This is a genomic window from Dyella japonica DSM 16301, from assembly GCF_001010355.1.
Classification (GTDB): Bacteria; Pseudomonadota; Gammaproteobacteria; order Xanthomonadales; family Rhodanobacteraceae; genus Dyella; species Dyella japonica.
This window is the reverse complement of the sequence record NZ_JPLA01000020.1, coordinates 1-113,849: the sequence shown is the minus strand read 5'-3', so window position 1 is coordinate 113,849 and position 113,849 is coordinate 1. Positions and strand designations below refer to the sequence as shown.

Annotated in this window: 100 protein-coding genes (1 of these 100 running past the window's edge); 62 read left to right on the top strand and 38 right to left on the bottom strand. The window is 64.4% G+C overall.

The features are described from left to right. The 3 genes in view from lipB to Y882_RS07930 are tightly spaced (at most 17 nt apart) and all read left to right on the top strand, a layout consistent with a single transcriptional unit that may run on beyond the window. Positions 1-576: the 3' portion of a lipoyl(octanoyl) transferase LipB gene (lipB, locus tag Y882_RS07940; protein ID WP_156171363.1), read on the top strand. Its footprint begins 93 nt before the window's first position; 576 of the gene's 669 nt are visible here — the last part of the coding sequence; its start codon lies off the left edge, out of view; the stop codon is at positions 574-576. Between the two features lie 10 nt (positions 577-586). After that, the gene (gene lipA, locus Y882_RS07935) at positions 587-1,588 is read left to right on the top strand and encodes a lipoyl synthase (protein WP_046971360.1); all 1,002 of its coding nucleotides are present in this window, start codon (positions 587-589) and stop codon (positions 1,586-1,588) included. Positions 1,589-1,605: 17 nt separating this feature from the next. Then, positions 1,606-3,867, top strand: coding sequence for a carboxy terminal-processing peptidase (locus Y882_RS07930; RefSeq protein WP_046971359.1), 2,262 nt, complete (start codon positions 1,606-1,608; stop codon positions 3,865-3,867). A gap of 235 nt (positions 3,868-4,102) precedes the next feature. Here Y882_RS07930 and Y882_RS07925 read toward each other — a convergent pair whose 3' ends face one another. The 5 genes from Y882_RS07925 to Y882_RS07905 form a co-directional block, all read right to left on the bottom strand. Further along, positions 4,103-5,839, bottom strand: coding sequence for a M1 family metallopeptidase (locus Y882_RS07925; RefSeq protein ID WP_046971358.1), 1,737 nt, complete (start codon positions 5,837-5,839; stop codon positions 4,103-4,105). Positions 5,840-6,118: 279 nt separating this feature from the next. Next, positions 6,119-7,498 carry a leucyl aminopeptidase family protein gene (locus Y882_RS07920; RefSeq protein WP_046971357.1) on the bottom strand — a complete coding sequence of 460 codons (1,380 nt, stop codon included), beginning with the start codon at positions 7,496-7,498 and terminating at the stop codon, positions 6,119-6,121. A gap of 657 nt (positions 7,499-8,155) precedes the next feature. Next, positions 8,156-8,848, bottom strand: a complete 693-nt coding sequence (locus tag Y882_RS07915) for an HAD family hydrolase (protein WP_046971356.1) — start codon at positions 8,846-8,848, stop codon at positions 8,156-8,158. An 11-nt stretch (positions 8,849-8,859) separates the two neighbouring features. Then, positions 8,860-10,041, bottom strand: coding sequence for a LysM peptidoglycan-binding domain-containing protein (locus Y882_RS18815; protein ID WP_052949787.1), 1,182 nt, complete (start codon positions 10,039-10,041; stop codon positions 8,860-8,862). Between the two features lie 258 nt (positions 10,042-10,299). Next, positions 10,300-11,646 (bottom strand): Do family serine endopeptidase, encoded by a 1,347-nt coding sequence (locus Y882_RS07905; protein WP_156171364.1) that lies wholly within the window; start codon positions 11,644-11,646, stop codon positions 10,300-10,302. Between the two features lie 372 nt (positions 11,647-12,018). Between Y882_RS07905 and Y882_RS07900 the strand changes: the two genes are divergently transcribed. The 5 genes from Y882_RS07900 to Y882_RS18810 all read left to right on the top strand — a co-directional run bounded on the left by Y882_RS07900 (position 12,019) and on the right by Y882_RS18810 (position 18,699). Continuing rightward, complete coding sequence (locus tag Y882_RS07900) at positions 12,019-14,166, top strand: adenosylcobalamin-dependent ribonucleoside-diphosphate reductase (protein ID WP_046971354.1); 2,148 nt, start codon at positions 12,019-12,021, stop codon at positions 14,164-14,166. A 115-nt stretch (positions 14,167-14,281) separates the two neighbouring features. Further along, entirely contained in the window at positions 14,282-14,878 is a 597-nt protein-coding gene (locus Y882_RS07895) for a histidine biosynthesis protein HisIE (RefSeq protein ID WP_199728188.1), read from the top strand. A 198-nt stretch (positions 14,879-15,076) separates the two neighbouring features. Continuing rightward, complete coding sequence (locus Y882_RS07890; RefSeq protein WP_046971353.1) at positions 15,077-15,823, top strand: TSCPD domain-containing protein; 747 nt, start codon at positions 15,077-15,079, stop codon at positions 15,821-15,823. 120 nt (positions 15,824-15,943) lie between these two features. Beyond that, positions 15,944-17,251, top strand: a complete 1,308-nt coding sequence (locus Y882_RS07885; protein ID WP_046971352.1) for a hypothetical protein — start codon at positions 15,944-15,946, stop codon at positions 17,249-17,251. Positions 17,252-17,487: 236 nt separating this feature from the next. Further along, on the top strand, positions 17,488-18,699 hold the full coding sequence (locus Y882_RS18810; RefSeq protein ID WP_082121007.1) for a TIGR02391 family protein: 1,212 nt from the start codon (positions 17,488-17,490) through the stop codon (positions 18,697-18,699). Between the two features lie 547 nt (positions 18,700-19,246). Here the strand turns inward: Y882_RS18810 and Y882_RS07875 are convergent. Continuing rightward, positions 19,247-20,188 (bottom strand): alpha/beta fold hydrolase, encoded by a 942-nt coding sequence (locus Y882_RS07875; protein WP_211259141.1) that lies wholly within the window; start codon positions 20,186-20,188, stop codon positions 19,247-19,249. An 860-nt stretch (positions 20,189-21,048) separates the two neighbouring features. Between Y882_RS07875 and Y882_RS07870 the strand changes: the two genes are divergently transcribed. Both Y882_RS07870 and Y882_RS07865 read left to right on the top strand, forming a co-directional pair. Continuing rightward, positions 21,049-21,390: a HigA family addiction module antitoxin gene (locus Y882_RS07870; protein WP_046971351.1), complete on the top strand. Its 342-nt coding sequence runs from the start codon at positions 21,049-21,051 to the stop codon at positions 21,388-21,390. Positions 21,391-21,400: 10 nt separating this feature from the next. Continuing rightward, entirely contained in the window at positions 21,401-21,766 is a 366-nt protein-coding gene (locus Y882_RS07865; protein ID WP_046971350.1) for a hypothetical protein, read from the top strand. 381 nt (positions 21,767-22,147) lie between these two features. On the opposite strand, the gene Y882_RS07860 is transcribed toward Y882_RS07865, so the two are convergent. After that, the gene (locus tag Y882_RS07860) at positions 22,148-22,999 is read right to left on the bottom strand and encodes a hypothetical protein (RefSeq protein ID WP_046971349.1); all 852 of its coding nucleotides are present in this window, start codon (positions 22,997-22,999) and stop codon (positions 22,148-22,150) included. A 305-nt stretch (positions 23,000-23,304) separates the two neighbouring features. Here Y882_RS07860 and Y882_RS07855 point away from each other — a divergent pair, with 305 nt between their 5' ends. From Y882_RS07855 to Y882_RS07845, 3 genes are all read left to right on the top strand, one after another. Continuing rightward, positions 23,305-23,961, top strand: coding sequence for a hypothetical protein (locus Y882_RS07855; protein WP_156171362.1), 657 nt, complete (start codon positions 23,305-23,307; stop codon positions 23,959-23,961). 137 nt (positions 23,962-24,098) lie between these two features. After that, positions 24,099-24,629, top strand: coding sequence for a DUF6630 family protein (locus Y882_RS07850; protein ID WP_046971347.1), 531 nt, complete (start codon positions 24,099-24,101; stop codon positions 24,627-24,629). 43 nt (positions 24,630-24,672) lie between these two features. Continuing rightward, the gene (locus Y882_RS07845; RefSeq protein WP_244466284.1) at positions 24,673-25,236 is read left to right on the top strand and encodes a hypothetical protein; all 564 of its coding nucleotides are present in this window, start codon (positions 24,673-24,675) and stop codon (positions 25,234-25,236) included. Here the strand turns inward: Y882_RS07845 and Y882_RS07840 are convergent. Continuing rightward, positions 25,223-25,810 (bottom strand): TetR/AcrR family transcriptional regulator, encoded by a 588-nt coding sequence (locus tag Y882_RS07840; protein ID WP_046971346.1) that lies wholly within the window; start codon positions 25,808-25,810, stop codon positions 25,223-25,225. The genes Y882_RS07845 and Y882_RS07840 overlap by 14 nt on opposite strands. A gap of 112 nt (positions 25,811-25,922) precedes the next feature. Here Y882_RS07840 and Y882_RS07835 point away from each other — a divergent pair, with 112 nt between their 5' ends. The 4 genes from Y882_RS07835 (at position 25,923) to rsgA (ending at position 29,024) form a co-directional block, all read left to right on the top strand. Next, positions 25,923-26,567, top strand: a complete 645-nt coding sequence (locus Y882_RS07835; protein WP_046971345.1) for a glutathione S-transferase family protein — start codon at positions 25,923-25,925, stop codon at positions 26,565-26,567. 54 nt (positions 26,568-26,621) lie between these two features. After that, the gene (locus Y882_RS07830) at positions 26,622-26,975 is read left to right on the top strand and encodes a YciI family protein (RefSeq protein WP_046971344.1); all 354 of its coding nucleotides are present in this window, start codon (positions 26,622-26,624) and stop codon (positions 26,973-26,975) included. Positions 26,976-27,059: 84 nt separating this feature from the next. Then, positions 27,060-27,578 (top strand): PH domain-containing protein, encoded by a 519-nt coding sequence (locus Y882_RS18805; protein WP_082121005.1) that lies wholly within the window; start codon positions 27,060-27,062, stop codon positions 27,576-27,578. Between the two features lie 387 nt (positions 27,579-27,965). Further along, positions 27,966-29,024, top strand: coding sequence for a ribosome small subunit-dependent GTPase A (gene rsgA / locus Y882_RS07820; protein WP_046971343.1), 1,059 nt, complete (start codon positions 27,966-27,968; stop codon positions 29,022-29,024). 574 nt (positions 29,025-29,598) lie between these two features. Here rsgA and Y882_RS07815 read toward each other — a convergent pair. Beyond that, positions 29,599-30,441: an endonuclease/exonuclease/phosphatase family protein gene (locus tag Y882_RS07815; RefSeq protein WP_082121004.1), complete on the bottom strand. Its 843-nt coding sequence runs from the start codon at positions 30,439-30,441 to the stop codon at positions 29,599-29,601. A gap of 126 nt (positions 30,442-30,567) precedes the next feature. On the opposite strand from Y882_RS07815, the gene Y882_RS07810 reads away from it, so the two are divergent. The 4 genes from Y882_RS07810 (at position 30,568) to Y882_RS07795 (ending at position 33,967) form a co-directional block, all read left to right on the top strand. Continuing rightward, positions 30,568-30,963, top strand: coding sequence for a GFA family protein (locus Y882_RS07810; RefSeq protein ID WP_046971342.1), 396 nt, complete (start codon positions 30,568-30,570; stop codon positions 30,961-30,963). 134 nt (positions 30,964-31,097) lie between these two features. Continuing rightward, entirely contained in the window at positions 31,098-32,753 is a 1,656-nt protein-coding gene (locus Y882_RS07805; RefSeq protein WP_046971341.1) for a methyl-accepting chemotaxis protein, read from the top strand. 95 nt (positions 32,754-32,848) lie between these two features. Continuing rightward, a complete protein-coding gene (locus Y882_RS07800) occupies positions 32,849-33,097 on the top strand; it encodes a hypothetical protein (RefSeq protein ID WP_046971340.1) in 249 nt (82 codons plus the stop codon). Positions 33,098-33,349: 252 nt separating this feature from the next. Then, a complete protein-coding gene (locus Y882_RS07795) occupies positions 33,350-33,967 on the top strand; it encodes an OmpA family protein (RefSeq protein WP_046971339.1) in 618 nt (205 codons plus the stop codon). 86 nt (positions 33,968-34,053) lie between these two features. Here the strand turns inward: Y882_RS07795 and Y882_RS07790 are convergent, their stop codons facing one another. Beyond that, on the bottom strand, positions 34,054-34,830 hold the full coding sequence (locus tag Y882_RS07790; protein WP_046971338.1) for a hypothetical protein: 777 nt from the start codon (positions 34,828-34,830) through the stop codon (positions 34,054-34,056). A 707-nt stretch (positions 34,831-35,537) separates the two neighbouring features. Between Y882_RS07790 and Y882_RS07785 the strand changes: the two genes are divergently transcribed. From Y882_RS07785 to Y882_RS07770, 4 genes are all read left to right on the top strand, one after another. Further along, positions 35,538-35,798: a GlsB/YeaQ/YmgE family stress response membrane protein gene (locus tag Y882_RS07785; protein ID WP_046971337.1), complete on the top strand. Its 261-nt coding sequence runs from the start codon at positions 35,538-35,540 to the stop codon at positions 35,796-35,798. Then, complete coding sequence (locus tag Y882_RS07780) at positions 35,795-36,733, top strand: GGDEF domain-containing protein (RefSeq protein WP_162207402.1); 939 nt, start codon at positions 35,795-35,797, stop codon at positions 36,731-36,733. Before Y882_RS07785 ends, Y882_RS07780 begins: the two co-directional genes overlap by 4 nt. Before the next feature lie 286 nt (positions 36,734-37,019). Further along, the gene (locus Y882_RS07775; RefSeq protein WP_046971336.1) at positions 37,020-38,777 is read left to right on the top strand and encodes an LTA synthase family protein; all 1,758 of its coding nucleotides are present in this window, start codon (positions 37,020-37,022) and stop codon (positions 38,775-38,777) included. Further along, complete coding sequence (locus Y882_RS07770) at positions 38,767-39,153, top strand: hypothetical protein (RefSeq protein ID WP_046971335.1); 387 nt, start codon at positions 38,767-38,769, stop codon at positions 39,151-39,153. The genes Y882_RS07775 and Y882_RS07770 overlap by 11 nt, the downstream gene beginning before the upstream one ends. Before the next feature lie 84 nt (positions 39,154-39,237). Here Y882_RS07770 and rho read toward each other — a convergent pair whose 3' ends face one another. Both rho and trxA read right to left on the bottom strand, forming a co-directional pair. Beyond that, the gene (gene rho, locus Y882_RS07765; RefSeq protein WP_046971382.1) at positions 39,238-41,004 is read right to left on the bottom strand and encodes a transcription termination factor Rho; all 1,767 of its coding nucleotides are present in this window, start codon (positions 41,002-41,004) and stop codon (positions 39,238-39,240) included. Between the two features lie 192 nt (positions 41,005-41,196). Continuing rightward, the gene (gene trxA, locus Y882_RS07760) at positions 41,197-41,547 is read right to left on the bottom strand and encodes a thioredoxin TrxA (protein ID WP_046971334.1); all 351 of its coding nucleotides are present in this window, start codon (positions 41,545-41,547) and stop codon (positions 41,197-41,199) included. A gap of 492 nt (positions 41,548-42,039) precedes the next feature. Between trxA and Y882_RS07755 the strand changes: the two genes are divergently transcribed. The 11 genes from Y882_RS07755 (at position 42,040) to Y882_RS07705 (ending at position 56,531) form a co-directional block, all read left to right on the top strand. Then, positions 42,040-43,761, top strand: coding sequence for a DEAD/DEAH box helicase (locus tag Y882_RS07755; RefSeq protein ID WP_046971333.1), 1,722 nt, complete (start codon positions 42,040-42,042; stop codon positions 43,759-43,761). A gap of 118 nt (positions 43,762-43,879) precedes the next feature. Beyond that, the gene (gene ftsE, locus Y882_RS07750) at positions 43,880-44,557 is read left to right on the top strand and encodes a cell division ATP-binding protein FtsE (protein WP_046971332.1); all 678 of its coding nucleotides are present in this window, start codon (positions 43,880-43,882) and stop codon (positions 44,555-44,557) included. Beyond that, on the top strand, positions 44,554-45,540 hold the full coding sequence (gene ftsX, locus Y882_RS07745) for a permease-like cell division protein FtsX (protein ID WP_046971331.1): 987 nt from the start codon (positions 44,554-44,556) through the stop codon (positions 45,538-45,540). The genes ftsE and ftsX overlap by 4 nt, the downstream gene beginning before the upstream one ends. A gap of 148 nt (positions 45,541-45,688) precedes the next feature. Further along, a complete protein-coding gene (locus Y882_RS07740; RefSeq protein ID WP_046971330.1) occupies positions 45,689-46,531 on the top strand; it encodes a response regulator in 843 nt (280 codons plus the stop codon). After that, positions 46,528-47,229, top strand: a complete 702-nt coding sequence (ung, locus tag Y882_RS07735; RefSeq protein WP_046971329.1) for a uracil-DNA glycosylase — start codon at positions 46,528-46,530, stop codon at positions 47,227-47,229. The genes Y882_RS07740 and ung overlap by 4 nt, the downstream gene beginning before the upstream one ends. Before the next feature lie 184 nt (positions 47,230-47,413). Beyond that, on the top strand, positions 47,414-48,271 hold the full coding sequence (rpoH, locus tag Y882_RS07730) for an RNA polymerase sigma factor RpoH (RefSeq protein WP_046971328.1): 858 nt from the start codon (positions 47,414-47,416) through the stop codon (positions 48,269-48,271). Between the two features lie 110 nt (positions 48,272-48,381). Beyond that, on the top strand, positions 48,382-49,080 hold the full coding sequence (locus tag Y882_RS07725) for a response regulator transcription factor (protein WP_046971327.1): 699 nt from the start codon (positions 48,382-48,384) through the stop codon (positions 49,078-49,080). Further along, positions 49,077-50,510, top strand: a complete 1,434-nt coding sequence (locus Y882_RS07720; protein ID WP_046971326.1) for a sensor histidine kinase — start codon at positions 49,077-49,079, stop codon at positions 50,508-50,510. The genes Y882_RS07725 and Y882_RS07720 overlap by 4 nt, the downstream gene beginning before the upstream one ends. 157 nt (positions 50,511-50,667) lie before the next feature. After that, the gene (locus tag Y882_RS07715) at positions 50,668-53,877 is read left to right on the top strand and encodes an efflux RND transporter permease subunit (protein WP_046971325.1); all 3,210 of its coding nucleotides are present in this window, start codon (positions 50,668-50,670) and stop codon (positions 53,875-53,877) included. Further along, positions 53,870-55,066: an efflux RND transporter periplasmic adaptor subunit gene (locus tag Y882_RS07710; protein ID WP_046971324.1), complete on the top strand. Its 1,197-nt coding sequence runs from the start codon at positions 53,870-53,872 to the stop codon at positions 55,064-55,066. The genes Y882_RS07715 and Y882_RS07710 overlap by 8 nt, the downstream gene beginning before the upstream one ends. Next, entirely contained in the window at positions 55,053-56,531 is a 1,479-nt protein-coding gene (locus Y882_RS07705) for an efflux transporter outer membrane subunit (RefSeq protein ID WP_046971323.1), read from the top strand. Before Y882_RS07710 ends, Y882_RS07705 begins: the two co-directional genes overlap by 14 nt. A 143-nt stretch (positions 56,532-56,674) precedes the next feature. On the opposite strand, the gene tal is transcribed toward Y882_RS07705, so the two are convergent. From tal to Y882_RS07685, 4 genes are all read right to left on the bottom strand, one after another. Then, positions 56,675-57,640 (bottom strand): transaldolase, encoded by a 966-nt coding sequence (gene tal / locus Y882_RS07700; protein WP_425479420.1) that lies wholly within the window; start codon positions 57,638-57,640, stop codon positions 56,675-56,677. Positions 57,641-57,670: 30 nt separating this feature from the next. Further along, positions 57,671-58,975: an NAD(P)/FAD-dependent oxidoreductase gene (locus Y882_RS07695; protein ID WP_046971321.1), complete on the bottom strand. Its 1,305-nt coding sequence runs from the start codon at positions 58,973-58,975 to the stop codon at positions 57,671-57,673. Positions 58,976-59,027: 52 nt separating this feature from the next. Then, positions 59,028-61,196, bottom strand: a complete 2,169-nt coding sequence (locus Y882_RS07690; RefSeq protein WP_046971320.1) for a primosomal protein N' — start codon at positions 61,194-61,196, stop codon at positions 59,028-59,030. A 473-nt stretch (positions 61,197-61,669) separates the two neighbouring features. After that, entirely contained in the window at positions 61,670-62,806 is a 1,137-nt protein-coding gene (locus Y882_RS07685) for a DUF3667 domain-containing protein (protein ID WP_046971319.1), read from the bottom strand. 139 nt (positions 62,807-62,945) lie between these two features. Between Y882_RS07685 and Y882_RS07680 the strand changes: the two genes are divergently transcribed. Next, entirely contained in the window at positions 62,946-64,313 is a 1,368-nt protein-coding gene (locus Y882_RS07680) for an MATE family efflux transporter (RefSeq protein WP_046971318.1), read from the top strand. Positions 64,314-64,442: 129 nt separating this feature from the next. Then, a complete protein-coding gene (gene sppA / locus Y882_RS07675) occupies positions 64,443-66,305 on the top strand; it encodes a signal peptide peptidase SppA (RefSeq protein WP_046971317.1) in 1,863 nt (620 codons plus the stop codon). 114 nt (positions 66,306-66,419) lie between these two features. Here the strand turns inward: sppA and Y882_RS07670 are convergent, their stop codons facing one another. Together Y882_RS07670 and Y882_RS07665 are read right to left on the bottom strand one after the other, a co-directional pair. Then, positions 66,420-67,241 carry an ABC transporter ATP-binding protein gene (locus tag Y882_RS07670; RefSeq protein ID WP_046971381.1) on the bottom strand — a complete coding sequence of 274 codons (822 nt, stop codon included), beginning with the start codon at positions 67,239-67,241 and terminating at the stop codon, positions 66,420-66,422. A gap of 58 nt (positions 67,242-67,299) precedes the next feature. Then, complete coding sequence (locus tag Y882_RS07665; RefSeq protein ID WP_046971316.1) at positions 67,300-67,518, bottom strand: hypothetical protein; 219 nt, start codon at positions 67,516-67,518, stop codon at positions 67,300-67,302. Between the two features lie 94 nt (positions 67,519-67,612). Here Y882_RS07665 and Y882_RS07660 point away from each other — a divergent pair, with 94 nt between their 5' ends. Beyond that, on the top strand, positions 67,613-68,395 hold the full coding sequence (locus Y882_RS07660) for an SDR family oxidoreductase (protein WP_046971315.1): 783 nt from the start codon (positions 67,613-67,615) through the stop codon (positions 68,393-68,395). 826 nt (positions 68,396-69,221) lie between these two features. On the opposite strand, the gene Y882_RS07655 is transcribed toward Y882_RS07660, so the two are convergent. The 3 genes from Y882_RS07655 to Y882_RS07645 all read right to left on the bottom strand — a co-directional run bounded on the left by Y882_RS07655 (position 69,222) and on the right by Y882_RS07645 (position 73,360). After that, positions 69,222-69,854 (bottom strand): DUF4124 domain-containing protein, encoded by a 633-nt coding sequence (locus tag Y882_RS07655; RefSeq protein WP_046971314.1) that lies wholly within the window; start codon positions 69,852-69,854, stop codon positions 69,222-69,224. A 25-nt stretch (positions 69,855-69,879) separates the two neighbouring features. Continuing rightward, positions 69,880-70,824 (bottom strand): DegV family protein, encoded by a 945-nt coding sequence (locus tag Y882_RS07650; protein WP_046971313.1) that lies wholly within the window; start codon positions 70,822-70,824, stop codon positions 69,880-69,882. Between the two features lie 121 nt (positions 70,825-70,945). Further along, entirely contained in the window at positions 70,946-73,360 is a 2,415-nt protein-coding gene (locus tag Y882_RS07645; RefSeq protein WP_082121000.1) for an acyl-CoA dehydrogenase, read from the bottom strand. Positions 73,361-73,539: 179 nt separating this feature from the next. On the opposite strand from Y882_RS07645, the gene Y882_RS07640 reads away from it, so the two are divergent. From Y882_RS07640 to Y882_RS07630, 3 genes are all read left to right on the top strand, one after another. Further along, positions 73,540-74,331, top strand: a complete 792-nt coding sequence (locus Y882_RS07640) for an AMP nucleosidase (protein ID WP_046971312.1) — start codon at positions 73,540-73,542, stop codon at positions 74,329-74,331. Positions 74,332-74,684: 353 nt separating this feature from the next. Then, positions 74,685-77,657: a TonB-dependent receptor domain-containing protein gene (locus Y882_RS07635; protein ID WP_046971311.1), complete on the top strand. Its 2,973-nt coding sequence runs from the start codon at positions 74,685-74,687 to the stop codon at positions 77,655-77,657. Between the two features lie 72 nt (positions 77,658-77,729). Beyond that, positions 77,730-79,556, top strand: a complete 1,827-nt coding sequence (locus Y882_RS07630) for a tetratricopeptide repeat-containing sulfotransferase family protein (RefSeq protein WP_046971310.1) — start codon at positions 77,730-77,732, stop codon at positions 79,554-79,556. A gap of 13 nt (positions 79,557-79,569) precedes the next feature. Here Y882_RS07630 and Y882_RS07625 read toward each other — a convergent pair whose 3' ends face one another. Both Y882_RS07625 and Y882_RS07620 read right to left on the bottom strand, forming a co-directional pair. Beyond that, positions 79,570-81,150, bottom strand: coding sequence for a tetratricopeptide repeat-containing sulfotransferase family protein (locus Y882_RS07625; RefSeq protein ID WP_082120999.1), 1,581 nt, complete (start codon positions 81,148-81,150; stop codon positions 79,570-79,572). Then, positions 81,147-82,727 (bottom strand): tetratricopeptide repeat-containing sulfotransferase family protein, encoded by a 1,581-nt coding sequence (locus Y882_RS07620; RefSeq protein WP_046971309.1) that lies wholly within the window; start codon positions 82,725-82,727, stop codon positions 81,147-81,149. Before Y882_RS07620 ends, Y882_RS07625 begins: the two co-directional genes overlap by 4 nt. Before the next feature lie 159 nt (positions 82,728-82,886). Between Y882_RS07620 and Y882_RS07615 the strand changes: the two genes are divergently transcribed. Beyond that, complete coding sequence (locus Y882_RS07615; protein WP_052949775.1) at positions 82,887-84,209, top strand: aspartyl/asparaginyl beta-hydroxylase domain-containing protein; 1,323 nt, start codon at positions 82,887-82,889, stop codon at positions 84,207-84,209. Positions 84,210-84,230: 21 nt separating this feature from the next. Here the strand turns inward: Y882_RS07615 and Y882_RS07610 are convergent, their stop codons facing one another. Beyond that, positions 84,231-85,151, bottom strand: coding sequence for a sulfotransferase family protein (locus tag Y882_RS07610; protein ID WP_046971308.1), 921 nt, complete (start codon positions 85,149-85,151; stop codon positions 84,231-84,233). Between the two features lie 194 nt (positions 85,152-85,345). Between Y882_RS07610 and Y882_RS07605 the strand changes: the two genes are divergently transcribed. Next, positions 85,346-86,308, top strand: a complete 963-nt coding sequence (locus tag Y882_RS07605; protein ID WP_046971307.1) for a quinone oxidoreductase family protein — start codon at positions 85,346-85,348, stop codon at positions 86,306-86,308. A 7-nt stretch (positions 86,309-86,315) separates the two neighbouring features. Here Y882_RS07605 and Y882_RS07600 read toward each other — a convergent pair whose 3' ends face one another. From Y882_RS07600 to Y882_RS07590, 3 genes are read right to left on the bottom strand one after another with little or no spacing between them, the layout of a single operon-like run. After that, positions 86,316-87,227 (bottom strand): ion channel, encoded by a 912-nt coding sequence (locus Y882_RS07600; protein ID WP_046971306.1) that lies wholly within the window; start codon positions 87,225-87,227, stop codon positions 86,316-86,318. 35 nt (positions 87,228-87,262) lie between these two features. Beyond that, the gene (locus Y882_RS07595; RefSeq protein WP_046971305.1) at positions 87,263-87,772 is read right to left on the bottom strand and encodes a M48 metallopeptidase family protein; all 510 of its coding nucleotides are present in this window, start codon (positions 87,770-87,772) and stop codon (positions 87,263-87,265) included. After that, positions 87,769-88,041, bottom strand: a complete 273-nt coding sequence (locus Y882_RS07590) for a hypothetical protein (RefSeq protein WP_046971304.1) — start codon at positions 88,039-88,041, stop codon at positions 87,769-87,771. The genes Y882_RS07595 and Y882_RS07590 overlap by 4 nt, the downstream gene beginning before the upstream one ends. Before the next feature lie 61 nt (positions 88,042-88,102). On the opposite strand from Y882_RS07590, the gene Y882_RS07585 reads away from it, so the two are divergent. The 3 genes from Y882_RS07585 (at position 88,103) to Y882_RS07575 (ending at position 89,276) form a co-directional block, all read left to right on the top strand. Beyond that, the gene (locus Y882_RS07585) at positions 88,103-88,552 is read left to right on the top strand and encodes a putative toxin-antitoxin system toxin component, PIN family (protein WP_342018529.1); all 450 of its coding nucleotides are present in this window, start codon (positions 88,103-88,105) and stop codon (positions 88,550-88,552) included. Between the two features lie 74 nt (positions 88,553-88,626). Beyond that, positions 88,627-89,052, top strand: coding sequence for a hypothetical protein (locus Y882_RS18800; RefSeq protein WP_052949772.1), 426 nt, complete (start codon positions 88,627-88,629; stop codon positions 89,050-89,052). Positions 89,053-89,087: 35 nt separating this feature from the next. Further along, positions 89,088-89,276, top strand: a complete 189-nt coding sequence (locus Y882_RS07575) for a CPXCG motif-containing cysteine-rich protein (protein WP_046971302.1) — start codon at positions 89,088-89,090, stop codon at positions 89,274-89,276. 5 nt (positions 89,277-89,281) lie between these two features. Here Y882_RS07575 and pncA read toward each other — a convergent pair whose 3' ends face one another. Beyond that, positions 89,282-89,929, bottom strand: coding sequence for a bifunctional nicotinamidase/pyrazinamidase (gene pncA, locus Y882_RS07570; RefSeq protein ID WP_046971301.1), 648 nt, complete (start codon positions 89,927-89,929; stop codon positions 89,282-89,284). A 229-nt stretch (positions 89,930-90,158) separates the two neighbouring features. On the opposite strand from pncA, the gene Y882_RS07565 reads away from it, so the two are divergent. Then, entirely contained in the window at positions 90,159-90,530 is a 372-nt protein-coding gene (locus Y882_RS07565) for a hypothetical protein (RefSeq protein ID WP_046971300.1), read from the top strand. Between the two features lie 66 nt (positions 90,531-90,596). Continuing rightward, a complete protein-coding gene (locus Y882_RS07560) occupies positions 90,597-91,796 on the top strand; it encodes an MFS transporter (RefSeq protein WP_046971299.1) in 1,200 nt (399 codons plus the stop codon). Between the two features lie 114 nt (positions 91,797-91,910). Here Y882_RS07560 and cls read toward each other — a convergent pair whose 3' ends face one another. After that, the gene (cls, locus tag Y882_RS07555) at positions 91,911-93,314 is read right to left on the bottom strand and encodes a cardiolipin synthase (protein WP_046971298.1); all 1,404 of its coding nucleotides are present in this window, start codon (positions 93,312-93,314) and stop codon (positions 91,911-91,913) included. A gap of 56 nt (positions 93,315-93,370) precedes the next feature. Then, positions 93,371-94,300: a LysR family transcriptional regulator gene (locus Y882_RS07550; protein WP_046971297.1), complete on the bottom strand. Its 930-nt coding sequence runs from the start codon at positions 94,298-94,300 to the stop codon at positions 93,371-93,373. A 146-nt stretch (positions 94,301-94,446) separates the two neighbouring features. On the opposite strand from Y882_RS07550, the gene Y882_RS07545 reads away from it, so the two are divergent. Genes Y882_RS07545 through Y882_RS07535 form a run of 3 tightly spaced genes read left to right on the top strand, consistent with a single transcriptional unit; the run spans position 94,447 to position 97,803 of the window. Further along, positions 94,447-95,676, top strand: coding sequence for an MFS transporter (locus Y882_RS07545; protein WP_046971296.1), 1,230 nt, complete (start codon positions 94,447-94,449; stop codon positions 95,674-95,676). Between the two features lie 28 nt (positions 95,677-95,704). Continuing rightward, a complete protein-coding gene (locus Y882_RS07540; protein ID WP_046971295.1) occupies positions 95,705-96,763 on the top strand; it encodes an SDR family oxidoreductase in 1,059 nt (352 codons plus the stop codon). A 26-nt stretch (positions 96,764-96,789) separates the two neighbouring features. Next, complete coding sequence (locus tag Y882_RS07535; protein ID WP_046971294.1) at positions 96,790-97,803, top strand: zinc-binding alcohol dehydrogenase family protein; 1,014 nt, start codon at positions 96,790-96,792, stop codon at positions 97,801-97,803. 43 nt (positions 97,804-97,846) lie between these two features. On the opposite strand, the gene Y882_RS07530 is transcribed toward Y882_RS07535, so the two are convergent. Together Y882_RS07530 and Y882_RS07525 are read right to left on the bottom strand one after the other, a co-directional pair. After that, complete coding sequence (locus tag Y882_RS07530; protein WP_046971293.1) at positions 97,847-99,217, bottom strand: FAD/NAD(P)-binding protein; 1,371 nt, start codon at positions 99,215-99,217, stop codon at positions 97,847-97,849. Positions 99,218-99,255: 38 nt separating this feature from the next. Next, the gene (locus Y882_RS07525) at positions 99,256-99,834 is read right to left on the bottom strand and encodes a cysteine dioxygenase (RefSeq protein WP_046971292.1); all 579 of its coding nucleotides are present in this window, start codon (positions 99,832-99,834) and stop codon (positions 99,256-99,258) included. Positions 99,835-100,048: 214 nt separating this feature from the next. On the opposite strand from Y882_RS07525, the gene Y882_RS07520 reads away from it, so the two are divergent. Further along, on the top strand, positions 100,049-100,339 hold the full coding sequence (locus Y882_RS07520; RefSeq protein WP_046971291.1) for a hypothetical protein: 291 nt from the start codon (positions 100,049-100,051) through the stop codon (positions 100,337-100,339). Between the two features lie 89 nt (positions 100,340-100,428). Here Y882_RS07520 and Y882_RS07515 read toward each other — a convergent pair whose 3' ends face one another. Then, positions 100,429-101,088 (bottom strand): energy transducer TonB, encoded by a 660-nt coding sequence (locus Y882_RS07515; protein ID WP_046971290.1) that lies wholly within the window; start codon positions 101,086-101,088, stop codon positions 100,429-100,431. Between the two features lie 196 nt (positions 101,089-101,284). After that, positions 101,285-102,112, bottom strand: a complete 828-nt coding sequence (locus Y882_RS18795) for a universal stress protein (RefSeq protein ID WP_052949769.1) — start codon at positions 102,110-102,112, stop codon at positions 101,285-101,287. Positions 102,113-102,402: 290 nt separating this feature from the next. On the opposite strand from Y882_RS18795, the gene Y882_RS07505 reads away from it, so the two are divergent. The 3 genes from Y882_RS07505 to Y882_RS07495 all read left to right on the top strand — a co-directional run bounded on the left by Y882_RS07505 (position 102,403) and on the right by Y882_RS07495 (position 104,019). Further along, positions 102,403-102,831 (top strand): hypothetical protein, encoded by a 429-nt coding sequence (locus tag Y882_RS07505; protein ID WP_046971375.1) that lies wholly within the window; start codon positions 102,403-102,405, stop codon positions 102,829-102,831. Between the two features lie 145 nt (positions 102,832-102,976). After that, entirely contained in the window at positions 102,977-103,645 is a 669-nt protein-coding gene (gene trhA / locus Y882_RS07500; protein WP_046971289.1) for a PAQR family membrane homeostasis protein TrhA, read from the top strand. After that, positions 103,642-104,019 carry a TfoX/Sxy family protein gene (locus Y882_RS07495; RefSeq protein ID WP_046971288.1) on the top strand — a complete coding sequence of 126 codons (378 nt, stop codon included), beginning with the start codon at positions 103,642-103,644 and terminating at the stop codon, positions 104,017-104,019. Before trhA ends, Y882_RS07495 begins: the two co-directional genes overlap by 4 nt. Positions 104,020-104,029: 10 nt before the next feature. Here Y882_RS07495 and Y882_RS07490 read toward each other — a convergent pair whose 3' ends face one another. Together Y882_RS07490 and Y882_RS07485 are read right to left on the bottom strand one after the other, a co-directional pair. Beyond that, a complete protein-coding gene (locus Y882_RS07490; RefSeq protein ID WP_046971287.1) occupies positions 104,030-105,802 on the bottom strand; it encodes a DUF885 domain-containing protein in 1,773 nt (590 codons plus the stop codon). A gap of 105 nt (positions 105,803-105,907) precedes the next feature. Continuing rightward, positions 105,908-106,390: a DUF456 domain-containing protein gene (locus Y882_RS07485; protein ID WP_046971374.1), complete on the bottom strand. Its 483-nt coding sequence runs from the start codon at positions 106,388-106,390 to the stop codon at positions 105,908-105,910. A 121-nt stretch (positions 106,391-106,511) separates the two neighbouring features. On the opposite strand from Y882_RS07485, the gene Y882_RS07480 reads away from it, so the two are divergent. Next, positions 106,512-107,147, top strand: a complete 636-nt coding sequence (locus Y882_RS07480; protein WP_046971286.1) for an RIO1 family regulatory kinase/ATPase domain-containing protein — start codon at positions 106,512-106,514, stop codon at positions 107,145-107,147. Positions 107,148-107,234: 87 nt separating this feature from the next. On the opposite strand, the gene Y882_RS07475 is transcribed toward Y882_RS07480, so the two are convergent. Next, positions 107,235-108,122 (bottom strand): LysR family transcriptional regulator, encoded by an 888-nt coding sequence (locus tag Y882_RS07475; RefSeq protein WP_046971285.1) that lies wholly within the window; start codon positions 108,120-108,122, stop codon positions 107,235-107,237. Positions 108,123-108,238: 116 nt separating this feature from the next. On the opposite strand from Y882_RS07475, the gene Y882_RS07470 reads away from it, so the two are divergent. Further along, positions 108,239-108,841: a short chain dehydrogenase gene (locus Y882_RS07470; RefSeq protein ID WP_046971284.1), complete on the top strand. Its 603-nt coding sequence runs from the start codon at positions 108,239-108,241 to the stop codon at positions 108,839-108,841. 140 nt (positions 108,842-108,981) lie between these two features. On the opposite strand, the gene Y882_RS07465 is transcribed toward Y882_RS07470, so the two are convergent. Continuing rightward, positions 108,982-109,758, bottom strand: coding sequence for a ferredoxin--NADP reductase (locus tag Y882_RS07465; protein ID WP_046971283.1), 777 nt, complete (start codon positions 109,756-109,758; stop codon positions 108,982-108,984). 261 nt (positions 109,759-110,019) lie between these two features. On the opposite strand from Y882_RS07465, the gene dusA reads away from it, so the two are divergent. The 4 genes from dusA (at position 110,020) to Y882_RS07445 (ending at position 113,528) form a co-directional block, all read left to right on the top strand. Then, positions 110,020-111,033 carry a tRNA dihydrouridine(20/20a) synthase DusA gene (dusA, locus tag Y882_RS07460; RefSeq protein WP_046971282.1) on the top strand — a complete coding sequence of 338 codons (1,014 nt, stop codon included), beginning with the start codon at positions 110,020-110,022 and terminating at the stop codon, positions 111,031-111,033. A gap of 98 nt (positions 111,034-111,131) precedes the next feature. After that, on the top strand, positions 111,132-111,452 hold the full coding sequence (locus Y882_RS07455) for a PepSY domain-containing protein (RefSeq protein ID WP_046971281.1): 321 nt from the start codon (positions 111,132-111,134) through the stop codon (positions 111,450-111,452). Continuing rightward, positions 111,452-112,144 carry a response regulator transcription factor gene (locus Y882_RS07450; protein ID WP_046971280.1) on the top strand — a complete coding sequence of 231 codons (693 nt, stop codon included), beginning with the start codon at positions 111,452-111,454 and terminating at the stop codon, positions 112,142-112,144. Before Y882_RS07455 ends, Y882_RS07450 begins: the two co-directional genes overlap by 1 nt. Further along, positions 112,110-113,528: an ATP-binding protein gene (locus tag Y882_RS07445; RefSeq protein WP_046971279.1), complete on the top strand. Its 1,419-nt coding sequence runs from the start codon at positions 112,110-112,112 to the stop codon at positions 113,526-113,528. The genes Y882_RS07450 and Y882_RS07445 overlap by 35 nt, the downstream gene beginning before the upstream one ends. Positions 113,529-113,849 lie beyond the last annotated feature (321 nt).

The following is a 113,849-nucleotide window of genomic DNA, read 5'->3' as shown; positions in this document are numbered from 1 at the left end:
GATACCCCGGACGAGCTGTGGCTGCTGGAACACGACCCTGTGTTCACCCTCGGCCAGGCCGGCAAGACCGAACACGTGCTGGCGCCGGGCGATATCCCGGTCATCCACGTGGATCGCGGCGGCCAGGTGACTTATCACGGGCCCGGCCAGATCGTCGGCTATCCGATGATCGACCTGCGCCGCGCCGGGGTCAGCGTGCGCGAGCTGGTCAACAAGATCGAGCAGGCCATCATCGACACCATGGGCCACTGGAACATTGGCGCCGAGCGCCTGGAAGGCGCCCCGGGCGTCTACGTGGCCGGGGCCAAGGTGGCCGCGCTGGGCTTGCGCGTGCGGCGTGGCTGCAGTTTTCACGGCCTGGCCTTCAACGTGAACATGGATCTTGAGCCGTACCACCGCATCAATCCCTGTGGCTACAAGGGTTTGGCCGTCACTCAGGTGCTAGACTTGGGTGGTCCGTCGCGCCTGTCGGACGTCGAGGACGCCCTGGTGGAGGAGTTCTGCCGCCAGTTCGGATTCGTCGCCGAGGCGGCGCCCCCCATACTCCCTGAACTACCCGCTCGCGTAGCGGTCTGAGCTTGCCTACATGAGCGAAATGTCCCCCTCCAAAGTCATCCCCATCAGCGTCGTCGGCACCACCGGCGTCGAGAAGCAGTTGGGCAATGACAAGATCGGCCTCAACCGCGCCGGCTTCGACACCAATGTGCCGACGCTGCGCAAGCCGAGCTGGATCCGCGTGCGCCTGCCGCAGGGCAACGCCGTGCAGCAGCTGAAGTCGCGCCTGCGCGAGAACTCGCTGGTGACGGTGTGCGAAGAAGCTTCGTGCCCGAACATCCACGAGTGCTTCAGCAAGGGCACCGCCACCTTCATGATCCTCGGTGAAGTGTGCACGCGCCGCTGCTCGTTCTGCGACGTGGCCCATGGCCGCCCGGCTGCGCCCGATCCGCTGGAACCGGCGCGCCTGGCCGAGACCATCCGCGACATGCGCCTGAAGTACGTGGTGATCACTTCGGTGGATCGCGATGATCTCCGCGACGGCGGCGCCGAGCATTTCGCCGCGTGCATCCGCGCCACGCGCCATGCCGCGCCGGACATCAAGATCGAAATCCTCACGCCCGACTTCCGCGGCAAGGGCCGCATGGAGCGCGCGCTGGAAGTGCTGAAGGACTTCCCGCCGGACGTGTTCAACCACAACCTGGAAACCGTGCCGCACCTGTATCGCGAAGTGCGTCCGGGCGCGGATTACCAGTGGTCGCTGGACCTGCTCAAGCGCTTCAAGGCGCAGCATCCGGAGGTGCCGACCAAGTCCGGCATCATGCTGGGCCTGGGCGAGACGATGGAGCAGGTGCTCGAGACCATGCGCGACCTGCGCGCCCACGACGTGGACATGATCACCATCGGCCAGTACCTGCAGCCCACGCCGCATCACCACCCGGTGGTCCGTTACTGGACGCCGGACGAGTTCAACGAACTGCGCGAAGCGGGCGAAGCGATGGGTTTCCATCACGTCGCCTCCGGTCCGCTGGTGCGTTCGTCCTATCACGCAGACCTGCAGGCTCACGCCGCAGGTGTCACCGAGCACGCCTGAGAGCTTCCCGAGACCCTATGAAACTGCGCCCCTCGCTTGCCCTGTTGCTTGCCCTTGCCGTCACCGGCGTCGGTGTCCACGCGCAGTCCGCTGCCGATCTCGCCGGTGACAACGCGCCGCGCAAGTTCTCCACGCTGCCGCTCAAGCCCTCCGTCACGCAGGCGCAGGCGGCGCAGCTTTCCGCCCGCTTCCTCACGCGCTTCCATTACGACGCCAAGCCGCTCGACGATGCGATGTCGCAGAAGATCTACAAGGCGTATGTCGACAGCCTCGACGGCGAGAAGGTGTTCTTCACCCAGGCCGACCTGGCCAAGTTCGCGCCGCTGAAGACGCAGATGGACGATGCCATCTGGAACCAGGACCTGGCCGGTCCGTTCTCGATGTTCAACCTGTACATCACGCGTGCGATCGAGCGCATGACCTATGCGCGCAGCCTGCTCAAGCAGGGCTTCGACCTGACCACCAACGAGAGCTACAACTACGATCGCAAGAAGGCCGAGTGGCCCAAGGACCAGGCCGAGCTCGACACCTTGTGGCGCGAGCGCACCATGAACGATTGGCTGCGCCTGAAGCTCGCCGGCAAGAGCGATGACGACATCCGCAAGACGCTGGACAAGCGCTACGCCGGCTACATCGACCGCGTGAAGCAGCTCGACGGCGAGGACGCGTTCCAGTCCTTCATGAACTCCTATGCCGAGTCCACCGACCCGCACACCGATTACCTCGGCCCCCGTGCGGCGGAGAACTTCGACATCTCCATGAAGCTCTCGCTGGAAGGCATCGGCGCCGTGCTGCAGACGCGCGACGAGTACACCGCCATCCGCGAGATCGTGCCGGCCGGCCCGGCCGCCAAGTCGGGCAAGGTGCACGTGGGCGACCGCGTGGTTGCCGTCGGCGAAGGCACCAGCGGCCCGATGGTCGACGTGATCGGCTGGCGCGTGGATGACGTGGTCAAGCGCATCCGCGGCAAGAAGGACACCACCGTGCGCCTGGAAATCCTCCCGGCCGACGCGGGCGTGGACGGCAAGCACGAGCTGGTCAGCATGGTGCGCCAGAAGGTCAGCATCGAAGAGCAGGCCGCCAAGAAGAAGGTCATCGAGATCAAGGACGCTGGCGTCACGCGCAAGATCGGCGTGATCGACCTGCCGAGCTTCTATTCCGATTTCGGCGCGCGCCGCGAAGGCGACAAGGATTTCAAGAGCGCCACCCGCGACGTGGCCAAGCTGCTCGGCGAGCTCAAGGCCGAGGGCGTGGAAGGCGTGGTGATGGATCTGCGCAACAACGGCGGCGGTTCGCTGGCCGAAGCCAACGAGCTCACTGGTCTGTTCATCGACCAGGGTCCGGTGGTGCAGGTGCGCGATGCACGCGGCGAAGTGCAGGTGCAGGGCGACGACGAGCCGGGCATGTCCTGGAGCGGTCCGATGGCCGTGCTGGTCAATCGCGGTTCGGCCTCGGCCTCGGAGATTTTTGCCGCGGCGATCCAGGACTATGGCCGTGGCCTGATCATCGGCCAGCCGACCTTCGGCAAGGGCACCGTGCAGAACCTGGTGGACCTGGACCGTTTCACTCGCAGCAACAGCGAGAAGCCGCAGTTCGGCGAGCTGAAGATGACCATCCAGGAATTCTTCCGCATCAATGGCGGCTCCACCCAGCTCAAGGGCGTGACGCCGGACATCCAGTTCCCCAAGAACGGTGATGAGAAGGACTTCGGCGAGTCGACCTACGACAACGCGCTGCCGTGGACGCAGATCGCAGCGGCCGATTACAAGCCGGTGGCCGACCTCAAGGCGTACTTGAACCAACTGCAGACCCGGCACGACGCGCGCACCGCGAAGTCGCCGGGCTGGAAGCTGATGCTCGACGAGCTGGCGCAGTACCGCAAGATGCGCGACAAGACCACCATCTCGCTCAACTTCGCCCAGCGCGAAACCGAGCGCAAGGATCTGGACGCCATCCAGGCCGACTTCCGCGCCCGCCACAAGGCGATCGACGGCAATGCGGCCGACGACGATGACAGCCTGGCAGTGGACGATGGCCTCAACGCCAACGAGCGCAGCCTCAAGAGCGAACTGAAGCAGGAGAAGGACGCCAAGAAGGCCGCCGATCCGCAGCTCGACGAAACGGCGCACATCCTGTTCGATGCGGCTGGCCTGATCAAGGGCGATGCCAAGCTGGCGGCCGAAGTGCTGCCGTATGGCGGCAAGTACTCGAACATGAGTGCCACCACGGCAGCTGCGGCACCGGAGAAGGCGCAGCCGCAGGGGCCTGCGGCGCACTGACGGGTTTGGGTTTGACGAAGAAAAGGCGGCCTGTGGGCCGCCTTTTCTTTTGGGGTCTCAGCAACCCCAGTCGCGCTTTTCCTGTGGGAGCGCACCCTGTGCGCGACAAACCTACGGAGCGGAACATCGCAGCGTGGCAGTCGCGCACAGGGTGCGCTCCCACAAGGTTGCGCTCCGGCAGAAACTACTTCGCGGCTTTTGCCTTTTTCCCCACAAGGTTGCGCTCCGGCAGAAACTATTTCGCGCCCTTCGCCTTCTTCTCCGCCTGCTCCTTCCTCCACTGCTGGTACTCAGCCACATGCGGCAGCTCGCGCAGCAGCTTGCTGCGCGGATCAATGATCACCAGCGCGCCGGCGGGCGCGGCGATGGTGGCGTTGCCGCCGTTCATGGGGACGGTCAGCAGCTTGTCGCCCACCTGCACCTCGACCGGCATCGGGAAGGGCTTGTCGTGCGGCACCTGCCAGTGCAGCGTGAGCGTGTTGCCGTCCTGGCGCGTCTCCAGCTTCGGCAGCGCGGCTTCGCGCAGGTACACGTCGAAGAACCAGTTGAGATCGCGGCCGCTCAGCTGGTTCACGATCTCGATGTAATCGTGCGTGGTCGCGTAGTGCGGCGTGAAGTTGCCGGGCTTGGGATCAGGGCGTCCATACACCAGCCGGCGGATGCTTTCGAAGAAGGCCTCATCGCCGATCATCTGCCGCAAGGTGTGCAGCATCAGCGAGCCCTTGACGTAAATGTCGTTGCCCGGGCCGCGCTTCGCGTCGTAAACGTCTTCCTCGAACTGACTGCGCCCCGCGACGATGGGATAGGCGTTCTTCACCTGGCTGCGTTCGTTCTGCAGCATCGAGAAATACGGCATGTCGCCGTAGAGATACTGGCCGTACAGCGGCTGCATATAGGTGCCGAAGCCCTCGTGCAGCCACATGTCGTCCCAGTCGGCATTGGTCATCTGGTTGCCGAACCACTCATGCGAAAACTCGTGTTGCAGCAGCCAGTCGAAGCCGTATTCGCCGCGCGGGTAGCCGTTGCCATAGGAGTTGATGGTCTGGTGTTCCATGCCCAGGTGCGGCGTTTCCACCACGCCCATCTTCTCGTCGCCAAACGGGTAGGGGCCAATCTGGCGCTCGAAGAAGTCGAGCATGCGCGGGAACTCGGCGAACAGCTGCCTGGCCTGCGCCTCGTGGCCGCGCAGATACCACATCTGCATCGGGATGGTGTTGCCGTAGCGGCTGCGGTAGTCGCCCTTGAGCACCTCGAACGGGCCGATGTTGAGCGAAATGGCATAGGTGGTCGGATGTTTCGCGCGCCAGTGGTAGGTGTGCGTGTCGCCATGCTCCTTGAGGTCGACCAGCACGCCATTGCCCGGCGCGGCCAGCGCCTTGGGCACGGTGACATAGGTATCCACCAGGTCGGGCTTGCCCTGCGGATGATCGATGCACGGCCAGAACAGATCGCAACCTTCGCCTTCCACCGCCGTGGCGATCCACGGTTGGCCGTCGTCGGTGTGGCTCCAGACGAAACCGCCATCCCACGGCGCTTTCTTGGCTACATGCGGCTTGCCGCCATAGCGGATATCGACGACCACCTTTTCGCCCTTGGCTAGCGCCTTGGGCAGTGCGATGCGCAGGCGGCCATCGGGATTGCTCCACTTGTCGTTGGCCAATGTCTTGTCGTTGACGGATAGTTTCGAAACGGCGAGATGCGGATCGAGATCGAGCAGCAAGGAGTCGGTCGCTTCGCGCGCGCTGAAGCTGAGGCGCGCGTCGGCGTCGAGGCTTTGCTGCGCGATATCCACCGTGAAATGCAGCTCGGCGTGATCGAAGTTCACGCGCTGCTGTTCGGCGGGCATCGGGCCGCCGGAGTGGAGGGTCTGCTCCGTGAGCGCCGGCTGGGTAGATGGCTGGGCGTCTTCGGCGTGGGCTGCGGCGCAAAGCGCCAGACAGAGGGCGAGGGTGAGCGGGCGAAGACGCAACATGGAGAGGCCTTGAAGTGAGCTCGGCGGAGGATGCCAGTGGATAGGAGCGATGTCACCGAGCCGGGTCACGAACCATGCGGAAGCCCCCTGTGGGAGCGCACCCTGTGCGCGACGCGGCGCACCATCGGTCTCTCATTCCAGGATTTTTGCGGGGCGATGACCGCTCCCACAGGCAACATCACTGCCGCTGTCGCGCACAGGGTGCGCTCCCACAGGGGTATCGGGCACAAAAAAGGCGACGCATTGCGTCGCCTTCTTCATGCGGATATCGGTAACGACTCAGCCCTTGTAACGCTTCTGCAGAAACGCAAAGAACGCCCGCAGTCCCAACGCTTCACCGCCACGCGGACGCCCCGGGCGATCAGCATCATTCCATGCGTAGGTGTCCAGATGCAGCCACGGCGTAGTCTCGGGAACGAAACGCTCCAGATACAGCGCCGCGGTGATCGCGCCGGCATGGCGTGACGCACCGGAGTTGGCGATATCGGCCAGGTACGATTCGAGCATCTTGCGGTACGGACGCCACAGCGGCAGGCGCCAGAGCGGATCGTTCACGGCGCGGCCGGCGGCAAGCACCTGGTCGGCGGCATCATCGTTGTTGGCGAACAGAGCCGGTACGTCGGGGCCGAGCGCGATGCGGGCGGCACCGGTGAGGGTGGCGTAGTCGATGATCAGTTCGGGCTTCTGCTCGCTCGCATAGGTGAGCGCATCGCACAGCACCAGGCGGCCTTCGGCATCGGTATTGTCCACTTCCACGGTGATGCCGGCGCGCGTGGTGATGACTTCGCCCGGACGCATTGCCGCGCCCGACACCGCGTTTTCCACGGCAGGGATCAGCAGCTGCAGGCGCACCGGCAGCTTGGCCTGCATGATCAGGCCGGCCAGCGCGATCGCGTGGGCCGCGCCGCCCATGTCCTTCTTCATCCAGCGCATGCCGTCGGCCGGCTTCAGATCGAGGCCGCCGGTGTCGAAGCACACGCCCTTGCCGACCACGGCGATCTTCGGATCGCCGCTCTTGCCCCAGCTCAGTTCGATCAGTCGCGGCGCGCGATGGCTGGCGCGGCCCACGGCGTGGATGGTGGGGAAGTTGGCATCGAGCAGTTCATCGCCCACCCATTCGCGCACCTTGGCCTTGTGCGTCTTGCCCAGCTGCTTGACCGCATCGGCGAGATGCTTGGGGCCCATGTCTTCGGTCGGCGTATTGACCAGGTCGCGCACCAGGGTGGTGGCCTCGGCCAGCGGCTGCAGCGTGGCGAGGTCCGCGGCGGCGATGGCGAGCTTGGCCGGCGCGCGGCGCGCCTTGCGATAGCGGGTGAATTCGTAGGCGCCCAGCGCCCAGCCCAGCGCGGCCTGCGAGGTGTCCTTGAGCACGCCCTCGCTGGCGAGGTGATAGGTAGCTTCCGGCAGCGTGCGCGGCAGCGCACCAAGCGCGCTCAGCGCGTCGCTGGCATCGACACCCACCAGTACGCGCACCAGCTTGCCGCCCTCATCGGCGATCAGCGCAAACGTGCCGGGCGCGGCCTCGAACCCTGAGTCGGCTACCCAGCGGCGCTGCGCAGCGCTGAGGCGGCGTTTGGTGGCGGCGAAATGCGGGGCGTCGGTGGTCTCGATGGCGATGCTCTGGCGCTCGCCGGCTTTGCGTTCGATCAGGACAGACATGGAATTCCTTGCGCGGCGCTATGCGGGCGCGGTGGGCTTTTGGTGATGGTGAATGATGCGCGCTTTTGGGGGCGGGGGCGAGACGGTATTTGGGGTGGATCACTGGCAGCCCGCGTGGCGGCGCGCTTGTCTGTGGGAGCGCACCCTGTGCGCGACTGCCACGCGTGGGTGTACCGCTCCGTAGGTTTGTCGCGCACAGGGTGCGCTCCCACAGAAAAACGGCGATCGGCACAGGGGTGTGTGCTCCCTTGTAGGAGCGCACCTTGTGCGCGACCGCGGCGTTGGGGTGTATCGCTTTGTAGGTTGGTCGCGCACAGGGTGCGCTCCTACAGTGGGGCTATCAGCCCTGCGCCTCTTTGGGGCGAGGGCGAGACGGTATTTGGGGTGGATCCCAGGCAGCCCGAGTGGCGGGGGGCTTATCTGTGGGAGCGCACCCTGTGCGCGACTGCCACGCTGGGGTGTGCTGCTTCGTAGGTTTGTCGCGCACAGGGTGCGCTCCCACAGAAAAACGGCGATCGGCGCAGGGGCGTGTGCTCCCTTGTAGGAGCGCACCTTGTGCGCGACCGCGGCGTTGGGGTGTATCGCTTTGTAGGTGGGTCGCGCACAGGGTGCGCTCCTACAGGTGTGGGGCGAGGCAGGAACTGCGAGGCCTTGCTATCAGCCCTGCGCCTCCAACCAATCCACCAGCGCACTCATATCGCGCAGGTCGAGGTCGGGGGCGGTGCCGAGCAGGCCGGGCCAGGGATGGCCGTGGCGGTTGATCCAGGCGGTGCGCAGGCCCGCGTCGCGGGCGCCGACGACATCGAGCTCGGGATCATCGCCAACGTGGAGGATTTCCTCAGGCCGCAGCCCGAGATGTTCGGCGGCGGCAACGAAGATGCGCGGATCGGGTTTGGCGATGCCAGTGTCGCGGGCGCAGATGTGGTGCGCGAAGTGTTCGCGGATGCCGATGCGGTCGAGATCGGCATTGCCGTTGGTGAGACTCACGACCGGCCAGCGTCCAGCGAGGCGCTGGAGGGCGGGCAGGCTGTCGGGATAGAGCTCGACGCTGTTGCGCGCGGAGAAATAGACCTCCCACAACGTTTCCAGCGGTGCCTCGTCGATGCCGCAGGCGTTGAAGGCCCGCTGCATGGTGATGTGGCGTTGCGCGGTGAAGTCATGGGCGAGGTCGGTGCGCTCGGCGGCGACCTCGGCACGCAGCGCGCGCATGGCCGGGATGGGCCAGGCGCGCGCGACGTTGGGGTAGTGCTGGCGCAGGTACGCATCCAGATCGCGGTCCGCACGCTCCAGGGCCGGCAGTACCGGCCACAAGGTGTCGTCCAGGTCGAGCGTCAGGGCGCGGATGCGCACGTGCGTTGCGATCAGTTGCCGCTGACCTTCAGCACCTGATCGATCTTCACGTTGTCGCTGGACAGGTTGTTCCACTTCTTCAACTGCGCGGTCGTCACCGAGTACTTCTTGGCGATCAGGCCGAGCGTGTCGCCCTTGGAGACGGTGTAGGTCTCGCCCGAAGCCGCAGCCTTTTCAGCCGCCGGGGACGCTTCGGCAGCAGCCGTCGGTGCGCTCGGCGCGGTCACCGGCGTTGCCGTCGGGATCGGATCGGCCACCACGTCCATCTTGATGCCGTTCTCGGCGAGCAGCTTCTCGCGGCGGGCCTTGTCGTTCTGGGCCAGCTGCGGTGCATCGGTGTACGGCACCAGCTGGTGCGAGCGTGCCAGCGAGCGCACTTCGTCGGTGTGCAGGAATTCCATGAAGGCGGTGATCTGCGCGGCCTTCGGGCTTTCCTTGTTGGTCACCAGGTACAGCGGGGTGTACAGCACGTAGCTGCCATCGGTGACGGTGGACAGGCTCGGACGCACGCCATCGACGCTGACCATCTTCACCTTGCTGTTGCTGGCCACGCCCGACAGGGTGGTCACGCCCAGTGCGTTCGGATCGAGCGTCACGGCTTCTTCCAGCTTGGCCGTGTTGACGTACAGGCGCGGAGCGGCCACCGGCTGGTTGCCGCGACCGAAGATCAGGCGACGCAGGCTGTATTCCACGCCGTCACCCGGGCTGGCCACGGCATACAGGTTGATCGGCGCGTCCTTGCCGCCGACGTCCTTCCAATTGGTGATCTTGCCGAAGTAGATGTCGTGCAGCTGCTTGACGGTGAGGTTGCCCGTGCCGTTGGACGGATGGGTGATCATCACCAGCGCGTCAAACGCGACCGGCGTGAACACCAGGTCGGTCTCGTTGCCGCCGGCGCTGTTGCGCGCGCTGCCGGCGATGTCGGCCAGGCCGTGGGCCACGGCGTCCAGGCCCGAGGCGGTGTTGAACGGCTGGATCTCGATGCGGCCCTTGCCGCTCTTTTCCCAGGCCTTGCTCACGTCTTCCACCACGCCACGGGCGGTGGCGTAGTCGCCGCGCCACACCAGTGCCGGTGCGGTCGGGGTGGTCGGCTTCTTGGTGGTCTTGGTGGTCTTGGCGGCCGCGAGGGCGCCGGTGGTTGCGAATGCGGTAAGCATCGCGACGATGAGCAGGCGGGAAATGCGTCGTGACATGGCGGTGGGGAACCTCGAATGATGATGATGGTTCGCAGGCCGCCTGAGCTGGGCGTGCGTGCAAGAAAGGTGTAACTCGGCTATTTCAGCCAGCCTGCGGGCAAACCGCAAGCGAATTCCTGCCCTTGCATCGTGGAAAAACGCGACGAAGGACACGCATCGTCCGTCGCGTTTATCCCCCGTTCCCGCATGTCACGACAAAGCGGTCTGTCGCAGCTCCATTGCGACATGAGCCGCCTCGTCGCGACGGCCATGACATCAGCGGATGTCGACGTAGCGCACGCCATCATCGCCAGACACCACCAGCACCAGCTGGCGCGGATTCACCCCGGCCAGTTGCTGCAGCGTGCGCAGGTCGGGGATGCGCAGGTTGCCGATGCCGATCACCATGTCGTTTGCCTGCAGTCCGGCCTGTGCCGCGCGGCTGCCGGCACGTACGCTGCTCACGGCCACACCGCCCAGGCCTTGCGAGCGCAGGTTCTGCGGGAGCTCGCTGAAGGTCACCCCGGCCAGCCGCGCATCGAGCTTGGCGCCATCCACCGTGGCCAGTTTCTCCGGCACCAGCTTGGCGCTGACGTTGCGCACGGCGCCATTGCGCTGCACCGCGAGCGTCACCGTGCTGCCCAGCGGCAGCAGGCCTTCGGCATTGCGCAGGTCCTGTGCGTTGCGCAGCGGCTTGCCGTTGAGGGCGGTGATGACATCGCCCACCTGGATATCCGCACTATCCGCCGCCGAGCCCGAGTTGACGCGCGTCACCACCGCGCCGTTGCTGTCCTTCAGCCCCAGCACCTTGGCGATGCGCGGGGTGATGTCCTGCGTCTCCACGCCCAGGTTGCCGCGGTTGACCTTGCCGGTGGCAATCAGCTGCTTCATCACCTCCGTGCTGAGATTGGTGGGAATGGCAAAGCCGATGCCCACATTGCCGCCCGACGGCGAGAAGATCATGGTGTTGATGCCGACCAGCTCGCCGCGCAGGTTCACCAGTGCGCCACCGGAATTGCCCGGGTTGATCGAGGCATCGGTCTGGATGAAGTTCTGGTAGCCCGTACCGCCCAGGCCCGAGCGGCCCAGCGCCGACACGATGCCCGAGGTCACCGTCTGCCCCAGGCCAAATGGATCGCCGACGGCCACCACAAAGTCACCCACCCGCAGCTGCGCGGAATCGGCCAGCGGCAGCGCCTGCAGGTTGGTGCCCTGGATCTGCACCACGGCTACGTCGGTGTCCGGATCGGTGCCCACCAGCTTGCCCTTGAAGTCGCGGCCATCCTGCAGCGTCACCGTGATGTCGTCGGCGCCGCCCACCACATGGTTGTTGGTGAGGATGTAGCCCTTGGCCGCATCCACGATCACGCCCGAGCCCAGGCTCTGCTCCACCCGCGAACGCGGCGAACCCTGCAGGCCGAAGAACTGACGGAACACCGGATCATCAAAGAACGGATCGCGCACCTGCACCCGCGTCTTGGTGGAAATGTTCACCACCGCCGGCGTCACCTTCTGCAGCATCGGCGCCAGCGAAGGCAGCGGTTGTCCATCGATCGACACGGGAAGCGCGGCGTGACTGGCGAAGGGTGTCGCGGCAATCAATACCAAAACCGCGGCGGCCATTCGGCGGATGAAACGAGGAAACATGGGGACTCCTTGTGCGTGGGTCGAATCGTTGGTCATTCGACTCGGCGCGGCGTCGGCGGTTCCACCCTTTGGTATTGACGAATTTACTTTACAAGGCGAAAGGGCAGCGGTAACTTTCCCTCGTTCGCGACCACAACATCTTGTGTGACTAGGCTGGGCCTAAACCCAAGAGCTGGTGTCACAGGGCACTCTCAGGGGGGAGTTGCCGAAGGGTCGGGCAGGGAACGCAAGGATCGGGCACTACGCGCGGCTTTTGCTTTTCAGGCGCGACCCGATACGAGCGGCTTAGCCGAATAGAACAAACGCCAACACGGGGCCGTGAGGCCACACCGAGAGGTCAGGAAGCCGATGAGCACCGCGCGTGCACCAGCCGTAACCCGCGATACCGCCGCCATCCCGCTGCAGCCTGCGTCCTACGATATCTGGGACAAGAAGTACCGCCTGAAGGCGAAGTCCGGCGCGCCGGTCGATGGCAGCGTGGACGAAACCTACCAGCGCGTTGCCCGCGCCCTGTCCGACGTGGAAGCCACGCCGGAGCTGCGCGAACACTGGTTCGAACGCTTCCTGTGGGCGCTGCGCCGTGGCGCGATCCCCGCTGGTCGCATCACCTCCAATGCCGGCGCGCTGGAACACAAGCCCGCCACCTCGACCATCAACTGCACCGTGTCCGGCACCATCCGCGACTCCATGGACGACATCCTGGAGAAGGTGCACGAGGCCGGTCTCACGCTGAAGGCCGGCTGCGGCATCGGCTACGAGTTCTCCACGCTGCGTCCGCGCGGCGCGTATGTGTCCGGCGCCGGTGCGTACACCTCCGGCCCGCTGTCCTTCATGGATATCTACGACAAGATGTGCTTCACCGTGTCCTCGGCCGGTGGCCGTCGTGGCGCGCAGATGGGCACGTTCGACGTCAGTCATCCGGACGTCAAGGAATTCATCCGCGCCAAGCGCGAAGACGGCCGCCTGCGCCAGTTCAACCTCTCGCTGCTGATCACCGACGGCTTCATGCAGGCGGTGGAGCACGACCAGGACTGGCCGCTCGTCTTCCCGGTGCACGTCAAGGAAAAGGACGAGGTCGACCTCACCGACGCCGAGAAGATCGTCTGGCGCGAATGGCCCACCCACGAGAACTACGTGGGCCGCGACGACGGCCTGGTGGCCTGCAAGGTGTACGGGCACATTCGTGCGCGCCACCTGTGGGACATGATCATGGTGTCCACCTATGACTTTGCCGAGCCGGGTTTCATCCTGATCGACAAGGTCAACGAGATGAACAACAACTGGTGGTGCGAGCACATCCGCGCCACCAACCCCTGTGGCGAGCAGCCGCTGCCGCCGTACGGCTCGTGCCTGCTGGGCTCGGTGAACCTCACCACCTTCGTGCGCGACCCGTTCGGCCCCAAGGCCCGCTTCGACTGGGACGAATACCGCGAAGTGGTGAAGATCTTCACCCGCATGCTCGACAACGTAGTGGAGATCAACGGCCTGCCGCTGGAACAGCAGCGCCACGAGATCCTCTCCAAGCGTCGCCACGGCATGGGCTTCCTCGGCCTGGGCACCACGCTGACCATGCTCAAGATGCGCTACGGCACCTCCGAGTCGGTCGCCTTCACCGAAGAAGTCTCCCGCGAGATGGCCGTCGCCGGCTGGGAAGTGGCGCTGGACCTGGCCAAGGAAAAGGGCCCGGCACCCGTGCTCACCCGTGACTACACCGTCACCGGCGAGATGCTGCGCAAGCGTCCGGAAATGGCCACCGACGGCTACAAGGTCGGCGACTCCATCCCCGGCCGCGTGCTGCACGCCAAGTACAGCCGCTACATGCAGCGCATCGCCAGCGTCGCGCCCAACCTGGTGGCCGAGCTCGCCGAAACCGGCGCGCGCTTCACCCACCACAGCTCGATCGCGCCCACCGGCACCATCTCGCTGTCGCTGGCCAACAACGCCAGCAACGGCATCGAGCCGAGCTTTGCGCACCACTACTCGCGCAACGTGATCCGCGAAGGCCGCAAGACCAAAGAGAAGGTTGAAGTCTTCAGCTACGAGCTGCTGGCCTACCGCGCGCTGATCAATGCCGACGCCTTGCCCTACTCGGACGACGCCAAGTCCAAGCTGCCCGAATACTTCGTTTCGGCCGACGACATCTCGCCCAAGGAGCATGTCGACATCCAGGCGGCGGCGCAGCTGTGGGTGGATTCGTCCATCTCCAAGACGGCGAACGTCCCCACCGACTACCCGTACGAAGATTTCAAAGACATCTATTTTTACGCGTATAAGCAGGGTTTGAAGGGATGCACCACGTTCCGTTTCAACCCCGCGGCGTTCCAGGGTGTGCTCGTCAAAGAAGCCGACCTTGAGAGCACCCTCTACCGCTTCGAATTGGAGGACGGTAGTGTTGTCGAACTGAAAGGCAACGAAGAAGTGGAATACGACGGCGAAATGCATACCGCCGCCAATTTGTTCGATGCCTTGAAGGAAGGGTATTACGGAAAGTTCTAAACTATCCGCGATACCTGATCTCGGGTGTCAGCCCACTGCCAAGAGCAATACCGTAGTGTCCTTGCGGCAAGGCTCAACATAAAGTCCAGAATCCACGTCGGAGGGGATAACACGCATGTCCATCGATACCGAGTTTGATGTGAAAGAAGTAACCGCCCAGGTCGTAGACGCGCCGGTCGAGGTTCCCGTGGTCGAAGTGACCCCGGCAGCCAAGCCCAAGAAGGCTCGCGCCAAGAAGAAGGTGGCCGCGGCCAAGAAGGCTGCTCCGGCCAAGAAGGCTGCTGCAAAGAAGGCTGTGAAGAAGGCTGCCGGCAAGAAGACCGCCAAGAAGGCAGTCAAGAAGGCCGTCAAGAAGGCAGCTGCCAAGAAGACCGTGAAGAAGGCCGTCAAGAAGGCTGCCGTCAAGAAGGTCGCCAAGAAGGCCGTCAAGAAGGCAGCCGCCAAGAAGGTCGCCAAGAAGGCGGTCAAGAAGGCAGCCGCCAAGAAGGTCGCCAAGAAGGCCGTGAAGAAGGCAGTGCGCAAGTCCGCTGCCAAGAAGGCCGTCAAGAAGGTCATCAAAAAGACGGCCAAGAAGGCCGCCGTTAAGAAGGCGGTCCGCAAGGTCGCCGGTAAGAAGGCCGCCAAGGCGGTCAAGAGGTCCACTGCCAGCAAGAAGGCGAGCGTGAAGAAGGCCGTCCGCAAGGTCGCCAAGAAAGCCGCACGCCGTAAGTAAGCCGTAACGCGACCCGGCCCGGCGCTGAACACGCCGGGCCGGATCGTTCTAAAAAGCTCGTCATTGATTTTTAGGCTCGTCATTCCAGCGAAAGCTGGAATCCAGCGCCTCCAGCGCGAAAAAGCGCGACCACCTCCAAGACGCCGGTCTGTAGCACCACGAACCGCCGCGCCGCCAATCCCGTCGGAAGAACACACCATGGCGATCAAGATCGAAAAGAAGATCAAGGGCTACAACGTCGTAAAGCCCGAGGACAAGGCCGCGTCCGCCGCTGCGCCCGCCGTTGCACCGGCAGCTTCCAAGGAAGCGCCCAAGGCGGAAATCATCCAGATGCACGAGAGCCTGGAGCGTCCCGAGACGCTGGTCGGCTCCACCTACAAGATCAAGTCACCGCTGTTCGAGCACGCGTTGTACGTCACCATCAACGACATCGTGCTCAACGTCGGCACCCCGTACGAACAGCGCCGCCCCTTCGAGATCTTCATCAACTCGAAGAACATGGACCACTTCCAGTGGATCGTGGCGCTCACCCGCATCCTCTCCGCCGTGTTCCGCAAAGGTGGCGACGTCACCTTCCTGGTCGAAGAGATGAAGGCCGTCTTCGACCCCCGCGGCGGCTACTTCAAGGCCGGCGGCGTCTACATGCCCTCCATCGTCGCCGAGATCGGCGCGGTGATCGAGCAGCACATGAAGATGATCGGCCTGATCCACGACCCCGAAATGGACGAGTCCACCCGCAAGCTGGTCGCCGAGAAGCGCGCTGCCTATGAGGCGGTGACGAGCGGCAAGAAGGCTGCGACCGCCACCACTGAAGCCGCTGCCACCGAATCCTCGACCGGCTTCCCGCCGGGCGCCACCCTTTGCGCCAAGTGCAATACGCAGGCGCTGGTGCTGATGGATGGGTGCCAGACTTGTTTGAATTGTGGGTATAGCAAGTGTGGTTGAGGCTTGATGTTTAGTCGTCAAGATGAAAAGGGTGGCAGTGATGCCGCCCTTTTTTGCGCCTTAGATAAGGTGGCCGCCTCTTAATTCGAAATTATCTCGGCAAACAATGGAGTTAGGTATATGTCCACTCAGGAGCTAATAGTGGCAACTGCAGTTGCTACGATCGACGCTGATGCAGTTGAGCACATTACCAAAGAGATCGGATATGTAAGGGAAGACATTCGCGGCTGCTCCTATCTAGCCGAGGCGCGTCGTGTCCTGCCGGTGAAGGGTTATAGAAGTGCAATTGGCTCCTATTGGAATGCTGTCGTAGATGACTTGAGGAAGAAAGTCATCCACCGTAGCTTGGATCTATTTAATAAGGAAATGAAGCTCAAAAGAAATGTCGAGCGCTACGAGGATTTTCAGGACTTTGTCACCGATTATGATTTAATCGAGGGTGCATATAAGATCGGCGTCCTGAGTTGGGAGGCTCGTAAAATGCTGCAGCAGGCACGAGAGGTTAGGAACCTTTTTGACGGTCACCCACAGAGCTCTGAGCCTGGCATTTTGAAAGTTCTTAGCCTCATATCCGATTGCAATAAATACGTACTTTCGGAAGACTATCCTCCAACGATAATAGATATCGCGGAATATATTGCGCAAATGGACTCCCAGAATTTCACCCGAAATCCTCTGGCTGTCGATCAGGCTTTCAGCGATTTGCCTCAGGTTTATAAGGGCGAGTTGATAAATCGTCTCTACTCGTCGTACGAGGGAGACAGCATTTCCAGTGATCTGAGGGGTAACATAGAGTTCTGCGGTCCAATACTATGGAAGGCGTTGACTAAGGAAGATAAGTCTCAAATTGGCAAACGGTTTGAGAAGACCGTTCTATCTGGTGACGCCGCGCGTATTGCTCGAGGGCAGGTGTTCCTGCATCAGGTGGCGGGCATGATGTACGTGAACTCCGCCACACGCCGAGTTTTGATCGAGCCCATCGTGGCATCAATGGCCAACGCGCTTGATGATTGGACGGAGGAGTCGCGTCTTGCTGCCCAGCTGCAGCAGTTTTCATCCTTCGTTCCCGTTGAGCTAATTGACTCTTACGTATCGGCAATAACAAAAAGCTACATTGGATATCGTGGAAGTAGTCCGCAATGGAACCGTACTGACTTTTACTCAAATGGCGCAGCGCAACCCATAAAAGAGATGTTTGAATCATTCGATTCCGCAGCTGTCGATGCTTTTGTGGAGATCGTAAGAAATGATTCGGTGTTGCGTCGGCGCATTGCGGGGCGCGGGCAGCTCAATCGATTAAGAGTGCTGGCCGAGCTCCTCATTGAGCGTGGATTAGGATCCGATGCCTCAAAAAACTTTCTTGCTCTGCTTGCGGATCCAGAAAGGACAGGCGACTTCTACGCGGAGCTCCCCAAACTGGCCGACTAACTAAAGCCGGGTTTGAGTCCGAAAAGTAGTTGGGGGCAACTTCCAGGAGCGGAGGCAGGGTCACTTCTCGGAATTCACTTCGCGCCGCTTGGAAGTGAGCCTGACGCGATTTCGGGAGATGTTCCTCTCGTGCCTTCGAGGTATGCGGATGCGATAGTCGGCGAAGAGGGCTTCTAGTCTTTGGCCGCGATTACAGGCGACCCGTCACCCGACGGGTCGGAGGCCGGCCATGATCGATGCACCATTGCTCTCAAGTCGTAGCATTATTGGAGTGTCTTGAGCCGCGTGGGCCATTCTATTTGGGGGCGTCAGTGAACCTAGAGACAAAACTGCCCGTTGAGCTATGGAGGGCGGTGCGTATGAACTACGAGAAGCGCAACTTCACTGGATCTATTTTGGATGGGTTCTATTTCCTCAGTGATCTTCTCCGAACGAAATCAGGTGTCGAGGGAGATGGCGCGACTTTGATTGGTCAGGCGTTAGGAGGGGCAACACCTAAGATCAAGCTCAATCGGCTTCAGAGCGAGTCAGAGCTAAACGTACAGCGAGGCATGGAGCAATTGCTTCGTGGCTTCTATCAGGCGATTCGCAATCCCAGGAGCCATGAGAAGATCAATGATTCTGAAGTCGATGCACAGGACCTATTGGTCTTCATCGGATACCTGGTTCGAAACATTGACCAAGCGAAGTCGCAGTTCTCCCGTGATGATTTTCTTAAGCGAGTCATAGATCCAGACTTCGTTCCGCAAGCACGGTACGCAAAACTATTGGTTGACCAGATACCGGTCGGTCAAAGACTTGAAGTCTTTCTTGATGCGTATCGGGCCAAGGAGCAGAGCGCACCCGACCGACTCATTCACTTTTTTTCGGCCCTGTTGCCGGAGTTGTCGGAGGCTGATCGCAAGCAGGTGTGCGACGTCATATCGGAAGAGCTGAGGATTGCTGAGGACGATGCGACGATTCGATTCAATATCGGCTGTTTCGAAGGAAAGATGTGGGTTAACTTTGACGAAGCTGCGCGGCTTCGAGTTGAGAATCGCCTGATTCGATCCGTGCGCGACGGTCGATGGGACACGAACACCGAAAAGCTTAGGGGCGGTGCTCTGGGGACTTGGTCGCAGGACATCGTTCCGTATTTTTCCCTGAAGAAAGAAATGCTCGGTGCGATTACGGCCAAATTGGCGTCCCGCGATAGTGAGCAGATTGACTACGTGATGAAGTATGTTTTTTCTTGGGTGAGTGACTTGGCTGAGGCGATGCCACCTGCACTCGGGTTCGTGCTCAAAGACGGCCTGAATGCCGGTGACGAGCGGTTCTGGGAGGCCCTGACGTTTTGGCCGCCTTGGCCGGCGGACACGTGGCCATCGGGAGTTCTTAAGGCATTCAACGACTTCAAGGCCGTCGAGAAGCCGGCGTCGAGTTTTGATGACGACGATATTCCATTCTGATCGTGTGTTGTCGTTCATGCTGCAAGAACGGTGTCAGGTCTATTTCTCTCTGTCCTGGAAGTGGACGTAGCCCGTCGCCGGTCGCAGACCATAGACACGTGTCGAAACGCATTTCTTGCGTCTTTCAGAGGTGGCCTCCTGAGACTGACGATGGCGGGCTGTGTCTTTGCATTTACTGGTCCTACTGATTTTGTCGTGGGATTCGTAATTTCAGAACTCGTTGCTCGGCTATCAGAAACTTCAAGGGAGGGTTTGCGTATGGTCAAGAAGGCTTTGGAAATGCGGTCACGATCATTCTGCGAATGCTTTAAAGCGCACGCTATCGCGTTTTGGGAGGCCCATCTCCCTTCCAGGCAGAGCCTGCTGATGAGCTCGTGCAAGCCGAGCGAAAAGGTGCAGAGGTGGAAAACAAGACGAACGTGAAAAGGTCCAACAAAAGGGGCCAGAACACTATTTCAGCCTTGCCTCGTGGCCGAATCTTCGCCACACGACCTACTTCTGAAGCACTGAGCTTCCAGAAAAAGTGTTCTGCCCCTTTTGTTCTGGCCTACTTCGCCCCGGCAGCTGCCACCGGCTTACCGTCGATGAAGTTGTGAACCGCCGCGATGGTAGTTCCTGGGGCTTCTTCCATGAGCCAGTGACCGGCATGGGGGACGACCAGCTCCGTGACGTTGGTGGCGGCATTGCGCATCACGATGGCTTCGTTTGCGCCGAACGACTTTTCACCGCCGATCGCGAGCACGGGCATCGTGAGTTTGGTCGCCATGGCCGCCTGGTTGTCTTCGACGTCCTTGCGGAAGGCGCGGAACTGCGAGAACGCATCGTGCATGGCGTTCGGTCGGGCGTAGAGTTCGGCGTAGTGCTGGCGCGATGCTTCGTCCATTTTCGATGGATCGCCGGCGAACTCGTTCCAGAAGCGGTCCAGGTAGATACGTTCGCGGCCGGCAACGAGGCGTTCCATATCCGGGCCTCCGAAATCGAAATGCCATAGCGCGGGCCAGCGCACGATCTGGTCCCACGGCGGGATGCCGGGCACGGGGGCATCCATCACGACTAGGCGATCGGTCTTGTCCGGATAGCGGGCGGCATAGGCGTACGCCACCATGGTGCCGATGTCGTGCCCCACCACGGCCGAGCGATCAATGCCTAGCTTGGTCAGCACGCTGCGAATATCCGCAGCCTGTGTGCGCTTGTCGTAGCCGCTTTCGGGGTGTGAGGACAGGCCCATGCCACGCAGGTCGGGCACGACGACGGTGTGATTGCGCGCCAGGTCCGCCGCCAGCGGCGCCCACATGTCGCCGGTGTCCCCAAAGCCATGCAGCAGGACAACGGCGGGCCCTTTCCCGCCAACGCGAACGTGGATCGTGGCCCCGTCCGTCTGGATGTCCTGGACGCGGAACGATGGCGGAAAGGGTTGAACAGTTGCAGCAACGGGCAAGCTGGCACCTGCGAACAGGCACGCCAAAAGCAATAGGCGAATCATCAACATGACTCCCTCAGGAAAGGATGGATCAGGTAATGCCCCAGAGGACCGCGGCCATCAGCTCGCCGGTCCGGGCGTAGTTCAAGGTAGGTCGCGTTATGTGGACGTGATCAAGGCGCCGAATAACGCGGACGGCTAGAGAATGGTGCTGACGTCTAGCCGGCCTTGCGCCGTCACGCATCCCCTCGCCCAGGTGGACACCCATCTCGCCGATCCCTGACAGACGTTGCGAACCCTGCTTGTTAGGGTCAGTCAGTCTTTCGCGCTGTCGTATTGCACGCCCTCGCGAATGACCATGACCACCAGGTCATGAGGCGCGGGCCGTGAGTGCTAGCAACACCCACGACCCGCTAACCATCAACAACTTTACGAGAGTTGATCATGGCTACCCGCGATCATACGGTACGCATTCGCTCGTCCGTTCCCCCTGACGACACCCTCACTCCTCCGTCTCACAAGCCGTCGTACACGCCTGTGGCATGGCCAGAAATCCCGCGTCATTGCACTCGCGGTGACATCGCCCTGGCGGTGCTCGCCCTCTCGCGCCTGCGTGTCGACAGCGAGCAGTGCCGCCACGCGCAGGCGCGGGGATTCCCCGGCAGAGCGCTGCCATGGCCGCTTCCCGTGGCCGTCACGGCCAGCCTGGGCACGGCCATCCACTGCCTGCAGCAGTACGCCCGGCTGCTCGGTGACGAGCCTCGAGTGAACACCACACGCCTCCGATGATTGCCGTTTCGGCGCATCGGCCGGCACGGCGATGCGCCGCACTCGAGCGATCACCGACGAAGCTGCCAAGCATTCACTGACACGGAGCGCTGTAAGCGCCTGAGCCGCTGCGCGGCCGTGTCCGACAGGGAGGAACCACCATGGAACTGATCCAGCTCACCCCGCATTCGGACGTCGACCCCTCGCAACCCCTGCGAGCCCCCGGCGACATCCTGCTGCACGCCTACCTGATCCCCAGCGCCCTCAACCCCGCCCAACTCGCCCGCCGCACCGGCATACCCGCCAACCACATCAAAGCCTTCATCGCCGACACACAACCCATCACGCCAAAGATCGCCTTGCGCCTTTCGCTGACCTTCGACACCACCGCCTTTTATTGGCTGGCACTTCAGGCGCGCTACGACCTGGAGAAGGCGAAGCCTGTGATCCGCGCTTACCGTCCTCTCGTGGATGACGGTCCGCTAACCACGACCAACTACTAAGGCGTTGATCATGGCCAGGCCCAAACACACGGCGCGCGCACGCGGCAACGCTGCCACCTCCCACCCAGGCAAACCCGTCAACCCGTTGAGTCGCCGCTACTGGATCTTCGACGAGTTTCCCGAGCCGACACAGCGTCTGGCGGCCACCAGCGCGACGCTCGCCGAAGGCATTCACGCCGTGTCCTGCGTACTAGCCAACAGCGAGGCCTACCGCGTCATCCAGGAAGCCTCGTCCGGCTACCCGCCCGCCAACTTGCCGCTCTCTCCCGCGCTGACCGAGGGCCTGTTTGCGGCGCTCTACATGTTGAACGAGCGAGCTGCGGAAATTGCCTGGGAGATGTTGGAGCCGGAGGAGGGGAGTCCGGCGCGCAGGTGAAGGCGCTCTGCCGGTTATTGTGGCGCCAAAAAAGGAAATGGGCGGCGCATGCGCGACCGCCCATCAGTCCAGCCAGTCCCGTCGCTAGACGGGCCGTTGGTGCTCCGCCAGTAGGGCGGTCGCATGCTTGGCCGGGTTGTCCTGACAACTCGGGAGCAGGTTCAGATTAAGCGACCGATTGTTGCGCGACCATTGGAAGAGTCTTAGTAAGTCGTAAAAACACGACGCATATCGAACGAAATATCGATCGACGTGCACTTTGAGAAGATTCGCTGCGGGCTGCCGCGCCACCGAGTGCTTCGCGGAGGTTGAAACGTACGCGCAGGTACGTTTCTTCCGGCACCAAACCCGTTCGAATGTTCTCCACGCGCCCCTGGGTCGTTACGCCTTGCCCACCGGCTGGCGCATGATCGTTGGATCGACCAGGTCGATCGTCCGACTGGGCGCGAATCCGAATACCGCCTCAAACTCCGCGCTGGTCAGCAACGCCGCGGCGCGCTGGAAGTAGGCCTGGTTACGCTCATTCAGGGCCTCCGCCGACGGCATGACGGCCCCTTTGAGAACGGCCTCCCTCTGGGCCAACTGCTCTTCCCGCACGCTGGCGCGCAACGCCAGCAGGGGCGCGAGCTTGTCCGACGCATTGAGCGCGGCCAGCGCCTGCTTGGCGTGGATGGCGAAGTCGTCGTTGGCGTCCATGGTGGTGACCGCGCTTGGAGACGATGGAGACGATGGAGGAGGTGGGGCAGCCGCGCAACGCGAGATATTGGCCTTCCAGTCGTGATGCAGGATGCCGTAGGTGCCATAGATGAAGCTGCTGGCACGGTAGCCCCGCGCCAACGCCACCGTCAACGGCGTGGACGTGCCACCCGTAGCCCATAGCACCTGGTTGGCCAGCTGGTGGCAGACCCCGTCCAGGCCGTAGTAGTAGATCGTGCCGCAGGCATTGGGCCGGGTATGCGGAGGGATGCTGTCCGACTCTTTGTTGGGAAGGCACAGGCACTGCGCCAAAGCAAAGTCGCCGCTAGCGCTGCCGAGATATCCCTGGGGTTGCTCCGAGCTGCTGCCCTGGATGTGAAATATGCCCCAGCAGTACCAGTAGTTCGCTTGAGCGTTCTCGACATCGGTGATGTTTGCGTATGGGTCAACGCGATTGTCGTAGTCGGTGACCCAGGTGTGATCGACAGGTGAGTCGCTCGAGAAAGCCGGTGTGGCCCAAGCGTAAAGGGTCGTCATGTCCCGTCTCCAATTGGGTGGGAATGCGAAGCGCTGGTGTGGCGCGCAACGCTAGCACCCGGTGTTGGAGGGGAACGATAGGTCCTAAGTTGTAAGTAGCTGGAGCGGGACCTCGATTCGGCTGCACGTTCAAGTCTCTCTCGGGCGCGCCGAAACAGGGCTGCGATGAATTGCTATTTCGCGCGTTCTTCCGTGGAAAAGGTGGATTTTCTGTGCGGGTATTAGGTGCTAACTGGTCGCGAGCCATAGGCGACAGTATCGACAAATATTGGCCACACGCGCTGTCGACTCTCTTCATCGGAGGGATGCTGAAGGCCGAAGTGGTTATGCAGGATAACGGGCGCTCGCGCTACTTCTACTTTCTTGTCGCGCTCTTGGGAATTCTTTGGGCCTTTGTTCTAACCGTTCAAAAGGTGGGGCATCTGCGCGCCTTGCCTGAGAAAGAAAGAAGACGGGAGCAAGCACGTACAAAGATGTGCTCTGAGGTATTTTCGGCCCTGGCCCTTCTTACTTTTCTCAGTCTCTATTTTCGGGCTGGATATGAGCTGGATGTGTCCAATCAGCTCGCGCGATGGAGATACCTGGGCCGGGCAACAGAAGAAATGTCCAGGTTGATGCCTGAAGATCGGTGCGGGCAAATGAAGGCGCAGGGCGACTGTAAGAGGGCATGGGCCTCGGTTCATGGGCTTCAGCAGCTGATCGGATCAGGCAAGGAGGCGGATGCGATCAAACTTCTGGAATTCGCAAGGCCCCAATTGCTTGAAGTGTCGAGGATCGCTCCCCCAAAAGATCGCGAGGTATTTCAGGACGTCCTGGGCAATCTTGAAGACGCCGTGATGGACGAGCGAGAGTTGCAGATTCTGCTTCAGGCTCTCCAGCTCTTTGCCATCACGTTCGCGATATCTGCGGTTTCCAGAAAACTGGCGTTGGCTTGGCTTGACCACGAAGAAAAGTCTCGATGAGATCGTTGAGGCAGCTTCGGTCGGGGCTTGTACTCCCTTGAACGGTGTTTCGTGGTCCTGACAACCGTGTGAAAGCACCGGTTCTCTCGGCCGAGTTCCGGTGAGATGATGCGTCCCTAGCCCTGGACACCCCCGCCATGAACTCCTCCGACGACGATTTCGACACCACCCAGCCCTTCGACGATGACGACGACTCGCTCGACGCTCGTGTCTGGCAGTTCCTTCTGCTAATCAATCCCGGCGATGACGACGCGGCGTTCCAGCAGTTCGCGGGGTATCGCGAGGCGGTGGCAGAGTTGGCGGAGGATGAGATCGACGTGGCGCAGGTGGTGGGGCAGGTGGCGGATTGGCGGGCCACGTTCCATGTGGATGCCGGCGATACGCGGGCGCTGGTGCAGGCGATTGATGAATTGGCCGCTCGCTGGAACCTGACCATCGATTGGGATGGCGATACGGACGAGGATGAGTTCCATGCCGATATCGACACTGCCGATTTGCTTGGTGTCGCTTACGACAATCTCGCGCCGCACGGTTACACGCTATGGGTGCGTGATACCGACGATGACAGCGTGGCGGGTTGGATGTCGTTGAGCCGGGATATTGAGCCGATGCGGGAGTTGGCGCCGGAGTTGGGGATGCATTTGCATCGCGGGAATGAGATTGGTTGAGGGTGGGTTGCCCGGGCGGTGTTGTTGATGGGGAGTTTAGGGCGTGGCGGAGAGCGTCGCGCACAGGGTGCGCTCCCACATTTGGGGGCCTATGCAACTGACTTCGTCGCAGTTCGAGCCGCAAGCGCGTATCGTGCGAGGCCATCTGCATCTGGCCATCCCCATGACCTCGTCCGCTCCCTTTCCATACGCCGCCTTCCTCGCAGAACTGCAGGGAGCCGAGGGCTCCGCCGCTCTTGTGGGTGTGCTGCCGAAGCAGGGTGATGCCGAAGCCCTCACGGACGCGCTCATTGCACTCCTGCAAACTCGCAAGGCCACCCTGCAGGCGGCATTCGATACCACGCTGGCCGCCGACGAATTGCGCCGTTACCAGAAGTACGCCAAGCCCGGAAAACCTTCGCCGCATATCGTGCAGTTGCGCCAGAAGCAGGCCGCTGCGCGCCAGGCCAGCAATGTTTCACGGCAGTCGCTGATCAAGGCGGCGAACGCGTTCGTGCGCGAGGCGGGTATCGAAGTGCCCGAGCGGGTGCCGCTCGATGAGTTCATCATCCACTGGATCGACGCGAACGTGCCCAGGGACAGTGGCGGCGACGCTACGCCGTCTTGAGCAACGCCAGCGCCTGATGCCGTGCCGACGCACGCAGCGACTTGCGCAGCTGCGGATCGTTGGTGGTGCGTGCCAGCACCATGCCGCCCACGCATAGCGAGACCATGGCATCGGCGCGCCGATCCGCATCACGCACACCGTCGAGTGCCACGCGATAGATATGCCGCATGCCGCGGATCAGGTCGGTATACGCCTGCTGCGGCTCCAGTCCGGCGCGCGCCACGTCCGAAGGCAGTGCATAGAGCGGACAGTGCATGTCGATGTTCTCCAGCACTTCGTCGCTGAGATAGAGATCGATCAACATCCCCGCCATCTGCTTGGGGTCGTCGATGGCCGGCGCCGATTGCGCCGATTTCACGGCGAACGGATTGCAGGTGGTGAAGCTGGCGACGGCGGCGGCGTAGAGCTCGTCCTTGCTGTCGAAGTGGTGATAGAACGCGCCGCGGGTGAGCCCGGCGGAGGCCATCACCTGGTCGATGGTGACCTGTTCGAAACCGTGGCGGTTGAACAGGCGGCGCGCGGATTCGACCACGCGTGCCCGCGTCTGCACCTTGTGTTCAGGACTGTAAGGCATGGCTGCAACCTCCGTGGGACAGGTATAGCAGGCGCTCAAATTATGTTCTTTAACATATTTTGCGGCGGGGTAAGGTGGACGCCGGTAACCGAATCAAGCAGCGGAGGAAGGCATGAAGATCTACTGGATCAAGGCCCAGGCGCCGCGCCGCGTGCTGGCTCTCATCAAGCATCTGGGCATCGAGGCGCAGTGCATCGAACTCGACCTGATGGGCGGCGGCCTGAAGACGCCGGCTTATACCGCGCTCAATCCCAATCGCAAGGTGCCCACCCTGGTCGATGGCGAGTCGGTGCTGTGGGAGTCGTCCGCGATCATGGCGTATCTGTGCATCAAGCAGGGCTCGGACATGTGGCCTGCGCACGAGCCCGCCGAACAGGTGGAGGTGCTGCGCTGGCTGTCGTGGAACGACCAGCATTGGGCGAGTGCGGTGGCGCCGTTCTATTTCGAGCATGTGGTGAAGGCGACTTTCCATATCGGCGAGCCTGATCAGGCGGAGATGACGGCGGCGATTCCCGCGCTGGAGAAGTTCGCCGCGGTGTTGAACCAGCACCTGGAAGGCCGCGAGTTCGTCGCCTGCAACCGCCTCACCATCGCTGACTTCCAGCTCGCTTCGATGGCTTGCGAATGGCGGCATTCGCAGATGCCGTTCGAGGACTATCCGAATGTCGTGCGCTGGCTCGATGGCCTGATGCGCTTGCCCGCCTGGGCCGACCCGTGGCCTGCCACGGCTGCTGAGAAAGCCGGCGCCCTGGCTTAGCACTGCAACGCGACTCTGACAGCATCCATCCACCTATCCATCCTGGAGGCAACCATGAAACAGTTTCTCGCGGTCTATATCGGCTCGGAAGCGACTCACAAGGCATCGGGCTGGGATGAGCTCAGCGACGCCGATCGGCAGGCGCGGGTGCAGCAGGGCATTCAGGCCTGGGGCGCCTGGGTGCAGGCGCACGAGGACGCCATCGTCGACGTCGGCACGCCGCTCGGCAAAACATTGCGTATCTCCAAGAGCGGCATCGAAGGCATCCGCAACCAGATGACTGGCTACACCGTGGTGCGGGCCGAATCGCAGGAGGCGGCGGCCAAGCTGTTCGAGGGCCACCCGCATTTTTCGATCTTCCCGGGCGATTCGGTGGAAATCATGGCGTGCCTGCCACTGCCAGGCTAAGCCGGGGCGGGGTTATCCGTTCGCTCAGCCAGCTTGGAGCGTTAGGCCGCATAATCCTCACGGGACTAACCAGTGGGGTGTGAGATGGACGAGCAGCGTAAGCCGTGTCCGGCCTGTGGCGAGATGATCATGGCCACGGCGCACAAGTGCCGGTTCTGCGGTACGGATATCGATGCCTATGTGGCGGCGCGTGAGGCCACGACGGAGCGGACCCTGTTCGAAGGTCATCCGGCGGTGGTGTATTCGGCGGGACAGTACGTGCTTATCGTCGTCACCCTCGGCATCGCCTTGCTGGTCTACTGGATACGCAGCCTCTCCACGCGTTTCACCATCACCACGCAGCGCGTGCGCATCGAACGCGGATTGTTCTCCAAGATGCAGGACAACCTGGAGCTGTTCCGCGTCGACCATATCGATCTGCACAAGCCGCTGGGGCAGCGTATGCTGGGCTATAGCACGGTGCACTTGCATTCGTCCGATGCGGGCATGACGTCGGTGTACCTGTATGGCATCCCAAATCTGGAGGCGATGGCCGATACGCTGCGTGACTGTTCGCTGCGCGAGCGGTCGCGTCGTCGGGTGTTGCCGGTGGAGCAGATGTAGCGCGCGGCCTGACGGAGCGCAGCGACCATGGTGATGCAGGGGCCGGCCGGTGAGCTGGCCTTCTGCGTTCTGCGGCGTGCGATTTTGAAAAGCCAGGGCCGGCACGTGTGCTGCAATACGCAGGTGTATGCTCGCTTATGCGTAACGTCTAACGAAAATAAGTACTTGCAACGGCCGTTGCGCGTGGCTACTCTGCGCCTCCCGTCAACCCAGCCTTAGGAGGAAATAACAATGAATGTTGTAGCTGCAGCCTCTGCCGGGTCGACGCGCTTCTGATGTTTCTGCCAGCCCTCGGCTGGCACGCGCTTCATTCCTCGTTTCGCACCCCGGCACTTCGTTCGGCCCCTCTCGCGTGGCCGTCGTTTTCCTTGTTTCCAGGGTGTTTCCATGTCTCTTCAGACGTTTTCGCTGCTCCAGCTCGGCTGGCGCGCTGAGTACGCGCAATCCTTGACCTTGGCTGATTTCGAGGCCGGTTATCCGGCGCGTGTGCTGGCGGTCCATCGCGGTGGGCTGACGGTGTTGTCGTCGCGCGGGCAGACTTCCGCCATTCTCTCGCAGCATGTGGCAGAGAGCGATGCCGGCGTGGCGGTGGGTGACTGGGTGTGGCTCGCGGATGATGCGGATCGCGTGCTGCGCGTGCTCGATCGCCAGTCGCTGATCGAGCGTATTGCGGCCGGTGGTGATCACCAGCGCCAGTCGATTGCGGCCAATCTTGATGTGCTTTTCGTGGTGTCTTCGTGCAATGACGACTTCAATCCGTCGCGCCTGGAACGCTATCTCACGCTGGCGCTCAATGCGGGCGTGACACCGGTGATCGTGCTGACCAAGGCGGATATCGGCGAGGGTGTTTCGGGCTATGTGACCGAGGCGGAGCAACTGATGCCTGGCGTGGTCGTCGTGGCGGTGAACGCGCTGGACGACGCCTCGGTGTCGCAACTCGCGCCGTGGCTGGCGCCGGGCAGGACGGTGGCGTTTGTCGGTTCCTCTGGCGTGGGCAAATCCACGCTTACCAATCGATTGATCGAAGATGCCTCGCAACGCACGTCTGGCATCCGCGAAGACGATGCCCGTGGGCGTCACACCACCACGGCGCGGGAGATGTTTCCGACCGCATCCGCTGCCTGGGTGATCGATACGCCAGGCATGCGCGAGTTGCGCCTTGCTACGGCGAATCCGGAATTGGATGCAGTGTTCGAAGAGATCGCGGCGCTGGCCTCGCAGTGCCGCTTTGGCGATTGCCATCACCATGGCGACGCCGGATGTGCAGTGGAAGCGGCGTTGGCCGAGGGCACGCTGGATGCACGACGCGTCGCCAACTACCGCAAGCTGCAGCGAGAGGCGATGCGCGCGAAGCAGACCTTGCGCGAGCAACGCGAGCAGGGTCGTCAGTTTGGTGCGATGGCGAAGCAGGTGATGAAGGCGAAGCGGGAGCGGCTGGGGCGGTGATGGATCGCGCCCCAGCGTGCAACAAAACCCTGTGGGAGCGCACCCTGTGCGCGACATGCCACCTGCGACGCACCGCAGTCGGGCACAGGGTGCCCTCCCACAAGGATTTCTCAGGTTGTGGGGCATGGACCTGATTTCAGCGCGGATCAGCGATTACTGGAACGCGGGAGCGGCCGATCCCCTTGTGGGAGCGCACCCTGTGCGCGACAGGCCACCTGTGACGCACCGCAGTCGGGCACAGGGTGCCCTCCCACAAGGATTTCTCAAGCTGTGGGGCATGGACCTGATTTCAGCGTGGATCAGCGATTACTGGAACGCGGGAGCGGCCGATCCCCCTGTGGGAGCGCACCCTGTGCGCGACAGGCCACCTGTGACGCACCGCAGTCGGGCACAGGGTGCCCTCCCACAAGGATCTCGCAGGTTGTGGGGCATGGACCTGATTTCAGCGTGGATCAGCGATTACTGGAATGCGGGAGCGGCCTATCCCCCTGTGGGAGCGCACCCTGTGCGCGACCGATCGCTGCGGTGCACCGCAGTCGCGCACAGGGTGCGCTCCTACAAGGTGAGTTTCGCGCTATTTCCAGCTGAGGTCGGCGACAACCGGAAAGTGGTCGGACGGATAGCGCCCATCCTTCTGCGTAGTCAGCGTGGCAAAACGCGTCGGCTTGAAACCGCGCTCCAGTATGAAATCGATGCGCTCAGTCGGATTGCCGGTGAAGTTGTGAAAGGTCTTCTCCGGCCCTTCCACCTTGCCAGCGACAGCGCGCGTATCAACCAGCTCCTTGGTCAGCAGCGCATACGTCGGACTGCTGGCATCAGTATTCAAGTCGCCGGTCAAAATGAAGGGCGCATTCGCCGGCAGCGCGGCAAGACGACCAAGGATTTCCTTGGCCCCTTTGACGCGCGCCGGCTCGTCCTGCTCCTGATAGGGCAGGTGCGTGTTGTAGTAGTAGAAGCTGCGGTGCGTGGCTTTGTCCTCGAACAAAGCCCAGGTCACCATGCGCGGATAAGGGTGTCCCCAGGTGATGCTGCCGGGTACGTCGGGCGTATCGGATAGCCAGAAGTTGCCCGAGTCCTTCAGTACGAGTTTGTCCTTGCGATAGAACACACCCATGTGCTCGTCGCTGTGGCCGCCGTGGCGATCGATGCCGAACCAGGTGTACTCGGGCAGCTTGGAAACGATGTAGTCGCCCTGTTCCAGGTGGAGTTCCTGTGTGCCAAGCACATCGGGGTGTTGTTCGCGGATGGTGCTGACCATCAGGTCGCGCCGTGCCTCCCATCGGTTGGGGCCGTCGGTCGCCACGGGCACGCGCACGTTGAAGCTCATCACGCGTAGGCCCTGCGCCGCGAGCGGCAGGCTGGCGAGGGTGGACAGGATGGCGAAGGTGGCGACCAGCCAGGCACGGGACGGGGACATGGAGAGGCTCCGCAGGTAGTGCGCCGACCGTAGCATGGGTGCCGGCCGGCGGGCAGCCTGGGGTCTTGCGTCCGCGTATAGTGCGCGCGTCGATACGTTTCTTCCTTTGCCCGCCAAGAGCCCGCCATGCCACAGCGCGTTGCCACCTGCAGTTGCCGCCAGCTGATGCTACGGGCCACCGAAGAGCCGCTGCGCGTCTCGATCTGCCACTGCAATGCCTGCCAGCGGCGCACCGGCAGCGTGTTCGGGGTGCAGGCGCGCTTTCACGAGAGTGCGGTGGTGATCCGCGGCAACGCGACGGCTTATGTGCGGCACGGCGAGACGGGTGGTTCGGCCACGTTCTACTTCTGTCCGCAGTGCGGCGCCACCGTGTACTACCGTCTGGATTCGGTCGAGGGTCTGGTGGGCGTGCCGGTGGGTGCGTTTTCCAATGCCGATTTTCCCGCGCCGAGCATTTCGGTGTACGAGGAGTGCATGCACCCGTGGGTTACGCTGCCCGATGGCATCGAACACATGGCGTGATGCGTCAGCTTGAATTCTGCAGGCGCTGCATCGGCTAATCCCTACGCCGTCGCGCATCAAAGCTCCCATCAAGGATGACGCTTGCTTCGCCGATCTCCCTTACAGGGTGAGTCATCCATCGGGGAGTCGGCAGCATGCGTGTCACCATTCGTTTGAGAATCATCGCGACCATGGGCCTCGCCCTGGCGCTCGCGTTCGTCGTCGGCATGGTGGGAATGGTAGGCGTGCGCAAGACACATGCCATGGTCGACGACATCTATCAGAACAACTTGATGGCGATCGTCACGGTCAGCGCGATGCGCGCAGCGATCGTGGATGATCGCCAGGCACTCAACCAATCGCTGATCGAGCCCTCTCGGCGCGATGCGTCGGCGCGCATCAAGCTCGGTCACGAGCGCCTGTCGGCAGCCTGGAAAACTTATTACCCAGCCATGGTTTCAAGCGACGAGGAGAGCAAGGTGGCCACCGAGTTCGCCAGCCTGATGGCGGAAACCGGCCCCGAGGCGAGCCGCGAGGCCCAGTGGCTCGACGACGGCAAGACCGATCAGGCGCGCCAGCTGCATCTGGCCAAGGTCGCCGATGCCATGGGCCGCGCCACGGCGCTCATCGATCGCCTGAGGGCCATCAACGCGAAACAGGCGGCAGACCATAAGCAAGCCGCCGCGGCCAGCTTCACTCGCACCTGGGAGATGGCGCTTGCCGTGCTGGCAGTCGCCCTGGGCTGGCTGGTGGCTGCGGCCATCGCGTTGATACGCGCAGTCACCCGCCCACTCGAGCAGGCTCGCGCACTGGCCAGTGCGATCCAGCAAGGCAAACTCAACAACGCCACGGTGATCGCCGGCAATGATGAATTCAGCGACACGCTGCGGTCGCTTGATGCGATGGATCGCCAGCTCGCCAGCATCGTCACGCAGGTGCGCGATGTGGCCGAGCAGGTGACCTCCGCCGCGCGCGACCTGTCGCAGGGCAACGATGATCTCTCGCAGCGCACGCAGGAGCAGGCGAGTTCACTGGAGGAAACGGCCGCATCCATGGAAGAACTCTCCAGCACGGTCAAGCAGAACGCCGAAGGCGCGAGCCAGGCCCGCGGCATGGCCATGCGCATGCGCCAGCGTGCGGACGAAGGCCGCGACATCGCCCATGGCGCCGTTGATGCGATGGCCGCGATCACGCAAGTCAGCAAGCAAGTCGGCGAGATCGTGGTGATGATTGACGAGATCGCTTTCCAGACCAATCTGCTGGCACTCAATGCGGCCGTCGAGGCGGCCCGCGCCGGCGAGCAGGGTCGCGGTTTTGCCGTGGTCGCCTCGGAAGTGCGAGTGCTGGCGCAGCGTAGTGGTGCTGCGGCCAAGAACATCAAGTCGCTGATCCAGGACGTCGCCGACAAGGTCGCCCAAGGCGCCACGCTGGTGCAGCGCACGGACAGCGTGCTTAGCGACATCGCGGACGAAGTGCGCGAGGTGAGCACCATCGTCGAGGTGATCGCCGCGGCCTCGGAAGAACAGTCGGCGGGCATCGGGCAGGTAAACAACGCCGTGCTCTCGCTGGACGAAGTCACCCAGCAGAACGCCGCCCTGGTAGAACAGGCCAGCGCCGCCAGCCGCAACACGCTGGACCTGTCCCAAGTGCTGATGAATCAGGTGGCTTACTTCACCCTGACGGGTGAGGCACGAAGCGAATCGGCAGCACGGGCGGTTCACGCCGCGCCCACGCGGACGGCGGCGCTTCGCAGATCAACGAACCCCGTGCGGGCCCTCGCCACGGCGGATCAAAGCTGGACCGAGTTCTAAGTTCTGAACGAATCCACTGGGGGGATTCAACCCATGGGCTGCTCGCGCGTTCCAAGCCTGGTTCTACTTTCAGAGCGAGGCTTACGGGGGCACGCATGCAGACCAGGGAATTCGATCGTTGGGCCAGGATCCGCGCGCAGGGACGGCTGCGCTATGTGCTGTTGAATGGGGTGCTGCTCTATGGCCTCCCCATGTTTTTGATCATGACCTACGTCATCCCCCATCCGCGCCTGACCGTGGCGGAGTCCGCCCTGCTATGGGGCGCGCTGGCCGGCGCCGGCTACGGCCTGGGCATGTGGGTCGTGCAGGAGCGCCGCTTCCGCAAGGTCACCGGGCGGTCTTGAGCCGCCAAAGGTGCCCCTGCCGGGCGCCCATATTCATGCGGTGTTTTGGATTTTTGGCGCATGGTGAGATGGACTGCGGCCATGAAAGACCTGGCTGCGGTCTTAGCGCGTCCCGGTCCCGCAAATAGACGTCCAAACCCGTAGATTTACGCATTGGCGCCAGCTTGACGCCTGCCGTGCATACTCCTTGAGCGAATGCGCTCGCCGTCAACGCGGCGAGTGTTTGCGCACCGCTAACGAGAGGAGAACACCATGGCAAGTACCAGCACTCGTATCGGTCGTGGCCTGGTCGGACTGTTCGTGGTCGCGCTTTGCGGCTGCACCGGCTATGTCAAGAAAAGCGACTTCGATGCCACCGTGGCAGAACTGCGCAGCAACGATCAGAAGCAACAGCAGGAGATCGATGCGATCACGCAGGAGATGCACACCAAGTTTGCGCAATACGACACCCAGATCACGGCCATGGCGGGCCGTATCAGCGTGGACACCATTGCGCACTTCGATACCAACCAGAGCACGCTGCGCGATGAGGACAAGCAACGGCTCGACGATTTTGCAAAGGTGATGCGCGATCACCACGCCAACGCGGTGATCACCGCGGAAGGCTTCGCCGACCCTGCCGGTTCGGCCGGCTACAACCAGCAGCTGGCGCTCAAGCGAGCGCAAGCCGTGCGCGATTACCTGGTGCAGACCGGCGGCCTCAATGCCGACCAGGTGCGCGCCGTGAGCTATGGCAAGGCGAAGAACCGACAGGTGGTGAAGGGCGCGACGGGTGACCAGGGCATGCCCAATCGTCGCGTATCGCTGGTGACGGACTTTGCGGGGAGCGCAGGGACCACGGCGAGTACGGCGGGCGCGGGAAGCATCTAAGTCACGCGCTTCTGCGCATCACCCAGCCAACACAACAAAGGCCGCCCTCGAGCGGCCTTTGTTCTTCCGGTCGGTCGACAGGCTGGTTATTTGCCGGACGCCTTGTAACTCAAGTCGGTGTTGTAGCTGTCCACATGCGAGTTCTGCTCCTGCACGGCATCGTTGAGCGATTTGCGCATGGCCTGCGCCTCCGGTTTGCCGTAGACGCTCTCGACCATGGCCCACAACGGCGTGGCCGGTTCCTTGCCTATTTCTTCCCATGACTTGGCGGGAATCAGTACCTGGAAGTCGGGCGCATCGCCGCCTGCGTCGCGTATCTCGCCGGTGGCGTAGTAGTTCGGCCATTTCGATTTGTCGGCTGCCGCGGTGATCTTTTTCACCACGTCGAGGAAGGCTTCGCGTGCCTCGTGTCCCTGCTTCAACTTGAAGCTGATCACTTCGATGTAGGGCTGGTTGATGGTCTGCCCGTTGGCCATGTGGCTCAGTTCCGGATGGATCTCCATGAAGGCGCTGATCTCGCTCTTCAGATGGGGATTGACGCCGGTGCGGATGGCGCCGTCGCAGGCCTTGCCGGCCGTGCGCATCGCGTCGAACGCGGACCAGGGGAGTGGGTCGGTCACATAGGAGTAGGCATAGGTGTCACCTGTTTCATGCACCCAGGCGCCCCAGTTGTATTTGAAGCCGTGCTGGCTGAGGCACTGATTGAACGCCTTGATGCCCGCTTCATAGGCTTCCTGATCGGCCGGCGCCACCGAGTCGGTGTAATCGCGCACGACCAGGGTCTTTGCGTTGTCGGCAGCGATGGCCGCCGTGGTGCATGAAAACAGCAGCGTGAGTGCCAGCCCGAACGTGGTGTGTTTCATCGCGTGCTCCTGTGGGGAAGTCCCCGGTTGGTGTGCAACGGTCAGTCGATTGAAGGCACGGCCATGCGATGACGGCATGGCGATGCGCGTGCAGGACATCCATGGGGTAGGGGAGTAACGCGAGGGAGCGGGCGAGGAGCCACGCGTGCCTTGGCACAGGCTGCAGCTGAGATCGGGCAAGGAAACATCGGTGGCCGGCTCCGCAGAGTGTCCCGGCAGATTCGGACATCGCGTGCGGCGGCGGGAGCCTGCCCAACATCACGATGCATCTGCTTGGGTAACGCCGGGCGGCCGGTCCATGTTGGCGCGTCTGCACGGCGCGAAAATAGGTCAAACAGCCTAGGCCGGCGTTTGGGTCTGCGCCGGAACGCATCGACCTCCGCGGGCACGCTAGGAATGTTCTGATTCCTCCCGCGCGCCGCCCATCGTCCAATGGATCCATGTTCACCCGAACGGTATGTCGCGACAGCGGCACCGATCGCGTGAGGGCTTTCCGCATGCCATGGATGACATGTGCCGGTGAGTACGCCGGCGACAAACCGCGCAACCCCTGGCCGGTTTGTTGGGATTTTCACGGAGATCACCGCACGAGGTTTGCCCGAGCAGGTGCAAGCCTCGTTGCGGTGCAACCTCGTCGCGCAGCAAGGTCACCCACCTGTGTGGCAATCCATCGCTGCGCTGGTTTCGCGTACCAGAGAGGCCGGGCTATGGCGGAATACAACCTGCTGGTGTGGATCATCCTCGGTGCGTTGGCTGGCTGCCTCGCTAGCGTGCTGGTGAAGGGCGATGGGTATGGCTTGATCATCGACATCCTGATCGGTGTGCTGGGCGCATGTCTTGGCGGCTGGCTCGCCCATCTCGCCGGCATCAGCGTGGGCGATGGGTACATCGCGTCAGTGGTGACGGCCATCCTGGGCGCCATCGCGCTGCTCTTGATGCTGCGCGTTTTCAAGCAGTGGATGCGTTGACGGCGCCGTTGCGCGCCGCGCCCACGCGCCTGCCGACGGCCTCGCTGCAGGCTCTGTACGACACCCTTCCGGTCGCGCTCGGCGTGATCGGCCGCGATGGTTGCTGTCTCGCCGCGAACCGCGCGTATGCTGCGATTCACGGGCTTGCGCCGGCTGACGTGATCGGCCGGCAGGTCAACGATTACCTGCCTGGTGCGCACCAACAGCTGCGCGATGATTTTGCCCACTTCGATGCCGGCGTCGATCGCATGGAGCGCGAAGTGGCCTGCCACGGACGGCACTTCATGCTGGCGTTGCAGTCGGTGCGCGATGTGGACGGCAGGGTACAGGGCATCACCTCGGTGCTGGTCGACATCACCGCGCGCAAACGCATGCAGGAGGCGACTGATGAAGCGCGTCGCCATTGGCACCACCAGGCCAACCACGATCACCTGACCGGCCTGGCCAATCGCCGGCGCATGGACGACGCCGTCGCCAAGGAGGCCGGGCGTTGCCTGCGCAAGGGCGTTCCGCTGTCGATGCTGATGATCGATGTGGACTTCTTCAAGAGTTACAACGACCGCTTCGGCCATCAGCTCGGCGACGAATGCCTGCGCGCGATCGGGGCGTGCCTGCGCGCGCGCATCCAGCGTCATGACGACATGGTCGGCCGCTACGGCGGCGAGGAATTCATCGCGGTATTGCCGGGCACGCGCGCGGCGGGTGCGCAGCAGGTGGCGCAGCATGTGCTGCAGGATGTCCGCGCGCTCAGCATCTGGCATCCGGACAGCTCGCATGGTTGCGTCACCATCAGCATAGGCGTGGCCAGCCTCGACGATCTTCCGTCGTCCACGCGCGCCAGCTGCGAAGCCCTGCTCAGTCACGCCGACCGTGCGCTGTACGAGGCGAAGGCCGCAGGGCGCAATACGCTGCGCGTGCGCTCGCCACGCCAATAAGCGACCCGGGCCTCCAAAAGGTCCCTTGGGATCAACGTATCGAAGCGATCAGCCGTCGTGGCAGCGTCGGGATGGTGTCGCGCCTGGCAACGCCATGAGGCAGCCCGAGGTCGGGAATTCCTGATTGTCTCTATTGCTTGCGCCAAGCTTGCGCACGCTGTCATGTAACTGTAGTGTTTCGCTGCGTGACAGGTTCACGAAAGCACTAGCGGGCGAGCAGTCAGATGGCCGTCCGTTTGTCGCGACGCGATGCGTAAGCGCACGCCTGGGGGGCGGGATGGCTGGGATGTGGCGGTACCGCGTTTGGGTGGTGCTCGTCGCCGTGGCGGCGACGACGGTGGGTGCATGGTGGATTGATCGCCTGGCGTTGAAGGTCCAGGTGAACAGCTACCTGTTCTCCTATGGATTCTGGGCCAGCTCGCTTCCTGTCTGCGTGCTGCTGGGTGCCTTGATCGCGCTCACCGGACGGGCGGCATTGTCCTCTTTCCTGTCGCTGGCGTTGATGGCCTGCCTGTGCCTGATCAACGCGGAAAAGATCAAATACCTCGCGTTGCCTCTCACGGCCTTCGACGGCTACCTGCTCAAGCATCCCGATTGGAATACCGTCGTTCTTTTCGCTCACTACATCAATGCTGCCTGGCTGTTGCTGGGATTCGTACTGCTCGTCGCTGGTGCCGTGCTGCTCTGGCGCATCGAGCGACCGCTGTTGATCGGCAGGGTGCTGGTGCGACTGGGATGCCTGGCTGTCGTCCTGGGCGTTGGTGCGTACCTGCTTTTTGGCGACATGGGCAGACGGGCCTATAGCGAAGAGCTGTTGGGTATATCGCCTGCTTCTCCCTTTCTGACGCAGTTCCGTGCGGGCGTGCTGGGCACGCTGCTGCATGAGACGGACTATATGGGTCAGGCGCTCGATGAGCCCATCGACGGACGTGCGGTCAAGCAGCTGAAGCTCCGGCTGAACCTGCCGTCGTCCGATGCGGCGACTTTTGCGGGGATACCACCGGACGTCGTGGTGATTCAAAGCGAGTCATTCTTCAATCCAGACGTGCTCGAAGAGGTACCCGACACGACGCCATGGCTGCCTTCGTTGCACCAGGCCACGGCAGTCGGCGTCAGCGGGCTGATGACGGTTCCCACCTTCGGCGGCGGCACGCTACGCACCGAATTTGAGGTGTTGACCGGCATTCCGCTGGCCGCATACCCGCGGATGCAATTTCCCTACCTGCAGATTTCCCGTGACACGTTGCCGGGCCTGCCGCATGCCTTCGACGACGCCGGCTACAGGACCGTGGCGATACACGGCAACAGCGGGGAGTTCTGGAATCGTCGATACGCATTCCGCTCGCTGGGCTTCTCGACGTTTGTCACTACCCACGAGTTCAAGCCCACCGGGTTCAAGGATGGGTTGTTTCTCTCGGATCATTCCATGACGGAGGAGATCATTGCGCAGCTTCAGCAGGAGCAACGACCGACCTTCGTCTTTGCGATAAGTATTGAGGCGCACGGGCCCTACAAGGGGGCGCCCGTCAACGACGAGGCTGCGCGCATGGCCATCGCCATGCCCGCGGGTCTGTCGCGTGTGGGGCGTGACGAATTCTCGCGCTATGCGTATCACATTGCCGCCGCCGATCGGGAGTTTGGCCGGCTCTGGAGTTATCTGGAGCACCGGGGCCGCCCTTATGTACTGGTCTTCTACGGTGACCATTTGCCGGGATTCGAAAAGGTCTATCGCGAGCTGCGTTTTCGCAATGGACAGCCGGCCGAGTCGCAGCGCGTGCCCTGGGTGGCGGTGAGCAACGTGCCGGGACACGGGAGCACCAGGAACATGTATGCCTGGATGCTTCCGCAGACGGTGCTCGAGCTCGCGCATGTCAAAGCCCCTGCCTATTTTTCCTTTGCCGCGGCAGCGGGACGTGAGGCGATGGGCGAAGCTGACGGTGCCGACAACAGCCAGTTGCTGGACGGTCTCTACTCGGCGGCGCGCATGCAACTGGATGACGCGTTTGATGATGACGTCGACCCGAAGGTGCGCCATGCGCTTTAGCCTGAGTGGATCGCCGGTACGGCGCGGCCTGACCTACGTCGCCATCTTTTGTGCGTGCGCGGGGCTGGTGGCCATCTGGCGCCGTGTACTGGGCGCAGACACCGACCCGTTCCTGGTGGTCAGTCCGTCCCACATCGAGCAATGCGATCATCCGCGTGTGGAGGTGGACGTGCATTGGTGGATGCCCAGGAGGCGCGTGGGCACGATCTATATCTACACCGTTGGAGAGGCGCCCGAGCCGTGGCATGAAGCTCGCGGGCGGGGCATGGCGCGCACGGGGGACTGGGTGGCTGATGGCACCACCATCCTGCTCACGGATCTGGATGGGCGCGTGCTTGCGCGTCGCACGGTGACTTCGATTCGTTGCAGCACGTAGCGCCATTCATCCGAAGCACGCTGCGCTCCCTGCATGACAAAGGCCGCCCTGGGGCGGCCTTTGCGTAAAGCGACCGACGAGCGATCAGCGCTTCATCGAATTGAAGAACTCGTCGTTGGACTTGGTGTTCTTCATCTTGTCGAGCATGAACTCCATCGCGGCCAGCTCGTCCATCGGATGCAGCAGCTTGCGCAGGATCCAGATCTTGGAAAGCATGTCCGGTTCGATCAGCAGGTCTTCGCGGCGGGTGCCGGAGCGGTTGATGTCGATGGCCGGGTACACGCGCTTCTCGGAGATGCGGCGGCTCAGGTGCACTTCCATGTTGCCGGTGCCCTTGAACTCTTCGTAGATCACCTCGTCCATCTTGCTGCCGGTGTCGGTCAGCGCAGTGGCGATGATGGTCAGGCTGCCGCCTTCTTCCACGTTGCGGGCCGCGCCGAAGAAGCGCTTGGGACGCTGCAGGGCGTTGGCATCCACACCACCGGTGAGCACCTTGCCGGAGCTGGGCACCACGGTGTTGTAGGCGCGGGCGAGACGCGTGATGGAGTCGAGCAGGATCACCACGTCCTTCTTGTGCTCGACCAGGCGCTTGGCGCGCTCGATGACCATTTCGGCCACCTGCACGTGGCGCACGGCCGGTTCGTCGAAGGTGGAGGAGATCACTTCGGCACGCACGGTGCGGGCGATTTCCGTCACTTCTTCCGGACGCTCGTCGATCAACAGCATGATCAGGTGGGCGTCGGGATGGTTGTACGTGATGGCCTGCGCGATGTTCTGCAGCATCATCGTCTTACCGGACTTCGGCTGCGAGACGATCAGGCCACGCTGGCCGCGACCGATCGGGGCGACCAGGTCCAGGATGCGGCCGGTGATGTCCTCACTGGAACCGTTGCCGCGCTCGAGCTTGAATGCCTTGCGCGGGAACAGCGGGGTGAGGTTCTCGAACAGCATCTTGTTCTTCGACGCCTCCGGCGGATCGCCGTTGATGTCGTCGACCTTGAGCATCGCGAAGTAACGCTCGCCTTCCTTCGGGTGACGCACGCGACCGGTGATGTAGTCGCCGGTGCGCAGGTTGAAGCGGCGGATCTGGCTGGGCGACACATAGATGTCGTCCGGGCCGGCGAGGTAGGACTCGTCGGCCGAGCGCAGGAAGCCGAAGCCGTCCTGCAGGATTTCCAGCACACCCTCGGCCCAGATGCCGCCGCCGGAGCGGGCATGCGCCTTGAGGATGTTGAACACCACGTCCTGCTTGCGGGCGCGCGCCACGCCTTCCTGCACGCCGAGCGATTCGGCGAATTCGAGCAGCTGCAAGGCGTTCTTGCGCTTGAGCTCGGTCAGGTTGATCAGGCGGTCGTTGCTGCCGGCATCGGCGTACTCGTCGTCCACCGGCAGGCCGTTGTTGTTGCGGGCGTGCTGCTGGCCACCACCGCCCTGGCCACCCGGACCGCGCGGTTGATTGCGCTCGTGCCGGCGACGACGACCACGACCATCACGGTCGTTGCGGTCATTGCGGTTGTTGAAATTCGGGTTGCCGCCCTGCTGCTGACCACCGCCTTGCTGCTGGCCACCCTCGCGGGCTTCCTGCGGCTGGCGCTGGCCATTGCTGTTGCCGTCGCTCGGCGCCGAGTCGGCGGCGGGTGCGGGAGCAGGCGGGGCATAGGCTTCGACGGCGGGCGGTGCGGCTCGCTCGATCGGCGGCAGCGGCGGCATGTCCAGCTGGGCCTGCTTCTCGGCCTTTTGGGCAGCAGCGGCGGCAGCGGACTTGCGCGGTGCGCGCGGACGAGGCTCAGCCACAGGCTTGGCGTCGGCGCTCTTGGCGTCGTTGGAATCTTTGCTTTCGATATCGGACACGGGCAAACCTCTGCGGGGCGCCGTTGAAAAAAGGAGGGAAGGTTGCGTCGCGCGGATGGCGCAGGGGACAGGACAGTCCCGACGAACGTGGATCGAATCTAGCACCCGGTCCGCGGCGGCGTAAAGCGCCGCGGCCGGTAAAGTTCAGAAAAGTTTTCTGAGTTGGCCTGATTGGCCTTGGACAAACACGCCTTAGACGGCGTTGGCGGTCGGGGCCACGATGGCCTTGTCGATCAGCTGGGTCAGCGCGCCCTTGCTGACGGCGCCGATCTGGGTCGCTTCGACCTTGCCGTTCTTGAACACCATCAGGGTCGGGATGCCGCGCACGCCGTAGTTGCGGGGCGTCTTCTGGTTGTGGTCGATATTGATCTTGGCGATGCGCAGCTTGCCTTCGTACTGCTTGGCCAGCTCGTCCAGGATGGGCGCGATCGCCTTGCAGGGGCCACACCATTCCGCCCAGAAGTCGAGCAGGACGGGGGTATCGGAATTGAGCACTTCCTGCTCGAAGGCATCATCGCTTACATGGGTAATCAGATCGCTCACCGGGGTCTCCGAGGGCTGCGGGTAGGGGCTTCACGACCGCGCGCCCAGCATCGGCTACACTGGGGTGCCCATGAAGCGCGGGGTCGTACCGTAAGGAAGTCTGGTGCCGTTGCGGCAGGCCTCCATTCCAACGTAACTCGGGGCACGATTCAAGCGATTCAAGGGAGTCTGTAGGCCTATTCGGTATGCTGAACGGGCTTTCCCCTCGCGGTGGGCAAGGATGGCTCCGTTGACATAGGTGAGAGAGATTCCTATGGCTGCCAGTGGTTTAGGCCGCCCAGCCCTCTGACCTATGCCAGCGGAGCCGTCGCACACCACCGCTCCCGACGGTGTCCTGCCAGGGATACGTGTCGCCGGCACGCGCCATCCCAGCGGACAGCGCCTGTCGCCACGTCCCGGTCGCGCCGACCATCCACCGTTCCTTGTTGCGTCTCACCGGCAAGGATCCAGGCGGCTGCCCCCGGGCGCTGCCTTACTCGAGTTCTCCTTACGATGTCCCAAACTGTACTCACCGATACCTTTTTCACCAATTTCGATCTCCATCCGCTGCTCCAGCAAGGCCTCGACGAGGCGGGCTTCACCCGCTGCACGCCGATCCAGGCGCTGACCCTGCCGGTCGCGCTGACGGGTCGCGACGTCGCCGGCCAGGCCCAGACGGGCACCGGCAAGACCTGCGCCTTCCTGGTGGCGATGATGAATCGCCTGCTGACCACGCCGGCCGTGGCCGAGCGCAAGGACAGCGATCCGCGCGCCCTGGTGATCGCCCCGACCCGCGAGCTGGCCATCCAGATCGAGAAGGATGCCAAGGCGATCGGCCGCTACACCGGCCTGCGCACCGCACTGATCTATGGCGGCGTGGATTACGACAAGCAGCGCCAGCAGCTCAAGGATGGCTGCGACATCATCATCGCCACGCCAGGTCGCCTGCTGGACTACTTCAAGCAGCACGTGTTCAGCCTCGACGCCGTCGAAGTGATGGTGATCGACGAGGCCGACCGCATGTTCGACCTGGGCTTCATCAAGGACGTGCGCTTCATCTTCCGCCGCCTGCCGGCGCGCGAGCAGCGCCAGGTGCTGCTGTTCTCCGCCACGCTCAGCCATCGCGTGCTGGAGCTGGCCTACGAGCACATGCACAACGCCGAGAAGCTGGAAGTGGAGACGGAAAACGTCACCGCCGACCGCGTCCGCCAGGTGGTCTACTTCCCCGCCAAGGAAGAGAAGATGCCGCTGCTGCTCAACCTGCTTGAGCGTACCAAGGCCGAGCGCAGCATCATCTTCGTCAACACCAAGGCCGCGGCCGAGAAGATCACCGATCGTCTCAAGCGCTACGGCTACCGCGTCGGCGCGCTGTCGGGCGACGTGCCGCAGCTCAAGCGCCAGAAGCTGCTGCAGCGCTTCCAGGAAGGCCAGCTCGACATCCTGGTGTGCACCGACGTCGCCGCGCGCGGCCTGCACATCCCGGCGGTCAGCCACGTCTTCAACTACGACCTGCCGCAGGACGCGGAAGACTACGTGCACCGCATCGGCCGTACCGCCCGCCTGGGCGCCGAGGGCGATGCGATCAGCTTCGCCTGCGATCTGTACGCGATGAGCCTGCCGGATATCGAAACCTATATCGGCCAGCGCATCCCGGTGGCCAACATCGAAGCCGATCTGCTGGTGATGCCCAAGCCGCGCGAGCAGGACGCCCAGTTCGTGGCCGATTCGGCCGCGGACAGCGCCGCGTTCGGCGACAAGGTCGAACAGCGCGAAAAGGACGGCTCGCCGCGCAAGGGTTCGCGCAGCGGCGGTGGCCGTGGTGGCGATCGCCCGCGTGGCGACCGGCCGCCGCGTGAACCGCGCAAACCGCGCGTCGAGACGGCTGCCGGCGAAAGCGCCGAGGCCGTGGTGACCAAGCCCGCCGCGCCGGCCCCGGCCGAAGAGGCCACGGGCGAGGCGGGCGAGCGCAAGCGTCGTCGTCGCCGTGGCGGACGCAACCGTCGTCGCGAAGGCGATGCCGTGGTCGTCGAGGGTGGCGCCAACACGCCGGCCGAAGGCACGCGCGCACCGCGTGGCGAGCGTCGTCCGCCGCGTGAGCGCAATGGCGGCGACAACAACCACTCGCGTCCGTCGCGCCATGTGGCCATCACGTCGGGCAAGCCGGGCGACGCGCAGGACGCGCCGAAGAAGCAGGGCTTCTTCCGCCGCCTGAGCCGCTTCTTCATCGGCCACTAAGCGGTCCGCTTGCCACGGGCTGTCGCGGGCTGAACCCGCGACAGCCTCGGCGCACAAAGCCACTGACCTTCACGCGTGCATCCCTTATCCTTCTCCCATTCGGATTCGGGGACACGCGGTGATCCGCTTCGACCAAGTCAGCAAACGCTATGAAGGCGGCCACGAGGCCTTGTCGCAGCTCTCCTTCGAGGTGGCGACGGGCGAGATGGCCTTTATCACCGGCCATTCGGGCGCCGGCAAAAGCACCTTGCTCAAATTGCTCGGCCTGATCGAGCGGCCCTCGCATGGCGTGGTCACCCTCGACGGGCAGAACCTGGCCAAAATCGGCCGCGCCGGGATTCCCAAACTGCGTCGCCGCCTGGGCATGGTGTTTCAGGACCATCGCCTGCTGATGGATCGCACCGTGTTCGCCAATGTCGAACTGCCGCTGGTGATCGGCGGCATGGCGCCGCACGAACGCGGCAAGCGCGTGCGCGCCGCGCTGGAGAAAGTCGGCCTGCTTGCCTACGAACGGCAGCTGCCGGCCACGCTGTCCGCTGGCGAACAGCAGCGCGTGGGCATTGCCCGCGCCATCGTCGCCAAGCCCACCCTGCTCATCGCCGACGAACCCACCGGCAACCTCGATCCCACCCTGGCGGTGGAGATCATGGGCCTGTTCGCCGAATTCCAGAATGTCGGCACCACCGTGGTGATCGCCAGCCACGATCTGCCGCTGATCAAGCGCATGAAGAAGCGCGTGGTCGTGCTCGATCACGGTCGCCTGGTCGCCGATGTGGCCGCACAGGAGGTGCTATGAGCACCCAGCCCGAATTTCCGATGGAGAGCCCGCTGCTTTCCGACCAGAGCCGCGGCATCCGCACCAAGGCGCGCCCGGTGGCGAGCTGGCGCGAGCATCACGGCTGGAGCGCGGCGGCCAGTTTGCGTCGGCTGATGTCGCGCCCGGTCGGCACCTTGCTCACCGTCGCCGTGATGGCCATCGCGCTGGCGCTGCCGCTCACCTTCTATCTGCTGCTGGGCAACCTGCAGAAGATGGGCGATGCGCTGGGCCAGAACCAGACCATCAGCGTGTTCATGCAGCCGGGGCAGAGCGTCTCCTCCGCCGACATGCTGGCGAAGAAGCTGCGCGAACGCAGCGAAGTCGCTGGCGTCAAATTGAAGTCGCCCGACCAGGGCATGGACGAACTGGCCAAGATGCAGGGCTTCTCCGGCGCGCTGCATGCGCTGGACGTCAATCCGCTGCCGTTCGTGCTGGAAGTGCAGCCCAAGGCGGACGCCAGCGCCGATAGCATCGACCACCTGGTCGCCGACATGCGCGGCATGTCGGGCGTGGATCAGGTGCAGGACGGCGGCACCTGGCGGCAGCGTCTGGAAGCGCTGCTGGGCGTCGGCGAACGCATCGTGATGATTCTCGCCGGACTGCTCGCGGTTGCGGTGCTGCTGGTGGTGGGCAATACGGTGCGCGTGGACATCGCCAGCCGGCACGAGGAAATCGGCGTGCTGATGCTGGTGGGTGCGAGCCGCGCCTTCGTGCGTCGTCCCTATTTGTATGCGGGCATCTGGTACGGACTGTTTGCCGGCGTGCTGGCGGTGGGTTTCGCCGTGCTGGTCGAGCTGGCGCTGGCCGAGCCGGTGCAGCGCCTGGGTCAGGTGTATGCCGGCAAACTGCAGGTGGACGTGCTGCCGTTGTGGCTGCTGGGCGCCGTACCGGTGGCCGCGGCCGTACTCGGCTGGCTGGGCGCCCGCCTGGTCAGCGCCTGGCAATTGCGCAAGGCGGCGTGAAGCGTGCGCCGGCTCACGCCCGGAGCAATGTTGTCATGCAAGCTTGGTGGGGATGGTGCAGCATGCCTGCTCGGGGTGCCCGGGTGCTCGGAGGAAGCACCGGCATGACGCAGGCAGGAAACGCTGGACACTACGTGGGTGATTGGGGATGAGCGGAAGTTTCAGCAGTCGAGTGGTGGGAACAGCGCCTAGGGTGCTGGTGGTGGATGGCTCCAAGGTCGTGCGCCAGCTGATCTCCCGCGTGCTCAAGACCGAATTGCCCGACAGCGACGTGGTAGGTGCCGGCAGCGGCGCCGAAGCCAAGGAGCTGCTGGAGGCCGGCGCGTTCGACTTCATCACCATCGCGCTGCGCCTGCCCGACATGGACGGGCTGGAACTCGCCCGCCACGTGCGCGAATCCGCCGCACAGGCCTATGTGCCCATCGTGGTCGTCTCGGGCGATGTCGACGGTCGCCTGCACAGCCGCACGCTGGGCGAACACGTCACCGATTACTTCGACAAGTCGCTGGGTTTCCAGGCGCTGGCGGAATTCATCCGTGGCTACGTGAAGCCGGTCGATTCGGCCGAGGGCGAAGTGCTCTATGTGGAAGACAGCCGCGTGGTCGCGCTGGCGACCCGCCGCATCCTCGAAAAGCATGGCCTGACCGTCTATCACGTGGTCAGCGTCGAAGACGCCCTGGTGCTGCTGGACAAGGCCAAGGAACAGGACAAGGTCGGCGCGGACATCGTGCTGACCGACGTCAGCCTCAAGGGTGAGCTCACCGGCGGCGACCTGCTCGAGCGCATCCGCCGCGAATACCACTACAGCAAGGGCAGGCTGCCCGTGCTGGTGATGACGGGCGATGAGAATCCGGCCAACCAGGCCGCGCTGCTGCGCGCCGGCGCCAACGATCTGGTCGAGAAGCCGATCGAGGAAAAACTGCTGATGACCAAGCTGCTGTTCCAGCTGCGCGTATCCCAGCACTTGCGCGAGCGGGGCGAGGCGGCGTGACCGAACATCCGGTAAGGCTGGAGCCGTCCTGGAAAGAACGCGTCGGCGGTTATCTGGCGCGCCCCGACATGCAGGCGCTATCGGACTTCCTGCGCGCCGAAAAGCAGGCCGGCAAAGTCATTTATCCGCCCGGTCCCGAGATCTTCGCCGCCTTCGACCACACTCCGTTCGACGCCGTGCGGGTGGTGATCCTTGGCCAGGACCCGTACCACGGCCCGAACCAAGCGCATGGCCTGTGCTTCTCGGTGCGGCCGGGCGTGGCCACGCCGCCGTCGCTGCTGAACATCTTCAAGGAGATCCAGCGCGACCTGGGTTTCCGGGCGCCCGACCATGGCTGCCTCACGCCCTGGGCCGACCGCGGCGTGCTGCTGCTCAACGCCACGCTCACCGTGCAGCAGGCCGCCGCCGGCTCGCATCAGGGCAAAGGCTGGGAAGGCTTTACCGATGCGGCGATCGACGCGCTCAACCGCGAGCGGGAAGGGCTGGTCTTCATGCTGTGGGGCTCGTACGCCCAGAAGAAGGGCCAGCTGATCGACGGCAGCCGCCATTGCATTTTGCGCTCGGTGCACCCATCTCCTTTATCGGCGCATCGCGGTTTCATCGGCTGCGGGCACTTCTCGGCGGCCAACCAGTACCTGGCAGGTCGCGGCGAGCCGCCCATCGACTGGTCCTTGCCGATGCGGTCGGAACTGGCCTGAAACAGGCTCTTCACGGCTGCTGAACCGCCGAAAACGCATAGTGGACCCTCCCCGGGGCGCCTGCTGGACAGGTGCCTCAAATTCCTGTACTATTGAGTACATCAAAGGTCCCGGAACCTTTCGGGGCCTTTAGCACTCGTACTACCCGAGTGCTAAGCTGATTCCCTCAGAGGAGGTTCCGTCCATGTCTCAAGCTTTGGTGACCGCCAACCTGCCGGTGCCGAGTGTCGTCGGCAGCCTGGATGCATATATCTCGGCGGTCCATCGGATTCCGGTGCTCAGCCAGGACGAGGAGCAGGCGCTGTCGCGCCGCTACAACGAACAGGAAGACCTTGAATCCGCCCGCAAACTGGTGATGTCGCACCTGCGCTTCGTGGTGCACGTGGCGCGCGGTTACAGCGGTTATGGTCTGCAGATCGCCGACCTCATCCAGGAAGGCAATATCGGCCTGATGAAGGCCGTCAAGCGCTTCGACCCGGATCAGGGCGTGCGCCTGGTGAGCTTCGCCGTGCATTGGATCCGTGCCGAAATGCACGAGTTCATCCTGCGCAACTGGCGCATCGTCAAGGTCGCCACGACCAAGGCGCAGCGCAAGCTGTTCTTCAACCTGCGCAAGAGCAAGAAGCGCCTGGGCTGGATGAACGCCGAAGAAGTGCGCACGGTGGCCAAGGATCTGGGCGTGCCCGAAGCGACGGTGCGCGAGATGGAATCGCGCCTGTCCGGCCGTGACATTGGTTTCGAAGCCCCGGCCGATGCCGAGGACGATGCCAAGCCGGCACCGGAAGCGTTCCTGATCGACGACGGCGCCGACCCGTACGACAACGTGGCCGATGCCGACCAGGCCGACAACCAGCTCGACACCTTGTCGGCGGCGTTGAAGAACCTGGACGAGCGTTCGCGCGACATCATCCAGCGCCGCTGGTTGAACGAAGACAAGGCCACGCTGCAGGATCTTGCGGACGAGTACGGCGTTTCCGCCGAACGCATCCGCCAGGTCGAGGCCAACGCCATGAAGAAGATGCGCGGGCTGTTCGCGGCCTGATCTCTCTTGTCGGCGTAAGATGACAAGCGGCCCCTCTCGGGGCCGTTTGGCTTTGCGAGGACACGGCTGTCCCCGCTTTCCCACCACCGGATTTTGTTTGTAGCGTCCCCATGCCCCGAGTGCTGGTCATCGAAGACGACGAAACCACCGCGCGAGAAATCGTCGCGGAGTTGAGTGCGCACGGCATGTTCGCGGAGTGGGTGGCGAACGGCCGCGATGGTCTGGCGCATGCGCTGCAAGGCGGCTACGACCTGATCACGCTGGATCGCATGCTGCCCGGCATGGACGGCATCGATGTGGTGGCTGAATTGCGCCGCGCCGGCAGCGATGCGCCGGTGCTGATGATCAGTGCGCTGAGCGATGTCGACGAGCGCGTGCGCGGCCTGCGCGCCGGCGGCGACGACTACCTCACCAAGCCGTTTGCGCCGGATGAAATGTCGGCGCGCGCGGAAGTGCTGCTGCGCCGTCGCCAGCCGCAGTCGGTGCAGCGCCTGCGCGTGGCCGATCTGGAACTGGACCTGGTGAGCCACGTGGCCTATCGCGCCGGCCAGCCGCTGACCCTGCTGCCCACGGAATACCGCCTGCTCGAATTCCTCATGCGCAATTCCGGGCAGGTGCTGACCCGCACGATGATCTTCGAGACGGTGTGGGGCTTCCATTTCGATCCCGGTACCAATGTGATCGACGTGCATATCGCGCGCTTGCGGCGCAAGATCGACGGCGCCGGGCAACCGGCATTGATCCATACCGTGCGCGGCACCGGTTATATGCTCGCCGCCGCCAATGAAACTGCTCCGGTGGTGTCATGAAAGCACGTCCCAATAGCTGGCATTCGACCACCTCGCGGTTGATCCTCATCTACGGCGCCTTGTTCGTCGTATGGGGTGCGGTGCTGGTTGGCGCGATCCAGTGGGAGACCACGCGCTATCTCAACAGCGTGATCGACCAGATGCTGCAGCAACGCATGCATTACATCGCCTCGACCGATCCGGCGCGCCTGGCCGCGACGGTGGATGCGGCTGCTGCGATCGATCCGCACGGCATCATGTCGGTGGGCCTGTTCGACAAGGATCACCAGCCGGTGGCAGGCAATATCGACCATCTGCCGGCGTCGCTGCTGCGCGACGGGCAGGTGCACCTGCTCAGGCACGGCCTGCCGCGCTCCGACCGCGATGCGGAGCGCGTACGCGCACGCGGCCTGGCCTCGACCCTGCCCAATGGCGACATCCTGGTGATCGCCAAGGACATCAGCACCATCGACGGCATCGGCGCGATCGTGCGCCGAGCGCTGCTGTGGGGCATCTCGCTGACCATCATTCCCGGTCTGCTCGGCGGCTTCCTGTTGCGTCGCGGTCCGGAGAAGCGCATCCGTGCGCTGCAGGACGCGACCGATCCGATCCGGCAAGGCGATCTCTCCAAGCGCCTGCCGATCAGCCGTCGCGGCGATGAACTCGACCAGCTGGCCGGCATCGTCAACACCATGCTCGGCGAGATCGAGCGGCTGATGAACGAAGTGAAGGGCGTTTGCGACAACATCGCCCACGACCTGCGCACGCCGCTGACGCGCCTGCGTGCACGCCTGTACCGCACGCAGCAGCAACTCGATGGCGAGCCCGAGTCGGCGCTGGTGGAGTCGTGCATCGTCGATATCGACGAAGTGCTAACGCGTTTCCGCGCGCTGCTGCGGGTGTCCGAACTGGAAGACCGCCATCGCGCGGCCTGCTTCGATGAAGTGGACGTGGGGCAGGTGCTGCGCCAGGTGCACGAGTTCTATGCGCCCGTCGCCGAGGATCGCGGCCAGACCTTCGAGGTCGACATCCAGTCGCTGCAGCCCGTGCGTGCGGATGCGCATCTGCTGTTTGAGGCGCTGGCGAACCTGGTGGGTAATGCGATCAAGTTCACGCCGGCGGGCGGCAAGGTCAGCCTGCGCGCGAGCATGGACAAGCGTGGACCGCGCGTGGATGTGATCGACAGCGGCCCCGGAATTCCGGCTGACGAGCGCGACGCGGTGACGCGTCGCTTCTACCGTGGCGACAACAGCCGCACCACCGGCGGTTCGGGCCTGGGGCTCAGCATCGTCAGCGCCATCGTGCGTCTGCACGGCTATGCGCTCGATATTGGCGACGCCAGCAGCAACGGTGCGCGGCTGACCTTGTACTGCTACGCCCTCGCGCCGGATGAAAAACCCGGCACCTGCCTGTCCCGCTCTGTGCCGGAAGTCACGCCGATGACGGCCTGAGGGCTGATCGGCAAGATGAAGATAGTTTCATCTGCGTGCGCAACGCAGTCACCGCGTACAACATGAAATTATCTTCATCCTCCAAGCTCTATTGAGAGTTTTCGCTGCATGCGAAAATTTGCCGCGACGCATCATTTCGCGCACGGAAATCCCCCGCATGCTTGGCATCGTCCGGATCGCGCTTACGCGGCCCTATACATTCATCGTTTTCGCCCTGACCATTCTCATCTTTGGTGTGATGGCCGCGGCGCGTACGCCCACCGACATTTTTCCGGAAATCAATATTCCGGTGATCGCCGTGTCCTGGCAGTTCACCGGCATGACGCCCGATCAGATGTCCGGCCGCATGAACACGCCGTTCGAGCGCGTGCTCACCACGACCGTCAACGACATCGAGCACATCGAGTCGGAGTCGATCAATGGCATGGGCATCACCAAGATCTTCTTCCAGCCGGGCGTGAACATCGCCACGGCGAATGCGCAGGTGACGGCGATTGCGCAGACCATCCTCAAGCAGATGCCAGCCGGCGCCACGCCGCCGCTGATCGTCAACTACAACGCGTCTACCGTGCCGATCCTGCAGGTGGCGCTGTCGGGCAAGGGGCTGTCCGAGCAGCAGCTGGGTGACCTTGGTCTCAACCAGTTGCGCCCGCAGCTGGTGACGGTGCCGGGCGCGGCGATTCCCTATCCGTTCGGCGGCAAGACGCGCCAGGTGCAGTTGGACGTGGATCCGGCGGCGCTGCAGGCGCGTGGCCTGTCCACCCAGGACGTGGCGAACGCGCTGGCCAACCAGCAGCAGATCAGCCCGATCGGCACGCAGAAGATCGGCCGATATGAATACGTGATGGAGCTGAACAACGCTGCCACCCACGTGAGTGAGCTGGAAGACCTGCCGGTCAAGATGGTCAACGGTACGACGATCTACGTGCGCGATGTCGCCCATGTGCGCGACGGCGCCCCGCCGCAGACCAATATCGTGCACGTGGATGGCGTGCGCTCGACCATGCTGTCGATCCTGAAGAACGGCTCCACCTCTACCCTCGCCATCGTGGCGGGCGCGCGCGCCAAGCTTGCGGAGATGAAGGATTCGCTGCCGGACAACCTGACCATCAAGCCGATCGGCGACCAGTCGGTGTTCGTGCGCGCCTCCATCGACGGCGTGGTGCGCGAAGGCATCATCGCCGCGGCGCTGACCAGCCTGATGATCCTGTTGTTCCTGGGCAGCTGGCGTTCCACCTTGATCATCACCACCTCGATTCCGCTGGCGGTGCTGGGCTCGGTGTTCACGCTGTCGGCGATCGGCCAGACGCTCAACATCATGACGCTCGGTGGCCTCGCGCTGGCGGTGGGCATCCTGGTGGACGAAGCCACGGTGACCATCGAGAACATCAACTGGCACCTGGAGCAGGGCAAGGACGTCATCACCGCGATCGTGGATGGCTCGGCGCAGATCATCGTGCCTGCGTTCGTCTCGCTGTGCTGCATTTGCATCGTGTTCGTGCCGATGTTCTTCCTGCCGGGCGTGGCGCGCTACCTGTTCGTGCCGATGGCGGAGGCGGTGATCTTCGCCATGATCTTCTCCTTCATCCTGTCGCGTACGCTCGTGCTGACCATGGCGAAGTACCTGTTGCAGGCGCATCCGGCCACGGTGGACGAGCACGGCCAGCATATCGAGCAGCCGGCGCCGAAGACGATCCTGGGCCGCTTCCAGCAAGGTTTCGTCAATCGCTTCGAGAAGTTCCGTGCCGGATACAGCGGCGTGCTGCATCTCGCGCTGGAAAACCGCAAGGTGTTCGTGGTCGGCTTCCTCGCCTTCGTGCTGTTGTCGTTCGCGCTGTTGCCGGGTCTGGGCAGCAACTTCTTCCCCGATGTCGACGGCGGCCAGATCCTGGTGCACGCACGCGTCCCGGTAGGCACGCGCGTGGAGACCACGGCGGCGGAGTTTGCGGACATCCAGAAGGCCATCCGTCAGGTGATACCGCCGGATGAGCTCGATGCGATGATCGACAACATCGGCCAGTATTCCAGTTCGATCAACACGATCTACAACAACACTGGCGAAGTGGGCGAGTCCGACGGCGATATCCAGATCTCGCTGAAGGAAGGCCACCACCCGAGCGCGGAGTACGTGAAGGTCCTGCGCGAAAGGCTGCCGCGGTTGTTCCCGGGCACCACGTTCTCGTTCCCGCCAGCGGACATCGTCAGCCAGATCCTGAACTTCGGTTCGCCCGCCCCGATCGATCTGCAGATCCGCGGCAGGAGCCTGGAGAAGAATTTCGCCTATGCCAACGAAGTGCTCAACAAGCTGCGCCAGATTCCGGGCGTGGTGGATGCACGACTGCAGCAGTCGCAGGCGCAGCCGGCCTTCCGCATCGACGTGGACCGCACCCGTGCGCAGTTGCTGGGCCTGACCGAAGGCGACGTGACCAACAGCCTGATTGCCGACCTTTCCGGTACCGCGCAGGTGGCGCCGACCTATTGGTTGAATCCGGACAACAACGTCACCTATCCGATCTCGGCGCAGGTGCCGCAGTACCAGCTCGATTCCTTGGCACAGCTGAGCAATCTGCCGATTACCGCCAAGAGCGGCGGCAATGCGCAGGTGCTGGGCGCGCTGGCGGACATCACGCGCACGCATCGCAACACCATCGTGAGCCAGTACAACATCCAGTCGATGGTGGAGATCTACACCGCCATCCAGGGACGTGATCTGGGCGCCGTGGCCGGCGATATCCAGAAGGTGCTGGACGACACCAGGAAAGACCTGCCCAAGGGCGCGAACGTGGCGCTGCTCGGCCAGGTGCAGACCATGCACGACGCCTATTTCGGCCTGCTGTTTGGCCTGCTGGGTTCGGCCGTGCTGGTCTATCTGCTGATCGTGGTGAACTTCCAGTCCTGGACCGATCCGTTCGTGATCATCACCGCCTTGCCCGCGGCGCTCGCCGGCATCGTGTGGATGTTGTTCGTCACGCATACCACCTTGTCGGTGCCGGCACTCACGGGCGCCATCATGTGCATGGGTGTGGCGACCGCCAACTCGGTGCTGGTGGTGAGCTTCTGCCGCGAGCGCCTGGCCATCCACGGCGACGCCACGCTGGCGGCGCGCGAGGCAGGCTTCGTGCGCTTCCGTCCGGTGCTGATGACCGCGCTGGCCATGATCATCGGCATGGTGCCGATGGCCCTGGGCCTGGGCGACGGCGGTGAGCAGAACGCACCGCTGGGTCGCGCCGTGATCGGTGGCCTGCTGTTTGCGACCACCGCCACGCTGATCTTCGTTCCCGTCGTTTTCTCCATTGTGCATGCGCGTTACAAGCACGCGCCTGACGCTGATTCGGCTGACCATGCCGGAGTACCCGCCCATGTCTGAACATACCCAGCTTCCTGAGGTCCACTTGTCGCCGCGTCGCCTGCGACTGGCCGCCGCGATCGCTGCCGTCGTCTTCGGCGCCATCGTGGTGATCGGCGTCACCAGCCGCATCGTGCAGGCGCGCAACCTGCACCAGTGGACCGACGAACAGGCCATTCCCACGGTCGTCATCTCCGAACCCGAATCCGCCAACGGCTCCTCGCCGCTGGAATTGCCGGCGCAGATGGATGCGTTCACCAACGCTCCGATCTTCGCCCGCACCAGCGGTTACCTGAAGTCGTGGGACAAGGACATCGGCGCGCAGGTGAAGGCGGGCGATGTGCTCGGCGTCATCGATACGCCCGATCTCGACCAGCAACTGCTGCAGGGTCTGGCCGACCTGGCCAGTGCCAAGGCCAATGCCGCGCTCGCCGGCACCACGGCGAAGCGCTGGCAGGTACTGCGCCAGACCGATCCCGATTCGGTCTCGCAGCAGTCGGTCGACCAGTTCAACGGCGATCTCGCCGCCAAGCAGGCACTGGCCAATTCGGCGCAGGCCAACGTCGATCGACTGAAGGCGCTGAAGTCGTACGCCAAGCTGGTGGCTCCGTTCGATGGCCGCGTGACGGCGCGCAACACCGACGTGGGTGCGCTGATCACCGCCGACACCAGCGGTACCGGCACGCCGCTGTTCACCGTCTCCGACACCAGCAAGCTGCGCGTCTATGTGCGCGTGCCGCAGGTGTATGCACCGGCGATCCATCGCGGCGACGAAGCCACGCTGAGCGTGCCGGAGTACCCGGGCAAGTCGTTCACCGCCAAGGTGGAAGCGGACGCCCGCTCGATCACGCCAACCTCGGGCACCACCCTGGTGCAGCTGCTGGTCGACAACCCGGACGGCAAGCTGCTGCCGAGCAGCTATGCCAGCGTGAGCTTCAAGATCGGTTCGAGCGCGCTGGGTCTGCGCGTGCCGGCCGAGGCGCTGATCTTCGACGACAAGGGCCTGCATGTCGCCACGCTGGATGCGAGCGACCACGTGCACTTCAAGAAGGTCACGATCCGCCGCGACTTCGGCAAGACCATCGAAGTGGGTTCGGGCCTGGTCGGCAATGATCGCGTGATCATCAATCCGCCGGACGGCCTGGCCGACGGCGACGAAGTGCGCATTGCGAAGAACCCGCAGGCGGGCAAGCCTCATGACAAAGCGTAAGTACATCGCCACGAAACTCGCCGTGACGGTGGCGGCCACCTTGGCGCTGGGCGCCTGCTCGATGGCGCCGACGTACAAGACGCCGGACGCACCGGTGGCCGAACAGTATCAACCGCAAAGCGGTCCGTGGACGCCGGCGCAGCCCGCCGACCAGTTGCCGCGCGAAGGCTGGTGGAAGCTGTACGGGGACGATCGCCTCAATGGGCTCGAGGATCAGCTGATCGAGCACAACGCCGATCTCGCCGCCGCGCTTGCCAGTTATCGGCAGTCGCGCGACGTTCTGGCACAGGTCCGCGCCGACCTGTTTCCGCAGATTTCCGCAGGTGCAGGCGCGACCCGCAATCGGCAGTCGTTGAACTCGCCCTTGCACGGTTCGACATCGCCCGAGTACTACGACCTGTACTCGGCCCAGCTGCAGGCGTCGTACGAAGTGGACCTGTGGGGCCGCGTACGCGACAACGTGGCAGCCGGCCGCGCGGAAGTACAGGCGTCGGCCGCCGATCTCGCCTCGGTGCGCCTCAGCCTGGAAGCGACGCTGGCCGATACCTATCTGCAGCTGTTGGGCGCCGATCGCCAAATCGACCTGCTGCAGAAGACAGTGGATGCCTATCAGCGCGCGCTGCAGCTGACCACCACGCTGCATGCCGGCGGTGCGGTATCCGGGTTGGATGTGGACCGTGCGCAGACGCAGCTGTCGTCCACCAAGTCGCAGCTCTCGCAGGCCAAGGCGCAGCGAGATCTGCTGCAGCATGCGATTGCGGTGCTGGTGGGACAGTCGGCCTCCAGCTTCGCGATCGAGGCGAAGACCGATTTGCCGGCTCTGCCGACCGTTCCGGTGGGCATACCATCGACGCTGTTGCAGCGCCGCCCGGATATCGCCGCGGCCGAGCGCCGTACGGCGGAGGCGAACTCGCAGATCGGCGTGGCGCGCTCGGCGTTCTTCCCGTCGCTGACCTTGAGCGCGGCCGGCGGCGTGTCCAGCGGTGCGTGGGGCAATCTGCTCAATGCGCCAAGCCAGATGTGGGCGTTGGGCCCGAACCTGCTGCTGAGCGTGTTCGATGGTGGCCTGCGTCGCGCCAAGGTGGCGCAGGCGCACGCGGCGTTCGACGAAGCCAGTGCGCAGTATCGCGGCACCGTGCTTACGGCTTTCCAGCAGGTGGAAGACAACCAGTCGCTGATCAACAACTACGGCAACGCCCTGGTCGATCAGAACGACGCCACCAACGCGGCCGACAAGACGCTGAAGCTTTCCACCGCGTTGTACAAGCAGGGCGCCAACAGCTATCTCGACGTGGTCACGGCGCAGGTCGATGCGCTCAATGCGCATTTGAGTTTGTTGTCGCTGCAGACCAATCAGCTGCGGGCAAGCGTGCAGCTGGTGCGGGCGCTGGGTGGTGGCTGGACGAGCGATGAGATCGCGCCGGATCATCTGACGGCGGATGCGAAGGCGCGCGGCATCAAGTAAGTGTGGGAGCGCACCCTGTGCGCGACTCAATCGGAGCGTGTGAGGCAAGATTGCGTCGCGCACAGGGTGCGCTCCCACAGAAGGTGTCGAACAAAAAAGCCCCGGTTTTCGCCGGGGCTTTTCTTTTCGAAGTCGCGTGACGATCAGCCGCCGAGCTTCTCCGCCAACAGCTTCTCCAGCTTGCGCTGATCCACGGCGAATTTGCGGATGCCATCGGCCAGCTTGTCGGTGGCCATCGGATCTTCGTTGTGGCCCCAGCGGAACTGCGCTTCGGTGATCGGCTTGGGCGCCGCCTGGGTGGCGCCGTTGTCGTTGAGGGCGCGCTGCAGCGGCGCGCTGTCCTGATCGAGCTTTTCCAGCAGGTCGGGGCTGATGGTGAGGCGGTCGCAGCCGGCGAGGGCCTGGATCTGGCCGATGTTGCGGAAGCTGGCGCCCATCACCACGGTCTTGAAGCCGTGCTGCTTGTACCAGGCGTAGATGCGGCGCACGGACTGCACGCCCGGATCTTCTTCCGGCGCGTAGGTCTTGGTGGCGGTGTTGGCCACGTACCAGTCCATGATGCGGCCGACGAACGGCGAGATCAGGAACACACCGGCTTCGGCGCAAGCCACGGCCTGTTCGAACGAGAACAGCAGGGTGAGGTTGCAGTTGATGCCGCGCTTTTCCAGCTGCTCCGCCGCGCGGATGCCTTCCCAGGTGGAGGCCAGCTTGATCAGGATGCGGTCGCGCGACACGCCGTGCTCGGCATACAAACCGACCAGGCGCTCGGCTTTGGCGATGGAGGCGTCCACATCGAACGACAGGCGTGCATCCACTTCGGTGGAGACGCGGCCGGGCACGATGTCGACGATCTTGCGGCCCACGGCGACGGCGAGGTGATCGCTGGCATCCACCAGCTGCTGTTCGCGCGAGTTGCTCTGGCCCTTGGCCCACGCCACCGATTCCTCGATCAGGGGCGCGAACTTCGGATTCTCGATGGCCTTGAGCAGCAGCGACGGGTTGGTGGTGGCATCCACCGGGCGCCAGCGGGCGATGGCTTCGATATCACCGGTGTCGGCGACCACGGTGGTGTACTGGCGCAGTTGTTCGAGTTGGGAAGACACGGCGATATCCGGCTTGGAAAACCGTGATTGTCCACCCTAAGCGTCGCGCGGCAAAGTCGATGTCGAGGTGGTCCGCTCATCGATGCCGGTGACGATGCGGGCATGGCGCTGGTAGGTCCAATACGCCCAGGCCCAGTCCAGCATCACCACCAGCCGGTTGCGGAAGCCGATCAGGAAGGCGATGTGGGCGATCAGCCAGACCCACCAGGCCAGCAGGCCGGACAGTTTCACGCGGCCAAACTGGGCCACGGCAGCCATGCGCCCGATGGTGGCGAGCGAGCCATCGTCGCGATAGCGGAACGGCTTGGTCGCGGTCTCGCCGCGCCAGCGGGCCTTGAGCGTGGCCGCGGCGTGGTGCCCCATCTGTTTGGCCGCCGGCGCCACGCCCGGCACGGGCTTGCCGTCGGCCTGGGTCACGCTGGCCAGGTCGCCGATCACGAACACGTCGGGATGACCGGGCAGGCTGAGATCTGCTTCCACCAGCACGCGCCCTGCGCGATCCACCGGCGCACCCAGGCGAGCACCCAGCGGCGACGCGGCGACGCCGGCCGCCCATAGCACGGTGCGCGCGGGATACGGCGTGTCGCCCAGCATCACGCCGTGTTCGTCGATGGCGGTGACGGAGGTGTTCAGGCGCACTTCCACACCCAGTTTTTCCAGCTGGCGCCGGGCTTTTTCGGTGAGGTCGGGCGCGAAGGCCGGCAGCAGTTTCGGACCGGCCTCGACCAGCAGCACGTTGGCCATGCGCGGATCGGCGCGGCGAAACTCGCGCGGCAAAGTGTGGCGTGCGATTTCCGCCAGTGTGCCGGCCAGTTCCACGCCGGTGGCGCCGCCGCCGACTACCACGAAATTGAGCCACGCCTGTCGTTTCGCCGGATCCTCTTCGCGCTCGGCGCGTTCGAACGCGATCAGCACGCGACGGCGGATGGTGAAAGCGTCTTCCAGCGTCTTCAGGCCTGGCGCATAGCGCTCCCACTCGTCATGGCCGAAGTAGGCGTGGGTGGCGCCGGTGGCGACGATCAAGGCGTCATAGGGCAGTTCGCCTTGCGCCAGATGCACGATGCGGCGATCGAGGTCGACGTCGAGTGCTTCGTCCATCAGAACGGTGACGTGCTTGTCCTTCTGCAGGATCTGCCGCAGCGGTGCGGCGATCGACGGCGCGGAAAGGCCTGCCGTGGCGACCTGGTAGAGCAGTGGCTGGAACAGATGATGATTGCGCCGATCGATCAGCGTGACGCGGACATTCGCGTCGGCCAGTTCGCGTGCGGCGGCGAGACCGCCGAAACCGCCGCCGAGGATGACGACATGGGGACGTGGATCGGACGATGCGTTGCCTTCCATCGGATGCTCCTTTCAAGGTGAGTATCGTGAAGGTCTTGTCGTCGTCGCCCGGTCAATAGAGATCGATCGGGTCCACGTCGAGCGACCAGCGCACGCGACGCGCCGAAGGCAGCGTCGACAATGCGGGATACCAGGGGCGCAATGCGCCATGCAGCGCGCCGCGCGTCTCCGCTTCGATCAGCAGCTGGCCGCGATGACGACCGGCGCGCAGCGGCATCGGTGCAGGCATCGGTCCGGCGAGCTGCAGCGGCAAGCCAGCCAGTGCTTGCGCTGCTTCGGCAAGGAAGGCATCCACGTGCTCGCGCTGGTGCGCGTCGGCGCGCAACAGCACCTGATGCCCGAACGGCGGCAACTGCACGGTGCGCCGTTCGTCGAGCAAGCTTTGCGCCGACGCGGCATAGCCTTGCGAGAGCAGCTGGCGCAGCAGGGGATGATCCGGATGGTGGGTCTGCAGCAGCACGCGGCCCGGTTTCTTCGCGCGGCCCGCGCGGCCCGCCACCTGTACCACCAGTTGCGCGAGTCGCTCGCTGGCGCGGAAATCCACGCTGAGCAGGCCTTCATCGACGCCAACGATGGCGACGAGGGTGAGGTTGGGCAGGTCGTGGCCCTTGGCCAGCATTTGCGTGCCGACCAGGATGGCGGGCTTGTCCTCGTGCAGGCCTTCCAGCAATTGTTCGAACGAATCGCGTCGACGGGTGGTCTCGCGATCGATACGCAACACCGGCACGTCCGGGAACTGCGCGGTCAACGCTTCCTCCAGTCGCTCGGTGCCCTGGCCTTGAGGCTTCAGATCCGGCGCGGTGCACGACGGGCACTGCGCCGGCGGGCGCGCGGTGTAATCGCAGTGGTGGCAGATCAGCGCGCGACGCCCGGAGTGGAACGTCATCGGGTGTTCGCACCGCGGACATTCCGCGTGCCAGCCGCAGCTGTAGCACAGCAGCACCGGTGCATAGCCACGACGATTGCGGAACACCAGCACCTGTTCGCCGCGCGCCACGGTGTCGCCGACCGCGGCGAGCAGCGTCGGCGAAAGACCGTGGTCGAGACGTTGCGCGCGCATGTCCACGATCTGCACCTGCGGCGCGCGCACGGCACCCGGCCGGGCGCGCAGATGCAGCGCGCGATAGCGGCCCGCCTGCACATTGGCCAGCGATTCCAGCGAGGGCGTGGCGGAGCCGAGCACCACTGGGACATTCAGCGCGCGGCCACGCAGGATCGCCAGATCGCGGGCGTGATAACGGAAGCCTTCCTGCTGCTTGTATGCGCTGTCGTGTTCTTCATCCACCACGATCAGGCCGGCCTGCGGCAGCGGCGTGAAGATCGCCGAGCGCGTGCCGAGGATCACCTTCGCCTCGCCCGAACGTGCGCGCAGCCAGGCGCGTGCGCGATCGCCTTCGGCCAGGTTGGAATGCAGCACCTGCACGGCGACGCCCAGGCGGTCGCGCAGGCGGCGCACGGTCTGCGGCGCGAGGCCGATCTCCGGCACCAGCAGCAGCGCCTGCTTGCCCTGCGCGATCACGTTTTCGATCAGGGCGAGGTAGACCTCGGTCTTGCCGCTGCCGGTGACGCCATCGAGCAGGAAGGGCTGAAAGCGGCCGAGCGATTCGCCGATGGTCTGCACGGCCTGCTGCTGCTCGTCGCTCAACGAGGGCGCCTCGGTGAGCCGCGGCGGTTCGGCGGCCTGGGACTGGGTGCGCTCGATCAAGCCGGCCTGGTCGAGCCGGCGGGCCGCATCGCGCCAGCCAGGCAGCATCTCGTGCAGCAGCTCGGCGGTTTGCGGTCCGCGGGACAAGGCGTCGAGCAGGGCGCGGCTGCCGCCGCGTCGGCTTCCGGCATCCAGCGCACTGCGCCCGCTTTCGGTCAGCGCCCAGGCTTCGTCGTGCAGGTCGGGGAGCGCGCGATCCTCGCGCAAAGCCAGGGGCAGGGCGTTGGCATAAGCCTCGCCCGGGGCGCCAAGCCAGTAGTCGGCGGCGCGGGCGAGCGTGGCCATCAACTCGGTGTCGAGCAAGGGAGCGTCGTCGAGCACCCGCAGCACGCGCTTGAGTCGGCCATGGCTCACGGCCGACTCCACGTTGGCCTCCACCACCACACCCACCGACTTGCCCTTGCCGAACGGCACCAGCACACGGCTGCCCGCGACCGCCTCACCGCTCGCCGGCGGCAGGTAGTCGAACAGGGTGGGCAGGGGTACCGGCAGGGCGACGCGAAGAACGGCGGGCATGAATACCTCTCGGCACAACAGTGTAACCGGGCCGTTTCACCCCGTGAGATTTCAGCCGGATGAAACCCTCTCAAAAGCTGTTTGAGGGCCCGGCGGCGGCTTGCAGGTTCTTGCTGCCCCGTCATCTAGGAAAGAGAGCTAAGTGACTATTGGCAGGGGTCTTTTGAGCTTATCCACAAGGTCTGTGGATAACTCTGTGGATGGTGCGTTGAGGGAGGCCTCTAGGGCGCATGAAAACGCCCTTCAGTACGCGCTGTTCAAGTTTTAGCCAGCAAGTAAAGCCAAGCAAAAACAGTCACTTAAAATTATCGCTACGCTGGGGTTCATCTAACTGCCACAGGCACGGGACTTGCCTTGACAGCCATGTGACGCTGTGCAAAACCCCGCTTGGAAGCGCTTTTGGGGTGCCGCGAAACCGCGCCGCTGCGCGATTTGTGTGTGATTTGTGTCACAAAAGCCCGCGCAGCCGCGGCCTAGTTGGCGATGCCCAGGACCGCGGCAAAGGTCAGGGCAAAAATGGCCATGAAGGTGTAGCACCAGCCCACGAACAGGTACTTCAGGATGGTCATGAACCAGCCCTGCCGGTAGACCCGCTTTTGCATCAGCAGCAGGTAGGCCAGCGCCCAGGCTCCGAGCGCCCAGGCGGCCAGAACGAAGGGTGTACCCAGCCAGGGGGCATGGGGCACCAGCCAGACGTAGAGCATGTATCCGCCCATGCCCAGCATCAGGGTCAGGAACAGGAAGGCGTGGCTGTGCAGGGCCACGATCAGGTGCTCCATATAGAGCCGGCGCTTGAAGATGTAGGTGAACTTCAGGAGCAGGGCGAACAGCGGCATCAGCACGAACATGGTCTGGGGCAACACGTGGAATACGGCGGAGGTGATGCGCTCCTGCGCGTCAGCGGCGCGCTCGCCGCCGGCCTGGATGTCGGTGAAATTGGTCCCGGCCCGCGCCACCGATCGGTTGAGGCTGTGGTTGAGCGCTTCGGGCAGCCAGGAGATATGGATGGGAGTCGACTGCAATGGGATCGACTCGAACTTGCCTTCGTCCACGCCCGTATCCGTCAGCGGCGACGCACCCAGCTGCATCAGGCGATGGTTGGCATGGTCGCGCTCGATGCTGAGCGGGCGATTGAATTTTTTCCTGCTTTTCTCGTCGGTCTGGCCGGAGGCCGCCTCGAGGTCCTTGCGCACCTGCGCGTAGTGCGTGCGCACGGCGGTGGGCGTGAGGTCGTGGGCAAACTGGCCGGTGCCTTCGCTGGCTTCGCTGTGGACCTTGAGGATGTCCATATTGCCCACCACCAGGTGGCACATGAAGAACGCCAGCAGCGACAGCACGAACATCAAACGGAACGGCGCCACGTAGCGCTGCCGGCGGCCGGCGAAGTACTCCAGGGTGAGGAAGCCCGGACGCAGGAACAGCGGGGGCAGGGTGTGGATCACGCGGCCATCCACATGCAGCACCAGGTCCAGTGTGTCTTCCACCATGTGGTGCATGGGGCGCAGCACGGTGTGGATGGATTGCCCGCATTCGTGGCAGAACTCCCCCTGCATCGGCGCACTGCAATTGGCGCAGTGCACGCCCTCGAACGACACGATTTCCTTCTTCATGCACATCCCCCGGGTCAATCAGCGGGCGATCTTGGCACAAGCAGCCAGCGCAGACAGCTGCCGTGGGCTCGTTTCCACAGCCGCTGTCGGAGGGCTGGCGACGGGGCTGCGCTAGAATGTGCGGCCAAGGAGTCTCTTTATGCTGTCTTTCCGCCCCGATCGCGCCAGGGTGGCGCGCGAGGTCGGCGCCACGGTGCGTCTTGCCCTTCCCCTGATCGCCGCGCAGTTGGCCGCGGTGGGTCCGAACTTCGTCGATGCCGTGCTCGCGGGGCATCTGAGTGCGCACGTGCAGGCGGCCGTCACCACGGCGGTCAGCATCTGGGCGCTGGCCCTGGTCACTGGCCTGGGCATGATGATGGCGGTGCCGCCGTCGGTGGCGCAGCTCGATGGCGCCGGCCGTCGCCACGAAGTGGGCGCGGTATTCGTGCAGGCCATGTGGCTGGCCTGGGCGATGGGCATCGTGCTGTGGTTCCTGGTGCGCCACGCGACGCCGCTGCTCGACTGGATCGGCGTGGTGCCGACGCTGCGCGAGGATGTCATGCACTTCCTGCACGCCATCAGTTGGGCGGCCCCGGCGATGACCAGCTACTTCGCCATCCGCGGCCTGTCCGAGGGCCTGTCGATGACGCGGCCGTCGATGTATTTCGGTTTCGGCGGGCTGCTGGTGCTGGCGCCGCTGGGCTATGTGCTGATGTACGGCAAGTTCGGCCTGCCGGCGCTCGGTTCGCTGGGCAGCGGCATCGCCACCGCCACGGTGCTGTGGCTGGAAATGCTTGCCTTCCTGTGGTTCGTGATCAAGCACCCCGCGTATGCCGATGCGCACCTGCGCGCCGGCCTGGCGTGGCCGAAGCCGAAAATGATCCTCGACCTGGTCAAGATCGGCGGTCCGATGGCGGTCACGCTGTTGGCCGAAGGCGGCCTGTTCGTGGCGGTGGCGCTGGCCATCGCGACCCTGGGCGAAACGGTGGTGGCCAGCCATCAGGTGGCGCTGAGCGTGGCGACCGTGGCCTTCATGGTGCCGCTGGGCCTGTCGATGGCGATCACCGTGCGCGTGGGCAACGCGGTGGGGCGCGGCGATGCGCAGGGCGTGCGTTATGCGGCGCTGTGCGGTGTCGCGCTGGCGCTGCTGGTGCAGACCGTCTCCTCCTCGGTGATGCTGGGCCTGCCGCACTTCCTTGCGCGCATGTACACGCACGATGTCGGTGTGATCGCGCTGGCTGCGCAGCTGATGGTGCTGGCCGGCCTGTTCCAGTTTTCCGACGGCATCCAGGTCACCTCCAACGGCGCGCTGCGCGGTCTCAAGGACACCCGCGTGCCGATGGTGATCACCTTGTTCGCCTACTGGGGCGTGGGCATGCCGGTGGGCTGGTGGCTGGCGTTCCGTCACGGCATGGGCGCGCGCGGCATGTGGATCGGCCTGATCGCCGGGCTCACCATGGCCGCCATCCTGCTGTTCACCCGGCTCTGCCGCAGCGCCTTCCACGATCGCTGGCAGCGTCCTGCCTGAGCTTGCCGGAGGGCGCTGTCCCGCCGTTGGATGGGACGCCCTCGCGGCGGCCGCCATGTGCCGTTTGCCCCACATGACCTGCGCCCTGCGAACAGCTACGCTGTGATGGTCATCCTGAGGAACCAAGCAATGACGGAGCGCCGCCCCAACGGTTTTTGGGCCTTTCTCTGCGTCCTCGGGCGCGGCATCAACATCGTCAGGCTGACCATACTCAACCTGGTGTTCTTTGCGCTGCTGCTGATCGTGCTGTTGATCATCCTGGTCGGCTTTGCCGGCGCGCGCACCGAGCACTTCATCCAGAGCGACAGCGTGCTGGTGATCCAGCCCAAGGGCGAACTGGTCGAGCAGTACAGCATCGAGCCGATGCAGCGTGCGCTGGCCAGCCTGTCGGGCCATCCGCCCAAGCAGATCCAGTTGCGCGACCTGGTCGGCTCGATCGACGCGGCCGCCAAGGACTCGCGCATCACCCGCATCCTGCTCGAGCCGAGCGAGCTGCAGGGCGGCGGCTTTGCCGCGCTGCGCGAAGTGGGCGCGGCGCTCGATCGCTTCCGTGCCGCCGGCAAGCCGGTGATCGTGTGGTCGCCGAGCCTGGACCAGGGCCAGTACTACCTCGCCGCCCATGCCGACCGCGTGCTGGTCGATCCGCAGGGCGGCGTGATGATCACGGGCCTGGCCAACTACCGCCTGTTCTACAAGGACCTGCTCGACAAGCTGGGCGTGGACGTGCACCTGTTCCGTGTCGGCCAGTTCAAGAGCGCGGCGGAGCCGTACATCCTTGACCATGCCTCGCCCGAATCGAAGGAAGCGGACAGCTTCTGGATGGGCGGGCTGTGGGATACCTACATCAACGAAGTGGCCAAGCTGCGCAAGCTCGATCCGGCCACGCTGCGCCTGGACATCGACTCGCTGCCGGAGAAGATCGCCAGCGCCAAGGGTGACCTGGGCCAGCTCTCGCTCGATCAGCATCTGGTCGATGGCGTGGCCACGCCGGCCGAAGTGATCGCGATGATGCGCAAGGAAGGCGTACCCGCCGGCAGGAAGGGCGAGGGTTTCCGCCAGGTCTCGCTGCAGCGTTATGCCGACACGGTGACCGAAGACAGCTCGACCACGCCGGGCGTGTCGGTGGTGGTGGCCGAGGGTGAGATTTCCGGCGGCAAGCAGCCGCAGGGCACCGTGGGTGGCGATTCCACCGCGGCCCTGATCCGCGCCGCGCGTGAGGACAAGCGCACCAAGGCCTTGGTGTTGCGCGTCAACTCGCCGGGCGGCGAAGTCTATGCCGCCGAGCAGATCCGTCGCGAAGTGGCGTTGACGCGCGAGGCCGGCATTCCGGTGGTGGTGTCGATGGGCAACGTGGCCGCCAGCGGTGGCTACTGGATCTCCATGAATGCCGATCGCATCTACGCCGAGCCCAATACCATCACCGGCTCCATCGGCATCTTCGGCATGGTGCTCACCGTGCCCGGTACCCTGGACAAGCTGGGCGTGAAGAGCGACGGCGTGGGCACCAGTCCGCTGGCCGGCGCATTCGACATCACCCGTCCGCTGGATCCCAAAGTGGGCACGGTGATCCAGGCCACCATCGAAAAGGGCTACCGCGATTTCGTCGGCCAGGTGGCCAAGGCGCGCGGCAAGCCGTATGACGCGATCGATACGATTGCGCAGGGCCGCGTGTGGACGGGCCAGCAGGCGCTGGATCGCGGCCTGATCGATCAGCTCGGCGGCCTCGGCGAAGCCGTCGCCGACGCCCAGCAGCGCGCCAAGCTCGGCAAGAGCGCGCCGGTGCGTTATGTCGAGGAACCGCTGGGCGGCTTCGAGCAGTTCGTGATCAGCCTCAACGACAACGCGATGGTGCAGATGGCGCAGTCCTACGGCGTGCAGCTGCCGTCGTGGGTGGCGCATGTCGATGCGTTCGCGCCGGAGCTGAAGCTACTGCGCACGGCGCAGTCCGGCCGGCCGAACGTGTACGCGTATTGCTTCTGCACGCCGCGCTGAGCCGGATGTTCCGATAGTCGAGCCGCCGCCGGATTCCGGCGGCGGCTTTTTTATGGGCGTCGAGTGCGCGACGCGGCCTGGAGATGTCGGTCTTGCCGATGGACGTCCAAACGCCTACTCGATGGCGGCGTTGAAATAATCGCCATGACGTTCGACGCACACGGGCATGCCAAACGTGTCCGAGAGCAGGGCGTCGGTAAGCACGTCGGCCTTGGCGCCTTGCTTGAGCAGGCGGCCGTCGCGCAGCAGCACCACGTGCTGGATCTCCGGAAGGATCTCTTCCACGTGATGCGTTACCAGCAGCAGTGTCGTGCCGTGGCGTGCGAGGCCGCGCAGGTTTTCCAGGAAACGCCGGCGGCTCGCCATATCCAAGCCTGCGCAGGGTTCATCCAGCAGCAGCGCCTTGGGCTGGTGCACCAGGGCACGCGCGATCAATACGCGTCGCGCCTCACCGGTGGACAGACTGGCCATCGAACGCCCGAGCAGATGCGTGGCCCCGGCCTGTTCCAACGCCACGCTGGCGCGCTCGCGCATCGACGGGGTGACGCGATGGTCCAGCCCCAGCCGTTGCGCCGCGAAGAAGCTCGACAGCACGGCCTCGGATACTTCCAGCGTGGCATCGCTGGTGCAGTCGTGCTGCAGCGACGGGGAAACGATGCCGAGCAGTCCACGCAGATCGGAGACATGCCAGCGCTCACGCCCGAACACGCGCATGGCGGCATGGCCATCGCCGCGCGCGAGCGGATAGAGTTCGCGCGTGATCAGGCGCACCAAGGTGGACTTGCCGGCGCCGTTCGCACCCAGGATGGCGGTGTGTTCGCCAGCGCCGATGCGCAGGCTGAAACGATCGAGGATCAGCCGCTCGCCGCGCATCACGCTGGCATCGTCGATCTCCAGCAAAGGCGCGGCGGATAGTTCATCATGATGGACGTTCATGCCGGACACGATGCACGTGTGGACGTCCACTGCCAAGTCCGCTGGCCGCGAGGGCGGCCTATTGCTCGGCGGCGTCCAGTTGTTGCTGCTGCTTCTTCGCTTGCTCGTCGACGGTCTTCTGCACGTCGGCGGCGCGCTGCTTGGCCTTCTCCATGTCATCCCACGGCGTGGCCACGCGCGCGGTGCTGGCGGCGGCAGGCGCCGATACCGGTGCCGGCGGCTTGCCGGAGCAGGCGGCCAGGGCGAGCAGGCATGGCAGGGCAGCGAGCTGTTTCATGCAGGAGCCTTCAACAGGGTTGGAGTCGGAGTTGCGTGCCCATGGTAGCCGCCAGCGCTTGGCGGGAAACGTGGTCGCGTTCTAAGCTCGGCCCATGAACGCACGCATCGACGCCTGGCAGCTGCAGGGACATACCGCCTTGATCACCGGTGCCAGCAAGGGCATCGGCTACGCCACCGCCCGCGAATTGGCCGCGCTGGGCGCCAACCTGCTGCTGGTGGCGCGCGACGCCGATTACCTGGAACAGGTGCGCGTGGAGCTGGTGGACGATTTCCCCGGTATCGACGTGCTGGCCTTCGGCGCCGACCTGGGCGAACAGGAAGAGCGCCTGGCGGTGTTCGACTGGATCGCGGATCTGGGCGCACCGCTGTCCCTGCTGGTCAACAACGCCGGCGGCAACCAGCCCGCGCCGACCTTGGCCTATCGCGAGGACGACTACCGGGCGATCTTCGAACAGAACCTGTTCTCCGCCTTCGAGATGTGCCGCCTTGCCCACCCGCAACTGGTGCAGCACGCGAACGCGGCGATCGTGAATGTGGGCTCTGTTTCGGGCATCACGCATGTGCGTACGGGCTCGGCCTACGGGATGTCGAAAGCGGCGCTGCATCAGCTCACGCGCAATCTGGCGGCGGAGTGGGCGGCCGATGGCATTCGCGTCAACGCGGTGGCGCCCTGGTATATCCGCACGCAGCGTTCCGAACCTGCATTGGCCAATGACGAGTACCTGGATGAGGTGCTTGATCGCACGCCGTTGCGGCGGATCGGGGAGCCGGAGGAGGTGGCGGCGGCGATCGCTTTTCTGTGCCTGCCGGCGGCCAGTTATGTCACGGGGCAGGTGTTGGCGGTGGATGGGGGGTTTCTTAATTTCGGGTTTTAGGGGGTCTGGTGTCTTGGGCGCTTGGAAGGCCGCGTCTTTAGCACTCCCTTGCTTTTAGCTCGTCATCCTGGCGCTGGCCATGTTTTGAACGTCATTCCTGCGAAAGCAGTTGGCGCTTTTTTACAGGCGAATGGCTGGTCATCCAGTGACTGTGCGCTCGGTTGTCGCGCGATCGCGACCTGGCTCGCCTGNNCACCCGCCCGCCGCGTCATACGGGGACCCCGAAGGGTCAAAAGCCGGATCAAGAGCCAGGTGACACCCTGCCGTGCGGGGCGTTGGTTTGTTGTAGGAGCGCACTTGTGCGCGACCAGCCAACGGAGCGGTACATCCCAGCGCTGCGGTCGCGCACAAGGTGCGCTCCTACAAGGGGTACACAGGGTTGTGGATATCGGATCCGGAACAGGTTGGTTACTTGTGGGAGCGCACCCTGTGCGCGACAGCCACGTTGCGGTGTACTGCTCCGTAGGTTTGTCGCGCACAGGGTGCGCTCCCACAGACAAGCGAGCGTTGCTCGATCTGGTGCGGCATCCGCGCCGCGATAGTTGGTAAGAAGGCCGTCTTGCAGGCGACCAGTCGCGCGAAGATCACTCGTGCGGACCGCAGCTGCCAGCTCCTATCCACAGCCTATGTGGATCACTAGCCCATAAGCCTGTGGATAGAAGACCCAAGCTCCTGCCACCACACAAGTTTCAGCATCCTGCGCAATCATTCACCAGGGCGGTGCGTGTTTTCCACAGCCATTGGGGAAACCCTGGTAGCAACCCTGTGGACAACTCGCTGCGCGCCTTGCGCGGCGCGCACTTGCATGGCATTGCGCAAACTTCGCTCAGCAGTTCTGCAGTTGCGCGTGCAGTTCCCGCTCGCGTTGTTCCAGTGGCGGCTGGTCGCTCTTGAAGGCGCGGCGAAGTTTGGTGGCGTTCTCGTCGAAGGCATCGCGCAGGGCGTGGCAGGTTTCTGCGCGCGTCAATTCGCGGCATTGGTCCTGCACCCAGACATAGTAATTGGCGATCAGGCCCGGTCGGATGCGTCCGCGATTGAGTTCGGGGGCGGATGCGCCGGCGGCGTTGGGGCCGCCGTAGACCTGCGACAGCGGCAGCGAGCCCGCACCGAGGATGCCGTAGGGCACCTGATAGGGCTGCGGGTCACCGTTGTCGCTCATATAGGGCTTGCCATCGGTCGCGCGCACGCAGCCGTACATGAGGGGCAGCGCAGCCATCGGTTGTGGCGGCGGCGGTGGCGGCGGTACGGGTTCGAAGGTTGGCGTGTCGGTCGCTGGGGGAGGCGGTGGCGTGACGGGCTGGGAGTCGTCCAGTTGCAGCACCTGTTGGCGCTGGTTGGCGCTGCAGGGTTTGTCCTGGAAGGTCAGCTTGCCGTTCGCGTCCGTGCATTGATACGCCGTGCCCGCCATGACCGGCAGGCCAAGCAGCAGGAGTGAAGCGAGGATGCACAGGCGGATCATGTAAAACCTCCTGAGGCGCGCCCGCTCAGAACTCGGCGACGTGTTCCTCGGCGGCAAAGCCCAGTGTCACCGCGCCTTCGCCCACGTTGACCATGCCGGTGATGCTCATGGGTGCTTCCATCAGTTCCACGCCACGTTCCTCGCAGGCGGCGCGCAGCGTGGCGTAACCGGGCAGCTTGGCCAGTTCGGCCAGATCGCCGCCATAGCTCACGCATACGGCAGGCACCAGCAGGCCGGCCTGCACGCGCTTGGCCGTGTAATTGAACAAGGTTTCCGCGCCGTGCTCGAAGCCGCGCACCTTGCCCACGGGACTGGTCTCGCCGCGGTAGCCGCGCAGCAGCGGCTTGATGTCCAGCGCCGAGCCAAGCATGGCGCTGACCAGGCCCACGCTGCGGTCGCCTTTCTTCTTGGCGCGCGCACGCAGGTAGTAGAGATCGCGCGGCAGCATGTAGCCGTAGGAATTGTTGGCGACATAGGTGAGGCGTTCGCGGATGGCGGCGGGCACTTCGCCGGCATCGATCAGCCGCGTGGCCTCGACGATGGCCGGGCCCGAACCGGCGAACAGCGTGCGGGTGTCGATCACGCGCATCAGGAACGGGCCGGTGAGGCCGTTCTTCTCGCGCACTTCGCGGTAGTGCTTCAACACGGCGAAGCTGGCCTTGACCACATGGTCGTTGATGGCGCTGCGCGTGGCGGTGATGGTGAGGCAGAACACGCAGTCCCGCTCCAGCACCAGCTTGTCGAGGAACAGCTTCTGCACGTCTTCGACGGAGCAGGGAATCGTTTCGGCCGAGTGGCTGCGACTGCCCAGGTTGCGATCCAGGAAGCGATGCAGCTCGACCTGGTTGCGGTTGTCCATGAAGATTTCATCGTCGATGCGGATGGTGATGGGCATCACCGCGATGTTGTGCTTTTGCAGAAATGCCTGCGGCAGATCGCAGGCGGCATCGATCGCTATACCCATCCGCATAATGTGACTCCCCTATGACAAGCGCGGCCAACATAGCACGCACCCTCGCATGTGCCGACCCTGACCGTTGGGACATGGGCCCGGGCGGTTTGGTTCGCTGGATAGGTCGCCACGGGCATGGTCAACGCAGCTGCCGGTAGATGTCCGGATCGAAGGCATCCACCTGCACCACGGCGTCGCGTGCCTCGTCCGCCTCGCTGAGCGCGTCGAACTCGGCCTGCGTGATGATGCCGGCAGCCAGCGCATGCTGGCCGAGCTCATCGCCGACGGCGCGGTCCAGCGTGCCGGCTCGGATCGCATCGCGCAGTTTGGTCTCCACCGGCAGGGCGCGCACGGCCTTGTCCAGCGCGGCTTCCAGCTGGCCCAGTCCCGGCTCGTTCGGGCCGGGTACGTGGATGTCGCCGGTGAGGTGGATGCGCGCTTCGCGATCTTCCAGGATGGCCCGCGCCGCGCGTTGGCCCAGCCGATCAGACGGCGGCTGGAAGCGCGCGCCCAGTGGGAACACCAGCAGCCGGACCACGCTGGCCGCCAGCTCGGAGGGCAGGTTGTCCAGCACGCCGCGCAATGCTTCCTGCGTTCTATAAAGCGCCAGGGCGACGCCCCATCGCGCCAGGTCGTAGTGCGAGGCGAGCTTGGGGCCGTCGTGGTAGCGCTTGAGCGTGGCGGCGGCGAGGTATTGCCAGGCCAGCGCATCGGCGAGGCGTCCGGAAATCTTCTCGCGGCGCTTGAGCGTGCCGCCCAGCGTGGCCATGCAGGTGTCCGACACCAACGCGAATGCCGAGGCGAAACGCGTGAGGTGCTGGTACTGGCGCGCCAGTTCGCTGTCCGGCGCCCTGGCCAGGCGCGCTCCGCTCAAGCCCAGCAGCAGGGCGCGCACGCCGCGGGTGAATACGAAGTTGATGTAGCCGAACGCGCTGCTGTCGACCGCCTTGAGGTCCTTGGCGGCAATCGCATCGATCAGCTTCTGCACCCACGGATGGCAGCGGATGGCGCCCTGGCCATAGATGATCATCGAGCGGGTGAGGATGTTGGCGCCTTCCACCGTGATGCCGATCGGCACGGACATCCACATATGCGAGAGCGCATTGCGCGGGCCGCGCTGGATCGCGGCGCCGGCGCGGATGTCCATCGCATCGCTGACCACGGTACGCATCGCGTCGGTGAGATAGGCCTTGGCGATGGAGCCGAGCACGGCGGGTTTCTCGCCTGCATCGAGCGCGCCGCAGGTGAGCGTGCGCGTGGCCGTCATCAGATAAGTCAGGCCGGCAATCCGCGCCAACGGTTCTTCGATGCCCTCGAAGCGGCCGATCGGCGTGTCGAACTGCTCGCGTACCGTGGCGTAGGCGCCGCAGATGCGCGTCGCCATCTGTGCCGCACCTACGGCAAGCGCGGGCAACGAAATGGAACGGCCCGCCGCTAGGCTCTCCATCAACATGCGCCAGCCATGGCCCGCCTGTGCCACGCCGCCGATGATCGCGTCGAGCGGAACGAACACGTCGTGGCCGACGATCGGACCATTGGCGAACGGCACGCCCATGGGATCGTGATGCTGCCCGATCACCACGCCCGGCAGGTCACGCGAGATCAGCGCGCAGGTGATGCCGCGATCCACCGCGCCGCCAAGCAGGCCATCGGGATCCTTCAAGCGGAACGCCAGGCCGATCAGCGTGGCCACGGGGGCCAGCGTGATGTATCGCTTGTTCCAGTTCAGGCGCAGGCCGATGACCTCTTCACCGTTCCATAATCCGCGCTCGACCACGCCTTCGGATTGCGTGGCCGCGGCATCGGAGCCGGCTTCGGGTCCGGTGAGCGCGAAGCAGGGCACTTCGCGACCGTCGGCGAGGCGGGGCAGGGAGAGGCGCTTCTGTTCCTCGGTGCCGTAGTGCAGCAGCAATTCGCCCGGGCCGAGCGAGTTGGGCACCATCACCGTCACCGCTGCCGCGACCGAGCGCGTGGCGATGCGCGTGACCACGCGCGAATGGCCGATTTCGGACATGCCCAGACCGCCATAGGTCTCGGGCAGCACCATGCCGAAGAAACGCTCGCGCTTGATGAAGTCCCACACCTCGGGCGGCAGGTCGCGCTGCTGCTCCACCTGCCAGTCATCGAGCATGGCGCACAGCTGGGTGACCGGGCCGTCCATGAAAGCCTGTTCGCGTTCACTCAGCGGCTTGCATTCGAAGCGAAGCAGCGCATTCCAATCGGGCATGCCGGAGAAGATCTGCGCATCCCACCACACCGTGCCCGCTTCCAGCGCGATGCGTTCGGTCTCGCCCAGGCGCGGCATCACCTTGCCGAGCATGGGCAGCAGGCTGCGGGCAAACAGGGCGCGGCGCAGCGGCGCGAAACCAGTTACCAATGCAACCAAGGCTGCCGCAAATAGCAGTCCATATAAAAGGAGTGGCGATTCCACCCCGCGAACAATCCAGGTGAGGAACAGCACCGCCAGCGCCAGCACCCAGGCCAGCCATCCGCGCCCCACGAAGGCAAAGCCGAGGAACACGGCGAGGGCGACGATCCAACCAATCAGCAGCATGGTGTTCTCCTTGGCTTGCTGCCCATCGTGGGCGGGGCCGGTTCAAGGAAATGACAACAAAGTGCCCAGCGGCGGCCCGTCACCCGCTAAGATGCACCCACTGATCTGGCATCTTGCCGGCGTGGCGTCGCCGGTAACGCGCAACCCAACCCCGGTTGCGCCGACCTCAAGGGGTCTCAATGAAAGACAAGCAGGAGATCGTCTCCAACTGGCTGCCGCGCTATACCGGCACGCCTGTGGAGGAGTTTGGCCAGCACATCCTGCTGACCAATTTCGGGCACTACGTAGACCTGTTCGCCGAATGGCATGGCGTGGAAGTGCGCGGGCGCGACCGGCCCATGCCCAATGCCACCGCCGACGGCATCACCTTGATCAACTTCGGCATGGGCAGCCCCAACGCCGCCACCGTGATGGATCTGCTCAGCGCGGTCCATCCCAAGGCCGCGTTGTTCCTGGGCAAGTGCGGTGGCCTCAAGAAGAAGAACGCGATCGGCGACCTGGTCCTGCCCATCGCGGCCATCCGCGGCGAGGGCACCTCCAACGACTATCTGTTGCCGGAAGTGCCGGCCTTGCCGGCCTTCCAGCTGCAGCGCGGCGTATCCACCATGATCCGCGACCTTGGCTACGACTACTGGACCGGCACGGTGTACACCACCAACCGCCGCGTCTGGGAGCACGACGACGCGTTCAAGGATTACCTGCGTCGTACGCGCTGCATGGCCATCGACATGGAGACCGCCACCATCTTCGCGGCAGGCTTTGCCAACAAGATCCCGTGCGGAGCGCTGCTGCTGGTCTCCGACCAGCCCATGATCCCCGAGGGCGTTAAGACGGAATTAAGCGACCGCAGCGTGACCACGCAATTTGTTGAACGCCACATACGCATCGGTATAGAAGCCTTGAAACTGGTGCGCCGCAAGGGACGCAGCGTCAAACACTTGCGCTTCGAGGCCGACACCGGCACCGAGTGAACCCCTGCCAAATCAGAGGCCTGGCGAGGCCCATGGCGGCCTGCCAGGCTTTTTTCACCGTGGCTTCACCCCGTTGCAACGATGTTCCTCGCAGCGCAGCAAGCGTTGTGAGGCCCGTTTGCGGCGCGGATTTGATGCCGGATTCGCAGTAAATTGCGATAGTTGTCACGGCACTTTGTTTTCTTGCCGTATAGATTTTATTGACTATCTGTAAGTAAAGCGTGATAAATGCCGAGCGCTGTAGGCCGAACTTTGTAGGTCTACGCCTGAATTGTTTGGGTGAATCGGGCGCGGGTTTGAGGCGGGGAAAGTCTGTCAAACCCAGTCAATATAAATAACGGGAGGGTGTTCTCATGAAGTTCGGGGAAAATAAACTGTGCACGTCGGTGCGTCTGGCTCTGTCGCTGGGCATGCTCGCAGCAAGCGCCTACGGCACTACCGCTTTCGCGCAGGACGCGCAGTCCACTACGCCGGCGCCTGCCGCTGACCAGGGCAAGAGCAAGACTCTCGAAACGGTCACCGTGACCGGTTCGCTGATTCGCCGCGTAGACGTCGAGACGGCCAGTCCCGTCGTAACCATCGATCGCGCTCAGATCCAGGCCACCGGCAAGCAGACGCTTGGCGACCTGGTGCAGCAGCTGCCGGCCATGACCGGCGGTAACGTCAACCCGCAGACCAACAACGGCGGCGGTACCGGTGGCTCGTCCATCAACCTTCGCGGTCTGGGTTCGCGTCGTACCCTGATCCTGATCGACGGCCAGCGCCTGCTGAGCAAGGATCCGAACGCCATCCCGGCCGATGCCATCGAGCGCATCGAAGTGCTGCCGACCGGTGCGTCGGCCACCTACGGTTCGGATGCGATCGGCGGCGTGGTGAACTTCATCACGCGCAAGAACTACCAGGGTGCCACCTTCACCGCGAACGTCGGCCAGTCCGATCGTACCGACGGCGACCAGAGCGGCTACACCTTCACGTTCGGCCAGACGTCCGATAAGGGCAGCATCATGGCCGGCCTGAGCTACAACAAGCAGGACGGTGTCCTGTCGGCCAACCGCGACTTCTCGAAGAACGCGCTCAGCCTGTCCGGCACCCAGGTCGCCGTCGGTGGTTCGTCCTCGACCCCGGTCGGCCGCATCCAGCTTGGCGATTCGCAGGCTGCAGCACTGGGCCTCGGTTGCAACCGCGTGTCGTTGAACGCAGGTGGCAATCCGACCGTGCTCAGCTCGGCGAACTATCACTGCTACGGCAACGCCGACAAGTACAACTACGCGGCCGTCAACCTGATCATGACCCCGCAGGAGCGCACTGGCGGCTTCATCAATGCGGAGTACCACCTGGCCGATCACGTGACGGCCTATGTTGACGCGGTCTACAACAAGACCTCGGCCAACTTCCAGCTGGCTCCGGCCGTGTACGGCTCGACCTCGACCGCCGCGTCGGTTAGTGCGGGCAACGGCTTCAACGTGTTCAACTCGCCGCAGCTGGTCAACGGCGTGATGTCGGGCGGCGGCTTCGGCACCGCCAGCGGTAACGCTTTCACCCAGCGTCTGACCTCGGCTGGCCTGCGTGAGGCCTTCACCGGCCGTACCGACGCCCAGATCAATACGGGCTTGAAGGGCGACTTCACCGTCTTCGACAAGAACTGGAACTGGGACGTCGGCTTCAACTACGGCCACCAGAGCATCGTCACGACGACGGCTGGCCTGGTCGACCAGACCAAGCTCTACACGGGCGATTCCACTGTCACCAATGGCGTGGCGACCTGCCCGGCCGGTACCGATCCGGTGGCTTGCCAGTTCAATCCGTTCGAGCCCAATTCGTCGGCAGCCAGCATTGCTGCCGTGCGTGCGGCCAGCGTGACGGCCCCGTCGAACAGCTACCTGATCGAAAAGACCTACCACGCCGGTCTGAGCGGCGAGCTGTTCAGCCTGCCGGCCGGTGCCGTGCAGCTGGCCGGTGGTTTCGAGTGGCGCAAGGACTACCAGCACACCGTGCCGGCTCCGCAGCTGGAGATCGATCCGTCGACCGGTAGCTGTATCCTGGGCAGCCAGTGCTTGAGCGCCGTGCAGGGTGGTTACACCACCAAGGATCTGTACGCCGAAACGTTCATCCCGATCCTGGCCGGCCTCCCGGGCATCCAGTCGCTGAACCTGACCATCGGTGACCGTTACTCGAAGATCGGTTCCTTCGGCAGCACGAACAACTTCAAGTTCGCGCTCGAGTGGAAGCCGTTCGACGACCTGCTGCTCCGCGGCACCATGGAAGACGTGTTCCGCGCTCCCAACCTGACCGAGCTGTATTTCTCGGGTTCGGATGCTCCGCTGATCCACACCGATCCGTGTACCAACTACGCTGGCGCCCCGGCAGGTTCGCCGCTGGCCATCGCTTGCGCGAACGTGCCGGCCAACGGCACCTTCCAGAACCAGTACGTCGTCTCGCAGACGCAGGCTGGCGCTGTGGTGCAGGGTTCGCGCGTGGCAGGCTTCCCGGTCAAGCCGGAGCACGGCAAGTCGTATGACTTCGGCTTCGTGTACAGCCCGTCCTACGTGCCGGGCCTGTCGACCACGGTCGACCTGTGGCGCGTGAACCTCAACGACACCATCACCACGGTGGGTCTGCAGAGCCTGCTGAACCTCTGCGCCAATGGTTCGACCCAGTACTGCCAGTACATCCAGCGTCAGGCCGGTGGCCCGAACGCCGGTCAGCTGCTGCAGTCGACGGTTGAGCCGACGGGTAACCTGGGTTCGTTGAATACCTCCGGTATCGACTTCTCGGCCAACTACAAGCTGCCGCAGTTCTCCTTCGGCCAGTTCAACGTCGGCCTGAACGCGACCTACCTGAAGTACTACGACCAGGTCACCGCGCCGGGCGTGGAAGGTTCGGTCACCTACAAGAACGCCGGTCACCTGCTCCCGTACGGTTCGGCTGCCTCGGCTGCCTGCCCGGATAACGCTGGCGTCTGCTTGTTCCCCCGTTGGCGCGGTCAGGCCTTCGTGGATTGGCAGGCCGGTGGTTGGAGTGCCCAGTGGCGCATGCGCTACATCGGTCGCTTCCAGAACGGTGCAGCGACGGGTTCGCCGCAGGATAGCTTCCCGAACGGTGAGTCGGGCACGATCCTCAAGTACGGTGCGACCACGTACAACGACGTGTCGGTCGGCTACAACCTGGCCATGATCAACACCCGTCTGGACTTCGGCATCAACAACCTGTTCGACAAGCAGCCGCCCATGCTGTACGCGAACAACACGTTGAACGCCAACACCGACCCGAGCGACTTCGACCTGATGGGCCGCTACTACTGGGCTCGCGTCACGGTCAAGTTCTAAGTCGTAGATATAAGCGTTAACCTTGAGGGCCGCGTGAGTCATCACGCGGCCCTTCTTTATTTGCGTGAAGCCATGGCTCCGAACGAACTCACCCAGATCACCGCCGCCATCCAGAGTGGCCAGCTCCAGCGCGCCGAACAACTGAGTCGCGAGGCGCTGCTGCGCTACCCCCAGCAAACCGACCTGACCTTGATGCTCGCCCTCAGCCTGCACCTGCAAAAGCGTGTAGACGAGGCCTTGCCCCTCTACGCCGAGCTCGCGCAGCAACTGGACAGCACCAGCAGCTGGAACAATTACGCCACCGCCCTGAAGGACTCCGGCAATGTGCCCGAGGCTGCCAAGGCCTTTGCGCGTGCAGTGGAGCTGGATCCGGGCAACGACACTGCCAAAAGCCAACTTGGGCTGCTGTTGATCGAACTGCGCGATTACCTGACGGCGCGCAACCTCTTGCTAGATGTGGTCGCCGCGGACCCCGATTCGCTGGCTGCCCGCATCGATGCGGCGCGCGCCTGCTGCCACTGTCAGGATACGGAAGGCGCCACGGAACTGCTTCGTCGTTGGCGGCAATGGCTACCGTTCAACGATGACGACCTGCAGCTGTCGCTGGCGCAAGTGTTGACCTTGAACAACGACATTCCCGACGCGGTCGACCTGCTGGAGGATTTGCTGGCGCGCTGGCCAGCTCAGTTCGACGTGCGCCTGCTGCTGGCCAATCACTATGAGCGGTTGAACCGTCTGGCCGATTCCGAAGCCGTGCTCGCGCCGGTCTTGCGCGCCGGCTCGAACGCCACCGAAGTGCAGTCCAAAGAAGCCAGTCACCTGCTCGCCACGCTGGCATTGCGCAAGGGCGATGCTGCCACCGCCAAGGATCTGCTCGAGCGGGTGGGTCCGGAAGCGGCAAACAGTTACAGCCATTACTTCCAGCTTGCATCGGTGTACGACAAGCTGGGCGAAACCTCATCCGCGATGGAAGCGCTGCACGTCGCTCACCGCATAGAAGCGGATGAGCGGCGCTTCGATTCACCGGAATTCTTCGTGGCCGGCGCGCCCGCCATGCCGGTCGACGCGCCGCCTGTCACCGCCGAGCAATTTGCCCGTTGGCCTACGCTGGCGGCGCCAGAGACGCGTGATTCGCCCATTTTCGTCGTGGGCTTTCCGCGCTCGGGTACGACTTTGCTTGAGCAGGTGCTGGACGCGCATCCGGGCTTGCAGTCGATGGACGAAACCCCGTTCTTCAACCGGCTCGCCGGCATCCTGGGCAATCACGACCGCCGCATCCTCGATGACCTGAGCGTGCTGCGCCAGTTCGATGCCGATGAATTGCGCAAGCGTTACCACGCGATGGTGGGCGAGCGGATCCAGCGCAATCCGGATGCGCGCCTGGTCGACAAGAATCCGTTGAACATGCATTGGCTGCCGATCATGTATCGGCTGTTTCCGCAAGCGAAGTTCGTACTCGCCGTGCGCCATCCGTGCGATGTCGTCCTGAGCTGCTACATGCACAGCTTCCGTTCGAGTGCCTTGGCGGCCGCCTGCAGCAACCTGGAGCGGCTGGCCCATGCCTACGTGGAGACCATGGAGCGCTGGCTGGACGAGGTGAACATCCTGCAGCCGTCGGTGCTGGTCTCGCGCTACGAAGATCTGGTTGATGACTTCCCTGGCCAGGTGTCGCACATCGCCAATTTCCTGGAACTGGACGACGCCTCGCCCATGCTCGGTTTCGACCGTCATGCCCGCAGCAAGGAGTACATCGCCACTCCCAGCTACTCGCAGGTGATCGAGCCGATCAACCGCAAGGGCGTGGGCCGCTGGCACAAGTATCGCGAGCAGTTCGAACCGCTGTTGCCGATACTCGAGCCCATGCTTCGCCACTGGGGCTACGACACCACGTCGGTGTGAGGCGGGGCGGCAATCAGCGTGTGTTGATTGCCGCCAGCTCCGGCATATGCGGCAGGTAATGCTTCCAGCGTCCGACCGCATGGGTATACACCGCCTGGCGTGCCTGCCAGGCGCTTGCTGTTGCGATAGCGTTGGTTTGTTCTGGCAGCATGGCTGCTTGCGCTGTTGGGTCGGGAACGCCCAGCCACTGCGCAACCGTGGCCAACGTCTGCTCCGGCGCTTCGACCACTTGCTCGTAGGACACGCTGAGGAACGCGGTGGGATAGCGTTCGCGCCAATGCGCCGCCAGGCGCCGGCAGTCGCGGATGACGGTGGCGATGTCGCTCATGTCATAGGCGTAATCATGGGCCGGGTCATGGAACGACTGCGACCACAATGACAGGGCGGTGTCGCGCGGATCGCGTTCGCAATGGATGATCCGCGCATTCGGCCACAGCGCCATGGCCAGGTCCACGCGCAGCAGGTTCAGCGGCTGCTTGTCGATATACCAGTGCGCGGGCTCATCATCCTGGCGCAGCTGCCGCGCGTATTGCCCAGCGGCCTCCTCCAGTTGCTGGCGCGAGGGCGAGACGGTCGCCAGCCGCTGTTCCCAGAACGACAGCCAGCCCAGTTCGCCGCGAACCTTCACCGACGGATAGCGCGCCAGGCGCTGCGCGAGCAAGGTGGTTCCCGATCGCGGTACGCCGACGATGAAGACGGGCGTCCAGTCGTCTGCCGGCGGCAGCGTCAGGGGGTTGGCCGGTGCCGCCAGGCGCGCTTCGATGCTGCGTTTCCACAGTTTGCGCGACCACTGGCTGCCCGCGTGGGCGAGGGTATTGGCCTGTCGAAAATAGGTGGCGGCCGAGGCGAAATCGCCGAGGTCGTCGTGCGCCTTGCCCAGCGCGAACAGTACGGCGCGGCGCGTAGGCTCGCTCAATCCGGGCCGCTGCAGCAGGCCGTGGAAAAAGGCGAAATCGTCATGGCCACGATCGGTGTAGCGCTGCAGGCCGGCCAGGCCGAGCGGGATGTTCCAGTCGATGGCATCAGGCGTCTGCTCCAGCGCGCGGACGTAGTGCGCGCGGGTGCGCTCAAACTGGCCCAGCTGGATGCCGAGCATGCCGGCGTAAGCGTGCAGGCGCGGATCGTCAGTGCCTGCACGTATGGCGTTCTCGCAGATGGTGAACGCCTCGTTTGGCCGTCCATAATCATCGAGCATCTCGACCGCGCGAATGACGGTATCCACCTCTTGCGGACCCTGCGCGAACGCCGAGAGCAGCACTTGGCCAAGCGCAAACAGGCGGCCCTGTTCGCGCAGCAGCGAGGCGAGCAGGAAGGCGGCGCCGGTATCGCCGGGATGGGACTGCAGCCACTCGTGCAGCAACTGTTCCGCCCGCTCACTGTGGCCGTTCTGCCAGAGCAGCCCGGCCAGCCCGAGGCGGATCTCGGCCGACTCGGGGAAGCGCGTCGCGGCGGCGTCGAAAACGGCGAGTGCGGTCGCTGTGTCCGAGCGCAACGCGAGTGCGCGCCCCTGCGCGAGCCAATCGTCCTGTGGCTGCGACGCGAGCGCGTCCAACAGTGCCGACACGCTCCCCAGGGGCGTGTTGGCGATGGTCATGCGTCGAGGGCCGGCAACTTCAGCGCGGCTCGCAAGGGATTGAGCAGTGCGCCGTAGCGTTGTGAGCGCGCGGTGTCCGTGCGCATCGGCTGGCGCACCTGGGTCGCACTGGGCGAACGCACCACGCGCTGGTTCTGGTGGAAGTTCACACAGGCGTCTTCGAACGGCAACCCGCAGAACGCGAGCAGCTCGCGGATCTGCGTTTCCGGCTCAGCGACCATCGCCTCGTAACTGTGCTGGCGAACGTGCGCGGGATGCAGCGCGGCGCTACGCGACACGCTGCGGTCGAAGTCGTGCCAGAAGGCGGCCAGATCATCGAAGCTGCGGCTATAGCCGTTGCTGCCGTCCAGCGGCTGGCGATAGCAGGAGAAGCAGGTCTCCAGCGGATCGCGACGGACCACCACGATGTGCGCGCCCGGCAGCATGGCGCGGATGGCGCCGATGTAGATCCAGTTGTTGGGCAGCTTGTCGGTGAAGACCGGGCGTTCGCTGCGCCAGCGCGCCGTGCGATCGAGGTAGCGCTGGCCCAGGCGTTGCCAGTCCGCTGGTGTCGCCTCGCGTGCCCATTGCGGAATGGGCTTGCCGCCCAGGCGTTTGGTTTCCTCGGCCAGCACCTGCGGAAGATCCGGCAATTCGCCGGCGCCTTCGACCAGGGAATGCGAAGCGAGAATCTGCTCGACCAGGGTGGAACCCGAACGGGGCAGGCTGACGATGAAGATCACGTTGCGGCCCAACGGCTCCTTGCTGCCGGCGGGTGCGGGCTCGAACGCATCCGAGATCGTGCCGATCGCGTTGGAAAAATGCGGTGCATTCCAGGCCTGGTAGCGACGCGCGGTGGCATTGGCACGCGCCAGCGCCTCCAGCGACTGGGCATATTGCCCGTCGTCATCGAAGGCCTTGGCCAGGGCGAAACCGATGGCGATGCGCTCGTTTTCCGTCGCATCGGAACGCTGCAGCGCCGCCTGCATCTGCGCGACGTCCTTGGCATCGAAGCGCTGCGTGCGCAGATCAGCCAGGCCCCACCAGGCCAGTCCGAAGGTGGGACGCACCGACAGCACGCGCCGATATTCCGCTGCCGCCGCCTCGACGTCGCCGCGCGTGCGCAGCAGGTCCGCCAGCAGTGCACGGGCGGCGACGTGATCGGGGGCGAGGGTCACGGCACGCTGCAGCGCTTGCGCGGCTTCTTCGTTGCGTACCGACTTGGTCAGCATGATGCCGAGGTTGTACCAGGCCATCGCCAGTTTCGGCTCGAGCTCGCAGGTGCGGCGCAGGGCGCCGATGGCGCCTTCGTAATCGCCCGCCGTGCCCAGCAGCGAACCGAGCGTGTTGTGGTAGAGCGCGTCCTGCGGACGCTGCGCCAGCGCGCGCTGCATCAGGCGGACGGCGTCGTTGTGCTGGCCGCGCAAGCTCAGGATGCCGGCTTTCATGCGCAGCACTTCCGGATGGTCGGGATAGGCGGCGAGCACGCGCTCGAGCTGGCGGTCGGCCTCGTCGGCGCGCCCGGCGTCCAGCGCCTGGGCGGCGATCATCACTTGTTGGGTGGCTGATGGTCCCAGCCCTTGCAGTCGCGAATTCATCAGTGGCCCGATCGAAGGGTAGGACTACCGCGACACAGCTTCCTGCTCACGAAAAAAGCGCGTGCGGCCCGTCGAAACGCGTCTATTATGCCCATATGCACCGGGGTGGGGACCGCGGTGCGCAATGCATCAGTGATGTCGCAAGCGGCGGGAGCAACGATGAATAGCGGAGTGGGAGTGGCAGTGCCGGCGCTGCGTGAGATGGCGCTCAACGGATTGCGGCAGGGCGATGCGGCACTGGCCGAGCAGTATTTCGCGCGCCTGCTGGAGCAGGTGCCCGACGATGCCGAGGCCCTGCAATTCGTGGCCAGCCGCCATCTGGCGCGGGGAGACATCAGTCGCGCGCTGGCCATGCTGACGGCCGCGGTGAAGGCGCACCCGGAACATCCGGATCTTCTGCACCAGCTGGGCGTGGCGCAGACCGTCGCCGGCGACCTCGCCGGCGCCGCGGCAAGCCTGCGCCGGTGCGTGGACATCGCGCCCAACATGTTCGTGGCGCGCCTGCGCCTGGGCATCGCGCTGGAGCAACTGGGCGAGATGCATCGAGCGCTGCTGGCCTATTTCGGCGCGGTCAACGCCGCCCAGGCACAGGGGCGCTGGATGAGCGACGACACCACCGCGCCCGGACTGCGCCAGGCGGTGCAGCATGCCATGCGCTTCATTGACGCAGGTCGCCACCGCACGTTTGATGCGGTACTGGAGCCGATGCGCGCGCATTACGGCCGCGATGCGCTGTCCCGCGTGGAAGCCTGCCTGGCGATCTATCTGGGCGAGCGTCGGGCCGAGCTGCCCGATCCCCGGCAAAAGCCGAAATTCCTTTATTTCCCGGGCGTTCCCAGCCAGGCCTATTACGGCGCGGAGCGCTTCCCGTGGCAGGCCGATCTGCAGGACGCCACCGCGATGATCCGCGAAGAACTGCAGTTGGTGCTGGCGGAAAACCGGCCATTCGAGCCTTTCCTCGGCGAACAGACCGAAGAAGGGCTCAAGGGGCATCTGCGCTCATCCGGCGAGCAACCCGCCGCGTGGGACGCCTTCTTCTTCTATCGCCATGGCGACCGTTTCGATGAGCATCACCTGCGCTGCCCGCGCACCTCGGCGGTGCTGGAAGGCGTTCCGCTGGTACGCATCCGCGACCATGCACCGGAGACGCTGTTCTCCGTGTTGCGGCCGGGCACGCACATCCTGCCGCACCGTGGCGTGACCAACACGCGGCTGGTCACCCATCTACCCCTGATCGTGCCGCGCGACTGCGCGATCAATGTGGGCGGCGAGCTGCACGAGTGGAAGGAGGGCCGCTGCGTCACCTTCGACGACACCTTCGAGCACGAGGCGTGGAATCGCAGCGACAGCACGCGGGTGGTGGTGATCCTCGACAGCTGGAATCCCGACCTTACCGAGGTCGAGCGAATGGCGGTGACCGAGCTGGTCGAGACCATCGGCGATTTCAACCGCGCCAGCGAAGTGGCCGTACCCGGCGGGTGACCGAAGCCGGCGCGCCGGCCTTTAGCCGACGCCCGCCACCTGCGTGTCGTACGCCTTGCGCACGCGTGCGGCGGGACGGGCACGCACCGCCTGGCACTGCGCGCGCAGGTCCTCGTAGGAGGCCAGCCGGCCCTGCAGCCAGCGCTGCATGCGGGGGCCAAACAGGCCGTCCACCTTGGGATCGGCTTCGCGCAACTGGCCTTCGATGGCCGAGATCTTCCACGGCTCGTCGTTGAGGTTGGCGATGGACTGCTGGCAGGCGTTGTCCAGCGGCGCGTCCGGCGCCAGGTCGAGGAAGGCGCACAGACGGGCCCATTCGATATCGGGCTGGCGCACCAGATCCTCGAGAAACACGAAATGATGGTTGAGTCGGCCCACGTGCTGGCTGTGGATCTCCATCGCCCTGTTCCAGCGGCGCGCCCAGTGCACGGTGCCGCCGCCGAAGGCGTCGTCGTTCTCGAAGCGCAGATAGACGTCGGCCAGCGAGGCCAGCACGTCCATGCCCCGGCGCACCACGTGGACAAAGCGTGCGTCCGGCGCCAGCAATTCGATCTCGGGGATGTAGAGCAAGTGGTTGGGCGTCTTCTCCAGCCACATCGATCGCCCGGCCACCACCGCCGAGCGGTCCAGCAGTGCAAGAAACTGACTGGAAAGCGTGCGCCAGTGGTAGGCAGAGGGCATCGGTGGGCGCGCGCCGGCCAGCTGGACATGGAGCGCAGCGAAGGTCTCGCGGATATGCCGGCGGGTCAGGCCCAGCGACTGACGCCAGCGGCGGCGGCGCTGGCGCACGCGGGCATCACCCCAGCGCCAGGCCAGATCACCGTGCAACTGCTCAAAAAACGCCGTTTCCGGCAGCGTATAGATCGCAGGGTGGCGCGCCAGCAAAGCCTGGACAATGGTGGTCCCGGAACGTGGGCAACCCACGACAAAGGTTCGCCGCATGGCGCTGTCTCCCTGAACAATGGCCGTGACCTGCCGGCCAATGACGGTGAATAACGCGTGATTTCTCGTTGCGTTGACCAAAAATACAGCTTCCCGTAAGGAAAAAGCGACTGTTTTTTCACTCGCGTCTGTCAGGGAGCCCGGCTGCAGGGCAAACTTGCCAACCACGGCCGCTTTGGATCAGGACCTCGTCCATGTACGCACTGACTTTTGACCGCTTCGGCCCCGCCGACGTCCTGCGTTGGAGCGAGCGTCCGAACCCCGTGCCGGGCCCCGATCAGGTACTGGTCCGCATGCACAGCGTTGGCCTCAACTTCGCCGACGTTTACCGCCGCAACGGCAATTACCATCTCAGCGGCACGGCGCCCTGGGTGCTGGGCTACGAAGGGGCGGGCGTGGTCGAAACGCCGGTGCCGGGCGATACCCAGTTCCCGGCAGGCACGCGGGTGGGCTTTGCCGATATGCCGCATGCCAACGCCGAGCTGGTGGCGGTGGATCGCGACCGCCTGATCCCTTTGCCCAACGATATCGATGCCGATACGGCCGCCGCGGTGCTGCTGCAGGGGCTGACCGCGCAATACCTGGTCACCGACAGTTTTGTGGTACGACCCGGCGACGTGGCGGTGGTACATGCCGCTGCCGGGGGCGTCGGCCTGCTGCTGGTGCAGATGCTCAAGGCGCTCGGTGCGGTGGTGCTGGGCATCGCCTCCAGCGAGGCCAAGCGCGATGCGGTGATCGGCGCAGGCGCCGACGTGGCGGTGGGCTACGACGATTGGGTGGAGGCCACCCGTTCGCTTACCGGCGGGCACGGCGCCAACGTGGTCTACGACTCGGTGGGCCGCACGCTGCCGGACAGCATGGCGGTCGCCCGTATCGGCGGCACTGTGGTGTTCTACGGCATGGCGGCGGGCGACCCGGACCCGGTCGACCCGCGCCTGTTGATGGACCGGTCGCTCACCCTCACGGGCGGCGACCTGTGGAACGTGCTGACCGGCCCGGCCGAGCGCCGCCGGCGCGCCGCCGCGCTGTTTGAACAGATCAGACAGGGCAGCGTGCGGCCGCAGATTGCCGCGCGCATCCCGCTACGCGATGGCGCCCGCGCGCATGCCTATCTGGAAAGCCGCGCCGCCATCGGCAAGGTGCTGCTGACGCTTTGAGCGTCGCTCAGAAGCGATCGGTGTTCTCGTTGTCTTCCACCGGCAGCACATGGTGGAACACGCCGTAATCGATGTGGCTGACGCCTTGGTCGTCGTCGTGCACCAGGTCGATGTAGCGATGATTCCAGCGCCACTCGCGATGGCTCCATTGATGACGGGCAAGCATCGATTGCGCGGTGGTTTCGTCGATGCCTTCGATGCACAGCATCAGGGTGGCTTCGGTGGTCGCCAGTTGTTCCTGGCTCATGCCGTACAACGGGCTGCCTTCGTCGATGACGTGCATCAGGCTCCAGCTCAGCGTGAACACCGGATGGCGGTCGCGTACCAGCTTGAGGTCGTGGATGCGGCGCAGGCGAAAGCCTTCGGGGGATGTCTCGCGCAGCAGCAGATGCAGTTTGGCGGAGGCTTCGGCAATCACGTTCTGGCGCGCGTTCGCCGCGCGTATCATCAGCGTGCTCTGCCCATGCACCTGGCGGATCACCGGATGATCGGCGAACAGCATCTTGGCGCGCGGCCGCGAGAAGCGCGAAAACACCAGGCCGGTGACCAGGGCGATGCTCAACATGCCGGCGAAGATCTCCACCGTCGCCACGATGTGGGCATACATCGTTTGCGGATGCATGTCGCCATAGCCCACCGTCGCCAACGTTTCCACGCTGAAGAAAAACGCGCCGGCGAAGTTGCGCGGAAACTGGTTGGCGATGGCGTGGTCGCCCAGCTGGTACAGCGCGGCGAATGCCGTGTTGAGGGCCAGGAACGCCGCCGCGGCCAGCCCGAAAAACGTGGGCCAGCGGATATTGAGCGCGAAATGGTAGATATCGTCCCAGATGCGCTGGGTCAGGCCTTCGCTGACGAACGGCCGCCCGCCGATCTGGATCGTGCGTGGACGATTGAGCCATTGTCGAAACCAAACGAACATGGAGCCATACCTGGCGGGTGAGGGGCGTGGCGATTCTATCGCGGCGTGCGCGCCTCAAGCGCATCGCGCCAGGTCAGCAGCAGGCGCAGGTCCAGTTCCTGCTGGTGATAGTCCGGCTGCATGTATTCGCACAGCTGGTAGAACGCCTTGTTGTGCTCGGTTTCCTTCAGGTGCGCCAGTTCGTGCACCACGATCATCTTGAGGAATTCCGGCGGCGTATCGCGAAACAGCGAGGCGATGCGGATCTCCTTGCGCGCCTTCATGCGAGCGCCGTGCACATGCGAAATCGCCGTGTGCATGCCCAGCGCCTTGCTGATCACATCCAGCTTGCTGTCGTACCACACGCGGTCGATGCCGGGCGCGTTGCGCAGGTGCTCCTGGCGCAGGGCATTGGTATAGGCATACAGCGCCTTGTCGCTCTGCACCTCGTGGCGGCCGGGATGGCGCTGTTCCAGATAGGTGCCCAGCTCATCGCGGGCTATCAGCTGGCGCACCTTGTCCAGCAGCGCCGGCGGATAGCCGCCGAGGTACTTCAGCGTGGTCATGCCGCGGGTGGTTCGTCGTCGAAGCCGGTATAGCCTTCCGGGAACACCGGCGTGCCGTCCTCTTCCAGCGATTCGATGGCGGCAAGCGCCTTGTCGGCGGCGGCTTCGGCCAGCGCCTGTTCGCGGAAGCTGCGGTTCTCGCAGATGGCGAAATACACTGGAAAACCGCCGCGTTCGCGCGGCGTGACGACGATGCAGGCGGTGTAGCGCGAGCCCTCGGCAACCGCCGTGGTGTGGACCGCGTAGTGGTCGAAGAGGCGTTCGGACATGTCGGTATTCCACCAGGTAGGACGCTCATTTTAACCGGGTGGCTGTGCCACCATGCGCGCCATGTCCAAATCCGTGCCCCGCATCGTGCTCGACACCAATGTCGCGCTCGACCTGTTCGTGTTTCGCGATCGTGCCTGCGAGCGCCTCAAGGCAGCCTTGGAGCAGGCCCTGGTGATCGCGGTGGTGGATGAGCCCTGCCGCGAGGAATGGCAGGCGGTGCTGAGCTATCCCCAGTTCGGCCTCGGCGAGGCCGCACGCCAGCAGGCCATGGCGGCGTTCGACCAGGCGGTGTCGCTGCTGCCGCCAGCCGCCATGACGCCACGCCCGGACATCAAGCTGCCGCGCTGCGCCGATCCGGACGATCAGAAATTCCTCGAGCTGGCGCTGGCCTCGGGCGCCCAGTGGCTGCTGAGCAAGGACAAGGCCGTGCTGCAGCTGGCCCGGCGCACTGCGCGTGAGGGCTGGTTTCAAATCCTGTGCCCTTCGGCATGGGAACCACCGGTGCCCTGAGCGTACGATTCACAGTCGATTGATCGCGTATTGGCGATGCTCGAGCAGCCAACTATCCAAGGTGGAGTCCGGTGATGAAGATCAGGCAGAAAGCAGCAGGTGCGGTATGGATGGCCTTGGGCCTGGTGGCCCTGACCGGCTGCGGGGTGACCAACGACCATGACAAGGTCATCAAGGACGTGGTGTCCAACCGCCAGTTCCTCTACCAGACCCCGGGCGACGGCAATGCCACGCTGCAGATCGTGCGCAGCAACGGTTACTTCGGCGGCGGCTGTTCCAGCCAGGTGCTGGTCGACGACAAGTTTGCCGCCCAGCTGGAAACCGGCGAGCAGGCCACGTTCTACCTGCCCAGCGGCGCGCACACCGTATCGCTGCGCAACTCCGGCGCGTGTCACAGGGCGGGCGACAATGCCCATGTCGACACCAACCTGGCCGCCGGCGAAACCGCCCTGGTCGAAGTGAACAAGTGGGGTTCGTCGCTCTCGCTGGCCAAGCGCTGAGCGATCGTCAGAACAGGGGAGTCGAGGAGGGCGCCATGCTCGATCAAGTCTTCATCCACTGCCCGTACTGCGGCGAAGCCATCGAGATCCTGGTCGATGGCTCCGTCGACAGCCAGCACTACATCGAGGACTGCCAGGTCTGCTGCCGTCCGATCAACATCAGCGTGAGCGTTGACGAAGACGGCGATCCGCAGGTCAGCGTGGCCTCGGAAAACGAAGGCTGAGACGCTCAGGCCAGCGCGGTCGAATCGATCACATCCACGCCCATATTCTCGAAACGCAGGCGCGTGGGGATATCCGTCTCCGGTGATACCGGGCGGGTGAGATCCCATAGCACGTGGGTGCGGTAACCCAGTTCCACCGCATCCTGCGCGGTCCACAGCACGCACACGTCGCGTGCCAGCCCACAGACATACACCTCGTCCACGCCTTGCTCGCGCAGCCAACCGTGCAGCGCGGTGGACGGACGCTTGCCGTGCGGCCCATGGTTTTCGCGAAAGCCGCTATACGAATCCACGCGCGGATCGTCGCCCTTGCGGATCACCGTATCCACCGGCGACCAGTCGATCGACGGATGCAGCGCCGCTCCCGGCGTTTCCTGCACGCAGTGCGGGGGCCACAGCGTCTGCGCATGGCCATAAAGCGGAATGCGGTCGAACGGCGCACGCCCCGGGTGGGAGGTGGCGAACGAGACATGGCCCTTGGGATGCCAGTCCTGGGTGGCCACGACATGCTCGAAGACATCCCGCTTCAAAAGCTGGTCGATGCCCGGAACGATGGCGTCCCCCTCGTGGCAGGCAAGCGCGCCGCCGGGCATGAAGTCCGGCTGCACGTCGACCAGGATCAGGGCGGCGCGGCGGCTGACGGCTGGTTTCATATGGATGGGCTCATATGGATGGGCTCATGGTCGCGTCGAGTCTCGCAAAAGGTTGCGCCGGAAAGTCTAGTGGGCCTGAAGGGGGCGTGGTGTGACGCGTTCGACGCGTGATTTGTCATCCCTATGGTGTGTTCAGGCTGGCCGTTCTCCACCCCAGACGATGGTATGGCCCGGCCGGACCGTCGTCGCAGGCATAATGAGCCCACGGCAACCGATAGGGACCAGAGGCATGTTTTTCGACCAGTCGTGGATGGGCTACGGAATCGTGGGTGCGCTGGAGGCTGGTGCGATTGCCCTGGTCATCGGTCTGCTCCTCTACGTCGGCCTGCATTTGTTCGGCCGTAGCCAGGGCTGGAGCCTCGGACTGGAGGTTGGCTGGGCCAGCGTGATCGGCGTGATCCTCGCCGGCGGCAGCGACATGTGGAACCTGATCTATTTCAACTACGGCCGCGTGCAGTCGCTGCAGCTGCTGAAAATACGCCTGGCCGAAGTGCACGATCCGGATAATCTCGGTGCACGCGTGTTCTTCGAGTTCGTCGGCGTGGCCGTCGGTGTTTTCATTGGCTGGCTGTTGTTCGCACGTCGTCGCACGTCCGTGTAACGCGCGTGTTCGGCGATTCCCCCTTGCGCCGATGACGCCGCTGTTTCCTCCCTCAAAGCAGTACCCATGAATACTCACGTTGAAGCGGGCGCCAGCGGCTTGCCGCTGACCCGACGAATCGTCCAGATCGTTCTGTTCACCTTCCTGGCCTATCTGGTGATCGGCATGCAGCTGGCGGTGCTGCCGCCGTTCGTGCACAGCGAGCTTGGCTTTGGCGCCGTGCTGGCCGGCCTGGTGATCAGCACGCAATACGTGGCCACTTTGTTGAGCCGCGGTTTTGCGGGACGCACTTCCGATACCGCCGGCCCCAAGCGCGCTGCGCTGATCGGCCTGGTGGCATGCGCGATCAGCGGCTTGCTGATGATCGCCGCGGCCCTGCTGCGCGCGTGGCCGATCGCGTCAGTGGGCGTGATGCTGGTGGCGCGGTTGGCGCTGGGCATGGGCGAGAGCTGCGTGGCCACCGGTTGCATCATGTGGGGCATCGGCCGCGTGGGTGCGGAGCACACGGCCAAGGTCATTTCCTGGAACGGCATCGCCACCTATGGCGCGCTCGCGGTCGGCGCGCCGCTGGGCGTGGTGCTGACCAGTGCGGCCGGCTTCGCGAGCATCGGCATCGCGGCGGTGCTGTTGATGGTGCTGGGTCTGTTGCTGGCATGGCGTCGACCCGCCGTACACGTGGAGGCCGGCGAGCGCCTGCCGATGCACCACGTCTTCGGCCGTGTGGCGCCTTACGGCATGGGCCTGGCGCTGGCTTCGGTGGGCTTTGGCGTGATCGCCACCTTCATCACGCTGTATTACGCGCGGGAGGGCTGGTCTGGTGCCGCACCCACGCTGAGTGTGTTTGGCGTGTGCTTCGTTGGCGTGCGCCTGGTGTTGGGCTGGACCATCGCGCATTTTGGCGGCTATCGCACCGCGCTCGTTTCCTTGCTGGTGGAATGCGCCGGCCTGATCGTGCTGGCGATGGCCAATCACCCCGCGATGGCCATGCTGGGCGCCGCGCTGAGCGGCATCGGCTTTTCGCTGATCTTCCCCGCGCTCGGCGTGGTGGCGGTGGAGCGGGTGAGTGGCAGCAATCGCGGCGCGGCGCTGGCGGCGTATTCGGTGTTTATCGATGTGGCGCTGGGCGTGACCGGTCCCCTGGGTGGCTGGATCGCTTCGGGTGGACGCTACGGGCCGATGTTCGTGGTGGCCGCGATGTTGTCGCTGACGGCGGCGGTGCTTACCGGCAGCCTTTATCTGCTTCACGGCAACAAGGCGACCGGCTGATCGCCCGACCGCCGTTGTAGGAGCGCACCCTGTGCGCGACCGAAGGTACCGCGGCGCGAGAGATCGCGACGTTGGTCGCGCACAGGGTGCGCTCCTACAAAGTGGTGGTACGCCTCAAAGCACCGGATCGAACAATCGCGCCACATGCATCGCAAGTCGCCGCAGATACGGCGCCTTCTCATATTCCGCGGCAGTGACCTCATGCGCATGGGCGAAGTCATCGCTGAGCATGGTTTCCACTTCGGTGGCGAATTCCTCATCCACGTTCAACGCGCCGATCTCGAAGTTGAGACGGAACGAACGATTGTCCAGATTCATGCTGCCTACCGAGGCGGTGTCGTCGTCCACCAGCAACACCTTCTCGTGCACAAAGCCCGGCTGATAACGGAACACGCGGATGCCGGCGAGCACGGCGTCGTGGGCGTACAGGCTGGTGGCGAGAAACACGGTGCGGTGATCGGGGCGACACGGAATCAGCACGCGCACGTCCACGCCGCGGAACACCGCCAGCCGCAACGCCGACATCACCGCCTGGTCAGGTACGAAGTAAGGCGTGGTGATCCATAGCCGCTGACGCGCGGCGTGGATCAGCGAGACGAAGAACAGCGAGCAGGTCTCCTGTCGATCGGCCGGCCCGGTGGCCGCGATCAGCGTGTGCGCGTTGCCGGACCCTTGCTGGGGCTTGAGCAACGGCGGCAACTCGCCGGTGACCCAGTGCCAGTCTTCGGCGAAGCTGCGCTGCAGGTCGGCCACGGCAGGGCCTTCGATTTCCAGGTGGGTATCGCGCCAGGGCGCCAGCGGCGGCTTAAGGCCGAGGTATTCGTCGCCCACGTTGAGGCCGCCGACAAAACCGCGCACGCCGTCCACCACCACGATCTTGCGGTGATTGCGGAAGTTGAGCTGGAAGCGGTTGCTCCGCCTTTGCGTGGCGAACGGATGGATGATCACGCCCGCTTCCTGCAGCGTTTCCACGTACTCGTTCGGCAGCGCGTGACTGCCGATGCCGTCGTAGAGCACGCATACATCCACGCCGGCGCGCACCCGGTCGATCAGCGCCTGCTGCATGCGCTTGCCCAGCATGTCGTCGTGGATGATGAAGAACTGCACCAGCACGCAGCGCTTGGCTTCGTTGATCGCGGCGAAGATCGCCTCGAACGTGGCGTCGCCGTTGATCAGCAGCCGCAGCCGTTGCCCCGGATGGAAACGCGCGCCGAGCATATGTGCGATTTCGCCGTAGCGTTCATTCACCTCGGGGCCACTGGAGCCATTGGCCAGCTGCGCATCCGCCAGCGCCTGCATCTGGTCGCGCCGCGCGCGGTGCAGGTCCACGTAGCCGTGAAAATGGCTGCGTCCGAGATAGAGATAGGGAATCAATGTGGCGTACGGCAGCAACACCAGGCCCAGCGCCCACGCAAACGCACCCTGCGGCGTGCGCGTATTGATCACCGCGTGCATGGCGGCGAGCACACCGGCAATGTGCAGTACCAGCAACAGGCCGCCGACGATGGTGGTCAACATGCCGCGCCACCGACGAGGTGAATGAGGCGATCCTTATCCAGCATGGGTTCCCCGCATCAACGCATGGCGTCGCGCACAGTATCGAGCACATCGCGTTCGCGTGCCTGCAGTTCCTGCTGCAGGTGATCCACGAACAGGCGGATGCGCGCCGGCAGGTAGGCCCGGCTGGGGTAGATGGCGTAGACATGGGCGTCGGGCAGGAACACCTCGTTCTTCAGCGGCACCAGGCGGCCGGCGCGCACATCGTCGGCGATATCCCAGGCCGACTTGAACGCGATGCCGTGGCCGGCGACGGCCAGGCTGCGCATCAGGTCGCCGTTGTCGCAGGTCATGGCCGCTTCCACGCGGAGCGGTCGGGGGCCATCGGGGCTCTGCACGATCCACGGCAGCACGCCGTGGCCGGGGCGGTGCAGCATCAGGCAGCGGTGCTGCTGCAGTTCGTGGGCATGGCGAGGATGGCCGTGCCGTTCCAGATACGCCGGCGAGGCGCACAGCACGCGGAAGTTGTTGGTCAGCAGGCGCGACACCAGCCGCGAGTCGGTCATGGTGCCGCCGCGCACGGCGACATCCACGCCGTATTCGAACAGGTCGAGCATCGCGTCGGAATTGGTGATGCGCAGATGCAGCTGCGGGTGCTGTTCGGCGAACGCGGCGGCGATGGGCCCCACATACTGGCGTCCCATATCCACCGCGGCGGAGATATGCAGCTGCCCGCGTACTTCCAGCTGGCGCAGGCCGACGGCCGAATTGGCGTCGTCCACGTCGGCGATGATGGCCTGGCAGCGCTCGAAATACAGCGTGCCTTCCTCGGTGAGCACGAGGCGGCGCGAGCTGCGCTGGAGCAGGCGCACGCCCAGCGCCGTCTCCAGCCGGGTCAGCCGCTTGCTGGCGGCGGCGGGAGACAAGCCCAGTTCACGCCCGGCGGCCGACAGGCTGCCTTCGGTCACGGCGCGGACGAACAGCCGCATATCTTCGAAATCGACCATGTTCTGGAGACCTTGGCGAGGCCGGTACGGCGTGGCGGGTGGGGCATCTTTAACTTCCAGGAAAAGATGCCTCTCTAGTTTGCTCAATTCCCGCAAAGATCCACAAGGCGCACAGTGGCGTCCGTTTCCTTCAGGGACTGCCTCCCATGAACCCCTCGCTTTCCTCCGGTGGCGCCGATGCGCCAGCTGCCGGTTCCTCCCGGCTAGCCCTGCTGGCCCTGTCGGTTGCCGCGTTCGCCATCGGCACCACCGAATTCGTGATCATGGGCCTGCTGCCCGAAGTGGCGACGGATCTGCACGTGAGCATCCCCTCCGCTGGGCTGCTGGTCTCCGGCTATGCGCTCGGCGTGGCGGCAGGTGCGCCGTTGCTGGCCGCGCTCACGGCGCGCATGGAGCGCCGCAACGCCCTGCTGCTGTTGCTGGGCCTGTTCATCCTCGGCAACGCGCTCTGCGCGGTGGCGCCCAACTACGGCGTGCTGATGGTGGCGCGCGTGGTGGCCGCGTTCTGTCATGGCTCGTTCTTCGGCATTGGCGCCGTGGTGGCGTCGCATGTGGTGCCGCGTGGCCAGGCTGCGCGCGCGATCGCCTTGATGTTCACCGGGCTGACCCTGGCCAACGTGCTGGGTGTGCCGTTCGGTACCTTTCTTGGCCAATGGGCGGGTTGGCGCTCGACCTTCATGGCCGTTACCGGCCTGGGCCTGATCGCCGCCATCGCCGTGTGGCGCCTGGTGCCGTCCTTGCCAGACCTGCCGTCGCCGAACATGAAACGCGAGCTCGGCGTGCTGCGCCAGCCGCAGGTGCTGCTGGCCTTGCTGATGACGGTGCTGGGTTTTGGCGGCGTGTTCACCGTGTTCACCTACATCGCGCCGATCCTGCAGCAGGTGGCTCACGTGAGCGTGGGTGCGACGGGCTGGGTGCTGATCCTGTTCGGCGTGGGCACCACCATCGGCAATATGCTCGGCGGTCGCCTGGCCGACTGGCGCCTGATGCCCTCGCTGGTGGGCGTGCTGATCGCGCTGTCGCTGATCATGCTGGCGTTTGCCTGGACCATGCACAACACGGTCGCCGCCATCGTCACCGTGTTCGTGTGGGGCATCGCGGCGTTTGCCACCGTGCCGCCGCTGCAGATGCGCGTGGTGCAGCAGGCCAGCGATGGTCCGCATCTCGCCTCCACGTTGAATATCGCGGCCTTCAATCTCGGCAATGCCATCGGCGCCTTCATTGGCGGTTCGATGATCGGCATGGGGCTGGGCCTGCCGTCGGTGAGCGTGGCCGGCGCGGTGGTGGCCTTGCTTGGCCTGCTGATCACCTTGGTCAGCGCAGCGCTGGAACGGCGTCGCGGCCTGGTCGCAGCGGCCTGTGCCGTAGGCGCCTGATCACACCCTCCGCGTGCAAAGGATAGGCATGAGCAAGCAAGGCAAGGTGGCACTCGTGGTGGGTGCCCAGGGCGTGATCGGTCGCAATCTGATCGATCACTTGTCCACACGCGACGACTGGCAGGTGATCGGCCTGTCGCGTCGCGGCGGCACTGACGAAGGCCGCGTGCAACACATCGCCGTCGATCTGCTCGATATCGACGACACGCGGGCGAAGCTCGGCAAACTCGACCAAGTAACGCACGTGTTCTACGCGGCTTACCAGGATCGATCCAGCTGGGCCGAGCTGGTGCCGCCCAATGTAGCGATGCTGACGAACGTGCTCGATGCCATCGAAGCAGTGGCGCCGCGGCTCGAACACATCAGCCTGATGCAGGGCTACAAGGTCTACGGCGGACACCTGGGGCCGTTCAAGACGCCGGCACGCGAAACCGATGCGGCCTTCATGCCGCCGGAATTCATGCACGATCAGCAACGCCTGCTCGAACAACGCCAGCAGGGCAGGGCGTGGAGCTGGTCGGCAATACGTCCTGCGGTGGTCGGCGGGTTTGCGCTGGGCAATCCGATGAACCTCGCGCTCGCCATCGCCGTGTATGCGTCGATCAGCAAGGAGCTCGGACTGCCACTGCGCTTTCCCGGCAAGCCGGGCGCCTACGACAGGCTGCTGGAAATGACCGATGCCGGCCTGCTCGCCCGCGCCACCGTGTGGGCGGCCACCGAACCGCGTTGCGCCAACCAGGCATTCAATATCACCAACGGCGACCTGTTCCGCTGGAACGAGATGTGGCCTTTCATTGCCGATTATTTCGGCCTTGAGCTCGCACCGCCGCTGCCGCTGTCGCTGGATACCGTGATGGCGGACAAGGAGCCGCTGTGGCATGCCATGGGCGAGCGGCATGGCCTCGCACCGCACGCCTATGCCGAGGTATCGTCCTGGCGTTTTGCCGACTTCGTGTTTTCCTGGGACTACGACATGTTTGGCGACGGTTCCAAGGCGCGGCGCTATGGCTTCCACGAACATGTGGAAACCAAGGCGATGTTCGCGCGACTGTTTGATGACTTTCGTCGGCGCAAAATCATTCCCTGACTTTTCAGATTCGCAAGGAGAGCTGCATGAAAGCCGTCGCGTACCGACAGATCCTGCCCATCACCGATCCGCACAGCCTGCTCGACGTCGAGTTGGCGCAGCCCGCGCCACAAGGGCGCGATCTGCTGGTGCAGGTCGAAGCGATCTCGGTCAATCCGGTGGATACCAAGGTGCGCCAGCGGGCCAACCCTGACGGCACCGACAAGGTACTGGGCTGGGACGCGGCCGGTACCGTGGTGGCGACGGGTGCCGACGTCACGCTGTTCAAGCCGGGCGACGCGGTGTACTACGCCGGCGCGATCGATCGTTCCGGCAGCAATGCGCAGTTCCAACTGGTGGATGAGCGGATCGTGGGACGCAAGCCCGGCACGCTCGATTTCGCACAGGCCGCGGCAATGCCGCTGACCACGATCACCGCATGGGAATTGCTGTTCGACCGACTCAACCTGCCGCGCGGCGCCACGGCGCGTCCTCGCGTCATCCTGGTCGTCGGCGGTGCAGGAGGCGTGGGTTCGATGGCGATCCAGTTGGCACGCACGTTGACCAATGCCACCGTGATCGCCACGGCGTCTCGCGAAGACAGCCAGGCCTGGGTGAAGGCCTTGGGCGCGCATCATGTGGTTGATCATCACGGCGATCTGGTCGCTGCAGTGAAGGCGGTCGCACCGCAAGGCGTGGACGACGTGCTCAGCCTCACGCATACCGAGCAGCACTTTGCGAAGCTGGTGGAACTGCTCAAGCCGCAGGGCAAGCTGGCCTTGATCGATGATCCGGCCAAGCCGCTGGAGATTAATCTGCTCAAGCAGAAGAGCATCTCGCTGCACTGGGAATTCATGTACACGCGCTCGCTGTTCCACACCGAGGACATGCAGGCGCAGCATCGTCTGCTCAACGAAGTGGCCGATCTGGTCGACGCGGGTGTGTTGCGCACGACGCTGCGCGAAAACCTGGGTGCGATCAATGCGGAGAACTTGCGTCGCGCACATCAGCAAGTGGAAAGCGCGAGTTCGATCGGCAAGCTGGTTTTAGGCGGCTGGTAATCGCTGGCACGCAAAAAAAGGAGCGCCAGGCGCTCCTTTTTTATCAGCCGCCCTTCAACAACCGGTCGGCGAGATTGCGTGCCTGCTGCCTTATCTCCGGCATGGCCGTGGATTCCCACAGCGTGCCGCGCAGCAGGGTGCCGATCGCGTAGAAATGCGGCCACGGCTGGTTGCCGTGCGCGACCCGGCCATCCGTAGAGGCGGTGACGCCGAGGCCGAGCGGATCGGCGGTGACATGGCCGTTGGTCGACAGCTGCCGGATCAGGGGATGATGCGTGCGCCGCACATCCGTATTGAGGCCCACCGTCTGGATGACCAGATCCGCATCCATGGATTCGATGCCCTTACCGTGCGGACGGCGAATCTCCAGCTGCAGCTTGTCGCCGACCAGATCGACCGCCTGCAGGCGGCCGCGACGACGGTGCAGCCGGTTGCTGTCCTCAAGTGCCTTCATGGCCGTCATGACCTGCGGCGGCATGCGATGACGCACGCGCTCCCAGGCCCAGCGGGCATGGCGCAAGAAGCGCGAGCGTTCCGCCTCCGGCAGCAGCGCCCATAGCGACGGCGTATGCGGCCGCAGGCTGTCGACCACGGTGCGCCAGTCGGCGCTTTGCGCCATGGCTTCGCGCAGCAGGCGGATCCAGGTGCGGATGTAGGGCTCCTCGCGCATCGCCTCGATCAGTTCGGCGCTGTCGTCGGCAGGCGCCGAAGCGTGCTGCAGATGTGGCTCCGGCAACAGGCCGTGGCGGGAAATTGCCTCGAAAGTGGCGTTCGGCCACAGCGCCGACAGCTCCAGCAACACGTCGACCGCGGTAAGGCCCAGGCCGATCAGCACCACCTTGCGCGGACGCGCGTCCGGTTTGGCCTGGGCGAGAAAACCCCAGGGCTCGGTCACGTACTGGCCGCTGGCGAGTGCGGCGTCGCTGACGCCATTCAACGGCAGCGGCGGCAACGAGCCGATGGCCAGCACGGCGGCATCGACACGCGCGCTGTCTTCGCCGTGGATGACGTTGACGCCGTCGTGCTCCGGCACGATGGCATCCACACCGAACGGCAGCACACGCACGTCGTGGCCGGCGGCGCGTGCACGCTCGAGCGCGCGCTCCACCTGGGCTTCGAGATAATCGCCGTAGAGGCGGCGCGGCAGGAAATCGGTGCCGGCGATGGTGCCGTCGCCGCGCTGGGCGTATTCCAGGAACCCATGCGGCCGGGCAGCAAACATGCTCATCGACGCCGCACGGACGTTCAACAAATGCTTGTCGGACCGCGTGCCATACGCGACACCGCGCGGGGAGTTACCGCCGCCGGTATACCAGTCCAGATGCAACGGCTGCGGCAGCTGGCGTTCCAGCAGCTCGCTCAGCAGCGCTGCCGCTGCAGCACCGCCGCCGATGATGGCGACCCGTCGATACATGCCACTCCCTCAAAAAAAACGTCTTCACGTGTGTGGCCTCAAGCATACAGGCGACCGGCCAAAGGGCTGCGCTGCTGGCTTGCGGTCCACTGGCCAGCTTTGCCAGCTTCTTGGTATGTAAAGTACTGTGCCAGATCGCCACCGTACACGTGAAGCGTCAAGGCCGTGTCGTGCCGGGACAGGTTGCGGCAGCGGTGGACGTGGCGGTCGTCGGCGTCGAACCAGGTGACGTCGCCTGGTCCCAGCCAGTCGCGGCCGGTCAATCGCAGGTTCTTCCCGTGTGGGTCGCGGTCCCACGATTCCACTTCGAGCGCGCCATGCAGGGCCATCTCCAGGCCCCACAAGCCATTGTGGTCGTGGATCGGGGTGGCGTAGTTGGCCGGCCATGCCATCACCAGCACGCTGATGTCCGGCTTGTTGCGCTGCGCCACCAGCCAGCGTTCGAAGCCGCGGTTGCGCTCGCGCAGATCGGCCAGATCGCCAGCAAGGGCCTGCTTGTTCTGGTAGACCGTGCGGCTGAGTTCTCTTGCCATCGAGGCAAGGTCGGGGTGCTCGCCTACCCCATGATCAAATGCGATTTCACGCAGCGCCTTGAGGTGTTGCATGTGTTTGGCCATGCGAAGTCACTCATGGAAACCGGCGCGCAGTGGAGCATGCGTATCGTTAAAGTCCCGTAACACCGGGCAGGGCGCAGCACATGACTTTCGCGACATGCGCGACATGGCGCAAAAGCGCACGATGCTTTCCAAGCAGGCCTTGAAACTTGCATCGGTTGCCACAACTGCTCGATGCGCAACGGTCGCCGGCAGTGACGCCGGGAGGAGACACATCATGTTTGCGATAAGCGTGCTCTTGATGTTGATAGTGGGCATTTGGCTCGGGGTCGCCTTGATCGGCCTGGTGTTCAAGCTCGCCTTCGCCTTGATCGGCGGTCTTTTCAGCCTGGTCGGCGCCGTACTTGGTCTGGTGTTCGGCGGCATCGCGTTGTTGATTGCCGCGCCCATCGTGGCGCTCGCCCTGTTGCCGTTGTGCCTGCCGGTGATCGTGCTGGTGGCCATGGTGTGGGCCATCGTGCGTCTTGCGCGCGGCCCCGCGCAGCCGGCGCCGGTCAACGCCCACTGACGTTTCGCTTGCCGTGGAAGGGCCCGGCCTGCCACTGGATGCAGGTCGGGCCTTCCGCTTCAGATCGTTCTAAAGCGCGGCCGCGCCGCTCAAAGCTCGTTCAAATTGAAGGTGACCGGCACGCGGGCCCATGCGCGCACCGCCCGACCATTCACCACCGCCGGCTCGAATTTCCAACCCTTCAACACCTGCTCGCGGGCACTGCGATCGAGCAGGGTGTAGCCGCTGCTCTGTTCGATGGCGACCTCTTGCGGAACACCGTTCTCGTCCACCAGCACCTTCAGGATCACTTGCCCTTGCAGGCGTGAATGCAGTGCCTGTGCGGGATATTTCAGCGGTGTCGCGCGATAGGCGAGGGTGGCTTCGACAGGTGCACTGGTCACGTCCGTCGTCGGCGGAGCGATGGTTGGCGGCACCAGCGGCGCGGGCACCGTGCCATCGTCGGTGGTGTTGACCACCGGCGGCGTCAACGGCAGGGGATGCGTTAGCGCTTGCGGATGTGGCACCGTCTTCGGTTGCACCAGCTTTTTGAGTTCGATCTGCGGCGGCGGGGGCACCTCCTTCTTCGGGGTAATCCAGCTGATTGGCGTGGTGGCGATGCGTTGTACCTGCTCGGCCAGCTGCGGCGCCATCGGACGCATCAGGGCAAGGAGTGCGGCGAGGTTGAGGGCGATGGCGACGCTCATCGCGGCGATGCGGACATGGTCCGGCTGGGCGTGACGGGGTACAGCCAGGCTTGCGGACGACATAAGCGACCTCCTGACGTATCGATGTGAGTTTTGACGCCTGCTGGAACAGGCGGATGGCCCGTGCACGCCGCGCGGGGACGCGGAGGGATCGTGTCGGTGCGGTTGCAGCCTAAGCCCGAAAAAAAGGCTTGCGCAAGTAGCCGTATGGAAGGCTATTCTGTGGGGCGGAAGCCCGATGGCCCAAATCGCGGTTTTTTCAGTGCGCCACCAGCATCGGCACATCGCCATGCATGAACAGGTGGCGGGTGGTGCCGCCTAGCACCATTTGCGCGAGGCGTGAGCGGCTCCAGGCACCCATCACGATCAGGTCGGCGCCCTGGCTATGCGCAGCCTCCAGCACCGCTGGCCCGGCGGCGTGACTGGGGCCGCTGTCGAGGGTATCGATGCGCGCGTTGATGCCGTGGCGCTGCAGCCAGTCGGCCAGGCCGGGCGGCGGCAGCACCGGCAACATCTCCGCATTCATTTCGCTGCCGTCCAGTACGCGCACTTGATCGGCCTTCTGCAACAGCGGCACCGCCGCAGCCAGCGCGAGCGCGGATTCGCGGCTGCCGTTCCACGCCACCAGCACATTGGCACCGACGCTGGGTACGGGCGCCACGTCCGGCACCACCAGTACCGGACGTCCACTGGCGAACACGCAACGCGATACCGAGCCGAAACCGACCGGGGCGTCGCTGCGCTTCTGGCTACGCTCCATCACCAGCAGGTCGTAACCGGAGGCCGCCTGACTCACTGCCTGGACGGTGTCGCCCTGGGTGACTCGCCAGCTGCCGTTGAGCGCACGGGCGGCCAAGGCCTGCTGCCATTGGGGATCATGCGTCCGCGCTTCGGCCACGCGGCGCTGCGTTTCTTCCAGCTGCACGGGTACGGCTTCGGGAAGGCTGAAGGCGGTGGCCGGCAGATCGGCCACGTAGAGCGCATCGAGCCGCGCGCCCAACCGTTGCGCCAAGGCCAGGGCGGCGCGCGGAGCGGCAACGCCAAGGTCCAGATGGTCCAGATGCAACAGCAGGTCGATCGCAGACATGGCGGCTCTCCTGATTCCCTATCCGACATCAGCATAGAGCTTGCCAATGCTGACCGTGTAGCGCGCGTTGTCGCAAGGCAAAAAAAGCCCCGCACAGGAGGCGGGGCGGTAAGGCCGGGCATCGGGGGAGAGAGAGGGGATGCCCGGTTATCGCATTGTTTGCCTTGGCGGCTTGCTATGGCGTACATCCTGGGTGAATGGCCTGTTCACGCCGCGGCCGGCAAGCGATTGCCAGAATCGCGCGCTTGCTGCCTACTGGCGGCGCGCAACCAGGGAGAACCGCAATGAGCATGTCCAAGTGGATGGCTGCCACCGTGCTGGCCGTGGCCGGCTGGGCCGCGTCGGTGCCGGCGCATGCCGGCGATATCGAATGCAAGATGAGCTTCAACCTCGCCGGCTGGTCGGTGTTCTATCAGACCGCCACCGGCAACGGCACCGTCCACTGCAACAACGGCCAGAGCCTGTCGGTGCACCTGCGCGTCAAGGGCGGCGGGCTCACCTTCGGCAAGAGCCAGATCACCAATGGCGTGGGCAAGTTCTCCGGTGTCAGCAGCATCAGCGAGATCAAGGGCCATTACGCCGATGCCGGCGTGCATGCCGGTGCGGCCAACTCGGCCGGTGCGCGGGTGATGACCAAGGGCAACGTCTCGCTCGCACTCAGCGGCACGGGCAAGGGCTGGGATCTGGGCGTGGCCTTCGGCGCCTTCATCATCGAGTGATCGGACGGCACGGCGCGCCGGCGTCGTGCGGTCTTGCGTCGCGGGTGTGCCTGCTGGCTGCCCGCTTCCGCTCTTGTTGAATCGGATCGCGCGTCCTAAGGTGGCGGGGCCGTACGCTCCAGTACGTTCCGTTCAAGGAATCCCCATGTCCGCCACCTCCGGCACGGCTCTCCCCCGCTATGCCTTCGGCGATGAGCTCGCCAGCAGCGTGATCCACGGCATCGGCATCCTGCTGAGCATTGCCGGCCTGGTCACCCTGGTCACGTTTGCAGCGATGTATGGCGACACCCGGGCCGTGGTGGCCAGCGCGGTGTTCGGCACCACCTTGATCCTCTGCTACACGGCCTCGACGCTGTATCACTCCATTCCCGGCGTGCTGGCCAAGCGCGTGTTGCGCACGCTTGATCACATCGCGATCTTCCTGCTGATTGCCGGCACCTATACGCCGTTCACCCTGATCGCCTTGCCGGGCGCCTGGGGCTGGAGTCTGTTTGCCACGGTGTGGACGCTGGCGCTGATGGGCAGCGCACTCGAACTGGGCCTGCTGAAGAAGTACCGCAAGCTCGCGGTACTTATGTACATCGGCATGGGCTGGGTGGGCGTGATTGCATTCAAGCCCTTGCTGGCGCATCTGCAGACGGGCGGCATGGTCTTGCTGATCGCCGGCGGCGTGGCGTACACGCTCGGCGTGCCGTTCTACCTGTGGCGCAAGCTGCCGTATCACCACTCGGTGTGGCACTTCTTCGTGCTGGCCGGCAGCGTGCTGCACTATCTCGCCGTGCTGCTCTACGTGTTGCCCGACGCGCTGATGTGAATCCCGGGATCGAGCTACTTCGTCGGGAACTGGAAGACGCCGCCACGCATCTGGGACGTCCACACGATCTGCGCTTCAAGTCGATGTTCGGCGGCTTGATGGCCTGGTTCGACGAAAAGCCGTGCGCGTGGCTGTCAGGTCAAGGCCTGGCGTTGCGCCTGGCGGCAGCCGATCAAGACGCATTGCTCGCCCATGAGGGCGCGGCTCGTTTTCGTCATCGCGCCGACGAGCCGCCCAGCCGCGACTACATCCTGGTGCCGCCGGCGCTGCGCGCTGACACGGCGCACTTCGCGCAATGGCTGGAACGCAGCGGTCACGCGCCCGCGCCAGAAAAGAAAAGGCCGCGCTCGAAAGCGCGGCCTCGTCAGCACTGAACAGCCGTTCTTACTTCGCCTGCTTCTTCTGCGACGGGATGAACTGCGTGCGCACCGCTTCGGCGAGCTGCTCAGGCGGCAACAGGCCCTGGCCGATCACGAAGTCGTTGAAGGCCTGGCGGTTGAAGTCCTTGCCCAGCGCCAGCTCGGTGTTCAAGCGCGTCTGCTGCAGGCGCATGTAACCGTAGAAATACGCAGTGGCCTGGCCCGGGCTGTTGAAGGTGTAACGGTCCAGTTCCTGCTGCGTCATCGCTTCGGACAGGCCCACGTCGTAGCGCAGCACATCGTGCGCACGTTCCTTGGTGATCAGGCCCAGGTTGAGCATCGGATCAAGATACGCACGCGCCGCGCGCTGCAGGCGTGCCTGCAAGGCCACGAACTGGCCCGACGGCGGCTCGTACGGCAGCATTTCCGACTCGGCATACAGCGCCCAGCCTTCCACGTTGACGCTGTTAAAGGCGAACAGGCTACGCGCCAGCGACACGCCGCGTTCCACCATCGCCGCGAACTGCAGCTCGTGGCCCGGGCGGCCTTCGTGCGCGGTCAGTGTCCACGCGGCGGCCTTATAGGTGAAGTCGTCATAGGAATCGGACTTGCTGCCGCTGGGGTTGCCCATGGTCAGTACGAAGGTGCCCTGTTCGCCGTGGTTGTTGATGAACGGCGGCGGGTCCATGTGCGGTGCCGGCACGGCGGCGGTTTCCGCTTCCGAGGCCAGGCGCATCTGCATCTTGCGCTGGGGCAGGGTGATGATGTGTTCGCGGCGGATGGTGTCTTCGATCTTGCCGATGATCTCGTGGTACCAGGGCACCACGTCATCCTTGCCCAGCTGCTGCTTTTTCAGCGCCTTCAGCACGTCGCGATAGTCGGTGGCCTGGATGCCTTCTTCCTTCGCCACCACCGGCGCCATCATCTGCATCATCGAACGCAGCTCGGTGAATTCGAACTGCGCTTCCTTGATCAGCTGTTCCGGCGGGATATCGATGCCGACCTGCTTGAGGTTGTACGCATACAGCGGTTCGGGCAGGCGGAAGTCGGCGCGTTCGCGCGGCACGATGGTAGTGCGCACCCACTCGTCGTATTCCTTGAGCTGGCTGTCCAGCGCATCGAGCGCGGCCTTGCCCTGCGCGTCATCGAGCTTGTACTTGGCGAACAGCTGGCGGATGCCCTGGGTGTAGCGCGGTGTATTGCTGAGCTTCTGCTCCACTTCGTTCTTGTACGGGCCGATCAGGTCCTTTTCGCCCAGGCGCGCGGTGGTCTGCGCCTTGGCCAGCTCGACCAGCGGCGTGCAGCCCGCGGTCTTGCCCACGTAGCATTCCAGGCGCTTGAGCGCGGCGGGGCGGCGATTGGCGGCCACGTCGTCCTTGAGCAGGACAAACTCGCCCTGGAAGATCAGCTGGCCCACGTCCTGGTACGGCAGCATGTACTTGTGATTGAGATCGATGCCTTCGATCTGCTGATCGATGGCCTTGATCATGATCTGCAGATCCTGGCGGACGTTATCGTCCTTCTCGCTGGCCAGCATCTTCTCGAGCTTGCCCTTGGCATCGACGAAGGCGGCGCGCGAGCGCGCGTCGACGTCGGGCTTCATGTCGACGACCTTGTCGTCGAAGCCGGGCACGCCGATCTGCGAGGCGAATTCCGGGTTGAACTTCGCCATCACGTCGAGCAGCACCTTGGCATCGGTGTTGCTGCGTTCGATCCAGGCGGGCGACTTGGTTTCCGCCTGGGCGGAACCGACGGCAACCAGCGAAACCGCCAGTGCCAGGGCGAGACGTTTGGACATGAGCACTTCCCTGAAGGTGGAGTGCCCCGAGCCTATAGGGCAGCGCGTACGCCGCGCCATGTGCCGAAGGTCGCGCTAGCCGAATGGCCAGTCCCGGCCCCGGGTTCAACCAAACAGCATGGCAAACGCAAACAGGCCGATCATCACAAAGGAAATCACCAGCTTCACGAACGTGCCGACCAGCAAGCCCAGCCACGTGGCCACGCCCACATGGGCCGAACGCAGCACGCTGGTGCCCGAGGTCAGCTCGCCCAGCAGGGCGCCCAGGAACGGACCGGCGATGAGCCCGGCCAGCCCGAAGAACATGCCCACCACGGTGCCGATGCCGGCGCCCCAGATGGCCCGCCGGCTGGCGCCCACCCGCTGGGCGCCCAGCGACGCCGCCGCGAAGTCCAGCGCCACGCCGATGGCGCCGAGGACGCCGATCACCACCAGCCACCACGTGCCCAGGTGCCGGTACTGGTCCACCGCCGCCGCCAGCCAGATGCCGCCGAAGATCATCGGGATGCCAGGCAGGGCAGGCAGGATGTTGCCGGCCAGGCCGCCGATCATCAGCAGCGCGGCCAGCACGTAAAGCGCGATCTCCAGCATGAGGTTCTCCATGTCCTGGGGCGCAGCATATCGGCACGGCTACACAGCCTGCATGACGCGGTTGGGCCACAATGGCGCACGACAACCGCGGGGAGCGTTTGTGGATACCTCAGGCGACATGCTGCTCAAGTCCGATGAACTGGGCCGCATCGCAGTGACGGAGCGGCATGGCGTGCGCGTGATCTGCCGCGATGTCGATGCCGCCTGCTGGTGGGCGCGCGCATTCGCGCGTCATGCCGCCGCACGCGAGGCGCGTGCACTGCGCAAGCTCGATGGCGTGGACGGCGTACCCGTCCTGCTGGGCTGGAACGGACGCGAGCTGCTGCGCAGCTATATCGCCGGCGCACCGATGCAACAGGCGCGACCCTGTGACCGGGCGTACTACCGCGATGCACTGCGCCTGCTCGCGCGCCTGCATCGGCGCGGCATCGTGCACAACGACACCGCCAAGGAACCCAACTGGCTGGTGTGCGTGGACGGTCGTCCTGCGCTGGTGGATTTCCAGCTCGCCTGGACGCGCGGCAAACGCGGGGCCTTGTTCCGCGCCTTGGCTCGCGAAGACCTGCGTCACCTGCTCAAGCACAAGCGCACGTACTGCGCGCAAGCCCTCACTGCAAGGCAGCGTGTGATCCTGCAGACGCCCGCGCCGCATGCGCTGCTGTGGCGCGCCACCGGCAAGCGCCTCTACAAACTGATTGCGCGCCGCGTGTTTGGTTACTGGGACAACGAAGGCCAGGGTCGCGTACGCGATTGATGGTGCGTCGCCCTTGTAGGAGCGCACCCTGTGCGCGAACGGCACGCAGTGCCGGCGCGATGCGCCGTTCGCGCACAGGGTGCGCTCCTACACCCCAAACCGCTCCAGCAAAAACTCGATCATGCTGCGCAGCTTCGCCGTCGGCCGGCGATCCTGCGCATACAGCAGGTGCATCGGCGTCGACGGCGGCGCCCATTCGGGCAGCACGGCCATCAGCCGTCCTTCGGCCAGATCCTCCGCCAGCAGGACTTCCGGCTGCAGCACGATGCCGGCGCCATGCAGGGCCGCGACACGCAAGGCATCGCCATGGTCGACCGATAACCGCCCCTGCACTGGCACGTCACACTCAGCGCCCTCAGGCCCGAGCAAACGCCACTGATCGCGGCGACGCCAGTTGGTGAGGCCCAGGCAGGTGTGCTTGGCAAGCTCCTCGGGACGCGACGGATTGCCGTGCTTGGCCAGGTACTGGGGCGATGCGGCCAGCAGCATGCGGTACGGCAGCAGGGGGCGCGCAACCAGTTGCGGATCATCGACCGCGCCAATGCGGATGCCCAGCTCATAGCCTTCGCTGACCAGGTCGAACACGCGATTGTCCAGCGACAGCTCCACGCTGACGTCGGGATAGCGTTGCAGGTAGTCGGTGAGCGCCGGCGTAAGCCTGCGGCTGCCAAAGCTCATCGGTGCGGTGATGCGCAGGCGGCCACGCGGCGTGGCCTGCAACTCGTGGGCGCTGCGCTCGGCCAGTTCCACATCGGCCAGCACCAGCTTGCAGCGCTCGTAATAGAGCCGGCCCACCTCGGTGAGCTGCTGCCGGCGGGTGGTGCGATGGAGCAGGCGCGCGCCCAGGCGCTGCTCGATGGCGCGGATATGTTTGCCAGCCATGGTCGGCGACACCCCGCTGGCTTCCGCGGCCGCCGCGAAACTGCCGGTATCCACCACTCGCACGAACATCGCCATGCTTGCCAGCGTATCCATGATTGAAAACCCATGGTTCGGAATGGCTCGCATCATGGCACGTTTATTGTTACTGCCGCTCGGCGGACACTGGCCGCTTGGCGACCCATGCCGGGTCGCATCCACGAGGCTTCACCATGCGAATTCTACTTGTCGGTGCCAGCGGCATCGTCGGCCAGGCGGTGGCGGGGGCCCTGGCGCCCCATCACGAGCTCATCCGAGCCGGGCGTCACTCGGGGGATGTACGCGTTGATCTCACCGATATGGCGAGCATTGAGCGCATGTATGCCCAGGTCGGTCAGCTTGATGCGGTGGTCACCGCGGCTGGCAGCGTGCATTTCGGCGAGCTGGTGAACACCACGCCCGCGCAGTTCATGTCCGGGCTGCAGGATAAGTTGATGGGGCAGGTGAATGCGGTGATCGCCGGTATCGCGCATCTGCGTGATGGTGGTTCGTTCACGCTGACCAGTGGGATCCTGGCGGAGGAGCCGATCAAGCAGGGCACCAATGCCACCACGGTGAACGCGGCCATCGAAGGCTTCGTGCGTGCGGCCTCAACGGAATTGCCGCGCGGTCTGCGCATCAACGCAGTGAGCGCGACCGTGCTCACCGAGGCGCTCGACGCCTATGGCCCGTATTTCCCGGGATTCGAAGCGGTGGACGGTGCGCGCGTGGGGCAGGTGTATCGGCGCAGCGTGGAAGGTGTGTTGACCGGGCGCGTTTACAAGATCTGGGAGTAACCGCGGCGCTGAGAGAAATTAACTGTGGGAGCGCACCCTGTGCGCGACGGGCCTTGCGTCGAGGTACAACGCAGCGCCGTCGCGCACAGGGTGCGCTCCCACAACAAGCAAGAATGCCCCGCAAAAATCAGGGCCGCGCTTTATTTCTCGACGAACGCCCGCTCAATCACATAATCCCCCGGCTCACGCGTACGCGGCGACACCTGGAAACCACGCGCATCCAACAATGCGCAGGTGTCATCGAGCATCGACGGACTGCCGCACAGCATCACCCGATCCGTCGCCGGATCCAGCGGCGGCAAACCAATCGCGTGGCTCATCGCGCCATCGACGATGTTGTCGGTGATGCGCCCCTGATTGCGGAACGCTTCGCGCGTCACCGTGGGGTAGTAGATCAATTTCTCGCGCACCAGCTCGCCGAGGTATTCGTGCTGCGGCAGCTCGGTTTCGAGATAGTCCTTGTAGGCAAGGTCGTTGACGTTGCGCACGCCGTGCGCGATCACGATCTTCTCGTAGCGATCATAGGTTTCCGGATCGCGCACCAGGCTCATGAACGGCGCCAACCCCGTGCCCGTGCCCAGCAGATACAGATGCCGGCCCGGCTTGAGGTCGTTGAGCACCAGCGTGCCAGTGGGCTTGCGGCTGACGATCAGCGGGTCGCCGGGCTTCAAGTGCTGCAGGCGCGAGGTGAGCGGACCATTGGCCACCTTGATGCTGAAGAACTCCAGGTGCTCTTCGTAGTTCGCGCTGGCGATCGAATACGCGCGCATCAGCGGACGGCCATCCACTTCTAGGCCGATCATCACGAACTGCCCGCTGTCGAAGCGGAAGCCCGGATCGCGCGTGGTGCGGAAGCTGAAGAGACTGTCGTTCCAGTGGTGCACGTCGATCACGTGCTCCGTCGCCAATGCCACCATTGCCGGTACCGTCCTAAACATCTTGGGGAAGCTGCGGGCAGGGCACCGGCCAGGCCGATACCGGACTCGTGTGGGGAGGGCGGAACCCGCTGCGCCTGACGAGTGCTGCCCTGGGGGTGCAGCGAAGGCGCCATTATGCCATGGCACCTTCCTGGCTCAGGCGGCCGCGCGTGCTGGGATACGGTTTATTGCGGCAACCTGCCGCAGCGGATGAGCCGCGCGGATAGGGGGCTCCGCGACCCGCCGGGCCAACCAAGTACAATGGACCCCATGTCAGCCCTGATTTCCCCCTTGCGGCAGCCGATCCAGCCGGACGACTGGCGCCTCACCGTCGCGCCCATGATGGACTGGACGGACCGCCACTGCCGGTATTTCCACCGGCTGCTGTCGCCGCATGCGCGCCTGTACACCGAGATGGTGACCAGCGCCGCCCTGGTCCGGGGCAAGCAGCTGCGCCTGCTCGAACACAGCCAGCAGGAGCACCCCGTGGCCCTGCAGCTGGGCGGCAGCGAGCCGGGCGAACTGGCCATCGCCGCGCGCTATGGCGCGGAGGCGGGCTATGACGAGATCAACCTCAACGTGGGCTGCCCGTCTGACCGAGTGCAGTCGGGCCGTTTCGGCGCCTGCCTGATGCGCGAGCCGGCCCTGGTGGGCGATTGCGTGAGGGCCATGCGCGATGCGGTCGATATCTCGGTCACCGTCAAATGCCGCATCGGCGTGGACGACCAGGACGACTACGCCGACCTGCAGCACTTCACCGAGACGATGATCGCCGCCGGCGTGGAAGTGCTGGTGGTGCATGCCCGCAAGGCCTGGCTGCAGGGCCTGAGCCCCAAGGAGAACCGGGAGATCCCGCCGCTGGACTATGAGCGCGTGTATCGCCTCAAGCGCGAATTTCCCGACCTCGTGGTGGTGATCAACGGCGGCATCACCTCGGTGGAGCAGGTGCAGGCACACCTGCAGCAGGTCGACGGCGTGATGCTGGGCCGCGCGGCGTATCACGACCCCTACCTGCTCGCCCAGGTCGAGGCCGCGCTCTACGACGAGCCGATGCCGACCCGTGAAGACGTGCTGCTGCGCCTGCGCCCCTACGTCGAGGCCGAGCTGGCCCGCGGCACCGCGCTCAAGCACATCAGCCGCCATCTGCTGGGGCTGTACCAGGGCGAGCCCGGGGCCCGCGGCTTCCGCCGCCGGCTCAGCGAGGGCGCCCACTTGCCGGGGGCCGACTGGTCGCTGATGGAGCAGGCCATCGCACAACCACGCATCGCCGCGTGACCGTTCAGGTTCGTCCGGCCTATATTCAGCCGCGATTCCATAGTCTGAACGACGATGGATACCGTCCCCCTGCCGTTACCCCGGGCTTGTTTAACAAAATGAAAACAATCCTGCGTCCCCTGGCATGGCTGCTGGCACTGTCGACAGGCACGGTCGCCTGGGCGGCACAGTCCGCGGAGCCATCCATGTCGCTGGAGCAGGCGGTAACCCAGGTGCAGCATGAAACCGGTGGCAAAGTACTGTCCGCCAGTACCGTACGGCGGGGCCGCAGTTCCTTCGAACACCGCGTGAAAGTGTTGACGCCCACCGGGCATGTACGCGTGGTGACCGTGACCACGGAGGCCAGCAAGGCGCCGGCTTCCAGTGATTCGACCAAGAACCCGTCCAGTGACGGTGGAAGCAACAAGGAGAAACACTGATGCGCATTCTTTTGGTTGAGGACGAGGCTCCCCTGCGCGAGACCCTCGCCGCCCGCCTGAAGCGCGATGGTTTTGCCGTCGATGCGGCCCAGGACGGTGAAGAGGGCATGTACCTCGGACGCGAAGTGCCCTTCGATCTGGCCATCATCGACTTAGGGTTGCCCAAGATGTCGGGCATGGACCTGATCAAGTCGCTGCGTGAAGCCGGCCAGCGCTATCCCATCCTGATCCTCACCGCCCGTGGCGGCTGGCAGGACAAGGTCGAAGGCCTCAAGCACGGCGCCGACGACTACCTGGTCAAGCCGTTCCACGTCGAAGAGCTGCTGGCGCGCATCAACGCGCTGGTGCGCCGCGCCAGCGGCTGGTCCAAGCCCATCCTGGCCTGCGGCCCGATCAAGCTGGATACCACCGCGCAGACTGTGACGGTGGAAGGCAAACCGGTCGACCTGACCAGCTATGAATACAAGGTGCTCGAATACCTGATGCTGCACGCCGGTGAGCTGGTCTCCAAGGCCGACCTCACCGAGCACATCTACCAGCAGGATTTCGATCGCGATTCCAACGTGCTGGAGGTCTTCATCGGCCGCCTGCGCAGGAAGCTGGACCCGGAAGGCAACCTCAAGCCCATCGAGACGGTACGTGGACGCGGATACCGCTTTGCCATCCCTCGCAGCGAAAGCGAAGACGAATGATCCATCGCCGCCGCGCCGCCCGCTGTCACTGGCGGGCCGTGCGGCGCTGGCGACGGGATTCGTGCTGGCTGCGTTCCTGGGCGTGGTCGGGCTTACGCTCACGCGTACGGCCGCCGACAGTTCGCTGAAGGGGCTGCAGGATCGCCTGCAGAATTTTGTCGTGGCTTACCTGGCGGGCACCGAAGTCGGTCGCTCCGGCAAGGTACTGCTGCCCGACACGCCGCCCGATCCGAGTTTCTCGCGACCGGGCTCGGGCCTTTACGCCGTCGCCATCGGCGACAACGGCTTCAAGTGGGAGTCGCCCTCGGCCATTGGCCGCGACTTCGGCTTCCTGCATCCGCAGGCGCCAGGCGAAGAACACTTCGTAGGCCCGGTCGATACCCGCATGGGGCGGCTGTACTACTACATCTACGGCGTGGCGCTCGATACGGCTGAAAAGAAATCGGTGCACCTCACCTTCATGGTGGCGCAGACCGAGGACCAGCTTGAGGGACGCAACGCGGTATTCCGACGAAGCCTGGTGTTCTGGCTGGCGTCCTTGGGCGTGATGCTGATCCTGCTGCAGATGCTGTTGCTGCGTTGGAGCCTCACGCCGCTGCGCAAGGTGGCCAACGAAATGTCGCGCGTGGAGCGCGGCGAACGCGAGCACCTGGGCGATCAATATCCGCTGGAACTCACCGGCCTGACCGAACGCATCAATGCCTTCATCGACAGCGAGCGCGAGCAGCGCGTGCGCACGCGCAACACGCTGGCCGACCTGGCGCACAGCCTGAAGACGCCGCTGGCGGTGATCCGCTCCAGCCTGGAAAGCGCCATCGCGCAATCGGCCTTGCGCGATCCGGTGCTCGAGCAGGTGCGCCGCATGGACGAGCTGGTCGCTTACCAGCTTGCGCGCGCTGCCACGTCCGGACGCCAGACCTTCGCCACCACCGCCATCCCCATCGCCGGTCACGCGGAAGACCTGGTGCAGAGTCTGGAGAAGGTCTACGCCGCCAAGAACGTGTTGTGCGAATTCGATATCGACGACAACGCGGCGTTCTACGGCGAGCAGGGCGATCTGCTCGAGCTGATGGGCAACCTGCTGGAAAACGCGTTCAAATGGGCGCGCCATCGCGTGCTGCTGGTGGTGAAGATGCGCCCCGTCGCCGGCCGCCAGCGTCCCGGCTTGTGGTTGAGCGTCGAGGACGATGGTCCGGGCATCAATGACGACAAGATCGAGGCGGTGCTGCAGCGTGGCGTGCGTGGCGATGAGCGCGTGCAGGGACACGGGATCGGCTTGTCGATCGTGCAGGACATCATTCGCGCTTATGGTGGCGAGTTGGTGGTGGATCGGTCGCCGGAGTTCAATGGGGCGCGGTTTAGTGTGACGTTTCCGCCGGGGTAGGGTTGGCCCTCATCCTCTCCGTTTTTGCACGTCATCCCGGCGCGGGCCGCTCTTTTGCTCGTCATTCCTGCGAAAGCAGGAGGCGCTTTTCAATAGCCGAATGGCTGGTCATCCAGCTTTTGATCGTCATTCCTGCGAAAGCAGGAATCCAGTGACTTTGCGCTCGGTTGTCGCGTTACGCCAGCGTGCCGCCTACGCGGCGGGCGTTTCGATCGGCTGCCGCCGCTCGAGTCACTTTTCTTTTGCTGGCCCAAAAGAAAAGTAACCCAAAGAAAATGGCCTGATAACGCCCGCAGCATCGTGCTGGGATAAGCCCGAACG

Excerpts from the sequence above, each read along its gene's own strand:
- lipA (WP_046971360.1), top strand. The coding sequence starts at position 587 with ATGAGCGAAATGTCCCCCTCCAAAGTCATCCCCATCAGCGTCGTCGGC.
- Y882_RS07930 (WP_046971359.1), top strand. The coding sequence starts at position 1,606 with ATGAAACTGCGCCCCTCGCTTGCCCTGTTGCTTGCCCTTGCCGTCACC.
- Y882_RS07925 (WP_046971358.1), bottom strand. The coding sequence starts at position 5,839 with ATGTTGCGTCTTCGCCCGCTCACCCTCGCCCTCTGTCTGGCGCTTTGC.
- Y882_RS07920 (WP_046971357.1), bottom strand. The coding sequence starts at position 7,498 with ATGTCTGTCCTGATCGAACGCAAAGCCGGCGAGCGCCAGAGCATCGCC.
- Y882_RS18815 (WP_052949787.1), bottom strand. The coding sequence starts at position 10,041 with ATGTCACGACGCATTTCCCGCCTGCTCATCGTCGCGATGCTTACCGCA.
- Y882_RS07905 (WP_156171364.1), bottom strand. The coding sequence starts at position 11,646 with ATGGCCGCCGCGGTTTTGGTATTGATTGCCGCGACACCCTTCGCCAGT.
- Y882_RS07900 (WP_046971354.1), top strand. The coding sequence starts at position 12,019 with ATGAGCACCGCGCGTGCACCAGCCGTAACCCGCGATACCGCCGCCATC.
- Y882_RS07895 (WP_199728188.1), top strand. The coding sequence starts at position 14,282 with ATGTCCATCGATACCGAGTTTGATGTGAAAGAAGTAACCGCCCAGGTC.
- Y882_RS07890 (WP_046971353.1), top strand. The coding sequence starts at position 15,077 with ATGGCGATCAAGATCGAAAAGAAGATCAAGGGCTACAACGTCGTAAAG.
- Y882_RS07885 (WP_046971352.1), top strand. The coding sequence starts at position 15,944 with ATGTCCACTCAGGAGCTAATAGTGGCAACTGCAGTTGCTACGATCGAC.
- Y882_RS18810 (WP_082121007.1), top strand. The coding sequence starts at position 17,488 with ATGCACCATTGCTCTCAAGTCGTAGCATTATTGGAGTGTCTTGAGCCG.
- Y882_RS07875 (WP_211259141.1), bottom strand. The coding sequence starts at position 20,188 with ATGTTGATGATTCGCCTATTGCTTTTGGCGTGCCTGTTCGCAGGTGCC.
- Y882_RS07870 (WP_046971351.1), top strand. The coding sequence starts at position 21,049 with ATGGAACTGATCCAGCTCACCCCGCATTCGGACGTCGACCCCTCGCAA.
- Y882_RS07865 (WP_046971350.1), top strand. The coding sequence starts at position 21,401 with ATGGCCAGGCCCAAACACACGGCGCGCGCACGCGGCAACGCTGCCACC.
- Y882_RS07860 (WP_046971349.1), bottom strand. The coding sequence starts at position 22,999 with ATGACGACCCTTTACGCTTGGGCCACACCGGCTTTCTCGAGCGACTCA.
- Y882_RS07855 (WP_156171362.1), top strand. The coding sequence starts at position 23,305 with ATGCTGAAGGCCGAAGTGGTTATGCAGGATAACGGGCGCTCGCGCTAC.
- Y882_RS07850 (WP_046971347.1), top strand. The coding sequence starts at position 24,099 with ATGAACTCCTCCGACGACGATTTCGACACCACCCAGCCCTTCGACGAT.
- Y882_RS07840 (WP_046971346.1), bottom strand. The coding sequence starts at position 25,810 with ATGCCTTACAGTCCTGAACACAAGGTGCAGACGCGGGCACGCGTGGTC.
- Y882_RS07835 (WP_046971345.1), top strand. The coding sequence starts at position 25,923 with ATGAAGATCTACTGGATCAAGGCCCAGGCGCCGCGCCGCGTGCTGGCT.
- Y882_RS07830 (WP_046971344.1), top strand. The coding sequence starts at position 26,622 with ATGAAACAGTTTCTCGCGGTCTATATCGGCTCGGAAGCGACTCACAAG.
- Y882_RS18805 (WP_082121005.1), top strand. The coding sequence starts at position 27,060 with ATGGACGAGCAGCGTAAGCCGTGTCCGGCCTGTGGCGAGATGATCATG.
- rsgA (WP_046971343.1), top strand. The coding sequence starts at position 27,966 with ATGTCTCTTCAGACGTTTTCGCTGCTCCAGCTCGGCTGGCGCGCTGAG.
- Y882_RS07815 (WP_082121004.1), bottom strand. The coding sequence starts at position 30,441 with ATGTCCCCGTCCCGTGCCTGGCTGGTCGCCACCTTCGCCATCCTGTCC.
- Y882_RS07810 (WP_046971342.1), top strand. The coding sequence starts at position 30,568 with ATGCCACAGCGCGTTGCCACCTGCAGTTGCCGCCAGCTGATGCTACGG.
- Y882_RS07805 (WP_046971341.1), top strand. The coding sequence starts at position 31,098 with ATGCGTGTCACCATTCGTTTGAGAATCATCGCGACCATGGGCCTCGCC.
- Y882_RS07800 (WP_046971340.1), top strand. The coding sequence starts at position 32,849 with ATGCAGACCAGGGAATTCGATCGTTGGGCCAGGATCCGCGCGCAGGGA.
- Y882_RS07795 (WP_046971339.1), top strand. The coding sequence starts at position 33,350 with ATGGCAAGTACCAGCACTCGTATCGGTCGTGGCCTGGTCGGACTGTTC.
- Y882_RS07790 (WP_046971338.1), bottom strand. The coding sequence starts at position 34,830 with ATGAAACACACCACGTTCGGGCTGGCACTCACGCTGCTGTTTTCATGC.
- Y882_RS07785 (WP_046971337.1), top strand. The coding sequence starts at position 35,538 with ATGGCGGAATACAACCTGCTGGTGTGGATCATCCTCGGTGCGTTGGCT.
- Y882_RS07775 (WP_046971336.1), top strand. The coding sequence starts at position 37,020 with ATGTGGCGGTACCGCGTTTGGGTGGTGCTCGTCGCCGTGGCGGCGACG.
- Y882_RS07770 (WP_046971335.1), top strand. The coding sequence starts at position 38,767 with ATGCGCTTTAGCCTGAGTGGATCGCCGGTACGGCGCGGCCTGACCTAC.
- Y882_RS07755 (WP_046971333.1), top strand. The coding sequence starts at position 42,040 with ATGTCCCAAACTGTACTCACCGATACCTTTTTCACCAATTTCGATCTC.
- ftsX (WP_046971331.1), top strand. The coding sequence starts at position 44,554 with ATGAGCACCCAGCCCGAATTTCCGATGGAGAGCCCGCTGCTTTCCGAC.
- Y882_RS07740 (WP_046971330.1), top strand. The coding sequence starts at position 45,689 with ATGAGCGGAAGTTTCAGCAGTCGAGTGGTGGGAACAGCGCCTAGGGTG.
- rpoH (WP_046971328.1), top strand. The coding sequence starts at position 47,414 with ATGTCTCAAGCTTTGGTGACCGCCAACCTGCCGGTGCCGAGTGTCGTC.
- Y882_RS07725 (WP_046971327.1), top strand. The coding sequence starts at position 48,382 with ATGCCCCGAGTGCTGGTCATCGAAGACGACGAAACCACCGCGCGAGAA.
- Y882_RS07720 (WP_046971326.1), top strand. The coding sequence starts at position 49,077 with ATGAAAGCACGTCCCAATAGCTGGCATTCGACCACCTCGCGGTTGATC.
- Y882_RS07715 (WP_046971325.1), top strand. The coding sequence starts at position 50,668 with ATGCTTGGCATCGTCCGGATCGCGCTTACGCGGCCCTATACATTCATC.
- Y882_RS07710 (WP_046971324.1), top strand. The coding sequence starts at position 53,870 with ATGTCTGAACATACCCAGCTTCCTGAGGTCCACTTGTCGCCGCGTCGC.
- Y882_RS07705 (WP_046971323.1), top strand. The coding sequence starts at position 55,053 with ATGACAAAGCGTAAGTACATCGCCACGAAACTCGCCGTGACGGTGGCG.
- Y882_RS07695 (WP_046971321.1), bottom strand. The coding sequence starts at position 58,975 with ATGGAAGGCAACGCATCGTCCGATCCACGTCCCCATGTCGTCATCCTC.
- Y882_RS07690 (WP_046971320.1), bottom strand. The coding sequence starts at position 61,196 with ATGCCCGCCGTTCTTCGCGTCGCCCTGCCGGTACCCCTGCCCACCCTG.
- Y882_RS07685 (WP_046971319.1), bottom strand. The coding sequence starts at position 62,806 with ATGAAGAAGGAAATCGTGTCGTTCGAGGGCGTGCACTGCGCCAATTGC.
- Y882_RS07680 (WP_046971318.1), top strand. The coding sequence starts at position 62,946 with ATGCTGTCTTTCCGCCCCGATCGCGCCAGGGTGGCGCGCGAGGTCGGC.
- sppA (WP_046971317.1), top strand. The coding sequence starts at position 64,443 with ATGACGGAGCGCCGCCCCAACGGTTTTTGGGCCTTTCTCTGCGTCCTC.
- Y882_RS07670 (WP_046971381.1), bottom strand. The coding sequence starts at position 67,241 with ATGAACGTCCATCATGATGAACTATCCGCCGCGCCTTTGCTGGAGATC.
- Y882_RS07665 (WP_046971316.1), bottom strand. The coding sequence starts at position 67,518 with ATGAAACAGCTCGCTGCCCTGCCATGCCTGCTCGCCCTGGCCGCCTGC.
- Y882_RS07660 (WP_046971315.1), top strand. The coding sequence starts at position 67,613 with ATGAACGCACGCATCGACGCCTGGCAGCTGCAGGGACATACCGCCTTG.
- Y882_RS07655 (WP_046971314.1), bottom strand. The coding sequence starts at position 69,854 with ATGATCCGCCTGTGCATCCTCGCTTCACTCCTGCTGCTTGGCCTGCCG.
- Y882_RS07650 (WP_046971313.1), bottom strand. The coding sequence starts at position 70,824 with ATGCGGATGGGTATAGCGATCGATGCCGCCTGCGATCTGCCGCAGGCA.
- Y882_RS07645 (WP_082121000.1), bottom strand. The coding sequence starts at position 73,360 with ATGCTGCTGATTGGTTGGATCGTCGCCCTCGCCGTGTTCCTCGGCTTT.
- Y882_RS07640 (WP_046971312.1), top strand. The coding sequence starts at position 73,540 with ATGAAAGACAAGCAGGAGATCGTCTCCAACTGGCTGCCGCGCTATACC.
- Y882_RS07635 (WP_046971311.1), top strand. The coding sequence starts at position 74,685 with ATGAAGTTCGGGGAAAATAAACTGTGCACGTCGGTGCGTCTGGCTCTG.
- Y882_RS07630 (WP_046971310.1), top strand. The coding sequence starts at position 77,730 with ATGGCTCCGAACGAACTCACCCAGATCACCGCCGCCATCCAGAGTGGC.
- Y882_RS07625 (WP_082120999.1), bottom strand. The coding sequence starts at position 81,150 with ATGACCATCGCCAACACGCCCCTGGGGAGCGTGTCGGCACTGTTGGAC.
- Y882_RS07620 (WP_046971309.1), bottom strand. The coding sequence starts at position 82,727 with ATGAATTCGCGACTGCAAGGGCTGGGACCATCAGCCACCCAACAAGTG.
- Y882_RS07615 (WP_052949775.1), top strand. The coding sequence starts at position 82,887 with ATGAATAGCGGAGTGGGAGTGGCAGTGCCGGCGCTGCGTGAGATGGCG.
- Y882_RS07610 (WP_046971308.1), bottom strand. The coding sequence starts at position 85,151 with ATGCGGCGAACCTTTGTCGTGGGTTGCCCACGTTCCGGGACCACCATT.
- Y882_RS07605 (WP_046971307.1), top strand. The coding sequence starts at position 85,346 with ATGTACGCACTGACTTTTGACCGCTTCGGCCCCGCCGACGTCCTGCGT.
- Y882_RS07600 (WP_046971306.1), bottom strand. The coding sequence starts at position 87,227 with ATGTTCGTTTGGTTTCGACAATGGCTCAATCGTCCACGCACGATCCAG.
- Y882_RS07595 (WP_046971305.1), bottom strand. The coding sequence starts at position 87,772 with ATGACCACGCTGAAGTACCTCGGCGGCTATCCGCCGGCGCTGCTGGAC.
- Y882_RS07590 (WP_046971304.1), bottom strand. The coding sequence starts at position 88,041 with ATGTCCGAACGCCTCTTCGACCACTACGCGGTCCACACCACGGCGGTT.
- Y882_RS07585 (WP_342018529.1), top strand. The coding sequence starts at position 88,103 with ATGTCCAAATCCGTGCCCCGCATCGTGCTCGACACCAATGTCGCGCTC.
- Y882_RS18800 (WP_052949772.1), top strand. The coding sequence starts at position 88,627 with ATGAAGATCAGGCAGAAAGCAGCAGGTGCGGTATGGATGGCCTTGGGC.
- Y882_RS07575 (WP_046971302.1), top strand. The coding sequence starts at position 89,088 with ATGCTCGATCAAGTCTTCATCCACTGCCCGTACTGCGGCGAAGCCATC.
- pncA (WP_046971301.1), bottom strand. The coding sequence starts at position 89,929 with ATGAAACCAGCCGTCAGCCGCCGCGCCGCCCTGATCCTGGTCGACGTG.
- Y882_RS07565 (WP_046971300.1), top strand. The coding sequence starts at position 90,159 with ATGTTTTTCGACCAGTCGTGGATGGGCTACGGAATCGTGGGTGCGCTG.
- Y882_RS07560 (WP_046971299.1), top strand. The coding sequence starts at position 90,597 with ATGAATACTCACGTTGAAGCGGGCGCCAGCGGCTTGCCGCTGACCCGA.
- cls (WP_046971298.1), bottom strand. The coding sequence starts at position 93,314 with ATGTTGACCACCATCGTCGGCGGCCTGTTGCTGGTACTGCACATTGCC.
- Y882_RS07550 (WP_046971297.1), bottom strand. The coding sequence starts at position 94,300 with ATGGTCGATTTCGAAGATATGCGGCTGTTCGTCCGCGCCGTGACCGAA.
- Y882_RS07545 (WP_046971296.1), top strand. The coding sequence starts at position 94,447 with ATGAACCCCTCGCTTTCCTCCGGTGGCGCCGATGCGCCAGCTGCCGGT.
- Y882_RS07540 (WP_046971295.1), top strand. The coding sequence starts at position 95,705 with ATGAGCAAGCAAGGCAAGGTGGCACTCGTGGTGGGTGCCCAGGGCGTG.
- Y882_RS07535 (WP_046971294.1), top strand. The coding sequence starts at position 96,790 with ATGAAAGCCGTCGCGTACCGACAGATCCTGCCCATCACCGATCCGCAC.
- Y882_RS07530 (WP_046971293.1), bottom strand. The coding sequence starts at position 99,217 with ATGTATCGACGGGTCGCCATCATCGGCGGCGGTGCTGCAGCGGCAGCG.
- Y882_RS07525 (WP_046971292.1), bottom strand. The coding sequence starts at position 99,834 with ATGGCCAAACACATGCAACACCTCAAGGCGCTGCGTGAAATCGCATTT.
- Y882_RS07520 (WP_046971291.1), top strand. The coding sequence starts at position 100,049 with ATGTTTGCGATAAGCGTGCTCTTGATGTTGATAGTGGGCATTTGGCTC.
- Y882_RS07515 (WP_046971290.1), bottom strand. The coding sequence starts at position 101,088 with ATGTCGTCCGCAAGCCTGGCTGTACCCCGTCACGCCCAGCCGGACCAT.
- Y882_RS18795 (WP_052949769.1), bottom strand. The coding sequence starts at position 102,112 with ATGTCTGCGATCGACCTGCTGTTGCATCTGGACCATCTGGACCTTGGC.
- Y882_RS07505 (WP_046971375.1), top strand. The coding sequence starts at position 102,403 with ATGTCCAAGTGGATGGCTGCCACCGTGCTGGCCGTGGCCGGCTGGGCC.
- trhA (WP_046971289.1), top strand. The coding sequence starts at position 102,977 with ATGTCCGCCACCTCCGGCACGGCTCTCCCCCGCTATGCCTTCGGCGAT.
- Y882_RS07490 (WP_046971287.1), bottom strand. The coding sequence starts at position 105,802 with ATGTCCAAACGTCTCGCCCTGGCACTGGCGGTTTCGCTGGTTGCCGTC.
- Y882_RS07480 (WP_046971286.1), top strand. The coding sequence starts at position 106,512 with ATGCTGCTCAAGTCCGATGAACTGGGCCGCATCGCAGTGACGGAGCGG.
- Y882_RS07475 (WP_046971285.1), bottom strand. The coding sequence starts at position 108,122 with ATGGATACGCTGGCAAGCATGGCGATGTTCGTGCGAGTGGTGGATACC.
- Y882_RS07470 (WP_046971284.1), top strand. The coding sequence starts at position 108,239 with ATGCGAATTCTACTTGTCGGTGCCAGCGGCATCGTCGGCCAGGCGGTG.
- Y882_RS07465 (WP_046971283.1), bottom strand. The coding sequence starts at position 109,758 with ATGGTGGCATTGGCGACGGAGCACGTGATCGACGTGCACCACTGGAAC.
- dusA (WP_046971282.1), top strand. The coding sequence starts at position 110,020 with ATGGACCCCATGTCAGCCCTGATTTCCCCCTTGCGGCAGCCGATCCAG.
- Y882_RS07455 (WP_046971281.1), top strand. The coding sequence starts at position 111,132 with ATGAAAACAATCCTGCGTCCCCTGGCATGGCTGCTGGCACTGTCGACA.
- Y882_RS07450 (WP_046971280.1), top strand. The coding sequence starts at position 111,452 with ATGCGCATTCTTTTGGTTGAGGACGAGGCTCCCCTGCGCGAGACCCTC.